Origin of the sequence: Pseudomonas sp. CNPSo 3701, assembly GCF_028674975.1 — a bacterium.
GTDB classification, from domain to species: domain Bacteria; phylum Pseudomonadota; class Gammaproteobacteria; order Pseudomonadales; family Pseudomonadaceae; genus Aquipseudomonas; species Aquipseudomonas straminea.
Window position 1 is genome coordinate 1 of record NZ_JAQZSI010000010.1, and the last position, 99871, is coordinate 99871.

General features: G+C 63.7%; 91 protein-coding genes. 41 read left to right on the forward strand and 50 right to left on the reverse strand.

Features of this window, described 5'->3' with window-relative positions; genetic code table 11:
* Positions 1–123 precede the first annotated feature (123 nt).
* The gene (gene tyrS, locus PVA39_RS22470) at positions 124–1323 is read right to left on the reverse strand and encodes a tyrosine--tRNA ligase (protein WP_274126034.1); all 1200 of its coding nucleotides are present in this window, start codon (positions 1321–1323) and stop codon (positions 124–126) included.
* 210 nt (positions 1324–1533) lie between these two features.
* Here tyrS and PVA39_RS22475 point away from each other — a divergent pair, with 210 nt between their 5' ends.
* Both PVA39_RS22475 and PVA39_RS22480 read left to right on the forward strand, forming a co-directional pair.
* Positions 1534–2949: a peptidoglycan DD-metalloendopeptidase family protein gene (locus PVA39_RS22475; RefSeq protein WP_274125950.1), complete on the forward strand. Its 1416-nt coding sequence runs from the start codon at positions 1534–1536 to the stop codon at positions 2947–2949.
* A 4-nt stretch (positions 2950–2953) separates the two neighbouring features.
* Positions 2954–4042 (forward strand): anhydro-N-acetylmuramic acid kinase, encoded by a 1089-nt coding sequence (locus PVA39_RS22480; protein WP_274125951.1) that lies wholly within the window; start codon positions 2954–2956, stop codon positions 4040–4042.
* A gap of 57 nt (positions 4043–4099) precedes the next feature.
* On the opposite strand, the gene erpA is transcribed toward PVA39_RS22480, so the two are convergent.
* From erpA to PVA39_RS22495, 3 genes are all read right to left on the reverse strand, one after another.
* Positions 4100–4453, reverse strand: a complete 354-nt coding sequence (gene erpA, locus PVA39_RS22485) for an iron-sulfur cluster insertion protein ErpA (RefSeq protein WP_013789740.1) — start codon at positions 4451–4453, stop codon at positions 4100–4102.
* Between the two features lie 76 nt (positions 4454–4529).
* Complete coding sequence (locus PVA39_RS22490; protein WP_274125952.1) at positions 4530–4940, reverse strand: bactofilin family protein; 411 nt, start codon at positions 4938–4940, stop codon at positions 4530–4532.
* Between the two features lie 13 nt (positions 4941–4953).
* Positions 4954–5682, reverse strand: coding sequence for a DUF6776 family protein (locus tag PVA39_RS22495; protein ID WP_274125953.1), 729 nt, complete (start codon positions 5680–5682; stop codon positions 4954–4956).
* Positions 5683–5882: 200 nt separating this feature from the next.
* Here PVA39_RS22495 and hemJ point away from each other — a divergent pair, with 200 nt between their 5' ends.
* The 3 genes from hemJ to PVA39_RS22510 all read left to right on the forward strand — a co-directional run bounded on the left by hemJ (position 5883) and on the right by PVA39_RS22510 (position 8330).
* Positions 5883–6308: a protoporphyrinogen oxidase HemJ gene (gene hemJ, locus PVA39_RS22500; protein WP_093507334.1), complete on the forward strand. Its 426-nt coding sequence runs from the start codon at positions 5883–5885 to the stop codon at positions 6306–6308.
* Between the two features lie 136 nt (positions 6309–6444).
* A complete protein-coding gene (locus PVA39_RS22505) occupies positions 6445–7434 on the forward strand; it encodes a DUF805 domain-containing protein (protein ID WP_274125954.1) in 990 nt (329 codons plus the stop codon).
* Between the two features lie 107 nt (positions 7435–7541).
* Entirely contained in the window at positions 7542–8330 is a 789-nt protein-coding gene (locus PVA39_RS22510) for an SDR family NAD(P)-dependent oxidoreductase (protein WP_093507330.1), read from the forward strand.
* A gap of 1 nt (position 8331) precedes the next feature.
* Here PVA39_RS22510 and PVA39_RS22515 read toward each other — a convergent pair whose 3' ends face one another.
* Entirely contained in the window at positions 8332–9813 is a 1482-nt protein-coding gene (locus PVA39_RS22515; RefSeq protein WP_274125955.1) for an AAA family ATPase, read from the reverse strand.
* 173 nt (positions 9814–9986) lie between these two features.
* Here PVA39_RS22515 and coq7 point away from each other — a divergent pair, with 173 nt between their 5' ends.
* The gene (gene coq7 / locus PVA39_RS22520; RefSeq protein WP_093507326.1) at positions 9987–10634 is read left to right on the forward strand and encodes a 2-polyprenyl-3-methyl-6-methoxy-1,4-benzoquinone monooxygenase; all 648 of its coding nucleotides are present in this window, start codon (positions 9987–9989) and stop codon (positions 10632–10634) included.
* 40 nt (positions 10635–10674) lie between these two features.
* Here the strand turns inward: coq7 and PVA39_RS22525 are convergent, their stop codons facing one another.
* The gene (locus PVA39_RS22525; protein ID WP_013789732.1) at positions 10675–11100 is read right to left on the reverse strand and encodes an OsmC family protein; all 426 of its coding nucleotides are present in this window, start codon (positions 11098–11100) and stop codon (positions 10675–10677) included.
* Positions 11101–11414: 314 nt separating this feature from the next.
* Between PVA39_RS22525 and crp the strand changes: the two genes are divergently transcribed.
* Positions 11415–12059, forward strand: coding sequence for a cAMP-activated global transcriptional regulator CRP (crp, locus tag PVA39_RS22530; protein ID WP_013789731.1), 645 nt, complete (start codon positions 11415–11417; stop codon positions 12057–12059).
* A 35-nt stretch (positions 12060–12094) separates the two neighbouring features.
* Here crp and PVA39_RS22535 read toward each other — a convergent pair whose 3' ends face one another.
* From PVA39_RS22535 to ptsP, 3 genes are read right to left on the reverse strand one after another with little or no spacing between them, the layout of a single operon-like run.
* On the reverse strand, positions 12095–13831 hold the full coding sequence (locus tag PVA39_RS22535; protein WP_274125957.1) for a PTS fructose-like transporter subunit IIB: 1737 nt from the start codon (positions 13829–13831) through the stop codon (positions 12095–12097).
* Positions 13832–13846: 15 nt separating this feature from the next.
* Entirely contained in the window at positions 13847–14782 is a 936-nt protein-coding gene (gene pfkB, locus PVA39_RS22540) for a 1-phosphofructokinase (RefSeq protein WP_274125959.1), read from the reverse strand.
* The gene (gene ptsP / locus PVA39_RS22545; protein WP_274125961.1) at positions 14782–17655 is read right to left on the reverse strand and encodes a phosphoenolpyruvate--protein phosphotransferase; all 2874 of its coding nucleotides are present in this window, start codon (positions 17653–17655) and stop codon (positions 14782–14784) included. Before ptsP ends, pfkB begins: the two co-directional genes overlap by 1 nt.
* Before the next feature lie 152 nt (positions 17656–17807).
* Between ptsP and cra the strand changes: the two genes are divergently transcribed.
* Entirely contained in the window at positions 17808–18794 is a 987-nt protein-coding gene (cra, locus tag PVA39_RS22550) for a catabolite repressor/activator (protein WP_274125962.1), read from the forward strand.
* On the opposite strand, the gene PVA39_RS22555 is transcribed toward cra, so the two are convergent.
* A complete protein-coding gene (locus PVA39_RS22555; RefSeq protein ID WP_274125964.1) occupies positions 18791–20842 on the reverse strand; it encodes an AsmA family protein in 2052 nt (683 codons plus the stop codon). The two genes, cra and PVA39_RS22555, sit on opposite strands and share 4 nt — an antisense overlap.
* A gap of 141 nt (positions 20843–20983) precedes the next feature.
* On the opposite strand from PVA39_RS22555, the gene PVA39_RS22560 reads away from it, so the two are divergent.
* Entirely contained in the window at positions 20984–21766 is a 783-nt protein-coding gene (locus PVA39_RS22560) for a TatD family hydrolase (RefSeq protein ID WP_274126035.1), read from the forward strand.
* Here the strand turns inward: PVA39_RS22560 and ampE are convergent.
* From ampE to PVA39_RS22575, 3 genes are all read right to left on the reverse strand, one after another.
* Positions 21763–22599 (reverse strand): regulatory signaling modulator protein AmpE, encoded by an 837-nt coding sequence (gene ampE, locus PVA39_RS22565; RefSeq protein ID WP_274125966.1) that lies wholly within the window; start codon positions 22597–22599, stop codon positions 21763–21765. The two genes, PVA39_RS22560 and ampE, sit on opposite strands and share 4 nt — an antisense overlap.
* On the reverse strand, positions 22596–23159 hold the full coding sequence (gene ampD / locus PVA39_RS22570) for a 1,6-anhydro-N-acetylmuramyl-L-alanine amidase AmpD (RefSeq protein ID WP_274125967.1): 564 nt from the start codon (positions 23157–23159) through the stop codon (positions 22596–22598). The genes ampE and ampD overlap by 4 nt, the downstream gene beginning before the upstream one ends.
* A gap of 287 nt (positions 23160–23446) precedes the next feature.
* Positions 23447–25735 carry a DUF1631 domain-containing protein gene (locus PVA39_RS22575; protein ID WP_274125968.1) on the reverse strand — a complete coding sequence of 763 codons (2289 nt, stop codon included), beginning with the start codon at positions 25733–25735 and terminating at the stop codon, positions 23447–23449.
* Between the two features lie 289 nt (positions 25736–26024).
* Between PVA39_RS22575 and nadC the strand changes: the two genes are divergently transcribed.
* A complete protein-coding gene (gene nadC / locus PVA39_RS22580) occupies positions 26025–26873 on the forward strand; it encodes a carboxylating nicotinate-nucleotide diphosphorylase (protein WP_274125969.1) in 849 nt (282 codons plus the stop codon).
* A 49-nt stretch (positions 26874–26922) separates the two neighbouring features.
* Here the strand turns inward: nadC and trpC are convergent, their stop codons facing one another.
* From trpC to PVA39_RS22600, 4 genes are all read right to left on the reverse strand, one after another.
* Positions 26923–27759, reverse strand: coding sequence for an indole-3-glycerol phosphate synthase TrpC (gene trpC / locus PVA39_RS22585; protein WP_274125970.1), 837 nt, complete (start codon positions 27757–27759; stop codon positions 26923–26925).
* Positions 27756–28802: an anthranilate phosphoribosyltransferase gene (gene trpD / locus PVA39_RS22590; RefSeq protein ID WP_274125971.1), complete on the reverse strand. Its 1047-nt coding sequence runs from the start codon at positions 28800–28802 to the stop codon at positions 27756–27758. Before trpD ends, trpC begins: the two co-directional genes overlap by 4 nt.
* Positions 28799–29395 carry an aminodeoxychorismate/anthranilate synthase component II gene (locus PVA39_RS22595; RefSeq protein ID WP_274125973.1) on the reverse strand — a complete coding sequence of 199 codons (597 nt, stop codon included), beginning with the start codon at positions 29393–29395 and terminating at the stop codon, positions 28799–28801. Before PVA39_RS22595 ends, trpD begins: the two co-directional genes overlap by 4 nt.
* 339 nt (positions 29396–29734) lie before the next feature.
* Positions 29735–30289, reverse strand: coding sequence for an AAA family ATPase (locus tag PVA39_RS22600; protein WP_274125974.1), 555 nt, complete (start codon positions 30287–30289; stop codon positions 29735–29737).
* A 31-nt stretch (positions 30290–30320) separates the two neighbouring features.
* Between PVA39_RS22600 and PVA39_RS22605 the strand changes: the two genes are divergently transcribed.
* Entirely contained in the window at positions 30321–30749 is a 429-nt protein-coding gene (locus PVA39_RS22605; RefSeq protein ID WP_274125975.1) for an N-acetyltransferase, read from the forward strand.
* 59 nt (positions 30750–30808) lie between these two features.
* Here the strand turns inward: PVA39_RS22605 and PVA39_RS22610 are convergent, their stop codons facing one another.
* From PVA39_RS22610 to PVA39_RS22630, 5 genes are all read right to left on the reverse strand, one after another.
* On the reverse strand, positions 30809–31360 hold the full coding sequence (locus PVA39_RS22610) for a lysis protein (RefSeq protein WP_274125977.1): 552 nt from the start codon (positions 31358–31360) through the stop codon (positions 30809–30811).
* Positions 31357–31896 carry a glycoside hydrolase family 24 protein gene (locus PVA39_RS22615; protein WP_274125979.1) on the reverse strand — a complete coding sequence of 180 codons (540 nt, stop codon included), beginning with the start codon at positions 31894–31896 and terminating at the stop codon, positions 31357–31359. Before PVA39_RS22615 ends, PVA39_RS22610 begins: the two co-directional genes overlap by 4 nt.
* A 57-nt stretch (positions 31897–31953) precedes the next feature.
* The gene (locus PVA39_RS22620) at positions 31954–33090 is read right to left on the reverse strand and encodes a glycoside hydrolase family 5 protein (protein WP_274125982.1); all 1137 of its coding nucleotides are present in this window, start codon (positions 33088–33090) and stop codon (positions 31954–31956) included.
* Between the two features lie 115 nt (positions 33091–33205).
* Complete coding sequence (locus tag PVA39_RS22625; protein ID WP_093507288.1) at positions 33206–33565, reverse strand: putative holin; 360 nt, start codon at positions 33563–33565, stop codon at positions 33206–33208.
* A gap of 587 nt (positions 33566–34152) precedes the next feature.
* The gene (locus tag PVA39_RS22630; protein ID WP_274125983.1) at positions 34153–34515 is read right to left on the reverse strand and encodes a PA0613 family protein; all 363 of its coding nucleotides are present in this window, start codon (positions 34513–34515) and stop codon (positions 34153–34155) included.
* Between the two features lie 163 nt (positions 34516–34678).
* Here PVA39_RS22630 and PVA39_RS22635 point away from each other — a divergent pair, with 163 nt between their 5' ends.
* Together PVA39_RS22635 and PVA39_RS22640 are read left to right on the forward strand one after the other, a co-directional pair.
* Entirely contained in the window at positions 34679–35335 is a 657-nt protein-coding gene (locus tag PVA39_RS22635; protein WP_274125984.1) for an XRE family transcriptional regulator, read from the forward strand.
* Positions 35336–35384: 49 nt separating this feature from the next.
* Positions 35385–35726 carry a pyocin activator PrtN family protein gene (locus PVA39_RS22640; protein WP_147177442.1) on the forward strand — a complete coding sequence of 114 codons (342 nt, stop codon included), beginning with the start codon at positions 35385–35387 and terminating at the stop codon, positions 35724–35726.
* Here PVA39_RS22640 and PVA39_RS22645 read toward each other — a convergent pair.
* On the reverse strand, positions 35705–36367 hold the full coding sequence (locus PVA39_RS22645; RefSeq protein ID WP_274125985.1) for a GntR family transcriptional regulator: 663 nt from the start codon (positions 36365–36367) through the stop codon (positions 35705–35707). The two genes, PVA39_RS22640 and PVA39_RS22645, sit on opposite strands and share 22 nt — an antisense overlap.
* Before the next feature lie 282 nt (positions 36368–36649).
* Between PVA39_RS22645 and PVA39_RS22650 the strand changes: the two genes are divergently transcribed.
* Genes PVA39_RS22650 through PVA39_RS22670 form a run of 5 tightly spaced genes read left to right on the forward strand, consistent with a single transcriptional unit; the run spans position 36650 to position 42818 of the window.
* Positions 36650–37882, forward strand: a complete 1233-nt coding sequence (locus PVA39_RS22650; RefSeq protein WP_274125986.1) for an NRAMP family divalent metal transporter — start codon at positions 36650–36652, stop codon at positions 37880–37882.
* A gap of 12 nt (positions 37883–37894) precedes the next feature.
* Positions 37895–38665 (forward strand): LamB/YcsF family protein, encoded by a 771-nt coding sequence (locus tag PVA39_RS22655; protein ID WP_274125987.1) that lies wholly within the window; start codon positions 37895–37897, stop codon positions 38663–38665.
* Entirely contained in the window at positions 38662–39468 is an 807-nt protein-coding gene (locus PVA39_RS22660; RefSeq protein ID WP_274125988.1) for a putative hydro-lyase, read from the forward strand. Before PVA39_RS22655 ends, PVA39_RS22660 begins: the two co-directional genes overlap by 4 nt.
* Before the next feature lie 9 nt (positions 39469–39477).
* Complete coding sequence (locus tag PVA39_RS22665; protein ID WP_274125990.1) at positions 39478–41091, forward strand: 5-oxoprolinase/urea amidolyase family protein; 1614 nt, start codon at positions 39478–39480, stop codon at positions 41089–41091.
* Positions 41088–42818 carry an acetyl/propionyl/methylcrotonyl-CoA carboxylase subunit alpha gene (locus PVA39_RS22670; protein WP_274125992.1) on the forward strand — a complete coding sequence of 577 codons (1731 nt, stop codon included), beginning with the start codon at positions 41088–41090 and terminating at the stop codon, positions 42816–42818. The genes PVA39_RS22665 and PVA39_RS22670 overlap by 4 nt, the downstream gene beginning before the upstream one ends.
* 120 nt (positions 42819–42938) lie before the next feature.
* On the opposite strand, the gene trpE is transcribed toward PVA39_RS22670, so the two are convergent.
* The 12 genes from trpE to PVA39_RS22730 all read right to left on the reverse strand — a co-directional run bounded on the left by trpE (position 42939) and on the right by PVA39_RS22730 (position 58177).
* The gene (trpE, locus tag PVA39_RS22675) at positions 42939–44417 is read right to left on the reverse strand and encodes an anthranilate synthase component I (protein WP_274125994.1); all 1479 of its coding nucleotides are present in this window, start codon (positions 44415–44417) and stop codon (positions 42939–42941) included.
* Between the two features lie 208 nt (positions 44418–44625).
* Positions 44626–45306, reverse strand: a complete 681-nt coding sequence (locus PVA39_RS22680) for a phosphoglycolate phosphatase (RefSeq protein ID WP_443201005.1) — start codon at positions 45304–45306, stop codon at positions 44626–44628.
* Positions 45303–45977 carry a ribulose-phosphate 3-epimerase gene (rpe, locus tag PVA39_RS22685; RefSeq protein ID WP_027904865.1) on the reverse strand — a complete coding sequence of 225 codons (675 nt, stop codon included), beginning with the start codon at positions 45975–45977 and terminating at the stop codon, positions 45303–45305. Before rpe ends, PVA39_RS22680 begins: the two co-directional genes overlap by 4 nt.
* 232 nt (positions 45978–46209) lie before the next feature.
* Positions 46210–47589 (reverse strand): hypothetical protein, encoded by a 1380-nt coding sequence (locus tag PVA39_RS22690; protein WP_274125995.1) that lies wholly within the window; start codon positions 47587–47589, stop codon positions 46210–46212.
* 82 nt (positions 47590–47671) lie between these two features.
* Positions 47672–48820, reverse strand: a complete 1149-nt coding sequence (locus PVA39_RS22695) for an iron-containing alcohol dehydrogenase (RefSeq protein ID WP_274126036.1) — start codon at positions 48818–48820, stop codon at positions 47672–47674.
* 178 nt (positions 48821–48998) lie between these two features.
* Positions 48999–50366 (reverse strand): sigma-54 interaction domain-containing protein, encoded by a 1368-nt coding sequence (locus tag PVA39_RS22700; protein WP_274125996.1) that lies wholly within the window; start codon positions 50364–50366, stop codon positions 48999–49001.
* Positions 50367–50516: 150 nt separating this feature from the next.
* Complete coding sequence (locus tag PVA39_RS22705) at positions 50517–51344, reverse strand: ABC transporter permease (RefSeq protein ID WP_274125997.1); 828 nt, start codon at positions 51342–51344, stop codon at positions 50517–50519.
* A gap of 17 nt (positions 51345–51361) precedes the next feature.
* Positions 51362–52609 carry an ABC transporter permease gene (locus PVA39_RS22710; protein ID WP_093507256.1) on the reverse strand — a complete coding sequence of 416 codons (1248 nt, stop codon included), beginning with the start codon at positions 52607–52609 and terminating at the stop codon, positions 51362–51364.
* A 115-nt stretch (positions 52610–52724) separates the two neighbouring features.
* Positions 52725–53759 (reverse strand): ABC transporter substrate-binding protein, encoded by a 1035-nt coding sequence (locus tag PVA39_RS22715; RefSeq protein WP_274125999.1) that lies wholly within the window; start codon positions 53757–53759, stop codon positions 52725–52727.
* Positions 53760–53803: 44 nt separating this feature from the next.
* Positions 53804–54913 carry an ABC transporter ATP-binding protein gene (locus tag PVA39_RS22720; protein WP_027909741.1) on the reverse strand — a complete coding sequence of 370 codons (1110 nt, stop codon included), beginning with the start codon at positions 54911–54913 and terminating at the stop codon, positions 53804–53806.
* A gap of 217 nt (positions 54914–55130) precedes the next feature.
* Entirely contained in the window at positions 55131–55760 is a 630-nt protein-coding gene (locus PVA39_RS22725; protein WP_274126001.1) for a response regulator, read from the reverse strand.
* Entirely contained in the window at positions 55757–58177 is a 2421-nt protein-coding gene (locus tag PVA39_RS22730; RefSeq protein WP_274126002.1) for a PAS domain-containing sensor histidine kinase, read from the reverse strand. The genes PVA39_RS22725 and PVA39_RS22730 overlap by 4 nt, the downstream gene beginning before the upstream one ends.
* A 137-nt stretch (positions 58178–58314) precedes the next feature.
* Here PVA39_RS22730 and PVA39_RS22735 point away from each other — a divergent pair, with 137 nt between their 5' ends.
* On the forward strand, positions 58315–59289 hold the full coding sequence (locus PVA39_RS22735) for an alpha/beta hydrolase family protein (protein ID WP_274126003.1): 975 nt from the start codon (positions 58315–58317) through the stop codon (positions 59287–59289).
* 12 nt (positions 59290–59301) lie between these two features.
* On the opposite strand, the gene PVA39_RS22740 is transcribed toward PVA39_RS22735, so the two are convergent.
* The 3 genes from PVA39_RS22740 to PVA39_RS22750 are packed head-to-tail and all read right to left on the reverse strand — an operon-like array spanning position 59302 to position 61755.
* Positions 59302–60060, reverse strand: coding sequence for a DnaJ domain-containing protein (locus PVA39_RS22740; protein WP_274126004.1), 759 nt, complete (start codon positions 60058–60060; stop codon positions 59302–59304).
* Position 60061: 1 nt separating this feature from the next.
* The gene (gene murU / locus PVA39_RS22745; protein ID WP_274126005.1) at positions 60062–60733 is read right to left on the reverse strand and encodes an N-acetylmuramate alpha-1-phosphate uridylyltransferase MurU; all 672 of its coding nucleotides are present in this window, start codon (positions 60731–60733) and stop codon (positions 60062–60064) included.
* Positions 60730–61755 (reverse strand): aminoglycoside phosphotransferase family protein, encoded by a 1026-nt coding sequence (locus PVA39_RS22750; protein ID WP_274126006.1) that lies wholly within the window; start codon positions 61753–61755, stop codon positions 60730–60732. Before PVA39_RS22750 ends, murU begins: the two co-directional genes overlap by 4 nt.
* 124 nt (positions 61756–61879) lie before the next feature.
* Here PVA39_RS22750 and PVA39_RS22755 point away from each other — a divergent pair, with 124 nt between their 5' ends.
* The 11 genes from PVA39_RS22755 to PVA39_RS22805 all read left to right on the forward strand — a co-directional run bounded on the left by PVA39_RS22755 (position 61880) and on the right by PVA39_RS22805 (position 76241).
* The gene (locus PVA39_RS22755; protein WP_274126007.1) at positions 61880–64645 is read left to right on the forward strand and encodes an LPS-assembly protein LptD; all 2766 of its coding nucleotides are present in this window, start codon (positions 61880–61882) and stop codon (positions 64643–64645) included.
* A gap of 4 nt (positions 64646–64649) precedes the next feature.
* Positions 64650–65921, forward strand: coding sequence for a peptidylprolyl isomerase (locus PVA39_RS22760; protein WP_443201006.1), 1272 nt, complete (start codon positions 64650–64652; stop codon positions 65919–65921).
* A gap of 265 nt (positions 65922–66186) precedes the next feature.
* Complete coding sequence (pdxA, locus tag PVA39_RS22765) at positions 66187–67185, forward strand: 4-hydroxythreonine-4-phosphate dehydrogenase PdxA (RefSeq protein ID WP_274126009.1); 999 nt, start codon at positions 66187–66189, stop codon at positions 67183–67185.
* A 126-nt stretch (positions 67186–67311) separates the two neighbouring features.
* Positions 67312–68124, forward strand: a complete 813-nt coding sequence (rsmA, locus tag PVA39_RS22770) for a 16S rRNA (adenine(1518)-N(6)/adenine(1519)-N(6))-dimethyltransferase RsmA (protein ID WP_274126010.1) — start codon at positions 67312–67314, stop codon at positions 68122–68124.
* Between the two features lie 14 nt (positions 68125–68138).
* Positions 68139–68519, forward strand: a complete 381-nt coding sequence (apaG, locus tag PVA39_RS22775) for a Co2+/Mg2+ efflux protein ApaG (RefSeq protein WP_274126011.1) — start codon at positions 68139–68141, stop codon at positions 68517–68519.
* Complete coding sequence (locus tag PVA39_RS22780) at positions 68519–69343, forward strand: symmetrical bis(5'-nucleosyl)-tetraphosphatase (protein WP_274126012.1); 825 nt, start codon at positions 68519–68521, stop codon at positions 69341–69343. Before apaG ends, PVA39_RS22780 begins: the two co-directional genes overlap by 1 nt.
* Entirely contained in the window at positions 69340–69669 is a 330-nt protein-coding gene (glpE, locus tag PVA39_RS22785; RefSeq protein WP_013793028.1) for a thiosulfate sulfurtransferase GlpE, read from the forward strand. The genes PVA39_RS22780 and glpE overlap by 4 nt, the downstream gene beginning before the upstream one ends.
* 459 nt (positions 69670–70128) lie before the next feature.
* Positions 70129–72051 (forward strand): PrkA family serine protein kinase, encoded by a 1923-nt coding sequence (locus PVA39_RS22790; protein ID WP_147177460.1) that lies wholly within the window; start codon positions 70129–70131, stop codon positions 72049–72051.
* Between the two features lie 66 nt (positions 72052–72117).
* Entirely contained in the window at positions 72118–73389 is a 1272-nt protein-coding gene (locus PVA39_RS22795; protein ID WP_274126013.1) for a YeaH/YhbH family protein, read from the forward strand.
* Positions 73386–74948 (forward strand): SpoVR family protein, encoded by a 1563-nt coding sequence (locus PVA39_RS22800; RefSeq protein ID WP_274126014.1) that lies wholly within the window; start codon positions 73386–73388, stop codon positions 74946–74948. Before PVA39_RS22795 ends, PVA39_RS22800 begins: the two co-directional genes overlap by 4 nt.
* 57 nt (positions 74949–75005) lie before the next feature.
* The gene (locus tag PVA39_RS22805) at positions 75006–76241 is read left to right on the forward strand and encodes a multifunctional CCA addition/repair protein (RefSeq protein WP_274126015.1); all 1236 of its coding nucleotides are present in this window, start codon (positions 75006–75008) and stop codon (positions 76239–76241) included.
* Here PVA39_RS22805 and folK read toward each other — a convergent pair.
* Positions 76238–76765, reverse strand: coding sequence for a 2-amino-4-hydroxy-6-hydroxymethyldihydropteridine diphosphokinase (folK, locus tag PVA39_RS22810; protein WP_274126016.1), 528 nt, complete (start codon positions 76763–76765; stop codon positions 76238–76240). The genes PVA39_RS22805 and folK overlap by 4 nt on opposite strands.
* The gene (gene folB / locus PVA39_RS22815) at positions 76756–77112 is read right to left on the reverse strand and encodes a dihydroneopterin aldolase (RefSeq protein ID WP_274126017.1); all 357 of its coding nucleotides are present in this window, start codon (positions 77110–77112) and stop codon (positions 76756–76758) included. Before folB ends, folK begins: the two co-directional genes overlap by 10 nt.
* Positions 77113–77186: 74 nt before the next feature.
* Here folB and plsY point away from each other — a divergent pair, with 74 nt between their 5' ends.
* The gene (gene plsY, locus PVA39_RS22820) at positions 77187–77756 is read left to right on the forward strand and encodes a glycerol-3-phosphate 1-O-acyltransferase PlsY (protein ID WP_274126018.1); all 570 of its coding nucleotides are present in this window, start codon (positions 77187–77189) and stop codon (positions 77754–77756) included.
* Positions 77757–77973: 217 nt separating this feature from the next.
* Here plsY and tsaD read toward each other — a convergent pair whose 3' ends face one another.
* Positions 77974–78999: a tRNA (adenosine(37)-N6)-threonylcarbamoyltransferase complex transferase subunit TsaD gene (gene tsaD / locus PVA39_RS22825; RefSeq protein ID WP_274126019.1), complete on the reverse strand. Its 1026-nt coding sequence runs from the start codon at positions 78997–78999 to the stop codon at positions 77974–77976.
* A gap of 203 nt (positions 79000–79202) precedes the next feature.
* Between tsaD and rpsU the strand changes: the two genes are divergently transcribed.
* The 3 genes from rpsU to rpoD all read left to right on the forward strand — a co-directional run bounded on the left by rpsU (position 79203) and on the right by rpoD (position 83443).
* Positions 79203–79418: a 30S ribosomal protein S21 gene (gene rpsU / locus PVA39_RS22830; RefSeq protein WP_003290642.1), complete on the forward strand. Its 216-nt coding sequence runs from the start codon at positions 79203–79205 to the stop codon at positions 79416–79418.
* Between the two features lie 130 nt (positions 79419–79548).
* Positions 79549–81528, forward strand: coding sequence for a DNA primase (dnaG, locus tag PVA39_RS22835; protein WP_274126020.1), 1980 nt, complete (start codon positions 79549–79551; stop codon positions 81526–81528).
* Positions 81529–81595: 67 nt separating this feature from the next.
* A complete protein-coding gene (rpoD, locus tag PVA39_RS22840; protein ID WP_274126021.1) occupies positions 81596–83443 on the forward strand; it encodes an RNA polymerase sigma factor RpoD in 1848 nt (615 codons plus the stop codon).
* A 150-nt stretch (positions 83444–83593) separates the two neighbouring features.
* Here rpoD and yjiA read toward each other — a convergent pair whose 3' ends face one another.
* From yjiA to PVA39_RS22855, 3 genes are all read right to left on the reverse strand, one after another.
* Complete coding sequence (gene yjiA / locus PVA39_RS22845) at positions 83594–84559, reverse strand: GTPase (protein WP_274126022.1); 966 nt, start codon at positions 84557–84559, stop codon at positions 83594–83596.
* A gap of 83 nt (positions 84560–84642) precedes the next feature.
* A complete protein-coding gene (locus PVA39_RS22850; RefSeq protein ID WP_013793040.1) occupies positions 84643–84846 on the reverse strand; it encodes a YbdD/YjiX family protein in 204 nt (67 codons plus the stop codon).
* The gene (locus tag PVA39_RS22855) at positions 84836–86917 is read right to left on the reverse strand and encodes a carbon starvation CstA family protein (protein WP_274126023.1); all 2082 of its coding nucleotides are present in this window, start codon (positions 86915–86917) and stop codon (positions 84836–84838) included. Before PVA39_RS22855 ends, PVA39_RS22850 begins: the two co-directional genes overlap by 11 nt.
* A 249-nt stretch (positions 86918–87166) precedes the next feature.
* On the opposite strand from PVA39_RS22855, the gene PVA39_RS22860 reads away from it, so the two are divergent.
* The 5 genes from PVA39_RS22860 (at position 87167) to PVA39_RS22880 (ending at position 93085) form a co-directional block, all read left to right on the forward strand.
* Entirely contained in the window at positions 87167–88540 is a 1374-nt protein-coding gene (locus tag PVA39_RS22860) for a cache domain-containing protein (RefSeq protein ID WP_274126024.1), read from the forward strand.
* A complete protein-coding gene (locus PVA39_RS22865; protein ID WP_274126025.1) occupies positions 88537–89163 on the forward strand; it encodes a response regulator in 627 nt (208 codons plus the stop codon). Before PVA39_RS22860 ends, PVA39_RS22865 begins: the two co-directional genes overlap by 4 nt.
* Positions 89164–89239: 76 nt before the next feature.
* A complete protein-coding gene (locus PVA39_RS22870; RefSeq protein WP_093507198.1) occupies positions 89240–89611 on the forward strand; it encodes a PilZ domain-containing protein in 372 nt (123 codons plus the stop codon).
* A 131-nt stretch (positions 89612–89742) separates the two neighbouring features.
* On the forward strand, positions 89743–90930 hold the full coding sequence (locus PVA39_RS22875) for a DUF3142 domain-containing protein (RefSeq protein ID WP_274126026.1): 1188 nt from the start codon (positions 89743–89745) through the stop codon (positions 90928–90930).
* Complete coding sequence (locus PVA39_RS22880; protein WP_274126027.1) at positions 90917–93085, forward strand: hypothetical protein; 2169 nt, start codon at positions 90917–90919, stop codon at positions 93083–93085. The genes PVA39_RS22875 and PVA39_RS22880 overlap by 14 nt, the downstream gene beginning before the upstream one ends.
* 7 nt (positions 93086–93092) lie before the next feature.
* Here the strand turns inward: PVA39_RS22880 and PVA39_RS22885 are convergent, their stop codons facing one another.
* Together PVA39_RS22885 and radA are read right to left on the reverse strand one after the other, a co-directional pair.
* The gene (locus PVA39_RS22885; RefSeq protein ID WP_167363188.1) at positions 93093–93266 is read right to left on the reverse strand and encodes a hypothetical protein; all 174 of its coding nucleotides are present in this window, start codon (positions 93264–93266) and stop codon (positions 93093–93095) included.
* Positions 93267–93373: 107 nt separating this feature from the next.
* The gene (radA, locus tag PVA39_RS22890) at positions 93374–94741 is read right to left on the reverse strand and encodes a DNA repair protein RadA (RefSeq protein ID WP_274126028.1); all 1368 of its coding nucleotides are present in this window, start codon (positions 94739–94741) and stop codon (positions 93374–93376) included.
* A gap of 137 nt (positions 94742–94878) precedes the next feature.
* On the opposite strand from radA, the gene PVA39_RS22895 reads away from it, so the two are divergent.
* Positions 94879–95358: a GNAT family N-acetyltransferase gene (locus PVA39_RS22895; protein ID WP_274126029.1), complete on the forward strand. Its 480-nt coding sequence runs from the start codon at positions 94879–94881 to the stop codon at positions 95356–95358.
* Positions 95359–95491: 133 nt separating this feature from the next.
* Here the strand turns inward: PVA39_RS22895 and PVA39_RS22900 are convergent, their stop codons facing one another.
* On the reverse strand, positions 95492–95728 hold the full coding sequence (locus PVA39_RS22900; RefSeq protein WP_274126030.1) for a YdcH family protein: 237 nt from the start codon (positions 95726–95728) through the stop codon (positions 95492–95494).
* Positions 95729–95949: 221 nt separating this feature from the next.
* A complete protein-coding gene (locus tag PVA39_RS22905) occupies positions 95950–96204 on the reverse strand; it encodes a DUF465 domain-containing protein (RefSeq protein ID WP_274126031.1) in 255 nt (84 codons plus the stop codon).
* Positions 96205–96487: 283 nt separating this feature from the next.
* On the opposite strand from PVA39_RS22905, the gene mscL reads away from it, so the two are divergent.
* The gene (gene mscL, locus PVA39_RS22910; RefSeq protein WP_013793052.1) at positions 96488–96901 is read left to right on the forward strand and encodes a large-conductance mechanosensitive channel protein MscL; all 414 of its coding nucleotides are present in this window, start codon (positions 96488–96490) and stop codon (positions 96899–96901) included.
* A 63-nt stretch (positions 96902–96964) separates the two neighbouring features.
* Here mscL and PVA39_RS22915 read toward each other — a convergent pair whose 3' ends face one another.
* On the reverse strand, positions 96965–98527 hold the full coding sequence (locus PVA39_RS22915) for a TerC family protein (protein ID WP_274126032.1): 1563 nt from the start codon (positions 98525–98527) through the stop codon (positions 96965–96967).
* A 312-nt stretch (positions 98528–98839) separates the two neighbouring features.
* The gene (locus PVA39_RS22920; protein ID WP_274126033.1) at positions 98840–99613 is read right to left on the reverse strand and encodes a ferredoxin--NADP reductase; all 774 of its coding nucleotides are present in this window, start codon (positions 99611–99613) and stop codon (positions 98840–98842) included.
* Positions 99614–99871 lie beyond the last annotated feature (258 nt).

The window sequence follows — 99871 nt, forward strand, 5'->3', positions numbered from 1 at the left end:
GTCCGTGCAACCTTTATTTTCGTCTAACTCGTTGATCTACAAGGAGTTTTCAGATCAGACTGCGCCGGAAGTGGTGCGCATTATAGGCCCCTCGAAACTCAGGTCAAGGGGTTATTTACGCTTTTATTCAGTTTTCAGCGTAACCCGCGCGAAAGCCTTCTTGCCGGCCTGGCAAACGTGGGTAGCGCCCAGCTTGAATACGAAGCTGCGATCAACCACCTGACCATCCACACGCACACCGCCGGAGCCGAGGAGATCACGCGCGACCGCCGCGTTCTTCACCAGGCCTGCTTTATTAAGCAGCGCGGCGATCGGCATATCGTCTCCAGCGGCCAGCTCGACCTCTGGCAGATCTTCAGGCAGCTCGCCATCCTTCATACGATTACCGGCAGAACGGTGGGCTGTAGTCGCCGCCTCTTCGCCATGGAAACGCGCGACGATTTCTTCGGCCAGCTTGATCTTGATATCACGCGGGTTCGCGCCAGCTTCCACGTCCTTCTTGAATTGATCGATCTCGTCCATGGTGCGGAAGCTGAGCAATTCGAAGTAACGCCACATCAGCGCATCCGGCATGGACACCAACTTGTTGTACATCACGCCAGGCGCTTCCTGGATGCCTATATAGTTGCCCAGGGATTTGGACATCTTCTTCACGCCATCCAGACCTTCGAGCAGCGGCATGGTGACGACGCACTGGGAAGACTGGCCATAAGCACGCTGAAGCTCACGCCCCATCAGCAGATTGAATTTCTGGTCGGTGCCGCCGAGCTCGACATCGGCGCGCAGCGCCACGGAGTCGTAGCCCTGTACGAGCGGGTAAAGGAACTCGTGGATGGCGATCGGCTGGTTGCCGGTGTAGCGCTTCTCGAAGTCATCGCGCTCGAGCATGCGCGCCACGGTGTACTGAGAGGCCAAGCGAATGAAGTCGGCCGGCGTCAGCTCGTTGATCCAGGTGGAGTTGAAGGCAACCTCGGTCTTGGCCGGATCGAGGATCTTGAATACCTGAGCCTTGTAGGTCTCGGCGTTCTCCAGTACCTGCTCACGGGTCAGCGGTGGGCGCGTGGCGCTCTTGCCGCTAGGGTCACCGATCATGCCGGTGAAGTCGCCGATCAGGAAGATCACCTGATGCCCCAGATCCTGAAACTGGCGCAGCTTATTAATAAGCACAGTGTGCCCCAGGTGCAGGTCTGGAGCAGTCGGGTCGAAGCCTGCCTTGATACGCAGCGGCTCGCCGCGCTTGAGCTTTTCGACCAGCTCAGCTTCAACAAGGACTTCTTCTGCACCGCGCTTGATTAGCGCGAGCTGCTCTTCAACCGACTTCATAGGACTCACAGCCACCAGGTTCAAAGGGGAGCCAACCATACAAGATCGCCAACAAATGACAAGTTTTGCCCTGCATCGCACATAACGGGCGCCGGCCATCACCTATAGGGTTGCCTCGATGTAGATTTGGTTATATTTTATACAGTTACTGCATATTCATCAGTATCTTCTTTTTCCTCTTCATCTTTTCACTTCACAAAAAGCAGCCCTATGACCTCTACAACTAAAGCGCCGCCGCTCTATCCAAAGACACACATCATCGCAGCCAGCGGCGTCGCCGCCCTTCTAAGTCTCGCTCTTCTGGTGTTTCCCTCCCGCGAAGTAGAAGCAAAGAAAACCTTTCTCAACCTGGACATGGACAACGGTTCCGAACAAGTCCAGCAGAATCTCCCCATCAATCAGGCAGGCGCCGACGCTCAGGTAGAAGCCGACTCACCGTTCGCACAGATAGAAGGTAGCGACGATTCGCAGAATGCCGAGATCGATGCCGACCCCGAAGTTGCCGAGCAGGAGCCTGAGGACCCACGCAACAAGACAGTCACCGTGGCCAATGGCGACACCCTCTCCACGGTCTTCAGCAAGGTCGGCCTGCCCGCCAACACCGTGCATGACGTGATCAACAGCAGCAAGGAAGCCAGCCAGCTGAGCCGCCTCAAGGTCGGCCAGGAGCTGCAGTTTCAACTGAACGAGGACGGCCAGCTGGAAAGCCTGCACAGCCAGCTCAGCGACCTGGAAAGCATCAGCCTCAGCAAGACCGACAGCGGCTATGACTTCAAGCGCGAGATGGTCAAACCGGACGTGCACGAATCCTACGCCCATGGTGTGATCAACAGCTCGCTGTTCGTGGCTGCCAAGCGCGCCGGCCTGTCCCACAATCTGACCATGGACCTGGCCAACATCTTCGGCTACGACATCGACTTCGCCATGGATATTCGTGAAGGCGACGAATTCGAAGTCATCTACCAGAACAAGAAGGTTGGCGACAGATCGGTCGGCACCGGCAACATTCTCTCCGCGCGCTTCACCAACCGCGGCAAGACCTACACTGCGGTCCGCTATACCGACAAGCAAGGCAACGTCAGCTATTACGATGCCGACGGCAACAGCATGCGCAAGGCCTTCATCCGTACGCCGGTAGATTTCGCGCGCATCAGCTCGCGCTTCTCCAACGGCCGCAAGCACCCGATTCTCAACAAGATCCGCGCTCACAAGGGTGTCGATTACGCCGCGCCGCGCGGAACGCCAATCAAGGCTGCCGGTGATGGCAAAGTCATCCTCGCTGGCCGCAAAGGCGGCTACGGCAACACCATCGTATTGCAGCACGGCAGCCGCTACCGCACCCTCTATGCACACATGCAGGGCTTCGCCAAGGGCGTACGCACCGGCGGTACCGTCAAGCAGGGCCAGATCATCGGTTACATCGGCACCACCGGCCTGTCGACTGGCCCGCACCTGCACTACGAATTCCAGGTCAATGGTACCCACGTCGACCCGCTGAGCCAGAAGCTGCCCATGTCCGATCCGATCGCCCGCCAGGAGAAGCAGCGTTTCCTGCAGACGAGCAAGCCGCTCATGGCACGCATGGATCAGGAAAAAGCCACCATGCTCGCCCTCAACAAGCGCTGATCCCATGCTGTATCTCGGCGTGATGTCCGGTACCAGTCTCGACGGGCTGGACATTGCCCTTATCGAGCAAGGCGAGCGCACCCGATTGCTCGCCCACCACTACCAAGCCCTTCCCGACGATCTTCGCCAGCAGCTGCTCGACTTGTGCAGCTCTGGTGCGGATGAGCTCGCCCGCGCGGCACTCGCCGAGCAAGCCTGGGCAAGACTGGTCGCCGAGGGCGTCAACAGCCTGCTGCGCGAGCAGAACCTGCAGCCAGACGCAATTCGCGCCATCGGCAGCCACGGCCAGACCGTCCGCCACGAGCCAGCGCGCGGTTTCACCATCCAGATCGGCAACCCAGCCCTGCTGGCCGAACTGACCGGCATCACCGTGGTGGCCGACTTCCGCCGCCGTGACGTGGCAGCTGGCGGCCAGGGTGCGCCGCTGGTGCCGTCCTTCCATGAAGCGCTGTTTGCCAGCCCCGGCTCGGCCCGAGCGATTCTCAACGTCGGCGGCTTCAGCAATCTCAGCCTGCTGGAACAAGGCAAGCCGGCCAAGGGCTTCGACTGCGGGCCGGGTAACGTGTTGATGGATGCGTGGATTCACCACCACCTCGGCAAGAGTTATGACAAGGATGGTGCCTGGGCTGCCAGCGGCACCGTGCAACCCGAACTGCTGAAAGCGCTGCTGGCGGACCCGTTCTTCCAGACCACCGGACCTAAGAGCACCGGGCGCGAGCTGTTCAACCTGCCTTGGCTGTTGCAGCAGCTGGCCACACAGCCGGCCTATCAGCCACAGGATGTTCAGGCCACCTTGCTGGAGGTTACGGCTACCAGCATCGTCAGCTCACTGCTGCAGGCACAGCCGGATTGCAGCCAACTGCTGGTCTGCGGCGGCGGCGCCCACAACAAGGCACTGCTGGAACGCCTGCAAGCGCTGCTACCCGCGAGTGAGGTGAGCCGCACCGACGATCACGGCGTTCCCGCTGATTGGGTGGAGGCCATGGCGTTTGCCTGGCTGGCCCACTGCTGCCTCAACGGCATCCCCGCCAACCGGCCGGAGGTCACTGGCGCCAAAGGCCTGCGAGTGCTCGGCGCCATCTACCCGGCCTGAACAACGCCCAAACAAAAACGCCGCGCAGATGCGCGGCGTTTTCATATGACTCAGGGCTCAGATCGAGAACGACGAACCGCAACCGCAGGTGGTGGTCGCATTGGGGTTCTTGATCACGAAGCGCGAGCCTTCCAGGCCCTCCTGATAATCCACTTCCGCACCGACCAGGTACTGGAAGCTCATCGGGTCGACGACCAGGCTGACGCCCTCGCGCTCGACGATGGTGTCGTCATCGGCTACTTCTTCATCGAAGGTGAAGCCGTACTGGAAGCCCGAGCAACCGCCGCCCGTGACGAACACGCGCAACTTCAGGCGCGGGTTGCCCTCTTCATCAACCAGGCTCTTCACCTTGCTGGCTGCACCCTGCGTGAACTGCATCGCAGCGGCAGGGGTGAAGGTTTCGACGCTCATGTTCTATCTCCCGGCGCCAGGCGCCAATACTGCATGGTAGCGCTGTATTATCCGCTTACCCTACAAAACTGGTCAACTATTGAGCGTCATCCACGCGCTCGGGCAGCTCAAGTGGTCGTTCCTGCTCCTTGATCGGGCGCAGGCCGCCTTCGACCTGAGCGCCCATGGCCATTTCCATCAGGCCATAGTAGAGATTGCCGCGAACCCGGGCCTTGGCACCCAGCTCGACATGCTGGCTGGCGTAGACATCGCCAACGATCTCGCCATCGATCACTACATGGGGTGCGCGCACCTCGCCTTCAACCTGCCCTTCGGCGCTGACCCGCACCAAACCCTGCTCGGTGAGAAGGTCGCCAAGCACCTTGCCATCGATCTGCACCGCGCCCTGGAACTCCAAGTTGCCGCGAAACACCGCACCCGCAGCGATCAGGCTGGTCTTGCCCGTGAAGCGCTGCATGTCTGCCTTTTCCTTGCCTTTATTCCACATGGCGAACCATCACCTATCCGTCAGTCCAATCGATGTGACGCTCGACGGCTTTTCCACCCTCGACATCAGCCTTGATACGTATGCGCTTGGGTACGAAGCCCGCGGGAATTCGCAGTTCCCCCAGACGGCCGCCGTCGGGAATCGCCTGCAAATGCTTGAATGCGAAAGGAATCGCCTTGTCGGTTGAGCCTTCCGGCAGATCACCACTGAGCTGATTCAGTGGCAGGCTCTTCACCTTACCGTTCAGGCTGCCTTCCAGCTGCACGTTCAAACGCCCCTGCAGGGGTTTGTCATCCTTGCCGATGCGGCTGAGCATGAGCTTGAAACGATAGACGCCCGCAGACTCGCCTGGGTGGATATCGAAACTACGGATCAGCAGGCCATTGACCTTGCTGTCCGGAGCCAGCACGCCCTTGTAGAAAGCCAGCTCCTGTTGCTGTTTGAAGTTCTGTTCTTCCAAGAGCTTGATGGTCTGGCGGCTCTGTTCGTTGGACTGATGCGCCAGTTGCTCGCCGCTGCTGGCGACGGCCACGCGCTGGCGCAGTTCGTCGAGCTCGCGCGCCTGCTCATCGGCCTGCACCTGCATCTGCTCGAATGTCTCGGTCCGCTGCTCGGAAGACCTGGCCTGCCACTCACTGCCCGCATAGAAGGCGGCCGGCACCGCTAGGAGCAGCACCACCAGCACAACCCGCAGGCGCCGCTCCTGTGCCCGATTGCTGGGGCGAACCTCCCAACCCGACATCAGCGTAGGTGCCCGGGCACACTGCAAGCGCCCGCAGGCGTTGCCATCGTAAACAAGGGAGAAACGTGCATCGGGTGCCTCGAAAACAGTCGTCAAAGATCTGGATGATAAGGCTCACCCCGCCTGCGGCCAACCGTCTTGATGACTATTGAGATCACGGGCACTAGTATCGCAAGCCCCATCCGAGAAAAGGAACGGCAATGCTTTATTTGTGGCTCAAAGCCCTGCACATCGTCGCCATGGTCTGCTGGTTCGCCGGTCTCTTCTACCTGCCACGACTGTTCGTTTACCACGCCATGAGCGAGGACGAAGCAAGCCGCGAGCGTTTCAGCATCATGGAGCGCAAACTCTATCGGGGCATCATGACACCGGCGATGATCGCCACGCTGGTATTCGGCGTCGGCCTCTTGATGCTGGCGCCCGCCTGGATGAGCCAGGGCTGGATGCATGCCAAGCTGGCCCTGGTGATCCTCCTGGTCGGTTACCACCACACGTGCGGCGCCATGTACAAACGCCTGGCCCGCGGCGAGAACAAGCGTAGCCACGTGTTCTATCGCTGGTTCAACGAGGTGCCGGTGCTGATCCTGATCGCCGTCGTCATTCTGGTCGTGGTCAAGCCATTCTGATCCGCCGATAAGTCCTCGCTCGCAAGCTGAGAACCACCGCTCAGCCACATCGAAAATCGCCTCGCCGCCACTTGCCGAACGAATGGCGGCGGGATAGCTTCGGCGACCACTATTGTGCCTGCAGGCAAGGACGCGCATGAGCCAGATTCGCTACAAGATCGTTTTCGATGGAAGCCTGATGCCAGGCAACTCGCTAGACGAGGTCAAAGCCAACCTAGCCAGCCTGTTCAAGAGCGACAGCGCGCGCATCGACGCCCTGTTCGGTCGCGGCCCGGTAGCTATCAAACGTGACCTGGATGAAGCCCAGGCCGAGCAGTATCTCAATGTTCTGCAACGTGCCGGTGCCCGCGCTCGCAAGGAGCCGGATCTTACCGCCGCGCTGAGCCTGGTCGAAACCGATGAAGAAAAGGCCGTCAAGGCGGAACAGACGCAGCCGCCACAAACCTCGATGACCTGTCCCAAATGTGGTCACACCCAACAGACCGCAGCAGAGTGCTCGGCGTGTGGTGTAATCATCGAGAAATACTTGGCCCGCCAGGCGGCCGTTGCAGAAACGAGTGCACAGCGGCCAGCGCCGGTTGCTGCCGCTCAGCCACAGACGCCCTACTCGCCGCCCCGCGCGGATATCGATCCTTACGCTGGCCAGGTTGGTGAGCTGAAGATCAATTCGTTCAAAGGTCGTATCGGCCGCATGCGTTACCTGGCCTGGTCACTGGGGCTGCTGTTCGGATTTATTGCCCTCATGGCCGTACTTTCAGCGCTCACGACCGTGGCAGAAACCCTGAGCAGCATCCTGGCGATCGTCGCCTTCATTGGCCTGCTGGTGCTCAGTGCGCAGATCGGCGTGCAACGCCTGCACGACATGGGCTGGTCCGGCTGGTTGTGGCTGCTCAATGTGGTACCGCTTATCAGCAGCGTATTCTGGATCGTCATGATGGTGGTGCCAGGCCCTGCCGGCAGCAACCGCTACGGTCCGCCGCCACCGCCCAACAGCCTGGGCGTGAATCTGGTCGCCGGTATCTTTCTGATTCTGCTCATCGGCGGTCTGCTGATGATCTTCCTCAGCGGTTTCGCCATGCTCGCCGTGTTCGGTGGCTTGTTCGGGGAACTGCTCAAAGGCAGCTGATCGGCTGCCGGGCGGTTTATTTCCTTCGAAGCGCCTGCGATTGCAGCGCCGACAGGTCAGTTGCGGATAGGCTATGCACCTGAACTGTACGGTGTTTGGAGAACCTCATGTCACGTTATGCCCTGGTTACCGGTGCCTCGAGTGGCATCGGCCTGGCGCTGGCCGAAGCGCTGGCCCGCCGCGGGCGTAATCTGATCCTCGTGGCGCGCAAGCGCGATGCGCTGGAAAGCATCGCCTACGAGTTGACCCAACGCTTTTCCGTGGACGTGCTGTTTCGCGTCTGCGACCTCAGCGAACCCCTACAACTCTCCGGGCTGCTCCACGAGCTGGAGCAGAACGGCCAAGTCATCGAGCTGCTGGTGAATAACGCGGGTATCGGTAGCGGCGGCGCCTTCGTCGCGCAGGACTGGCGCCGCGAACAGCAGTTGCTGGAACTCAACGTTTTGGCCCTGGCGCGGCTTTGCCATGCCATCGGCACGGTGATGGCAGCGCGCGGCCATGGGCAGATTCTCAATATCGCCTCGGTCGCTGCCTTCCAGCCCGGCCCTTGGATGAGCAGCTATTACGCCAGCAAAGCCTACGTGCTGCATTTCTCCGAAGGTCTACGCGAGGAGCTGCGCCCGCATGGCGTGAAGGTCTCGGTACTCTGTCCGGGCCCGACCCACAGCGCCTTCTTTCGCAATGCGCAGCTCGACGCCTCGTCGCTCGAGCACGGCAAGCTGATGCTCAGCGCCGAAGAGGTGGCATTGATCGCCGTCCGAGGCCTGGAGCGCAATCGCGCGATCATCGTGCCCGGTTGGCGCAATCGCCTGCTGACGATGGCGCCGCGGCTGTTCCCGCGTTGGCTGGTGCGCCGCATCGCAGCGCGCCTCAATCGCCGCTTTGGCCGCGCCTGACTCAGTTGGCGCTGACCGTCCGCCCGCGCGCCCAGGCCCGCAGTTCGGCGAGGCGTTCGGCCATGATCACCGATAGCGGCGAGGTGGCCTGAATGCCGCGCAGCAGGGTGCCGGTATCGACCGACTGCTGCTGCGCCTGGGCGGCATACAGGGCACTGACCACCACCTGCTCGATCTCGGCGCCGGAAAATCCCTCGGACGCCACCGCCAGCTGCGCCAGATCGAAGGCCGAAGGCTCCAGCTCGCGGCGCTGCAGGTGGATACGGAAAATCTCGGCGCGGATGTCGGCCTCCGGCAGATCGACAAAGAACAGCTCGTCGAAACGACCCTTGCGCACCAGCTCCGGTGGCAAACGATCGATCACGTTGGCGGTGGCGACCATGAACACCGAGGACTTGCGCTCGGCCATCCAGGTCAGCAGCGTACCTAGTACGCGCTGGCTGACGCCGCCGTCCTGATCACCACTGGCCAGGCCCTTTTCGATCTCATCGACCCAAAGCACGCACGGCGACATCTGCTCGGCCAGCGCCAGCGCCTCACGCAGGTTGCGCTCGGTCTCACCGAAGAACTTGTTGTACAGGCAGCCAAAATCCAGACGCAGTAGCGGTAGCCCCCACAAGCCGGCGACTGCCTTGGCGGCCAGGCTCTTGCCTGAGCCCTGCACGCCGACCAGCAGCACACCCTTGGGAATATCCACGCCTTCGCCGGCGAAGAAGATGCGCTGCCGCTCGCCCAGCCAGCGCTTGAGGTTGGCCAGCCCACCAATATCGGCAAAACGCGCCGTATCGTGTTCGTAGCTGAGCACGCCGTCGAGATCGAGCAACTCGAACTTGGCCTTGTTCAACTCCGGCAGGTCTTCCTGGGTGATGGCGCCGTCGTCGCAGATCAGGTTGCGCGCCAGCAGCCGCGCTTCCGCGTGGCTCATGCCACGCAGGTTCTTGACCACCTGCTGCAGGGTGCGGTTGTCGGTACGCACCCGGCGATTGCGGTTGCGCTCGCTCCAGCGCGCCGCCTCCTCGCGCACGATGGCCAGCAGCTCGTCTTCCCCTGGCAGCGCCACGTTGAAGCGCGCCGCGTAACGCTGCACCTCCGGCGGCAACCTGCAGGCATGGGACACCAGTACCAGGGTCGGCGCATGGGCACCGTCGGCCATGGCCACTTCCTTGAGCAGGCGCACCAGTTTGGGGTTGTCGTCGAGAAACGGATGCAGGTCGCACATCACGTAGAGACTGGCCTGCGGATCGGCCTTGATCAGCCGCAACGCTGCCTCGGGCTCGTGGCTGCTGCCATCGGCGAAGGCCTCGCCGGCGATGTCGCCGCGCCGCAAGCCCTCGGTGATCGACCAGGTGAACAGGCTCAGGCCGCGACGTACCGCCAGGCCGGTGAGGGTTTCCAGCACCCGCCGCTCGTCCCAGGACTCGATCAGCACCAGCTTGACCTTGGAATCAAGTACCAGCCCCAGATCGTGAATGTCGTTCTTCACAGCAACTCCTTATGCCCAAGCGGCAGCCAATAGTCCTGCCAACCACCCGCTGCGAGCAATAGGCGAATGCCGGCAGATAGAAGGGCCGCACAGTTGCGGCGAAAAGACGCTCCAAGCCGTGTACGGGCGGTTTGCGGTAAACTGCCCACTCATGTCATCGCCGGAGAGACCTCATGGCCAACGACCGCCAGTATTCGCCCGTCGACCGCCTGCTGCTGCAGGCCGATATGGCACTGCGCACGCTGCTGCCCTTCAGCGGCCAACCCTCGCGCCCGTCGCCTGCCATCGTCGAACAGGAAGCTGAGCTCGATACCCAGCAGACCCGTCATATCGCCGGGCTGATGCGCATCAACCACACCGGCGAGGTGTGCGCCCAGGCGCTGTATCAGGGCCAGGCGCTGACCGCCAGGCTGCCGCGCGTACGCGAAGCCATGGAGCATGCGGCCGATGAGGAAATCGATCACCTGGCCTGGTGCGAGCAACGCATCCGCCAGCTGGGTAGCCACCCCAGCGTGCTGAATCCGCTGTTCTACGGGTTGTCGTTCGGCGTAGGGGCGGTGGCCGGCTTGGTCAGCGACCGGGTCAGTCTCGGCTTCGTGGCCGCGACCGAGGATCAGGTGGTCAAGCACCTAGACGAACATCTGGAACAGATCCCCGAGCAGGACAACAAGTCCAGGGCCATTCTGGAGCAGATGCGCAGCGATGAGCTGGAGCACGCCAACAGTGCGCTGGATGCCGGCGGCGTGCGCTTCCCCGCTCCGGTCAAGCTGGGCATGACGCTGCTGTCCAAGGTCATGACCAAAACCACCTACCGCATCTGAAGCGGTCGATCACAGGGCGACGTTAAGTCGCCCTGTTCATTCAGGCGCCTAGTTCGACGATTTCGTAATCGTGGGTGATTTCCACGCCGGCCCGGCCGAGCATGATCGATGCCGAGCAGTACTTGTCTGCCGACAGTTCCACCGCGCGCTTGACCTGGGCTTCCTTCAACCCGCGACCCTTTACCACAAAATGCAAGTGGATCTTGGTGAAGACCTTGGGGTCTTCTGACGCGCGCTCCGCCTCCAGAAAGGCTTCGCAGCTCTCGACCGGCTGACGGGATTTCTTGAGGATGCTCACCACGTCGAAGTTGCTGCAGCCACCCAGGCCGATCAATAGCATTTCCATAGGGCGCACGCCCAAGTTGCGGCCGCCGCTCTCGGGTGGCCCGTCCATCACGACGGCATGACCGCTGCCCGACTCGCCAAGAAACAGCGCTTCACCGGCCCATTGAACGCGAGCTTTCATCGTTGCAGCTCCTCATATGCAAAAGGCCGGCAGCTTATCACAGCGCGGCATTTGCACCGCGAGGCACGGATACTGTTAGAGTTCCCACCGTAACGTGCAACACCTCACAAATCGGACCACTGGTCGGCGCTGCCACCGATGATGATGCCGTTTTAGTGGCACAATCCGATGCATGAGGTATGACGACGCTTCTGACTGATAACAACAAGGTAGTCATCCGGGCCGCACTATCAGCGCACCACCTTGCCCCGGAGCAGGACAGCGTCACCGAATTTCGCCTTTCACAGGCCTTCTTCATTTATTGGAATTCAGGCATGGTCGCTATCACGCTTACGCCCAAGGTCAAAAACTTCGACAAGCTGCTGTCCCACTGCCATCGCCGTCGCTATACGGCCAAGAGCACCATCATCTATGCCGGTGACCGCAGCGAAACGCTGTACTTCATCGTCAAGGGCTCGGTCACCATCCTCATCGAGGATGATGACGGCCGCGAGATGATCATCGCCTACCTCAACCCGGGCGACTTCTTCGGTGAGATGGGCCTGTTCTGCAAGGAAGGCGCCGAGAAAGAGCGCAGCGCCTGGGTTCGCGCCAAGACCGAGTGTGAAGTGGCCGAGCTGAGTTATGCCAAGTTCCGCGAACTGACCCAGCAGGACCCGGACATCATGTTCGCCCTGGGCTCGCAGATGGCCGAGCGCCTGCGCAACACCACCCGCAAGGTCGGCGACCTGGCATTCCTGGATGTTACCGGCCGAGTTGCGCGCACCCTGCTCGACCTGTGCAAGCAGCCCGATGCCATGACCCACCCGGACGGCATGCAGATCAAGATCACCCGTCAGGAAATCGGCCGTATCGTCGGTTGCTCGCGGGAAATGGTTGGTCGCGTACTCAAGTCTCTGGAAGAACAGGGCCTGGTGTTCGTGAAAGGCAAGACCATGGTGGTCTTCGGCACGCGCTAAAAAAACGGGGCATCGATCGATGCCCCGTTTCTCTTTCAGGCCTTGGCCGCGACCGCCAGGGTTTCGACTTCAGGCCGCTTGATCAGTGCGTAGACCACGCCGGTCACCAGGCTGCCCGCCACGATCGCCAGCAGATACAGCAACGCATGGTTGATGGCGTTGGGGATCAGCAGCACGAACAAGCCGCCGTGTGGCGCCATCAGCTTGCAGCCAAAGTACATCGACAGTGCACCGGTCAGCGCACCACCGGCGATGCTGGCCGGGATGACGCGCAGCGGATCCTTGGCCGCGAACGGGATGGCCCCCTCGGAAATAAAGCACAGCCCCAACACACCAGCGGCCTTGCCGGCCTCACGCTCGGTCTGGCTGAACTTGCGCCGGGCCAGCACGGTGGCGATGGCCATGCCAATCGGCGGCACCATACCGGCAGCCATGGTCGCGGCCATCGGCGCGTAGCTCTGCGACGCCAGCAGACCAACCGAAAACGCATACGCCGCTTTATTGATCGGCCCACCCAAATCCACGCACATCATGCCGCCGAGCAGCAGCCCGAGCAGGATGGCGTTGGTGGTGCCCATGTTCTGCAGGAAGGATTCCAGCGAGGCCATGATCGCCGCCACCGGCGTGCCGACCACATAGATCATCGCCAGGCCGGTCGCGAGACTGGCAAGCAGCGGAATCAGCAGGATTGGCTTCAGTGCTTCGACGCTCTGCGGCAGGCGCAGCCAGCGGTTCAGCGCCAGCGCCAGGTAACCGGCCAGGAAACCGGCGATGATGCCGCCCAAGAAGCCAGTCCCCAAGGCACTGGCCAGCATGCCGCCGATCATGCCCGGCGCCAGGCCAGGACGGTCGGCAATCGAATAGGCGATGTAACCGGCCAGCACCGGAATCATCAGCGCGAAGGCGGCGTCGCCACCAATCTTCATCAGCGCAGCCGGCAGGGTGCCCGGCTCCTTGAACGCCTCGATGCCAAAGACGAACGACAGGGCGATCAACAAGCCCCCCGCTACGACCATCGGCAGCATGAAGGAAACACCGGTCAGCAGGTGCTTGTAGGGGCCGCTCTTGGTAGCCGGCTTGCCGCTCTCGACGCTCTGCGCCTCTCCCGCGCCCTGTTGCAGAACGCCTTCGGCCAGCGCTTTCTGCAGCGTCTGCTTGGGCTGCTTGAGGGCGATGCCCGTGCCGCAGCGGTAGACTTTCTTGCCGGCGAAGCGGTCGGTTTCCACCTCGATATCGGTGGCCAGCAGCACCACGTCGGCTGCTTTGATGCTCGCCTCGTCGAGCAGATTGCGCGCACCGACCGAGCCGCGGGTCTCGACCTTGAGGTCGTAGCCCAGTTGCTCCGCCGCCTGTTGCAGCGCTTCGGCGGCCATGAAGGTGTGCGCCACACCGGTCGGGCAGGCGGTAATCGCCACCAGCTTCGGCTTGCCGGTGGAGGGCGCGGCTACGGGCGCGACCTGCTCGAGCACCTGCGCCTGTTCGGCGGCGGTGCGCAGGAACTGTTGCGGGTCAGCCAACGCCTCGGACGGCGTGGATTGCACCACACGCTTGCCAACAAAGCGTTGCAAGTCCAGCTCGCCGGTCTTGACCACCAGCACCAGCTCCGCCGCCTCGATGGCCGCCGCGCTCAACGGCGAGCCGATGGCCTTGGCATCATGCACCTCGACCTGGGTGGACCAGCCCAGCCGCTCGGCCGCCGCCTGCAGCAGGCGCGAACACAATACGCTGGTGACCTGACCATTGGGACAGGCAGTAACGATCAGCACATTCATTGCAGCGACCTCTAATTATTGTTTCGACGAAACAGTCACGGCCGCTTCCAGGCGGGCGAGCTGTTGCCGATCATGAATTCCGAAACCGATTTGCGTGACTGCCTGGGCAGCGACAGCAGTGGCCAGGCGCAAGGTGCGCTCGGCAGGCCAGTCACTGAGCAAGCCATGCAGGGTGGCGGCAAGCAGCGAATCGCCGGCACCCACGGTGCTGGCCACCTCGACACGTGGCGGTAGGGCATTGAGCACGCCATGGGGGCCGAACCAGTCGGCACCTTGCGAGCCGCGCGAGAGCAGCACGTGCTCGACCCCGGTGGCGCGTAGCTTGCCGACGGCGGCATCGAGTTGTTCGGACGATGCCGGCTGCAACTCACAAGCCTCGGCCAGCTCTTCCTCGTTGGGTTTGATCAGCCACGGGCTGGTCGCCAGGCCGGCACGCAGCGCAGCACCGCTGGTATCCAGCGCCACCGGCAGGCCAGCAGCCGTCAGACGACGCAGCAGCGCGGCGAACCATTCGACCGTTACGCCGCGCGGCAGGCTGCCGGCGACCACCACGGCGTCGTGGCCGGCTGCGATGTCATCCAGCTGGGCGAGCAGCTGCGCCTGGTGAGCCTCGTCCACCTCGGGGCCCGGCCCGTTGAGGTCGGTGATGCGTCCGTCGCGCTCGGCGAGCTTGATGTTGCTGCGCGTCTCACCGGGCACCCGCACGAAGGCATCGGTAAAGCCGCGACGGTGCATCAGTTGCTCGAACGGTGTGGCATTGGCCTGGCCAAGAAAGCCACTGACCGTGACTTTATGGCCAAGGTCGGCCAGCACCTGAGCCACGTTGAGCCCCTTGCCCGCCGCGTGGGTGGTCATGCCCAGACTGCGGTTGACGTTGCCGGCCTGCAGGGTGTCGAGGCTGACGGTCAGGTCCAGCGCCGGGTTGAGGGTCAGGGTAAGGATCCGCGCCATTACTTCGCCTCCTCGACCAAGGCCCGCACCGCGGTAGCGCTCGGCAGCAGCAAGGCTTGTCGGGCCTGGGCCTGGCAGTGCTGCAGATCCAGCTCGCGCACCCGCGCCTTGACCAGCGGAATGCTGCGCGCCGCCACGCTCAACTCGTCGACGCCCAGGCCCACCAGCAGCGGTACGGCGAGCATATCGGCAGCCAGTTCACCGCAGACGCCGACCCACTTGCCTTCGGCGTGGGCAGCCTCGACGGTCATGCCGATCAGGCGCAGCACCGAAGGGTGCAGGCCATCGGCCTGGGCCGACAGCGTCGGGTGGCCACGGTCAATGGCCAGGGTGTACTGGGTCAGGTCGTTGGTGCCGATGCTGAAGAAGTCCACCTCGCGGGCCAGTACGGGTGCCAGCAGCGCAGCAGACGGCACCTCGATCATGATGCCCAGCTGCAGATCGCTCAGCGGAATCTCCTGGCGCAGCTTGTCGACCATTTCCCGCGCGGTACGCCACTCTTCGACCTGGCCGACCATCGGGAACATGATGCGCAGCGGGCGACCTTCGGCGGCCTGCAACAGTGCACGCAACTGGGTTTCCATGATGTCCGGGCGCTGCAAGGTCAGGCGGATGCCGCGCACACCGAGGAAGGGGTTTTCCTCTTCGGGCATCGGCCAGTAAGGCAGCGGCTTGTCACCGCCGACATCCAGGGTACGCACCACCAGCGGACGGCCCTGCAGGGCGTCGAACACGCGGCGGTATTCGGCTTCCTGGGTCGCCACATCCGGCGCCTGGCCGTGATCCATGAACACCAGTTCGGTACGCAGCAGGCCTACCGCTTCGGCGCCCAGCTCGACGGCGCCGGCCGCCTCGCCACTGGCGCCGATATTCACGGCCACCTCGACGCCATGGCCGTCGCGGGTGCGTGCCGGCTGCATACGTTCGCCATGGGCGCGCTCGCGGCGCTGCTCGCTGGCCTGGCGCTCGCGCTCGGCCTGGGCCAGGGTCGCCTCGTCCGGCTGCACCCACAACTGGCCGCGGTCGCCGTCGAGCAGCAAAGCCGTACTCTGCTCCAGCAACAACAGGCTTTCACCGGCGCCGACTACACAGGGAATCCCCAGGGCACGGGCGATGATCGCGCTGTGGGCGGTCGCCCCGCCGCGGGCGGTGACGATGCCGGCCACGCGCTGGCGATCCAGGCTGGCGACATCCGACGGGCCGACTTCGCCCATCACCAGAATGTAGGGTTCGACCGGCTCCTGCGGCGCTTCGACGCCACACAGATGCGCCAGCACGCGGCGGCCAACGTCACGTAGATCCGCAGCTCGCTCGGCCAGCAGGGCGTCGTGCAGGGATTCCTGCTGCGCGGCGGCCGCTTCGATCTCGCCAATCCAGGCGGCCTGAGCGCTGGCACCGCTGGCCAGGCGCGCGTCGACATCCTCACGCAGCGCCGGGTCGCGGAGCATCGCCTGATGGGTGACGAAAATCTCGCGAATGCTGGCCTCGTCGCTGCGCTCGACCAGGCGCTGGATTTCGCCATCGATGTGCTGCAGTGCCTCATTCAAACGCTGACGCTCAGCCGCCACACCCTCGCCACGTTCAGGGTAATCCAGTTTCGGCATGCGCCGCACGAATGCCGGGCCACTGGCGATGCCGGGCGAGGCCGCCACCGCATGCACACGCGAACCAGCTACCGGAGCGACGACGGTTTCCTTGGTAGGCGACTCGGCGACTGGCTCGGCAGCATTCTCGACCTGTTCGGGCAGCGGCTCGACGTCTTCACCCAGGCCGGCGCGTACCGCCGCCTCAATGGCCGGCAAAGCCTGTTCGGCGATAGCCGGATCGGCGCTGAACTCCAACACCTGCCCGCGGCGCGCGCCGAGGGCCAACAACTTGCTCAGGCTCTTGGCCGATACGGTGGTCTCGGCGCCATCGGCTAGGCGTACGCGCACTTCACCGTCAAAGCCCTGGGCGATTTCGCTCAGGGTCTTGGCCGGGCGTGCGTGCAGACCGTGGGCGTTGGCCAGGGTGATGCGCAGGCTTGGCCAGTCGGCCGGCAGCTCGGCACCGAGCGCTTCGAGTACGCTGCGGCTAGTGGTGGCCTGGGTGAGCATGTCGCCCTGACCGGCAATCAGCAGATCACAAAGGCGCTCGAGTACCTGACGATGCCCTTCGCCCAGGCAGGCAAGGCAGAACAGGCCCACCACCGGCTGATCACCACGCTGCAGCGGCTGCGCCGGGGTGACGAACGCCAGGCCCGGGCGCTCGACGCCCTGCTCGCTGCTCAGCCACCACAACCCGTTGCCCAGCGGTAGCGGCTCCGCCTGCACCAGATTGGCCGCGTAACCGGCGCCCGCGCAGCCGGCTTTTTTCAGCAAGCGTGCGCCCTGCCAGGTCAGCTCGTCGAGGTCGTCAGCTTGAACACTCAAATTCACTAGCTGTGCATCCAGCGCCAACTCCGGTGCGGCGCCCTGCAGCAAGGCAAGGATAGCCTCGGCATCCACCGCCTCGCGCAGGGCCTGGCTCAGGTCGCCCTCGCCGAGTGCACGAGTAAGCAGTTGCAGCAGGTGCAGGTGCTCGTCGGAACGTGCGGCGATGGCGATGGCCAGGTAAACCCGCTGGCCGTCACCCCAGTCCACACCCTCAGGAAACTGGATCAGCCGCATGCCGGTCTCGAACACCTGATCACGGGTTTCCGGGGTGCCGTGGGGAATGGCAATACCCTGCCCCAGATAGGTCGACCCCTGGCGCTCGCGCGCCTGCATACCATCCAGATAACCGGCCGCCACCAGGCCGTCGGCGACCAGATTCTCGGCAAGCAGGGCCAGCACCTGCTGCTTGTCGACGGCCTCTCCGCCCATCTGGATTTGCGAAGGGTGTAGTTCGAGCATGACGTTTTCTCCTGGAGCAAGACCGACTGCAGGCGGGCTTGGCGGACATTCTTGTTAGCTTAGTCGACTCGTTTGCTGAATCGTTTCATCTAGCGCTGGCACGTTACCTGATAATGGGTAATCCTTGAAGGCCTGGCAGAGGAGAGAGCCAATTGAAGTTGACCGACATCGCCCGCCTCGCCGGCGTCTCCGTGACCACGGCCAGCTACGTGATCAACGGGCAGGCCGCCAAGCGTCGCATCAGCGCAGCTACCGTGCAGCGTGTGCTCGAAGTCGTCGAAGCGCACGACTATCGCCCCAACACCCAGGCCGCCGGCCTGCGCCGTGGGGAAAGCCGCTGCCTTGGCTTCATCCTCCCGGACCTGGAAAACCCCAGCTACGCGCGCCTGGCCAAACTACTCGAACAGCGCGCCCGGGCAGCTGGCTATCAGCTACTGATCGCCAGCTCCGACGACCAGCCGGACAGCGAACGCCAGCTCCTCGAACTGTTCCGCTCGCGCCGCTGCGATGCGCTGATCGTCGCCAGTTGCCTACCCCAGGACGCACCCGACTATCGCCATCTGGTCGCCGCCGGCACGCCGGTGATCGCCGTCGACCGCGCCCTGGATCCTGAACATCTGTACTCGGTGGTCAGCGATGACCGCCAGGCCGGTGAACAGTTGACCCGCAGCTTGATACAGCCAGCGCAGCAGCATGTCGCATTAATCGGTGCCCGCCTCGAACTGCCGATCAGCCAGGCTCGCGAGCAGGGTTTCCGCGAGGCCCTGAGCGGCTTCAACGGACGGATCAGCGTCAGCCATGGCGAGCAATTCAGCCGCCAGTGGGGCTATCGGCAAATGAAGGAGCTACTGGCCAAGGGCGGCTTGCCGGATGTGCTGGTCACCACTGCCTACGTGCTGCTGGAAGGCGTGCTCGACGCGCTTCACGAACACCCCGAGATGGACAGCCGTGCGTTGCGCCTCGGCACCTTCGGCGACGCCCAGCTGCTGGACTTCCTGCCCCTGCGCGTGAACGCCATCTCCCAGCAGCACGAGCGCATCGCCGAGCGGGTGTTCGACCGCCTGCTCGATGCCCTGGACGGTAGCTACCATCCGGGTCTGGATGCCATCGAGCGGGGCCTGAAGATCCGCCTCACCTAACGGCCTTGGCGAATCTGCTGCAGTAGCGGCTCGCACTCGTTGGGCTGGTCACCACTCGGCGCGACCAGCGCCACCAGTCCGGCCGCCGGCGCGACCAGTGCGCCGAGTGCCAGCATCCCGGCACCGCGCAGTACCAGCGGGCCGGCCTTCACACCGGGGTTGGGATTTTTGAAGGTGCCGCGCACGTAGAGAGGCGAACGCAACGAGAAGATCCGCAGCCCCTTGGACTCGGGGGTGATGGTCAGGTCGAGCTGCTCGTTGCCGAAGTTCACCGTACCGTCCACGCCGATCAGCGCATTCTCGGTGTCGATCACCATCAGTTGCGGGCGCATCACGCCTTGCTTGATGTCGAGATTGGCGGCTGCGCAGTTGATCTCCACCTCGTTGTCGCCGAACAGCCGGCCAACCAGGTAGTTGCCAACGTTCAGGCCGGCGATCTCCATCAGATTGCGGCTGACCCGTCCGTCGTTGATCAGCAGCTTGACGTGCCCGTTGGCGCCGCCCAGCAGGGTCGCGACCGAGTTGCCGGTGCCAGTGATCGCTGCATCGCCGTTCAGCGCCCCGAGGCTGCTCTGCATCACCTCGACATTGGGGAACAGCTGACGCAGGCGGAAGTTGCGGGCCCGCAGCTGGGCCTGCGCCCGGAGCGGCGTGGCACTGCCGTCCAGGTGAAAAGTGGAATCCAGCCGGCCGCCGGCCACGCCGAAGCGCAGCGGCTCCAGGCTGAGCTTGCCGTCGTTGAGCACCACGTGGGTGAACAGGTCGGTGAAGGGCAGTTGCTCGCTGTGCACGATGCGCTTGCCTGTGAAACTGACGTCGGCGTCCATGTCGCGCCAGCGCTCGGTGCGAAACTCCTCCACGGGCAGCACCTTGTTACCCGGCTGAACGCTCGCCGCACCACGCTCCTTCTTCTCCGCATTGGAATCGGCACCGATCAGCGGCGCCAGGTCGGCGAAGCGCAACTGGTTGGACACCAACGCCCCGGAGAGCTTCGGTCGTGGCTTGCGGGCCACGAAGGTGAGATCGCCGTGGATGTCGCTGTCACCGATGCGGCCATTGAATTTCTCGTAGCGAAACAGCGGGCCGTCCGGATCCTGCAGCTGGGCAACCAGCCGCCCGTCGGTGGAATAGGCCGGCGTATCGGGCAGCGTGACGCCGGTCAGCGGGTACAGGTTGCCAAGGCTGGCGCCGGACAGGCGCAGACGCAGATCCAGGGCGCCCAGGTTCTTCGGATCGGTCAGGGTGCCGGCCACCTGCACCCGCGTGGTGCCGGCGCGTACATCGGCCTGCACGGGGAATGGCACCTGGGCATCCTGCAGGGCCAGCAAACCGCCGATGCGGCCATTGCCGCTGAGCGCCTGGCCCTTGTAACGGCCCTTGGCCTGCCAGGCGAAGGCGTAATCCTGTGGCTTCGCGGCAGTCTCGTCTGTCTGAGTGGCCGTCTTGCCGACGATCTCGGCAAAGGCGATCGGCTTGCCGAGCGGCTCGACCTGCAGGTTCACACTGGCCTGGGAAACCTTATCGTCGACGCTGATCCGCGCCTTGTCGAAGCCGATGGTGCCGATGTCCATCACCCAGGGCGAGGCACTTTCCTCTCCCGGCTGCTCTTGCTCACCGAGATCGAAAGTCCAGTTGGCGCGCCCATCGGCCAGTCGCTCCAGCGCGGCATCGGCGCCGGTCAGCTGGATACGCGGGATCGACACGGTTTTCCACAGCAGCGGCAAGGGCGACAGGCTGGCTTCGACCCGCTCGAGATAAACGAAGTGCTCGCCCTTGGCCCACTCGGGGTTGCCCAGGCTAAGCTGCTCGGCAGACACGTGGGGCCAGGGCAACCAGGCGCGAAGACCGGGCTCGTCAGGTTCGCGCTGCCAGGTGACGGCCAGGTTGCCCTCGATCGCGAAGGGGCGATTGAGCGCTTCGGAAACCCGCGCGTTGATGGTGGGTTTGAGCAGGTTCCAGTCGAACAGCACCAGAAACAGCATCAGGGCTGCGATCAGTAGCAGGAGACTGGCAAGGCACCAGCCGAGTATCTTGCGAAGACGCATCATGCGGCGGCCCCTTTTTATCGGCGATCCCCACAATCGCCGTCCCTGATCGTTCGACTGGCCAATACCGCCAATGACTCACAGAATGTTGTCATGCAGGCGTACAAACCTGCCGCCCTTACAGCCTCGACCCTCGGCGGGCCCATGCAGCTGATCGACACCCATACTCACCTCGACTTCCCCGACTTCGATGCAGACCGCCAGCAAGTGCTTGCCGAAGCGCGCGCCTTGGGCGTCGAGAAACTGGTGATATTGGGCGTCGAGCATGGCAACTGGCAGCGCCTGTGGGATCAGGTGCTGGCCCACGATGGACTATACGCGGCCTTCGGTCTGCACCCGGTTTATCTGGAAAGCCATCAGCCTGGAGATGTACAGCGGCTGGAGCAGTGGCTGCTGGAGCGGCAAGGTCATGAGAAGCTCTGCGCGGTGGGCGAATTTGGCCTGGATTACTACTTGCCGGAGCTGGACCGCGAACATCAGCAGGTGCTGTTCGAGGCGCAACTGGAACTCGCACAACGCCTCGAGCTACCAGTTTTGCTGCATGTGCGACGCGCCCATGCCCAAGTGATCGCCACCCTGAAGCGCTTCAGGCTCAAGCGTGCCGGCATCATCCATGCCTTTGCCGGCAGCTACGAAGAAGCGCGGGAATATATGAAACTGGGTTTCAGGCTGGGGTTGGGCGGTGCAGCGACGTGGCCCCAGGCCAAGCGCCTGCGCCAGGTCATCCCGCGCCTGCCGCTCGACGCCGTGGTACTGGAGACCGATTCACCGGACATGGCGCCGGCCATGTACCCGCATATCCGCAACAGCCCGGTTCACCTGCCGGCGATCTGCCACGAGCTCGCCACGCTACTGGCGGTAGAGTCTGAGGAACTGGCCGCTGCCAGCAGCCGCAACGCCGCCGAGCTGTTCGGCTGGCGGATTTAGAAGAGCAGCGTCCACAGCGCGATAGCGGCATACCAAAGGATGGCCGCACGCACCAGCAACTGCCACAGACTGTCCAGGGTGGTCACACCCGCTTCGCCAAGAGCCGGTTCCGGTGTTTCAGCAGCGGAACGTGCCGCACCGGCCGCCAATTGCGCAGCCGAAATGTCCCAGCTCAGCACTTCGTGCAGCAAGGCGCGGCTGACCGCGATGAAATTCCCGACCAGCGCGAAGCTCGCCGCCAGCACCCGCACCGGCAACCAGTCGAAGGCGTGGCGCAGCTGCCCCGCGCGCTCACGCAGCGCTTCGGATTGGCCATGCTCGACGATCAGCGCCAACAGGCGGTAAGCCAGAGCGGCGAGCGGGCCGAGCAGCACGTACCAGAAGATCACCGCGAAAAAGCTCTGATAAGCCTGCCAAACCAGATAGGTCTGCACGTTCGAAAGCAGCGTCGACTCGCCTTCGGCCTGCACGCCCAGGTCACGCTGAGCGACCAGATACGCCGCCTCGCCGTCACCGCGCCGCCAGCTATCGCGAAACGGCCCGAGCGCTGTCAGCAGATCACCACGGCCCAGGCTGTAGATCACCACCAGCAGATGGATCGGCAACAGCAACCAGCCATATGCCAGCGGCGCCAGCAATTTCAGCACCGCAGCCAGAATCAGCAGTGGCACACCGACCAACAACGCGATGGCCAGCCAGGGCGAATCACTGGCGGTGCCGCCACGCTCCATTCGAGCCAAGGCGCGCAGCCAGGGTTCGTCCTGCTGGATACGCTGACGCCAGGAGGAAAACTTCTCCACCCACAGCACCAGCAGCAACACCAGGAAACTCATGATGCCTCCTTATCAGTCATCAGTGACGCGCGCAGCCGCGCCCAGTCGAATGCCGGCCCTGGGTCGGTCTTGCGGCCCGGGGCGATATCGCTATGCCCACAGATGCGCGCCGATGTGATGGCCGGGTAGGCCTGCTGCAGCGCGCGCGTCAGTTGCGTCAGCGCAGCGTACTGCGCATCCGTGAACGGTAAATGATCGGTGCCTTCGAGTTCGATGCCCAGGGAAAAATCGTTGCAGTTCTCGCGCCCCTCGAAGGACGACACCCCGGCGTGCCAGGCACGATCCAGGCAGGACACGAACTGCACCATGCGGCCATCGCGTTCGATCAGAAAATGCGCCGATACCGTCATGCTGGCGATGCCGGCGAAATACGGGTGAGCATCGGCCTGCAGACAGCTGGTGAAGAACGCCTGCACCTGGCCGGTGCCGAATTGGCCCGGCGGCAGACTGATGTTGTGGATAACCAGCAGGGAAATCTCGCCCTGCGGACGCTTGTTGAAGTTGGGCGAAGGACAGTGCTGAATCCCCTGATACCAGCCGTCTTCGAGTCGCTTGCGCATAGGTGTTCCCCGAGTTTGCGCACACTCTAGGGGCTGACTAGCCTCTGGTGCAAGTCGTGGCGCGGCGCAGGATTCAGCGACACCCATAACGACTCACGGCCCTGACGGGCCGTGAGAAATGTATCGAGCAGAAGAATCGAGAGTGTTAGCAGGCCGTTGAAAACGTAGGCGAGGCAGCCAGTGCAAGGCAAAAAAAACCGAAAAACGGAGTGTACGAGCTGTACATGAGCATTTTGAGGCTGTTTTTAACGCAGCAGTGGCAACGTAGGTAGTTTTTCAACGGCCTGTTAGGCGCCCTTGAGGCGGCGCAGGTTGCCAATCACCGACTCCAGGGCGCGGTCGAACAGCAGCGCATCATCGAGTAGCCTGACCGCGTTGCGGCGGAACTCCACGGCTAGGCCCATTCGGGTCTTCTCGAGCACTTTCATGCCCGTGCGGTTGACGAAGATGTACTTGCCGGTCGGTTTGATGATGGCTGCCAGCTTGCAGCGCAGCTTATGCTCATCGTCTTCCTGGAATTCGACCCAACTGCCGACACGCAGAGCATCGACATAGCGCAGCGACTCATCGTCGTCGGCAAGCACAGGCTCATCCTGCGGCTCGCTGCGCGGTTGCCCCGGCGCTTCGAGCACGATTTCCTCGACGATCTCGACCATCGCCGAAATGCTGCTTTCCTCTTCCGGCTGCAGGTCGAGCAATGGCAGCTCGATACCCACGGCGGATAGCGCCGAGCGCTGCACCTCATCGGATTCAGTGGGTGCCGGGCGCTCGACATCGGGGATGGCGCGCTTGAAGCGCTGGAAGGCCTGCACGTGAAGCGCTTCGAGCTGACTAAAGAATTCGCTGGTGGAGAACGGATCGAAAGCCGCACTGGCCATGCCTTCACGCAGCGCCTTGAGCAAGCCGGGCACCAGTTCTAGCAGGCGCAGGCGGGCTTCCGGGTTCTCGTGGGGCTCCACGCTCCAGATCAGGTCGTCCATAGTGGCGAGGGTGCTCCGCCACTGTTCGGAATCGGTGCCGTGCTTGAGGCAGGTCAGCATCATGACCTTGCTCCAGGCTTCGCGCAGCAGACGCACCACCACCTCGGGCAGGGTCTTGCCGAGCAGGCGATCATTTAGCGCCTGCTCCACTTCGCGGCGGGCCATCTCGGCGCGCGCACTGCCCTCTTCGGCGTCGCGAGTGCGCTGCTCGAGCAGCTCGCTGCGACGGCGTTCGTCGCCGGTGAAGGCCAGGAAATCAGACAGCAGCTCGGAAAAGATTGCCGGATCATCAGTGAAATCATTGAGCAGTCGCTGCACGACCTGCTCGATCTTCTGATACAGGCTGTCGCGCTGGTTGCTGTCGTGGTCGCCCCAGCCCAGCGCCGCGGTGGCGATTTCATTGAGCAGGCGACGCGCCGGATGGCTGCCGCGACTAAAAAACGTCTTGTCGAGCACTGCGACCTTGAGCATCGGAATCTGCAAACGGGCGATCAGCGCCTTCAGCGAATCCGGCAGACTGCGGTCATCGAGGATGAATTCGAACAGCATCGACACCAGGTTGATGACGTCTTCATCGACTTCACCGACTACGCGCACGCGGCCACTCTTGGCGCTGGCGCGGGTCAGCAGGTGCTCGAGCTGGGCGCGCAAATCGACGTCCAGAGGGGCCTGGATCGGCGCGCGCTGCTGCATGTGGGAAAGCAGACGCATCAGGTCGTTGGTGGAAATCGGCATGGCATTGGCCGGCGCGTGGCGGCGTGGCGCGATACCTTCGCGGGTTTGCGACAGCAATTCCTGCAGCGCACCAAATACCTCGCGGACTTCGTCATCGGCCATATCGCCAGAACGCTGGAAGCCTTCCAGCGCATCACTGCGCTCCGGACGCGAGCGACGCGTCGGCAAGGCCTTGAGCTCCGGCAACACACCGGCTTCGATCAGCAAGGCATTGGAATCGCTGTACAGCTGTTCGAGGCCGCTAAGCACGTACTTTTCGAACAGTTTCAGAATGATCAGCTTGACCTTGATCTCGACGCCAAGGCCGCTGCACGACTCGAGAAACAGCTCACTGAGCAACACCGGACCGAGGGGATTGGATTTGTCGTCGAGCTTCTTGCTGACGATGGCGTTCAAGCGCGTGGTCAGGTGAGTAAGCGCTACCTGATCACGGCTCAGCACCTTGGCAATCATCGAATCCAGAGCGACGGTTTCTTCCAGCTCGTCATTCTGTACTAGAGACAGGCTATCGAAGGACACCGCATCCAGAGTCGGCGCCTTGCCAACGACCACATGCTGATTCAGACCAGCGAATGATTCGAAGACGCGCTGCAGGAAGCCACGCTCGATCCCCTTGCGCTTGAGGCGCAGGTCACGCATGGCTTCGAAAAAGGAATTTTGCTCGGCGTTACTGGTGGCGCGATCCGCCATGTCGAAAAGGGTATCGTCGGCGTTATCGAACAACGCCTGCAGTGCCTGTTTGAGCTGATTGGCGGCACGGTCGCGAACCTGAATGAGCGATGCAGGCAACCTCGCAGCCGCGGGGTGGGCCGTGTCGGGAACCATCTTGTTAAGATGCACCACGTTGGCATCGGTTTTCATCAGGATCTCCTGCGCAGAGCGCTGGCGAAGCAAACTGGAACAGGAATGCGAGCACCTTCAAACGTCAAGGGTATGACGTCAATACTCCTGCATTAAAACATATCGGATTGCTACAGAAGATGCCAAGGCAATTTCTTGCAGATATGAAATGCATCACAGCCAATCCGACAGGGTACCGGCGGACTGGCTATGTGACCGACCGTTACGGTCTGGGTTCATTTTTACCCGATGAACGTAACAGCACTCTCCGCAGCCTTTATAATCGCCGCCTCAGCCAATCGGAGGCGCCATGCCGAACCTACTGCTTACCGAGCTTCGTGCCGAAATCGAGGCCAATGTCCGCCGCAGCCTGCGCGAGGATATAGGCAGCGGCGATATCACCGCCCAGCTGATTCCAGAATCGCGACTGGCCAATGCTACCGTGATCACCCGTGACGACGCGGTGATCTGCGGCACAGCCTGGGTCGATGAGGTGTTTCACCAGCTCGATGCCCGCGTCGCCGTGCACTGGCAGGTGCAGGACGGCGAGCAGGTAACGCCCAACCAGGTACTCTTCCACCTCGAAGGCCCGGCACGGGCGCTGCTAAGCGGCGAACGCACGGCGCTGAATTTCCTGCAGACCTTGTCGGCCGTGGCCACTCGCTGCCAGCACTACGCCAATCTGGTGCAGGGCACCGGCGTGAAGCTGCTTGATACCCGCAAGACCCTGCCCGGTTTGCGCCTGGCGCAGAAGTACGCGGTCACCCAGGGCGGCTGCCACAACCACCGCATCGGTTTGTTCGATGCCTTTCTGATCAAGGAAAACCATATCGCGGCCTGCGGCGGCATCGCAGCAGCGGTAACCGCTGCGCGCGGTATCGCGCCGGGCAAGCCCGTCGAGGTGGAAGTGGAAAGCCTGGATGAGCTGCAGCAAGCCCTCAACGCCGGCGCCGATATCATCATGCTCGATGAACTGTCGCCCGATGACATGCGCCAGGCGGTGGCGATCACCGCAGGCCGCGCCATGCTGGAGGCCTCCGGCGGCATCAATGACAGCACCCTGCGCGGTATCGCCGAGACCGGGGTGGATTACATCTCCATCGGCACGCTGACCAAGGACGTCAAGGCGGTGGACCTGTCGATGCGCCTGTCTTTATAAGCAATAAGCAGCAGACAGAACAACGGCGCCCTTGGGCGCCGTTTGTGTATCAGTCCACATTCGGGCTGTTGACCAGCCGCCTGCGCTCCGGAAAAAACAGTTGCTCCAGCTCGGCACCCGGGTTGTTGGCGCGCATGAAGGCCTCGCCGACCAGGAAGGCATACACTTCGCTGATTTCCATCAGCTCGACATCAGCGCGATTGAGGATGCCACTCTCGGTGACCACCAGGCGATCCCGCGGGATGCGCGGCAGCAGGTCAAGGGTGGTTTCCAGGCTGACTTCGAAGGTGTGCAGGTTGCGGTTGTTGACGCCGACCAGCGGGGTGTCGAGCACGTTCAGCGCGCGCTCCAGCTCATCGCCGTCATGTACCTCGACCAGCACATCGAGATCGAACGACTTGGCGGTCGCGGCCAGCTCGCCCATCTGCGCGTCGGACAGCGCCGAGACGATCAGTAGCACGCAGTCGGCGCCCAGCGCCCGAGCTTCGACGATCTGGTAAGGGTCGATCATGAAATCCTTGCGGATCACCGGCAGGGAGCAGGCGCTGCGCGCTTCCTGCAGGTATCGGTCGGCACCCTGAAAGAAGTCGATATCGGTGAGCACCGACAGGCAGGTCGCGCCGCCCTCTTCATAGCTCCGAGCGATTTCCGCCGGCACGAAGTTCTCACGAATCACGCCTTTGCTCGGCGACGCCTTCTTGATCTCGGCGATCACCGCAGGCTGCTTGCTCTTGGCCTTTTCGATCAGCGCATTGGCAAAGCCGCGCACCGGGTCGGCAGCCCGCGCTTCACGCTCGACCTCGGGCAGGCTGACGACAGCGCGGCGCGCCGCCACTTCCTCGGCCTTGCGAGCGAGGATCTTTTCCAGAACGGTAGGAACGCTCACCCTTCATTCTCCTGTTTGAATACGGCAGTAAAGGACACCAGCTCCTCCATCTTCTCCCTGGCCAGGCCGGTGTGCAGTGCGTCGTGGGCCAGGCTCATGCCATCACGCAAGCTGTCGGCGTGGTCGGCTGCATAGAGTGCGGCGCCGGCGTTGAGCACGATGATCTCGGCGGCCTTCTGGCCTGCATCGGTTTTGCGGCGGCCCAGGGCGTCGCGAATCAGCGCCAAGGACTGCTCAGCGCCTTCGACGGTCAGGCCGATCAGGCTCTGGCTCTTGATGCCGAAGTCTTCAGGCTGAATACGGTACTCGCTGACCACGCCATTTTTCAGTTCGGCGACGAAGGTCGGCGCAGCCAGGCTGATCTCATCGAGGCCATCCTGGGCATGCACCACCAGCACGTGCTGGCTACCGAGGCGCTGCAGCACCTCGGCCATCGGCCGGCACAGCGCCTGGCTGAACACGCCGACCACCTGATGCTTGGCGCCAGCCGGGTTGGTCATCGGGCCGAGCATGTTGAACAGCGTGCGCAGACCCAGCTCGCGGCGCGGGCCGATGGCGTGTTTCATTGCGCCATGGTGGGACGGCGCGAACATGAAACCGACACCAACGGTTTCGACGCAGCGCGCCACCTGCACGGGCGTGAGCCCCAGGTAGATGCCAGCGGCTTCGAGCACATCGGCGCTGCCGCTCTTGCCCGACACCGCGCGGTTGCCGTGCTTGGCCACTTTGCCGCCCGCCGCCGCGACGACGAAGGCCGCCGCGGTGGAAACGTTGAAGATATTCATACCGTCGCCACCGGTGCCGCAGGTGTCGACCAGGCGCTCGGCCGCGATATCAACCGGCGAGGCCAGTTCACGCATCACGCTGGCGGCGCCGACGATCTCGTCGATGGTCTCGCTCTTCATGCGCATGCCCATCAGGAACGCGCCGATCTGCGCATCGGTACACTGGCCGGTCATGATTTCGCGCATTACATCGCGCATTTCCTCGGTGCTCAGGTCGAGCTGGGCGACGATGCGGTTGAGGGCTTCCTTGATGTTCATGCGCGCACGCCTCCGGTCTGCTTGAGGAAGTTGGCGAAAAGTTCGTGGCCCTGCTCGGTCAGGATGGATTCGGGGTGGAACTGCACACCCTCCACATTCAGGGTTTTGTGGCGCAGGCCCATGATCTCGTCGACGGCGCCGTGTTCATGCTGCGTCCAGGCGGTGACTTCCAGGCAGTCCGGCAGGGTCTCGCGCTTGACCACCAGAGAGTGGTAGCGGGTCACCGTCACCGGCATCGCCAGGCCGGCGAACACGCCTTTGTTCTCATGGAATACCGGGCTGGTCTTGCCGTGCATCACCTGGCGGGCGCGCACCACATCGCCGCCATAGGCCTGACCAATGCTCTGGTGCCCCAGGCAAACGCCGAGAATCGGCAGCTTGCCGGCAAAATGCAGGATGGCCTCGATGGATACACCGGCTTCGGTCGGCGTGCACGGGCCGGGTGAGACGACGATGCGTTCGGGCTTGAGCGCCTCGATCTCGGCGATGGTCAGTTCGTCATTGCGAATGACGTGTACGTCGGCACCCAGCTCGCCCAGGTACTGCACCACGTTGTAGGTAAAGGAATCGTAGTTGTCGATCATCAGCAGCATGTTGGCTTAACCCTTTGATGAACTGCTCTTGAGCAATCACTCCGGTTTCGAGATCCCCTATTCCCTTACAAACCACCTATGGCCTGGAGAATATTATTGAGGGTTCGAGTGGCAGAGAGAGTCGTCCGGCTGGGCCGGAGAATAAAATCAGGCGCGCCAACGCCAACGGGCGTGGGCTTTGATGAGGCGCATCAGAAGGGTACTGCTGGCGTTCACGAAGGAGGTCTCGCGTTTATCTTGCGGCACAGTAGCCCAGCTGAGCCATGGCGTGCAACTGGCACAACGCCCTGGCAGACACGAGTTAATGACAGCTGAGCCGCCCAGGTTCACTGGCCGGCCTCAGGTGGGCGCGTCCAGCCAGTCGATCACCTGCCCAGCAAGTTGCTCGGGCGACTCGCAGGTGCTGTCCAGGCGCAGCAGCGGGCAGCGCAGTTGCCCGGCGATCCACGCCTCGTGCATGCGCAGGCTGCGGGTCTGCAGATCGCCCTGCTGGTAGCCGGCAGCCCACTCCAGAAAGGCCTGGCTCTGGGCGTGCATGTCGCCGCCTGGCAGAACCCGCTCGCCGTAACGCTGCCGTTCGCGAGCCGCTAATCGCTGCATGCGTTCGGCGTCATCCAGCTGCAGGAACACGGCATGGGTGAACAGCGGCACCAGCGTCTCGCCCCAGCTGCACAGCGAACCGCTGAGGATCCAGTCGTTCGCCTGCGCAGCACTCGCGCGGATCTGCTCCACGCGCTGTTGCGGTTCGCGTTTGAAGCGATAAGGTGGCTCGCTCGGCAGCCAGTAGAAGTTGTCGGTATCCAGGTGCAACCAGCCACAGCGCTCGGCCAGTGCCGCCGCCAGGCTGGTGGTGCCGGCACCGGAGGCGCCGAATACATGTAACCGTACCGCCATGGATCAACATCCTCCCCGAAAGGAATTCATCATGATTCGCCCCTATCACACCAATGACGCCAACGCCGTGCTCGATATCTGGCTGAGCGCCTCGATCCAGGCCCATGCCTTTATCGATGAGTCGTTCTGGCGCGACCAACTGGCCGCCATGGGCGAGATTTATCTGCCCCAGGCCGAAACCCTGGTACTCGAAGAGGCCGGCCAAATTCTTGGCTTCGCGTCATTGCACGAACATCGCCTGGCCGCCTTGTTCATCGCGCCTAGCGCCCAGGGGCGCGGGCTCGGCAAACGCCTGCTCGACGAAGCCAAGCGCCGCTGCGACCTGCTAGAGCTCAGCGTGTGCAGTGCCAACACTCGGGCTTGCGCCTTCTACCAAAACTGCGGCTTCACGGTGGTGAGCGAGCAGAGCGATCCGCACATCGGGTATCCCGAGCAGGTGATGCGCTGGCAGCGTCATTGAGCCGGAGAGCGGGCACTCTCCGGCACAGAATTGCCACTGTCAACGCCACACGCTTTGAGCTAGAGCGTTTCACTGATCGCCCGCACATAGGCCTGGCACGTTCCTAGGGCGATGATGGCGCGGTCGCCGCGCCCGGTGATGTCGACAATTCGTTGAGCAGCTCCTCGGTCAATGTCGGCTCGTAGGGCGCCATCCACCAGGCGTCCGGCGCGGGTGGTGGCGGGCAGTTGGTCGTGGTGATCGACGTCGGCAGCTGCGGGCTCGGCGGTAAAGACTGACAGCCGTAGCTCAGCAGTGGCAAGACGATCACGAAGACGCGCAGCCTGTTGTTCAGCATTGGTGAGCCTCCTGTATTGAGTTTGCGAGAACGCCTGCAGCTGTTGCTCGAATGCCAGGCGCTTGTTCTGGGCGCGCTGGGTTTCACGAGCGGCTGCGTCGTACAGACGCGCCATGGCCTCGGCGTGGGACTGGTCGCGCGCGGCCAGTGCCTGACCCAGGCGCCAGCCTTGCACCACCCAGCCGAGGCTGATGGCACCGAGCAGCAGCGCGAGAGCCAAGGCGCCGCCGACCAGCCATCGATAGCGTGCGGGAATCAATGTGAGCAGGCTCATGCTGTCACCTGCCCGCCGCAGGCAATGAACATGGCGAGCAGGTCATCCCGGTCACGCGACTGGGAGGCCAGCTCCTGCCGATAGATGCGCAATAGGGCTGCAAGATCGTGTTCGCGCTGGCCGTAGCCGGCGCCCGGCAGGCTGGCCCAGATGGGCGCTGCCGCGCTGATCGCCTCGGCCACCTGGCCGGCCTGAATGGCTGCGAGCGCGCCGCACTCTTCGAGCAACTTCACCGCGGCCAGGTCCTGGGCCTCGGGCGTGAAGCGACCGCGAAACTTGTAGAGTTCGACGATGGCGTCCCAGGTGCGGGCTAGGAACTGGTAGCGGCCGGCCGCCGTGGACTGGATGTCGTAACGCGGCAAGTCGATGAGCTGGCGCGGGTGTGCGCCGTAGTCGTCGAACAGGTCGCCGCCCACCAGCACGTTGTAACCGTCGTCGCTTTCGGCAACGGTCGAGGTGCCTTCGCTCCAGGCGAGCATGTCGAGAAAGGCGAGTACGTTTTGGCCACCCGCCTGGGTGGCAGTAAGTCGGGCCATGGGAAGTCTCCGGATATCAAAAGCCGGTGACCCGCCAGAGCGGGTCACCGAGGTGGATCAACGTGGGCCGTAGGCCGTGGTGGTATTGCCGATGCGGGCCATCAACGAGCGCGTGTTGGGTTTGAGCGTGCCGTCGTTGCGGTCCATGCCGTTCGGGTCGTCATCGTCATCGCCGGGGCCGGCCAGCCACTGGAAGCGCAGAATGTGGTTGGCATCGAAGTACTTGTGCAGCTCGGTAAAGTAGGTGCGCATGCCGGGCAAATGATCCGGCCCGCCGAACTCACCGGCGATCCCGCGCTTGCCGTTGGCCTTGAGCCAGTCGATGAAGGGATACCAGTCGGCCACGCGCTCGCGGTAGGCGATCGACTCGGTAGCCTGATTCCACTTGCCACCGCCCTGCCCCTCTTTATCGGGGTACTGGTGCGCCTCATAGAGCAATCGGCCTCCAGGGTCCTGCAGGTTCTTGAGCGCGTCCGAACTACGCGGCCAATACAGCGCCGAGGCAAACGAATTGCCGGCCACGGTGATGAAGTGCCGCGGATCGACCTCGCGTACCGCGGTGATCAGCCGCTGCACATTGGTGGTCCACAGGGTTTCGACGTTGACGCCGCCATCGGGCACGCTGCCCATGTTGTGAGGCTCGTTCATCAGGCCGTAGCCGAACACGCCGGGCTCGTCGCGAAACTCCCGGGCGATGGCCGCCCAGATACGCGCCAGCAGGGTGTAGTTGACCGGGCAATCGGGCGCGCCGATGGCCGTCCACAGGGCGTAGCCGCCGTTCCACGCCTGTACCACGCGGCCGCTCACGGGGCCGTTGGCACGCACGTACCAGCGGCAGTAGTTGTGCATGTCGAGCAGCGAAAAGCCGCCCCAGCTATGGATATGCCGGATCGCCTTGCGGATTTCCTCCACGTAGCTCTGGCGCAAGGTGAAGCCACCAGCACCGTCGAGAATGACGATGCGCTCTCCGGCGAACGGCAGCCGTACGGCGAAGGGCTTGCCGCCGATGCTTCCGGCATAGGACTTGATGTAGTCCGGCTGGTGGCCGCGCGGGGCAACGGTGAAGTAGTGGGTGTCCAGCTTCGCCGTAGCAATGGGATCGACGTAGGGGTTATTGCCGAGCCCCGCAGCGTTGAAGCCGATCAGCGGGAATTCGCCGGCAGTGGCCATTTGGTCAAAGGTCTTGATAGCCATGGTGTTTCCTCCAGACATGAAAAAGCCCGCACGGTGGCGGGCCAGGGTGAGTACGGCGGCGGAGTGCGCCACCATACGGGTTCAGATAGCAGTTGTTGTCAGTCGCCGCGTCGGGTCAGGCATCCCGGTCGCCTGGCGGCTTGTCGCTCAGGCTGCCGCCGCGACGGCGAATAGCGGCCAGCATCAGCGTCACCACCAACCCGGCACCGGCGAAACCGGCAGGCCCCGGATAGGCGAAGGGGTGGATGCCGTGCAACTGGAAGTCGGTGATGGCCGGGGCACACAGGTACCCCATCACCGCCGACGTCAGAAAGAACGCCAGCCGATTCCACATGGGCAGATTTTGCGTGGTGGTGAAGTACACCAGGGCCCCGCACAAGGCGCCGAGTGCAGCCTCGCCATTGATTGGAGCGATCAGCGCGGCGAGATGCTCGCCGAGCACGCCGAACAGCACGGCGCTGCTGAATTCAGTCATTGTTATCGTACTCCCCGAGGCCGATGGCCCCGACGACATGAGGTTATGCCGCCCCCTGAAACGCCAGAGCCCCGCACGTGGCGGGGCTCTGTTAAAGGAAGGTCGGGTGTTGCAGCGCGCCGGTCGACGCATGAGTTGCCAAGGGTTGAGTCACGAGGCTGGCTGACTGCTCGCCCACCTCTGTGACGGTGATGAATGTATAACTCCCGATTCTCACCGTCTCAAGGGCAAGCCGGTAATCAGCGCCGACACACCGGAAAAAAACGGACACGCAACCGTTTCAGACTGCCGGCTAGAGCGGCACACACGCGAAAGCGCCCGACGCGGGGCTCTCGAGGGCGGCGTTTACAGGGAGGGAAACAGGCCGAACGGCGAGAACTGCCGCCGGCAGAAATGAAAAGCGCACCAAGAACCTGTTCATGTCCTTCAGCCCAGGTTCGTCTTTTTGGCAGCTAAATGGCGGGAACGGACGTTCGCTGATCTACTGTGGGAGCGCGCCATGCGCGCGAAAAATCGCGGGCATGGCCCGCTCCCACAGGTACTGCATCAATGTCAGCTTTTGTCTTATAACTGCCTATTACATGTTCTCAGGCGGCGCGCTTCAGAAGCTGTGACTCGATGGCCCGGTGGGCCTGCCCCAGTCGTCGATAGAACTGCGCCCGGCTGCATCCGCAGGCCATCCACTTCTCGCGCCGGGGCTCGGCGCTGCAGTACTGCTCGACGACGACCTGCCGCTGCTGCGGGGACAGGTGCTTGCTGACGATCCAGTCGATCTCCGTCGTTCTGTCCACCAACACGCGGCTGCCGCGGGTGGCACGATTAAGCACACCTTGTGATGCCATCAACGACGCGATGACGCTGGTGCCCATGTTCGAGCCGCCTTGCGCCTCACCATCCTGCCGTGCCTCGCCCCAGCGCTGTAGCGCCTCGTCTATATAGCCGATCATCATCTACCTCCTGCCATCGCCGATGGCTATGCCATGAACCCATCCGGCAGGTCGCACAGCGCCACCTACCGATCATCGTCATTTAAAAAATAATCACGATACGTGATTTATTCAAGCGACAAACTGCGCTATAAATATTTCATATCGTGATTAGCGGAGTGGAACAATGGAGACCCTGGGGCAACGCATCAAACGCCTGCGCAAGAGCAAGGGCCTGAGTCAGCAGTCGCTGGCCGAAACCTGTGGCTGGTCATCCCAGTCGCGCATCGGCAATTACGAAAGCGACCTGCGCGAGCCCGCTCTATCCGATTTGCTTCTGCTGTCACCGGCGCTCGGCGTCAGCCTCGCCGAGCTGGCCGGCACCGATGATCTGCCGGAAGCACCACCTGCCGACACCTTGTCCGTCGGCCACGCCCGTGGCGGTGCGGTGCCGGTGGTGGGGCATGCGCAGCTGGGTACTCAGGGTTATTTCGAGGAGATCGACTTTCCCGTCGGCCATGGCGACGGCTACCTGCGCATTCACAGCGACGACCCCAATGCCTACGGGCTACGGGTGAACGGCGACAGCATGCACCCGCGGATCAAGAACGGCGAATACGTGCTGATCGAGCCGAACAAGCCGTTCCACGCCGGTGACGAGGTAATGGTCCGTACTCTGGACGGCCAGGCGATGATCAAGGAATACATCTACCTGCGCGACGGCATGTACCGCTTCGACAGCGTCAACCAGAACCACCCGCCCATCCATATCCACCAGGACAACGTCACCAAGATTCACCTGGTGGGCGGCATCCTCAAATCCTCGCGTTTCACTGAAGAGTAGCGGCGCGCCCATGAACCCGAGCGAGAACTGACCCATACCGAGCCCGACCATGAACACTCAGCCTGAGCCGCACCTGCCGCTCCAGACGCTGGAGCTTCTATTTCGCACCCACGGCGACGTGCTGGTGCCCATCGACCGCGTACGCACGGTGTATTTCCGTCACCTGAGCGCCGACAACTTCATCCGCGCCATCGCCACTGGGCGCCTGAACCTGCCGATCACCACCCTGGACAGCAGCGCCAAGGCGCCCAAGTTCATCGAGCTGCACCATCTGGCCGCCTATATCGACAGCTGCGCCAAAGCCGCCGATGCCAGTGGCGAAGGCAGCCTGTGCGCCGAAAGCCAGGGCGGTTATTCGCTGGAGCGGGCTCAGGAGCCGCGCCGCGCGTAAGCGGCCAGGATGGTGCGCTCGGACTGCACCAGGTAGGCGTCCAGCGCCTTGGCAGCGTCGTGCGGGCGGCCGGCTTCGAGGTGCTCGAGAATCGCCGCGTTCATGTCGATGTAGGGCGCATGCAGGAATTCGGCGTCGTTGAGCAAGCCGAATACCAGACGCAGCTCAGCGGACAGGTGCCGGTAGAAGGTATTCAGGCGCTGGCTGTCGGCCAGCTCGACGATGGCCGCGTGGAAGGCCATGTTGGCCGTACCCACCGCCCCCCAGTCGGGCACCCCGGCGCTGCGCTCCGCCGCCTTGACCGCCTCGCGCATGCGCTTGACCCCAGGATGCTTGGGATAGGCCTGGGCCAGCGCCTGGCATTCGACGAAGCGCCGCGCCCGGTAGATCTCGATGATCGAGGCCATGTCCGGCACCGATACGAACACGCCGCGATTGGGTTCGTGCTTGAGCAGGCCTTCCTGGGTCAGCACGCGAAAGGCTTCGCGCAGGGTATTGCGCGAGATATCCAGGCTTTCGCTGAGCGCCGCCTCGGACAGCCGCTGCCCCGGCACCAGCTCGCCCTCGACCAGCTTGCGGCGGATTTCCGCGGTCACGGTCTCGCCGAGCGTGCGCGGGTTTTCAGATACGTCATTGTTCATCATCGATCCACCAGGCCAGGGCCGGGCTCTGTACAGAGCCGAATGCAGTGATGGTCACCGAGCGGCACGCTCGAGGCAAGTGGCCAGGCTGTCACCGCGCGCACCATGGTGAAACACCGCTGGGTATCGAAGTAACAAAACAGTGCAAATAGATCATCAATGCAAATTAGATTGTTGAACAATAAAAGCGTCTAGAATCAACAGATAGAACATTTTAATTGCCATGTGGCATGTTGATTGCCTTACACACCTGCACCCGTTACCCCGTCCCAGGAGTGTTCCATGCAGGCCCAGACCACCGGCGACTTCGCCCGCTCACGCCGCTCATCGCTGATCGCGGCGATCTTCCTGATGGCCACCTCGGCCATCGGCCCTGGCTTCATCACCCAGACCGCCACCTTCACGGCCACCATGGGCGCGGCTTTCGCGTTCGGCATCCTGGCGTCGATCCTGATCGACTTCGTGGTGCAGTTGAACGTCTGGCGCATCGTCACCCTGACCCGCATGCGCGCATCGGACATCGCCAACGCGGCGATTCCCGGCAGCGGTTATCTGCTGGCGGTGCTGGTGATCTTCGGTGGGCTGGTGTTCAACGTCGGCAACATCGCCGGTGCCGGCCTGGGCCTGAACGCACTGATGGGGCTCGATCCGAAATGGGGCGGCGCACTGAGCGCCCTGGTGGCGATCGGTATTTTCCTGTCCAAACGCGCCGGCCTTGCCATCGACCGGCTGATCGTGGTGCTGGGGTTGCTGATGATCCTCCTCACCCTGTTCGTCGCCATCGCCTCCAATCCGCCCCTGGGCGAAGCGCTGCGCCAGACCGTTTGGCCGGACCAGATCAACTTCGCCACCATCACCACCATCGTCGGCGGTACCGTCGGCGGCTACATCACCTACGCCGGCGCCCATCGCCTGCTGGATCGCGGCCTGGTCGGCGAAGAGCACATCAAGGAGGTCACCAAGGCGGCACTGAGCGGCATCGCGGTGACCGGCGTGATGCGCTACGTGCTGTTCCTGGCGATTCTCGGCGTGGCCGCCAGCGGCGTGGCCATCGACACCTCCGGCCAGGGCGCCAACCCGGCTGCGCAGGCGTTCCAGGCTGCCGCCGGCGAGCTGGGCCTGCGCGCCTTCGGCCTGGTGCTCTGGGCTGCGGCCATCACCAGCGTGATCGGCGCGGCCTATACCTCCATGTCGTTCATCACCGCCTTCATACCCAGCATCAGCGAGCGCGGCCGCAACATCGCCACCGTGGCGTTCATCGCCGTTTCGCTGGCCATCTATGTTGCCCTGGGCACCGCGCCAGCGGCCCTGCTGCTGTTCGCCGGCGGTTTCAACGGCCTGATCCTGCCGATCGGCCTGAGCATCTTCGTCTACGTCGGCTGGCGCCGCAGCGACCTGATGGGTGGCTATCACTACCCGCGCTGGCTGCTGGTCCTCGGCGCCGTGACCTGCCTGCTGACCTGGTACATGGCAGCCAAATCGGTCGGCCCGATCCTGGCCTTCGTAAACCTGTAAGGAGAGAACGACATGCTAACCATCGACCTCAACAGCGACCTGGGCGAGAGCTTCGGCCAGTGGTCCATGGGTGACGATGCCGCGATGCTCGATATCGTCAGCAGCGCCAACGTCGCCTGTGGCTTCCACGCCGGTGACCCGGCCGGCATCCTGCGTACCCTCAAGGCCGCCGCGGCCAAGGGCGTGACCATCGGCGCCCACGTCGCCTACCCGGATCTGGTCGGCTTCGGCCGCCGCAACATGGACGTGGCCAGCGACGAGCTGACCGCCGATGTGACCTACCAGATCGGCGCCCTGCAGGCCCTGGCCACTGCCGCCGGCACCGCGGTGCGCTACGTGAAGCCCCACGGTGCGCTGTACAACACCATCGCCCACGACACGCGCCAGGCCCTGGCGGTGATCGAGGCGATCCGCGCCGTGGATGCACGTCTGGTGCTGGTCGCCCTGGCTGGTTCGCCACTCATCGAGCTAGCCCGCCGCGAAGGCCTGACCTGCATCGCCGAAGCCTTCGCCGACCGCGCATACACGCCGCAAGGCACCCTGGTGTCGCGCCGCGAAGCGGGCGCCGTGCTGCACGACGCCGAACAGGTGGCCCAACGCATGCTGCGCCTGGTACAGACCGGCGAGGTCGAAGCCATCGACGGCAGCGTCACCCGCATCGAAGCCGACTCCATCTGCGTGCACGGCGACAGCCCCGGAGCTATCCAGATGGCCCGCGAGGTGCGTCAGTTGCTGGAGCAGTCCGGCGTATCCCTACAATCCTTCGCCGGAGCCGCCCGATGAACGCCATCCAACGCGCCCAACAGGCCGCCATTGCCGCCGCCCGCCAGGCCCGCGCCGAGTACCGCAACGGCCGCGTCGCGCCTACGGCCGGTATCGCGCCGGGCATGACCCAGGCCAACCTGATCGCCCTGCCCCGCGACTGGGCCTATGACTTTCTGCTCTACGCCCAGCGCAACCCCAAGGCCTGCCCGGTGCTCGACGTGAGCGACGCCGGCAGCCCGCACACGGTACTGGCCGAAGGCGCCGACCTGCGCACCGACCTGCCGCTGTACCGCATCTGGCGTGATGGCAAGCTGGCCGAGGAAGTCAGCGACGCCACCGCCGCCTGGGCGGAACACACCGACATGGTGACCTTCCTGATCGGCTGCAGCTTCACTTTCGAGACCGGCCTGCAGGAAGCCGGCATCGAAGTGCGGCACATTGCCGACGGCTGCAACGTACCGATGTACCGCACCAACCGCTGCTGCCGCCCGGCGGGCCGTCTGCATGGCGAGATGGTGGTGTCGATGCGGCCGATCCCGGCGGATCGCGTCGCCGAGGCGGCCGGCATTTCCGGGCGCTATCCCTCGGTGCACGGCGCACCGGTGCATATCGGCGAGCCGGATCGGCTCGGCATCAAAGACCTGCAGGCGCCGGATTTCGGCGACGCGGTGCGCATCGAGCCCGGCGAAGTGCCGGTGTTCTGGGCCTGCGGCGTGACGCCCCAGGCGGCGGTCATGGCCTCTGGCGTGCCCTTCGCGATCACCCATTCGCCGGGTCATATGTTCATCACCGACGTGCCTGACAGCACGTACCACGTATAGGACAAGCCCGTGCGTTTTCTCCCAGCCAACCTCGATACGCTGCTCGTCGAACTGCAGGATCTCGACGAAACCCTGGCGCTGTTCGACGCGCTGCAGGCCGAGCCTATCGCCGGGGTCGAGGAAATCGTCCCGGCGGCCCGTACCCTGCTGATCCAGTATCGGCCCAGCGCCATCGAGCGCCAGGCGCTGATCGACGATCTCGCCCGCCGCGACCTGAGCCGGCGCAACGCCCGCGAGAGCCGTCGCGTGGAAATCCCCGTGCACTACAACGGCGAGGACCTCCACGAGGTCGCCGGGCTGCTCGGCATCAGTCGTGAAGAAGTGGTGCGCCGCCACACCAGCGCCGATTACGAAGTGGCCTTCTGCGGCTTCGCCCCCGGCTTCGGCTACCTGGCCGGCGGCGCCGACTTCCAGGTGCCGCGCCGGCAGACTCCGCGCACGCGCATTCCCGCCGGCGCCGTGGCCCTGGCCGGCAATTTCAGCGGTATTTACCCCAAGGCCAGCCCCGGTGGCTGGCAGATCATCGGCGTCACGCCGCTACAGATGTGGGATTTGGGCCGCGACGAGCCGGCCCTGCTGCGCCCCGGCTACAAGGTGCGCTTCCAGGATGCCGGCCCACTGCCGGCTGGCGGTTTGCCAACGCACGAGCAGCCAACTGCCGGTGAGACGCCAACCGGCGCTTATCTGGAAATCCTCAGCCCCGGCCTGCAAACGGTGCTGCAGGACCTCGGTCGCGCCGGCCATACCGACCAGGGCGTGTCGATGTCCGGCGCGCTGGATCGTGGTGCCCTGCGCGCCGCCAACCGCGCAGTGGGCAACGACTCGGCCTGTGCCTGCCTGGAAGTGGTGCTCGGCGGCCTGAGCTTCGTCTGCCACGGCCGCACCCTCATCGCCGTCAGCGGTGCGCAGACGCCCGTCACCGTGACCACCGCCAGCGGCCTGCAGTGGCAGCCGAGCACCTATCAGCCCATTGAACTGGATGACGGCGACCGCGTCAGCCTCGGCGCGCCCCAGGCCGGGTTGCGCAGTTACCTGGCGATTCGCGGCGGCTTTCAGGTGGCGCCGGTGCTGGCCAGTTTGTCCTACGACAGCCTGGCCCAGGTCGGCCCGCCGCCGCTCAAGGCCGGCGACCGGCTGGGTTTCGAGACAATCAGCGCCGGTAGCAGCGTATCGACGAGCGAAGGCCCGGCTTTCCAGCTACCCACCGCCAGGGACATCATCACCCTGGATGTGGTGATGGGCCCGCGCAGCGACTGGTTCACCCCGGCGGCCATCGAACGCCTGAGCAGCCAGCTGTGGCGCGTCACGCCGCAATCCAACCGGGTCGGCATTCGCCTCGAGGGCGAGGTGCCGCTGGAGCGCTGCAACCATGCCGAGTTGCCCAGCGAAGGCACCTCACTGGGCGCCATCCAGGTGCCCGCCAGCGGCCAGCCGGTGCTGTTCCTCGCCGACCATCCGCTGACCGGCGGCTATCCGGTGATCGCCGCCGTGGCCAGCCACCACCTGGATCTGGCCGGGCAAATCCCCATCAACGCGCAGATCCGCTTCAACCCGATCGAGGCGTTCGTCGAGCTCGAGCCCGACGCCTCCCTTCTCACTGCCGATGCGAAGAACCAACCATGAAAAAAGTCCTGATCGCCAACCGCGGTGAAATCGCCGTGCGCATCGCCCGCGCCTGCCGCGACCACGGTGTGGCCTCCGTGGCCGTGTACGCCAATGCCGATATCGATGCCCTGCACGTGCGCCACGCCGACGAAGCCTATGGGCTGGACGGCGAGCGCCCGGCCGACACCTACCTGAACATCGAAAAATTGCTGGCCATCGCCAAGCGTGCCGGCGCCGATGCCGTGCACCCCGGCTACGGTTTTCTCTCCGAGCGCGCCGACTTCGCCCGTGCCGTACAAGGCGCCGGGCTGATCTGGATCGGCCCGAACCCGGACACCATCGACGTGCTCGGCGACAAGGTCGAGGCCCGCAAGCTCGCCCAGCAGGTCGGCGCGCCCCTGGTGGCCGGCACCCCCGGCCCGGTGCAGAGCGCCGCCGAAGTGCTGGCCTTCGCCGAGCAGCACGGCCTGCCGATCGCCATCAAGGCCGCGTTCGGCGGCGGTGGGCGCGGCATGAAGGTCGCCTGGCGCATGGACGAAGTGGCCGAGCTGTACGCCTCGGCGGTGCGTGAAGCCGAGGCCGCCTTCGGCCGCGGCGAATGCTTCGTCGAGCAGTTCCTCGATCGCCCGCGCCATATCGAAGCCCAGGTGATCGCCGATAGCCACGGCAACGTCGTGGTGGTCGGCACCCGCGACTGCTCGCTGCAACGTCGAAACCAGAAGCTGGTGGAAGAAGCGCCAGCGCCTTTCATCACCGATGAGCAGCGCCAGCGCATTCATCAGTCTGCCCACGCCATCTGCGCCAAGGCCGGCTATGTCGGCGCCGGCACCGTGGAATACCTGCTCAGCGCCGATGGCACCCTGTCGTTCCTGGAGGTGAATACCCGCCTGCAGGTCGAGCATCCGGTAACCGAGGAGACCGCGGGCGTCGACCTGGTGATCGAACAGCTGCGCGTCGCCGACGGCCTGCCGCTGTCGCTGCGTGAAACGCCGACACCGCGCGGCCACAGCTTCGAGTTCCGCATCAACGCCGAGGATGCCGGCAAGGGCTTCCTGCCCACCCCCGGCAAGATCAGCGAATTCCGCGCCCCGAGCGGCCCGGGCGTGCGCCTGGACAGCGGCGTGGAAAGCGGCTCCAGCGTGCCTGGTACATTCGACTCGATGATGGCCAAGCTGATCGTAACCGGCGCCACCCGCGAGCAGGCCATCGCCCGCGCGCGCCGCGCCCTGGCCGAGTTCCAGATCGACGGCATCGCCTCGGTGCTGCCCTTCCACCGCGCGGTGATGGATCACGACGATTTCACCGGCGGGCACTTCGCCGTGCACACGCGCTGGATCGAAACAGACTTCGCCGAGCAGATCACCCTGGCACCGCGCACCTTGCCGGTGGCCGGCGAGGCGGTGCTGCGTACCTTCATCGAGATCGACGGCAAGCGCCACGAACTGGGCCTGCCGAGCGCCCTGCTGCAAGGCCTGGCGCCATTGGGCGGTAACACTCAGCCAACGCCTCAAGCCGCTGCGCCGGCTGCCGAAGAAGGCCTGGTCAGCGCGCCGATCTCCGGCAACCTGCACGCCTGGCTGGTCGAGGACGGCGCTCAGGTCAAAGCCGGTGAGGTGATTGCGGTGATGGAAGCCATGAAGATGGAAACCCAGGTCACCGCCCCGGCGGATGGCACCCTGCGCACCCGTGAACAGGCTGGCGCCTATCTGGACGCTGGGGCGGCGTTGGCCAAGCTGGAAGGCTGAGTATCGATGCGCTCCACCCAGGCTACAGAGGCCGAAGTAGCCTGGTGTTGAGCGCAGCGATACCCAGGAAGCGAAAACGAAAAGGGCAGCCTAGGCTGCCCTTTTCGCTGTCCACTCGGATCAGAGCGAGCCCTGCTCCGCCAGGGCCACGGCCTTGAACATGGCGCGGCGCTTGTTGAGGGTTTCTTCCCATTCCAGCGCAGGCACCGAGTCGGCGACGATGCCGGCGCCGGCCTGCACGTGCAGCTCGCCGTCCTTGATCACCGCGGTGCGGATGGCGATGGCGGTGTCCATGTTGCCGTTCCAGGCGTAGTAGCCGACTGCACCGCCATAGACGCCGCGCTTGACCGGCTCCAGCTCGTCGATGATTTCCATCGCACGGATCTTCGGCGCGCCGGACAGCGTGCCGGCCGGCAGGATGGCGCGCAGGGCGTCCATCGAGGTCAGGCCCTGTTTCAGCTCGCCGGTGACGTTGGAGACGATGTGCATGACGTTGGAATAGCGCTCGATGACCATCTTCTCGGTCAGCTTCACCGAGCCGATTTCCGAGACGCGGCCGGTATCGTTGCGGCCCAGGTCGATCAGCATCAGGTGCTCGGCGACTTCCTTGGCGTCGGCCAGCAGGTCCTGCTCCAGCGCCAGGTCCTGTTCCTCGGTGGCGCCGCGCGGGCGAGTGCCGGCAATGGGGCGCACGGTGACCAGGTTGTCCTCGACGCGCACCAGCACTTCGGGCGACGAGCCGACCACGTGGAAATCGCCGAAGTTGAAGAAGTACATGTAAGGCGTCGGGTTGATGCAGCGCAGCGCGCGGTACAGATCAATGGGCGCGGCCTTGAAAGGGATCGACATGCGCTGGGAAATCACCACCTGCATGCAGTCGCCGGCCAGGATGTAATCTTTGATGGCATCCACCGAGCGCTCGTAATCCTCGCGGCTGAAGCTGGAACGGAACGCCGGCTCCGCCCCCGCCGGCTTGTTCAGATCCACGCCCAGGCGCGGCGTGAACGGCTGACGCAGCTTGTGCAGGATGTCCTGCAACTGCTGCTGGCCACGGGCGAACGCATCGGCCTCGGCCGGATCGGCCAGGACGATGGCGTGCATTTTGCCGGCCAGGTTGTCGAACACCACCACCGCATCGGAGACGTTGAGCAGGATATCCGGCGTGCCCAGCGCGTCGGGGTTGACCCCAGCGGCCAGTTTGGGCTCGACGTAACGCACGCTGTCATAGGCGAAGTAACCGACCAGGCCGCCATTGAAACGCGGCAGACCGGCGATGGTCGGCACCCGGTAACGGGCCTTGAAATCCTCGACAAAGGCCAGCGGGTCGGCACATTGGTGGCGCTCGACTTCCACGCCGTCGGTGGTGATCACCACCTCGTGGCCATGCACGCGCAGCACGGTGCGCGCCGGCAGGCCAATGATCGAGTACCGGCCCCATTTCTCGCCGCCCTGCACCGATTCGAGCAGGTAGGAGTTGGGCGCGTCGGCGAGCTTCAGGTAGATCGACAGCGGGGTGTCGAAGTCGGCGATGGTTTCGCAGGCGAGCGGAATGCGGTTGTAGCCTTCGGCGGCCAAACGCAGGAATTCTTCGTGGATCATGATCAGCCTCGTGGCATGAGAAATCGGTCGGGTGCAAACGGGCCGCGCGCAGCGGCAGGGAATGTCAGGCGCGCCAGCGCCAACGGGCCAGGGCCTTGATGACTTTCATCCAGAGTTTGCAGGTGACCGCCACGGGAGCATCTCGAAGAGGGGGAAACAACGAGCGGCCAAGGTAGCGCAGCCGCTCGACGCAAGCAACCGATTGCCGCTACAGCAGCTCGGCCATGCTATCGACCACCAACTGCGGCTCTTCCTCGGCGATCGGTCGACCGTGGTTATAGCCGTAGCTGACCGCCACGCAGGGCACACCGGCGGCGCGAGCGGCGAGTACGTCGCTGCGCGAATCACCGACGAACAGCGATTGCGCGGCCGTCACCCCGGCCAGGCGCATCACCTGCAGCAAGGCCGCCGGGTCAGGCTTCTGCTGCGGCAGGGTATCGCCACCGATGATCCAGCGGAAATAACCACCCAGGCCGACCTGTTCCAGCAGCGGCGCAACGAAACGCTCCGGCTTGTTGGTCACCACCGCCAGCTCGACGGCGGCGGTGCTCAGGGCTTCGAGCAGTTCATGCACGCCGGGGTACAGGGTGATCAGCTCGTGGCAGTCGGCATAGATATCGAGAAAGCGCTCCAGCGCCTCTTCGGTTTCAGCCTCGCCCACCGCCGAATGATCCAGGCCACCGGCCAGGGCGCGACGCACCAGCACACGGGCGCCATTGCCGACCCACTGGCGCACCCGCTCGACACCGACAGGCTCGCGCCCCAGTTCGACCAGCATGCGGTCGACGGCGGTGGCCAGGTCCGGCACCGAGTCCACCAGGGTGCCGTCCAGATCGAACATCACCAGGCGCGGCAGCTCACCGGCACACAGCGCGCGCAGCGGTTTCATCCACGCACCTGGGCCAGTTCGGCGCGCATGGCGTCGATCACCGCCTTGTAGTCCGGCTGGTTGAAGATCGCCGAGCCGGCGACGAAGGTGTCGGCGCCCGCTTCGGCGATCTCTCGGATGTTCTGCACGTTCACGCCGCCGTCGATTTCCAGGCGGATCTCGCGGCCGCTGGCGTCGATCAGCGCACGGGCTTCACGCAGCTTGTCGAGAGTGCCGGGGATGAACTTCTGCCCGCCGAAGCCGGGGTTGACGCTCATCAAGAGGATCATGTCGACCTTGTCCATCACGTACTTGAGCACGTCCAGCGGAGTGGCCGGGTTGAACACCAGGCCGGCCTTGGCGCCGCCGCTCTTGATCAGTTGCAGGGAGCGGTCGACGTGCTCGCTGGCTTCCGGGTGGAAGGTGATGTACGACGCGCCGGCTTCGATGAAGTCGCCGATGATGCGATCCACCGGCTTGACCATCAGGTGCGCGTCGATGGGCGCAGTGATGCCGTACTTGCGCAGCGCCGAGCAGACCATCGGGCCGATGGTCAGGTTGGGCACGTAATGGTTGTCCATGACATCGAAATGCACGATGTCCGCCCCGGCGGCGAGTACGTTGTCCACTTCCTCACCCAGGCGGGCGAAGTCGGCGGAAAGGATCGACGGGGCGATGGCGAAGGGTTGCATGGCGCACCTCTGAGTGCTGGGTCACGGTGGCGCGCATTGTACTCGCTGAACGTGACACTGCCAGTGTGGCCGATGGTCGTAGCGTTTTGCGTCAGCCTGGAAATGAAGCCTGGCGTTAACCGTGAACACGGCACTCCGTAGCCTGTGGTTGAGCGCTGCGATACCCAGGTCGCTCCCGGGTGTCGCTGCGCTCGACCCGGGCTACCTCCGACTCAAGCTCTCGCTCCAGCGATCACTCGCCGGGTGGCAGGTCCTTGGTAAAGGTTTGGTCGTTCTCGCCACGGACCATCTGCGCCCCGTAGATCAGCGCACACAGGCCGACGCCGATGGCGAAAGCCCAGCCGGCGCCCTTGATCGCCAGTACCGCGCCGATCACACCGGCGATGCCCAGGTCACGCTGGCTGCGCGCTTCCATGATGCCCAGGCGCACGCTGACGTAGCCCTGGATCAGCAGGGTCAGCGCCAGCGCCACGCCGAGAATCGGCTGCAGCAGGGTGACCACCGGCAGCAGCAACAAGCCGGTGTTGGTGCCCCAGCGGAACGAACCGACACCACCGTAGATGGACTTCATCGCCTGGGCGCCGCCCTTGAAACGCTCGGTGATCACCACCTGCATGGCCGACCATTGTGGGCCGCACATGGCCACGTCCGGGCCCAGAATACTCATCAGGGCGTTGCGCCCGCCAAAGATAAGGTGCGAACGGTTCGGGTTGAAGTCGACCTTCTCGTCACTGCGGATATGGTCGGCCTCGGAGAGGATCGCCCTGGCGCCGAGCACATCGCCGAACACCACCAGGTAGGCGGCGAACACGGTGGGAATGGCGGTGACGAACATCATCAACGGCGGCATGCCGAGGCCGAACACCGTGTACTCGTTCCACAGGGTGACGAAGTCCGGCTTGCTGATGCCCCACTCGATGTTCGGCCACGGCGCCTCACCGAAGATCGGTGCGACGAACACGGCCAGCAGGATGATCGGGAAGATGCCCAGCTTGGCGAAGTTCCACCAGAAGCGGCTGCGCTTCTTCAGTTGCTGGAAGTGCAGGGAGAACACCAGGTAGAAGGCGATGCCGACGGCGATGGAGATGGTCCAGGGGAAGGCGTCGAAGCGCCCGCCTTCCTTGAACACGGTCACCACCGCACTGAGGCCGGCGCCCATGATGATCCCTGCCTTGAGCGCCGAGGGCACCAGCGACACAACCTTGCGCGCCATGCCCGTCATACCCAGGCCGATGGAAAATATTCCCAGCATCAACTGGAAGGCGATCAGCGCATGCACCCGCTCCGGGCCCTCCGGGAACTGGCTGCAGTAGGCCATCAGCAGGGGAATCGCCGGGGTGATCCAGCCCGGCACTACCGGGTCGCCCAGCAGGTGGTGGGTCAGGTACAGCAGGCCATTGAGCATGACCACCGCCAGCGCCACCTCGAAGGGCATGCCGAGGAATTCGGTCATCAGCGGAATCGCCGCCAGGTCCACCGCGCACATGAGCAGGCCCTGCATGTAGTCGGAGAGCTCGAAGCGGTAGTGAATGAAAGGCAGACGTACCTTGAACGGCCCCACCGGCCAGTAGGGGGCTTCGACGCCCAAGTCTTGTTGATGCAGTTCGGACATTTAAATCACCAATCTTATTAGAGTTGTAAGCAGCAAGCCCCGGGCGTGGCCGGGGCTATTGGTCAGCGGTTGTGAAAAGGGATCAGTAGGCGGCGCGGTAGATCTGCTCGATATCACCGGCGGTCAGGCGCCGCGGGTTGTTGCGCATCAGGCGATCGATCTTGCTGGCCTCCTCGGCCATGGCCGGGATGGCGTCCTCGGGCACGTTGAAGCTACGCATGCCCTTGGGAATGTCGACGCTGGCGCACAGCTCGGCCATGGCCTCGACGGCCAGGTCGGCGGCGGCCTTGTCGCTCAGACCATGGGTCTGCACGCCCAGAGCCGCGGCGATCTCGGCCATGCGCTCGACGCAGGCCAGTTTGTTCCAGGCCATCACGTAGGGCAGCAGCAAGGCGTTGCTGACCCCATGGGCGATGTTGAAGCGTCCACCCAGCGGGTAAGCGAGCGCATGCACGGCGCCGACACCGGCGTTGCCGAAGGCCATACCGGCCATCAGGCTGGCGGTGGCCATGTCTTCGCGTGCCTTGATGTCGGCCGGGTTGGCGTAGGCCTTGGGCAGCGCCTTGGCGATCAGCTTGATGGCGCCGAGGGCCAGGGCGTCGGTGATCGGCGAGGCATTCACCGACAGGTAGGATTCCACGGCATGCACCAGGGCATCGACGCCACTGGCGGCGGTCACGCTGCGCGGGCAGGTCAGGGTCATCACCGGGCTGACCAGGGCCACATCGGGCAGCAAGTAGTCGCTGACGATGCCTTTTTTCAGCTGCGCCTGCTTGTCCGACAGGATCGACACGTTGGTCACTTCCGAGCCGGTGCCGGCGGTGGTCGGGATGGCGATCAGCGGTGGGCCCTTGCGCTTGACCTGATCGACGCCGAATAGCGTCTCCAGGGCGCCGTCATGGCCGACGTAACCGGCAACCGCCTTGGCGATGTCGATGGCGCTGCCGCCGCCGACGCCGATCAAGCCATCATGGCCACCGTCGCGATACACCTTGGCGCAGGCCTCGACGATGGCGATCTCAGGCTCCGGCTCCACACCATCGAAGATGCCATAGGCACGCTCGCCGAGCTGCTGGAGCACGTGATCCACAGTGCCGGATTTGATCAGGATGGCGTCGGTGACGATCAGTGGGTTGGTGATGTTCAGACGGGGCAGTTCGTGCGCCAGTTGCTCGACGGCGCCCTGGCCAGTGAGCAGCTTGTTGGCGATCTTGAAGGCGGAGGTAGTCATCATCAGGGCCCTTTTGTGCATTGTGAAAACTGGACGGGTTCGGGCCTGTCATAGCGAGTCCTGTGCCAGTTGAGCGAAACCCTTGCCGCGCAAGGGCTGCGTCGATCCGCCACAGGTGCGGGGCGTTCAGCCTTGATCAGAAAATGGATCAGAAAAGCCTGTTTGATCCATTTTTCAATCAGCCTTGTTCCCAGCGTTTCATCTTCTGCACCAGGGTCGCCTGGCTGAGGCCGAGGGCCTTGGCGGCCTCGCGGGTAGTCTTGTGCTGTACCAGGGCCTTGCGGATCAGCCGCCGCTCGAGCTGCTCCACCTGCTTGCGCAATGGCAGGCCGTCACCGCTCGCATCCGCCGCAGTCGTGCGCATTTCCTCGGGCAGGTCGTACAGTTCGACGGCCTCGCCAGCGCAGGTAACCACCAGCCGCTCGACCAGGTTGATCAGCTCGCGGATGTTGCCGGGCCAGGGGTAATCGGTGAGAGCATCGAGGGCTTCCAGCTCCCAGGTCAGCGCGCGGCCATAACGGCCGTTGAATTCGGCCAGGTAGAAGTCCAGCAGTGGCTGGATCTCGTCGGGCCGCTCGCGCAAGGCGGGGATATGGATGGGCACCACGTTGAGGCGGTAATAGAGATCGGCGCGAAAGCGCCCATCGGCGACCATCTGGCGCAGGTCATGGTGGGTGGCGGTGATGATGCGCACGTCCACCTCCTTGAGCTCCAGACCGCCCACCGGGATGAAGCGGCTCTCCTCGATCACCTTGAGCAGCTTGACCTGCAGGGCCAGCGGCAGGTCGCCGATCTCGTCGAGAAACACCGTGCCGTGATGGGCCAGCTCGAGCAGACCGCGCTTGCCCTTGCTGCCGGCGCCGGTGAAGGCGCCTGCCACGTAGCCGAACAGCTCGGCCTCGATCAGGTTCTCCGGCAGTGCACCGCAGTTGAGCGCCAGAAACGGCTGGGCCGCGCGCGGGCTGCTCTTGTGAATGTACTGGGCGATCAGCGTCTTGCCGACGCCGGTTTCGCCCTGCAGCAACACCTTCACGTCGCTGGCGGCCACCTGCCGGGCCTGGGCGAAGATCCGCCTCGAGGCCGGGTGATTGGCCACCGGCGAGGCGTGGAGCAGATCGTCGCGTTGGCCGGCATGCAGTTTCGCGGTGCTGCTGCGCAGCTCCTTGAGTTGCTGCAACTCGTCACGCTCGTGCTTGATGCGCAGCAGCTCGGTCATGTCGCGCACCGTGCTGACCACATAACGCACCTGGCCCGTGGCATCGAGAATCGGCGTGCCACTGACCAGCAGGCGCTTGCCCTGGCTGACGCTCTGCATCAGCGACAGGGCGCGACCCTCCTTGAGCACCCGCAGGGACACCGACTGGGAGATCACGCCCTGCTCCACCAGCGCCTGCATGTGCTGGCCGACCACATCCTCGCTGCGCAGACCGGTCAACCGCTCGTAGGCACCATTGACCTTGAGGGTGATGCCGTCGGCATCGGTGATGTAGACGCCGTCGTGCAGCGCATCGAGCAATTCGCGAAAACTGGGATCGTTGAAATCCATGGGCTTTCCAGAGGCAGGCACAAGATCCGGCAGTGTACTCGCAGACACCACAGGTATGACCAAGGGCCGCCAGCGAGCCGGTGATGGCGGCATAAAAAAACCGCCGCAACCCAAAGGGCTGCGGCGGCTACGGCTACGCCGCGAAAACGCTTATTCGCTGATCTGGGTGCGCATCTTCTCGCTGCGCCCACGCAGCCATTCCAGGGTCAGCAGCAGGAGGATCGAGAAGCCGATCAGCAGAGTCGCCGCGGCGGCGATGGTCGGGCTGAGGTTCTCGCGGATACCGCTGAACATCTGCCGTGGCAGGGTGACCTGCTCGGGGCCGGCGAGGAACAGGGTGACCACCACCTCATCGAACGACGTGGCGAAGGCGAACAGCGCGCCGGAGATCACGCCCGGTGCGATCAGTGGCAGGGTCACCCGGCGGAACGCGGTGATCGGCGAGGCGCCGAGGCTGGCCGCCGCACGCACCAGATTGTAGTTGAAACCCTGCAGGGTCGCCGACACGGTGATGATCACGAAGGGCACGCCGAGTACCGCGTGCACCACGATCAGCGACAGGTAGCCGTTGGCCAGGCCCAGCGGTGCGAAGAACAGGTAGCTGGCAACGCCGACGATGACCACCGGCACCACCATGGGCGAGATCAGCAGGCTCATCACCAGCGCCTTGCCGCAAAACTCCGAGCGGGTCAGGCCAATGGCCGCCAGGGTGCCGAGAATCATCGCCAGCACGGTCGCCGCCGGGGCGATGATCATGCTGTTCTTAAGGGCGCGCATCCAGCCAGCCGAGCCGAAGAAGTCCTCGTACCAGCGCATCGAGAACCCTTGCATCGGGTAGATCAGAAAGGTGCCGGAGTTGAACGACAGCGGCACGATGACCAGGATCGGCAGCACCAGGAACAACAGCACCAGGCCGCAGAGCAGGCGCAAGCCGTAGTACCAGGCGCGCTCAACAGGAGACATGTAAGGACTCAGCATTTTCTAATCTCCGTTCGTTAACCCAGACGCAACCGACCCGCACCCACCAACCAGCTGTACACCACGTAGAGCAGCAGCGTGGCGACCAGCAGCAAGCCGCCCAGCGCGGTGGCCATGCCCCAGTTGATGGTGGTGTTGGTGTAGAAGGCGACGAAGTAGCTGACCATCTGGTCGCTCGGGCTGCCGAGCAGCGCAGGCGTGATGTAGTAGCCGATGGACAGGATGAACACCAGCAGGCAACCGGCACCAACACCGGCCAGGGTCTGCGGGAAGTACACCCGCCAGAAGCTGGCGAACGGGTGACAGCCCAGGGAAATCGCGGCGCGCATGTAGGTCGGCGAAATGCCTTTCATGACGCTGTAGATCGGCAGGATCATGAACGGCAGCATGATGTGCACCATGGAGATGTACACCCCGGCGCGGTTGAACACCAGCTCCAGCGGCTGGTCGATCAGCCCCAGCTTGATCAGCGCCGTGTTGATCAGCCCGCCGGACTGCAGCAGCACGATCCACGCCGCCACGCGCACCAGGATCGAGGTCCAGAACGGCAGCAGCACCATGATCATCAGCAGGTTGCCCTGGCGGGTCGGCAGGTTGGCCAAGAGATACGCCAGCGGATAGGCCAGCGCCAGGCAGATGGCGGTGATCACCGCGCCCATCCAGAAGGTGCGGGCGAAGATGTCGAGATAGATTGCCTGGTCCGGGGTGGTCTTGACCACGGCGCCGGAGTCGTCGACGCGATGATCCAGCGCAGCGAGCAGGTAGTAGGACGTCCACGAGCTGCTGTTGCGGCGAATCACCTGCCAGTAGGCAGGGTCGCCCCAGCGCTCGTCGAAGGATTCCAGCGCATCCTTGTAGGAAGCAGGCTCGGCTTCGAACGGCAGCGAGCGGCCGGTCTTGGCCAGCAGGCTGCGGTAGCCGGCCAGCTCCATGTTCAGGCGCTTGGACAGATCGCCCAGCTTCTGTTGTTCGCGGGCGTCGGCCAGGTCCAGCGCCAGCGCCTTGTAGACCGGCTCTTCGGGCAGGCCGCGGCCGTCCCAGCTGTCGATGGCTTCGACGGTGCGCGGCAGCGAGCCGACCACGTCCGGGTTATCCACGCTGCGGTTGAGCAGCGCCACGATCGGCACCAGAAAGGTGAAGACGAGAAACAGCACCAACGGCAGGATCAGGGCCTGGGATTTCAGGCGATTCATCCGCTCGGCGCGCGCCAGCCGCTGCTTGAGCGTAGGGCCGGCGACCTCGGCATTGGGCACTGCTAGGGCCATGGGGATAACTCCGGTGAAGCCAATAAGAATTCGGGGGTAAAGCCGGGGCGCCGATACGCCAGCGCTCCGTGAAGCGAAGGGGCAAGGCGCTCACGCCCTGCCCCGCTGCGCGCCGTTACTTGGCGGCCCAGGCGTTGAAACGCTGCTCCAGCACTTCGCCGAAGTCGGCCCAGAAGGTCACGTCCATGGCCACCTGGTTGGCGATGTTCTGCGGAGCGGTCGGCAGGTCGGCGGCGACCTTGGCGTCGAGCAGGTCGACAGCTTTCGGATTCACCGGGCCGTAGGCGATGTTTTCCGAATAGGTCTTCTGGTTTTCCGCCTGCAGGGTGTAGGCGATGAACTTCATGGCCTCGTCCTTGTTCTTCGCGCCCCTCGGGATGGCCCAGGCGTCGAAGTCGTAGATGCCACCGTCCCATACCACTTTCAGGCTGCTGCCCTCTTTCTGGGTGGCAGCGATGCGGCCGTTGTAGGCCGAGCTCATGACCACGTCACCGGAAGCGAGGTACTGCGGCGGCTGAGCACCGGCTTCCCACCACTGGATGTACGGCTTGAGTTCGTCGAGTTTCTTGAACGCGCGCTCCTGGCCGTCCTTGCTCGCCAGTACCTTGTAGACGTCTTTCGGCGCGACGCCGTCGGCCATCAGGGCGAACTCGAGGGTGTACTTGGCGCCCTTGCGCAGGCCGCGCTTGCCCGGGAATTTCTTCACGTCCCAGAAATCCGCCCAGCTGGTCGGCGCGGTGCTCAGCTTGTCGGCGTTGTAGGCCATGACGGTCGACCAGACGAAGAAGCCGACGCCGCACATCGACGCCGCGCCCGGCACCAGGGCTTTCTTGTCGCCGACTACCGCGTAGTCGATCTCTTCGAACAGGTCTTCGTCGCAACCACGGGCCAGTTCGGGGGACTCGACCTCGACCAGGTCCCAGGACACGCTGTTGGTGTCGACCATGGCTTTGACCTTGGCCATCTCACCGTTGTACTCGCCGGCGATGATCTTGCCGTTACCGGCCGCTTCCCACGGCTGGTAGTAGGCCTTGACCTGGGCGTCCTTGTTGGCGCCACCGAAGTTGATGACGGTGAGGTCTGCAGCGTGAACCTGTGCAGCGCAAACCAGGCCCAGTGTCAGCGCGGAAAGGGAGAATATCTTCGACATTTTTATGTTGGCTCCAAGTGCTGTGGTAAAGCGCAAAACGCCGATCATTCCGCCGACAGCGGATCGAGGGCGCGAACGTGCTCGACCTGCCAGCCGAGCGGGATCACATCACCGACCGCGAGCCCGGGATCGAGCTCGGCAATCGGCTGTTTGACGAAGAAGTCGGTCTTGCCACAGACCTCCAGGCGCACGCGCACGTGGTCGCCCAGGTAGATGAATTCCGATACGCGGCCGGAGAAGCGGTTGTCGCAGCCCTCGGCGGCGGTATTGAGACGAATGCGCTCCGGGCGGATCGACAGGCTCACGGCATCACCCGGTTGGCCGACGTTGACGGCCAGGGCCTGGACCTTCTCGCCCCGGCCCAGCTGTACGGTGCAGGTGTCGCCCGTACGCTCGACGAGTTCGCCGGCGAAGCGGTTGTTCTCGCCGATGAACTGCGCCACGAAGGTGTTGCGCGGCGACTCGTAGAGATCGCGCGGCGGGGCGATCTGCTGGATCTCGCCCTGGTGGAACACGGCAACGCGGTCGGACATGGTCAGCGCTTCGCTCTGGTCGTGGGTCACATAGACCACGGTCACGCCCAAGCGCTGGTGGATGTGCTTGATCTCCATCTGCATGTGTTCGCGCAGCTGCTTGTCGAGCGCGCCGAGCGGCTCGTCCATCAGCACCAGCTGCGGTTCGAACACCAGGGCGCGAGCCAGGGCTACACGCTGCTGCTGGCCACCGGAGAGCTGCGCCGGGTAACGGCCGGCGAAGGCGTCCAGCTGCACCATGGACAGGGAGCGTTTGACCTTCTCGCCGACGTCGGCCTTGCTCATGCCGCGCACGCTGAGCGGGAAGGCCAGGTTCTCGGCCACCGTCATGTGCGGGAACAGGGCGTAGTTCTGGAACACCATGCCGATGTCGCGCTTGTGCGGTGGCACGTTGTTCAGGCGCTTGCCGGCCAGGGTGATCTCACCGGCGGTGGGCGTCTCGAAGCCGGCCAGCATCATCAGGCTGGTGGTCTTGCCGGAGCCGGACGGCCCGAGCAGGGTCAGGAACTCGCCCTTGCGAATATCCAGATTGAGATCTTTGACGATCAGGTTCTCGCCGTCGTAGCTCTTCTGCACGCCACGAAAGCTGACCAGGATGTCGCTCGAAGAAGTGTCGCCCATCACCGCACCTGCCTGTTGTTCTACCGTGCCCCAAGACTAGAACCGGCGTTAGAACCTGGAAATCGGGCGTGCTGACACTTTGCTATAAGGCAGGCGGAAAGGCGCTTGTAGGGCAATCCCTACAGCGATGTCGCGATTGGGTAAGTATCGGCGCTACGGTGACGGCAGCATGCAGTGCCGCGCAGCAGAGCATGTCGCGAATGGATATGAGGCGTGCTCAGATCAGCTTGTGCTCGACCGCGTAGCGCACCAGATCGGCCACCGAATGCAGATTGAGCTTCTGCATCAGACGCGCCTTGTGGGTGCTGATGGTCTTGCTGCTGAGTGCCAAATGGGCGGCGATCTCGTTGACGCCCTCGCCCTGCACCAGACGCTCGAACACCGAAAACTCGCGCTCGGAGAGCAGCGCGTGGGGCGGTCGGGAGTCGGTCAGGCCGACCTCGAAGACCATGCGATCGGCCAGCTCGGGGTCGATATAGCGCCCGCCGCCAGCGACCTTGCGGATCGCGGTGAGCAGCAATGCCGGGTCGCTGTCCTTGGTGGCATAACCCGCCGCACCGATCTTCAGGGCACGGGCGGCCATCTGCGCCTCGTCGTGCATCGACAGCACCAGAATCGCCGGAGCCTGGCTCAACGCGCGAATCCGCGGAATCGCCTCCAGGCCGTTGACGCCAGGCATGGAGATATCCAGCAGCACCACCTCGCACGACGTGTGCCGCAGGGTTTCCAGCAACTGCTCGCCGTTGCTCGCTTCGCCGACCACCTGCAGGTCGCGGGCCATGCCGATCAACTGCTTGATGCCCTCGCGGACGATGGTGTGGTCTTCGGCTACCAGTACTCGGATCACGCGTTTGGCCTCTGTTCGATCATCGGGTCGCACTCGCTCAGCGGCACCCGCACGCGCAACAGAGTACCTTCGCCAGGCCGGCTGTCGAGGTTCAATTGTCCGCCGAGCATCAGCACACGCTCACGCATGCCGACCAGGCCGAAGGAGTCGGCGCGCACGCCGGCCGGGTCGAAACCCCGCCCATCGTCACTGATCGACAGGCACAGGCTGTCGCCCTGCAGCTCCAGACGCACCGTCACCGTGTGCGCATGGGCGTGGCGCATGACGTTGGTCAGCGACTCCTGAAGGATGCGAAACAACCCGGTGGCCTTGGCGTCGCTCAGCGGCGGCACGTGTTCGGGCACCTCGACCAGGCAGGGCAGCTGCGTGCGCGCTTCGAAACGCCGCGCCTGCCATTCGATGGCCGAGGCGATACCGGCATCCAGAATCGGCGGGCGCAGGGCGGTGGCCACATCACGCACCAGCTGGAACAGGTTGGCGATCAGCTTCTTCATGTTGTCCAGCCGCTCGCGCAGGCCGGGGTCGAGGTCGGCGAAGCCCAGCTCGCACATCGAGGTTTCCAGCTTGAGCACGGTGAGCACCTGACCCAGCTCGTCGTGCACCTCGCGGGCGATGCGCGCCTTCTCTTCCTCGCGCACGCTTTCCAGGTGCGCAGACAGATCGCGCAGGCGCGCCTGGGATTCGGCCAGCGCCAGTTCGTTGCGCTTGTTATCGCTGATGTCCCAGACCACGCCGTCCCAGATCACCCGGCCATCGGCCAGGCGCCGGGCCATGGCCTTGATATCGACCCAGCGCGAATCCCCTGTGTGGGTAAGCATGCGGCCCTGCCAGTGCCAGTCGCTGTCGCTGTCGAAGGCCTGGTCCTGCACGCGGTGGTAGTCGGCCTTGTCGTCCGGGTGCACGAGGCTGCGCAGGCCGTGATCGGGCGCCAGCAGGGTCGCCGCACGATAGCCGACCAGGCTCTCGCTGCCTTCGCCGATAAAAGCAAACAGCGCCGGATCACCGGGCCGCGTCCGTTCCAGGCGAAACACTACGCCCGGCACGTTGGCGGCAATGCCCTGCAGACGCGCCTCGCTCTCCTGCAGCGCGGCCAGGGCGCGGCGGCGATCGGTGACATCGGTGATGAACACCACCAGGTACTCGGTATCGCGGTACTGCAAAAAGCTCAGCGACACGTCGACCGGCAGACGGCTGCCATCGGCGCGCAGGCATTCGGTCTCGAAACTCGGAGGGCGCTCGTCCCCTTTACGTGCCAGGCGCCACAATTCGAGCCAGCGGTCCATGCTCATGCCCGGCTCGAAATCGCTCAGTGGTCGGTCCACCAGCGCGCCGCTGCGGTAGCCGAGCATCGCCTCCGCAGCCTGGTTGGCGTAGCGCACGTGGCTGTCCCAGTTGACCCAGAGGATGCCGACCGTGCTGTTGTCGATGGAGAACTGCGACAGGCGCAAGGCGTCGCGGGCAATCTCGCGCAGCTCCACCTCATGGCGCGCGGCCAGCAGGCGAAACTCCAGGGTGTCGCGCTGGCGCCGCAGCCACCACGCCAGAAGCAGGGCAAACACCAGCAGCAGGCCAAGCAACAGACTGCTCGCCCGCCAGAAACTCGCCGAGCTTTCCTGCTGCAGGTAGCTGGGCGGCAGCCAGCGATTGTGCAAGTCATCCAGCTCCCGCGCCGAAACGCTGCGCAAGGCGACATCAACGATGCCTGCTAGCTCCGACCTATCGCGCCGAGTGGCCACGCGCAGCAGCTGCGGAAAGCCGATATCACCGACGATGGCCAAGCCGAGGAACTCCGGCTCGCGGGACAGCCGGCCCAGCTGGGCTTCGTCGAGCACCGCATAGCTGGCCTGCTGATTGACCACCCGCTGCAGCGCCTGGCGTGGCGTGGCGGTGACGTCCAGCTTGAGCCTTGGGTAGTTGCTGCGCAGGTAGTCGAGCACAGCATCGGAGCCTTTCAGGGCGACCGGTGCACGACCATCGAGCTGCTCCAGATCGACCGCGCCGCCGCCATCGCGCTCGCCGATCACCAGGTTCGAAACGCGCAGAAAAGGGTCGGAAAACAGCCAGTGGCGCAGGCCGGCTGGTGTCTGGCTGAGCCCCGAAGCCAGGTCGATCTGATCGCTACGCAGCGCCTGCTCCAGCTCCTCAGGCGTCTGGAAGGTGCGCCAGCGCACCTGCGTGCCCATCTGCGCGGCAAGGGTATTGACGATCTCCACGTTGGCGCCGGTCAAACGATGCAGGCGGCGGTCGAGCTGAGCATAGGGCGGCTGTAACACCACGCCTGCACGCAGCACCGGGTTGGCGGCGAGCCACTGCTGCTGGGCGGCGTCGAAGATCCTCGCCGGTGCCACTGGCGGCTCATCCGCCCACAGCGTGGCGGGGATGCTCAGGATCAGAAGAAACAGCCAACGCAGGATCATGCACGAACACCAGAAACGAATCGGAAGCCACCATGCTGAACACGGGACGGCACTGGCCGCATTAAGCACCATCAGGATCTGACAAATCCACGACAAGTGATTAGGCTGCCTTGCATCGAATACTTCCAGGCCTTGCCATGACGCGCCTTCGCCACCTACCCCGCTACGCCCTGTTTCTGACCCTGCTGGCCAGCGCGCTGGCAGCGCACGCCGAACAAAGCCCACCTGCCGATGCTGCCGACAAGAACGCGGCCAAAGCCGAGCAGCGCGCGCCACTTGCCGAGCGCAGCGATCTGGAAGCCTCGGCCCTGGAACGCCAGCTGGCAGCCAGCGAACAGCAGCAGCTCGACGCTGCCGGCACCACCTTTCTTGCCCTCTGGCGGCCCGCCAACGACCCGGCCCCCATGGGCGCGGTGATTCTCGTGCCAGGCGACGATGAAAGCGCCGACGCGCCGCCGACCGTCGGACCAGTGCGCCGCAAGATTCCGGACGCCGGCTGGCACAGCCTGAGCCTGACCCTGCCAGATCCGCAGGGCGCCAATCTGCCGGTGCGTAAACCAGAGGCACCGGCCAGCGGTGACAGCAAAGCTACCGAGCCCGCTGCCGAAAAGGCGCCGGAACCCGCTGCGCCGGAGCCAGCCACACAAGCACCACCGCCTGACGCCGAAGCAGCCCGCGCCGCACACGTCGAGCGAGTATTCGCCCGTATCGATGCTGGCATCGCTTTCGCCAGTCAGCAGCAGGCCAAGGTCGTGGTGCTGCTCGGCAACGGCAGCGGCGCCTACTGGGCGGCGCGCTATATCGCCGAGCGCAAACCCGCCAACGTACGCCATCTGGTGCTGGTCGATGTGAGTCAGCCGGAGGGCTTCGACGCGCCGTTCAATGATCTGCTGGGGCAGCTCACTGCCAAGGTCGGCGACTTCTATTACCGCGACACGGCAGCCGCGCGGCAGGCCGCCCTGGGGCGCAAGCAGCTCAGTCAACGGCAAAAACAGCCTGAACTGGTACAGATTGCCCTGGACGCCATGCCAGGCAACCCGGATGTCGCTCAGGAGCAGCTGTTCCGTCGCCTGCGTGGCTGGCTGGACAAGCATGCCGGCGGCGCCAAGTAGCCGCCGAGACGCTTAGCGGAAGCCGCGGCGCTGGCGGATCAGCGCATAGGCGTTGTGCAGTTCGCGGGTCGCCTCCGTGGCCTCGCGCACCTTTTCCGGGGCCGCACCGCTGCCCGCCAGCTTGTCGGGATGGTGACGACTGAGCAGGCGTCGATAAGCCTTCTTGATCTGCTGCACCTCGCTGTCAGCCGACACACCGAGCAGGCGCAGGGCCTGCTGATAGCTGTCCGCAGCCGCGGCCGGCGGACCACGGCGCGGTGAATAGGCGTCGCTGAATGCCTCTTGCGCTTCGACGGCGACCCCCAGCCACTTGCCCCATAGCAGGATCAGCTCGCGTTCGGCCTGGCCCACCTTGCCGTCGGCCCAGGCCATGCGCCAGCAGGCACGCAGCAGTTCCTGTGCCTCGCCACGGCGCCGCAGCAGCGGGCCACGCAGGTTGTCCTGGCCGGTCTTGCCCCGCGAGAAGGCTTCGATGGCCGCCGCCCTTCCGGCATCGCCCAACGCCAGGCGCTGCATCTCGGCGCGGGCCTGGCGGATGTGCGCCTGCTGCACCCAACCATCGCTCTTGGCCAGACGACCGAGCATGACGAACAGCAGGTTACCGTCAGCGACAGCGCGCTTGCCGACCAGTTGCTCGCCTAGTGTTTTCCAGCCACGCAAGCCCAGGCGGCGATCCAGAACCTGGCCAAGCAAGCCACCAAGCAGCAGACCGGGAATGCTCGCCAGGGCGAAGCCGGCCAGCGCCCCCACCAACGTCAGCGGCCAGTACATATCAGCGCTCACCCTGCAGCAGCGATTCCACCTCAGCCAGGCGCTCGTGGGTGCCGACATCCACCCAACGGCCAGTGAAGCGTTCGCCGCTCACCTGCTGCTCGGCCATCGCCGCCCGTAGCAAAGGTGCCAGTTTGAACGCGCCGAGCTGGCAGCCAGCGAATAATGCAGGATCGAGCACGGCGATGCCGCTGTAGGTCAGGCTGGCGTTACCGGCTACGGCATCCGCCACCCGGCCTTCTTGAAGGCGGAAGTCGCCCTCCGGGTGGTGGGCCGGGTTATCCACAAGCACCAGGTGAGCCTTGGCGTCGAACGACCGGCGCAGAGCCGAAAAATCGTAGTCGGTGAAGATATCGCCGTTGACCACCACGAACGGCTCGTCACCGAGCAGTGGCAGCGCCTTGAAGATACCGCCGCCGGTTTCCAGCGGCTCGCCTTCGGCCGAATAGTGAATGCTGACACCGTAGCGCTCACCAGTGCCCAGGTAGTCTTCGATCTGCTGGCCGAGCCAGGCGTGATTGACCACCAGCTCGCTGAAGCCCGCACGCGCCAGGGCGCGCACGTGGTAGTCGATCAGCGGCACGCCAGCAGCCCGCACCAACGGTTTGGGCGTGTGCAGCGTCAGCGGCCGCAGGCGCTCGCCCTTGCCGGCCGCGAGAATCATCGCCTTCATCGGGCAGCCTCCGCAGCGCCTCTGAGCTGGGCGATCAGCTCGCCGAGCTCGGCTAGTTCAGGGCGCCTGGCGAGCACGGCTTCTATATAGGCAAAGAAACGCGGCACGTCGGCCAGGTAACGGGGCTTGCCATCGCGGTGGCAGATGCGCGCGAAGATGCCGATCACCTTGAGGTGGCGCTGTACGCCCATCAGGTCGCTGGCACGCAGGAAGTCCGCCAGATCATCCTGCACGGGAACGCCGGCGGCGCCGGCCTTGTGCCAATAGCGTTCCAACCAACCCTGGACGCGCGCCTGGGGCCAGCTAAGGAAGGCGTCCTTGAACAGACTGGTGATGTCGTAGGTGACCGGGCCGTAGACAGCATCCTGGAAATCCAGCACGCCGGGATTGGGCTCGCTGATCATCAGGTTGCGCGGCATGTAGTCGCGGTGCACCAATACCTTTGGCTGTGCCAGAGCGCTGTCGATCAACAGGGTGCAGATGCGTTGCCAGGCGGCCTGCTGCTCGGCATTGAGAGTCAGGCCGAGTTCGCGGGCCACGTACCAATCCGGAAACAATTGCAGCTCGCGGCGCAGCAGGGCGTCGTCGTAATGCGGCAAACCGGCGTCCATGGGCAACTGCTGATAGGCCAGCAAGGCATCGATGGCAGGCGTGAACAACTGGTCGGCATTGTCGCTGTCGATCACGTCCAGGTAGGTCTGACGTCCCAGATCGCTGAGCAGCAGAAAGCCCTGATCGAGATCCGCCGCATGGATCTGCGGCACGTTCAGATCGGCGCGAGCCAGCAGATTGGCCACCTCGACGAAGGGCCGACAGTTCTCCTGGGGCGGCGGCGCGTCCATCACGATCAGGCTGCGCTCGCCCGCCTGCCAGCGGAAATAACGACGAAAACTGGCGTCGCTGCTGGCCGGCTGCAGCACCGCCTCCGGTACCTCGCCCCAGCCATTGGTAGCGAACAGGGCCTGCAGTTGTGGCGCTAGCCATTGCTTCAGGCGTTGTAAACGTACATCGTGATCAGGCATTGCAAGGGTCTCCGACGGCGCTAGCCGTTGCGCGGGTCATGCTTTATTATCCAGCATCTTTTTCAGCCCATCGAGAGGCGTGCGGCCCCTGGGCCAAAAGCGCACAGGAAGCCCGGAAAACAAGATGGCAGTAAAATACCCCGCTTTTCGCAAGAAATTCCCGCTTCTGGTAACGGGTGGCCTGTTGGCCCTGCAGCCCTTCGCCAGCCCATTCGCCACCGCTGCCGAACAATTCGACTGCCAGGCATCGCCAACCGGCGGCTGGGCCTGTGCACCGAAAACCAGCAACGCCAACGTGCCAAGTCGTCCAGACCATAGCGCCAACTCAGTGAGTTCCGGCGGCTCCGCTGCGCCTGCGGCGGCGGCCAAGGGCAAACCCCAGCCGACGCTGGTGACCGAAGCGGGTGGCCGCGCCCTCGCCTCGCGAAGCGCCGACTATAGCCACTTGGACTGGGTACCGCGCGAGAAGCTGACCAGCGCCCAGCTGGCAGAGATCGGCCCGGCCTGCTCCGGCGCCTACATCGAGCCGGCCCGTCCGGGCATGAACGACAAGACTCCGATGAGCGAAGCACCGATGTTCGTATCGGCCAAGGCTTCGCGTTATCAGCAGGAAGAGCAGGTCGCGACCCTCGCCGGTGACGTGGTGGTGCGCCAGGCCGGCATGCAGGTCGAGGCCGACGAAGCCAGCCTGCACCAGGCCGAAAACCGTGGCGAGCTGGTCGGCAACGTTCGCCTGCGCGACCAGGGCGCCCTGGTGGTCGGTGATCGTGGCGAGCTGCAACTGGACAACGGCGAAGCGCGCATCGACAACGCCGAGTACGTGATGCACGCTCAACACGTACGCGGCAGCGCGGCTTACGCCAAGCGCGAAGAAACCGCGATCATCCGCCTCAAGGATGGTACCTATACCAGCTGCGAACCAGGCAGCAACGCCTGGTACCTGAAGGGCAACAACATCACCCTCAACCCGGCCACCGGTTTCGGTACCGCTACCAACGTCACCCTGCGGGTCAAGGATGTTCCGGTGTTCTACACACCGTATATCTATTTCCCGATTGACGACCGTCGCCAGTCCGGCTTCCTGCCACCGAGCATCGGCAGCTCTAGTAGCAACGGGCTGACGCTGCAGACCCCCTACTACTTCAATCTGGCGCCGAACTTCGACGCCACCCTATACCCGACCTACATGGCCAAACGCGGCCTACTGATGGAGGGCGAGTATCGCTACCTGACCCGCAACAGCGAAGGTCAGGTCGGAGGTGCCTATCTGGACGACCAGGAAGACGAGCGCAAGCTGCAGTCGGACTACAAAGATCAACGCTGGATGTACAGCTGGCAGCACAAACAGGGTCTCAATGAACGCCTGCTGGCCGACGTCGACTACACCGACATCAGCGACCCCTACTACTTCCAGGACCTGAACACCGATCTGGGCATCGGCACATCGAGCTACGTCGACCAGCGTGGCACCCTGACCTGGCGCGGGGACAGCTTTAAAGCCCGGCTTAACGCCCATGCCTATGAGCTGGCAACCATTACCGACGTAACGCCCTACAACCGGCTGCCGCAAATAACTCTGGACGGCAAGCTGCCGGTGGAGCCTGGTGGTCTGAACTTTACCTATGGAACCGAACTGGTTCGCTTCGAGCGCGACCTGCGCGATGGTTTCTACATCAATCAAAATGGCGACCCTGAACAGCCTTGGAACGATGAGAACATTCAAGGCTTGGCACGCTCCAATGGTACTCGTCTACATGTCGAGCCAGGCGTTAACCTGCCCATAGACTGGAGCTGGGGCTTTATCAAGCCGCAAATCAAGTATCTGCAAACCAGTTATGACTTGGATATTGATCAGCAGGGCAAGAACACGCTGCTGGAAGACGAGCAATACAAGAACACGCAGAACCGTGGTGTTGGCATGTTCAGCGTTGATAGCGGCCTGTACTTCGACCGCCAGACCTCGCTGTTCGGCCGTGAAGCACGCCAGACCCTCGAACCGCGCCTGTTCTACCTCTATGTTCCGGAAGAGGACCAGACCGATATTCCGGTCTTTGATACCAGCGAAAGCACCTTCAGCTACGCCTCGCTGTGGCGTGAAAACCGCTTCACAGGCAAGGATCGTATCGGCGATGAGAACAAGATTTCCCTCGGTGTAACCAGTCGCTGGATCGAGCCCGATGGTTTTGAACGTCAGCGCTTCAGCATCGGCCAAGCCTTCTATTTCGAAGACCGCAAGGTGCAGATGCCTGGCATCGACTACCGCGACCGCGATGAGGCCACCTCCTCGGTATCGCCCTACGCCCTGGAATACATGTATCGCTACAACCAGGACTGGCGCTTCACCTCAGACTTCAACTGGGATCCGGACAGCCACCGCACTCGCTCCGGTAGTGCAATGTTCCACTATCAACCGGCCAACGACCCGCGCAAGATCGTCAATGCCGGGTATCGTTATCGCAACGACACTCTCAACTACGACCAGAGCACAGGCCGCTGGAGCTATGGCAGCGATTACGGAACCGAAGGTAGCCCGGGCTTCATCAAGGACTACTACAAGATCAGTCAGCATGACTTCTCGGTTATCTGGCCGGTTGCTCAGCAGTGGAGCCTGATCTCGCGCTGGCAGTATGATTATGGGCGTAACCGTACTCTGGAAGCCTTCGCAGGCTTCGAATACGACAGCTGCTGCTGGAAACTACGCCTCATCAACCGCTACTGGGTCGATTACAACGAGGTCAGCCTCAACCCTTCACGTAATGACGAGTCCGACAGCGGCATCTTCTTGCAGATCGTCCTAAAAGGCCTAGGCGGCGTAGTAGGCAATAAAGTTGAGACATTCCTCGACCAAGGCATTCAAGGTTATCGTGAACGTGAAGAACAAGCTCACTGAGTACATGCGCCCACTGCTGTTGGGCGCGATGTTTCTGGGTACTGCGGCGCACGCCGATGTACAGCCTCTCAACCGCGTGGTGGCGATCGTAGATAACGACGTCATCATGCAAACCCAACTCGATGCCCGCGTGCGCGATGTTCAGCGAACCATCGCCAAACGTGGTGGTGAGGTGCCGCCGGCCAACGTGCTGACCCAGCAGGTGCTGGATCGTCTGATTCTGGAGAACATCCAGCTGCAGATGGGTGAACGCGCCGGCATCCGCATCAGTGACGAAGAACTCAACCAGGCCATGGCTACCGTTGCCCAGCGTAACGGCATGACCATGGATCAGTTCCGCGACGCCCTGGCGAAGGACGGCCTGTCCTTCAACGATGCTCGCGACCAGATCTCTCGTGAGATGATCATCAGCCGCGTACGCCAGCGCCGTGTGGCCGAGCGCATCCAGGTGACCGAGCAGGAAGTGAAGAACTTCCTCGCCTCGGATCTCGGCAAGATGCAGTTGTCTGAGGAGTTCCGCCTGGCCAATATCGTCATTCCGATCCAAGACGACGCCTCTTCCGACGCCCTGCAAGCCGCCGAGCGTCGTGCCCAGGACATCTACCAGCAGGCCCGCCAAGGCGGCGACTTCGCCAAACTGGCGATAGCCAACTCGGCCAGTGACACCGCGCTGGACGGTGGTGATATGGGCTGGCGCAAGGCGGCTCAGCTACCCCAGCCGTTTGATAGCATGATCAGCGCCATGAGTGTGGGCGACGTTACCGAGCCGATCCGCACCCCAGGCGGCTTCATCATCCTCAAGGTGCTGGAGAAGCGTGGTGGTGAGGCCGCGGCAGTACGTGACGAAGTAAACGTGCGGCACATCCTGATCAAGCCAAGCGAGATCCGCAGCGACGCCGAGGCCAAAGTATTGGCCGAGCGCCTGTACCAGCGCATCCAGGCAGGCGAAGACTTTGCCGAACTGGCGAAGAACTTCTCCGAAGACCCGGGCTCTGCGCTCAACGGCGGCAGCCTCAACTGGATCGACCCGAACGCTCTGGTGCCAGAATTCCGCGAGGTGATGAACAACACCGCCAGTGGCGAAGTATCCAAGCCGTTCAAGAGCCAGTTCGGCTGGCACGTGCTGCAGGTCATGGGCCGCCGCGCCACCGACAGCAGCGAGCAGATGCGTGAGCAGCAGGCCCTGAACCTGCTACGCAACCGCAAGTACGACGAAGAACTGCAGACCTGGCTGCGTCAGATCCGCGATGAAGCCTATGTGGAGATCAAGCTGTAAATCAGCTTGAATACCCCGAAGCCCGGCACAGCGCCGGGCTTTTTCATTTCTGCCAGGGCTAGGGCCTGTTGCCATTTCACGCACGGCCGCGCCGGAGCCCTTCGGGTTGCGCGAGAAATCTCGCCAGGCGTCGTTGGAGGACTTGAAAAGGGAACGCCATTCCCTGCGTCCTCCGCCTCGCCTGGCGAGATTTCTCGCGGCAACGCGGCTCGCGTTGAAACGGCAACAGCCCCTAGAATCAGCGGCCCGACCTCGAGACCGGATCATGCCCAATAGCCTGCGCTTCGCCCTCACTCCCGGAGAACCTGCCGGCATCGGTCCGGATCTTTGCCTGTTGATCGCCCGCGAGCAGCAGACCCATGCACTGATCTGCGTCGCCAGTCGCGCACTGCTGCAAGCTCGCGCTGCGGAGCTGGGACTGCAGATCGAGCTTATCGATACTGCACCTGATAATTGCCCTACTCAGCCCGCGCCAGCCGGCAGCCTCTACGTGTGGGATACGCCGCTGGGCGAGCCGGTGGTCACCGGTCAGTTGAGCAAGGCCAACGCCGCCTATGTGCTGCAGACCCTGACGCGCGCCGCCGAAGGATGCCTGAACGGCAGCTTCGCAGGAATGATCACCGCGCCGGTGCACAAAGGCATCATCAATGATGCGGGTATGGCCTTTTCCGGCCATACCGAATTTCTCGCTGACCTGACCGGCACGCCCCAGGTAGTGATGATGCTCGCGACCCGCGGCCTGCGGGTCGCACTGGTCACCACCCACCTGCCGCTCAAAGACGTGGCCGATGCCATCACCACCGAGCGCCTGCAGCGCGTGACACGCATCCTGCACGCCGACCTGCGCGACAAGTTCGGCATTGCCAGACCACGCATCCTGATCTGCGGCCTTAATCCACATGCCGGCGAAGGCGGCCACCTGGGAAGCGAGGAGATCGAAGTCATCGAGCCTGCGCTCGAGCAACTGCGCGGCGAAGGCATGGAGCTGATCGGCCCTCTGCCGGCCGACACGCTGTTTACCCCCAAGCACCTGGAGCATTGCGACGCCGTGCTCGCCATGTATCACGATCAGGGTTTGCCGGTGCTCAAGTACAAAGGTTTCGGCGCAGCGGTGAACGTGACCCTGGGCCTGCCGATCATCCGCACCTCAGTCGACCACGGCACCGCGCTGGACCTTGCCGGTACCGGGCGCATCGACTGCGGCAGCCTGCAGGTCGCCCTGGAAACCGCCTATGAGATGGCGCACAGCCGCCTGCTCCGCTGAAGGACCGGCCAGGAGTGGTGAGCGCCGCCGCTCGACAGGCGTTCCCTGCTAAACTGCGCGTTTTCGCCTGACCGCTTTACGCGCTTGCTTGATGCTTGCAGCTTGAAGCCTGGAGCTGCTTTTCAGATGTCCGAGCCTTACCAACACCGCGCGCGCAAGCGCTTCGGCCAGAACTTCCTTCATGACGCCGGGGTGATTCACCGTATCCTGCGCGCCATTCATGCCCGCGAGGGCGAGCACCTGTTGGAGATCGGCCCAGGCCAGGGCGCACTGACCGAAGGGCTGCTCAACAGTGGCGCCCAACTGGACGTGATCGAGCTGGATCTGGACCTGATCCCGATCCTGCAGGCCAAGTTCGCCGACCAGCCGCGCTTTCGACTGAACCAGGGCGATGCCCTGAAATTCGACTTCTCGAGTCTGCAGGCAGCGCCCAACAGCCTGCGGGTGGTCGGCAACCTGCCGTACAACATCTCCACACCGCTGATTTTCCACCTGCTGGACAACGCCCATCTGATCCGCGACATGCACTTCATGCTGCAAAAGGAAGTGGTCGAGCGCCTGGCCGCGGGCCCGGGCGGCGGCGACTGGGGGCGGCTGTCGATCATGGTGCAGTACCACTGCCAGGTGGAACACCTGTTCAACGTCGGCCCGGGTGCTTTCAACCCGCCGCCCAAGGTCGACTCGGCCATCGTACGCCTGGTACCGCACAAGGTTCTGCCGCACCCAGCCAAGGATCATCGCCTGCTCGAGCGCGTGGTGCGGGAGGCCTTCAACCAGCGCCGCAAGACCCTGCGCAACACCCTCAAGGCGCTGCTGCCGGCCAGCGAGATCGAGGCAGCCGGCGTCGATGGCAGCCTGCGCCCCGAGCAGCTGGATCTGGCGTCCTTCGTGCGCCTGGCCGACCAACTGGTCCTGCAACCCGCGCCTTCGCCCACCTGATTGATCGAGTGCCCATGTCCGACCCTCGTTACCAGATCGACGTCAACATCGTCACCCGCTACCTGCCGGAACAGTCGCAACCCGAGCAGAACCGTTTCGCTTTCGCCTACGACGTGACCATCCACAACACCGGCGAGCTGCCGGCCAAGCTGCTGACACGCCACTGGATCATCACCGACGGCAATGGCCAGGTTCAGGAAGTGAGCGGCGCCGGCGTGATCGGCGAACAGCCGCTGATCGCTCCGGGCGAAAGCCATCGCTACAGCAGTGGCACGCTCATGGCCACCAAGGTCGGCACCATGCAGGGCAGCTACCAGATGCTGGCCGACGACGGCCAGCGCTTCGATGCACCGATCGCGCCCTTCCGTCTTGCCGTGCCAGGCGCCCTGCACTGATGGCGACTTATGCCGTCGGCGACCTGCAGGGCTGCCTGAAACCGCTGCAGTGCCTGCTCGAACGCGTGGCCTTCGACCCGGCCCGTGACCGACTGTGGCTGGTCGGCGATCTGGTGAACCGCGGCCCCGCGTCTCTGGAAACCCTGCGTTATCTCTACGGCATGCGCGAGGCGCTGGTCTGCGTGCTGGGCAATCATGACCTGCACCTGCTCGCCGCCGCGCGCAATATCGAGTGCCTCAAGCGGGGCGACACCCTGCGCGAGATTCTCGAAGCGCCGGACTGCGACGAGCTGCTGCAATGGCTGCGCCAGCAGAAGCTGCTGCATTATGACGAGCAGCGCGACACCGCCCTGGTACACGCCGGCATACCGCCGCAGTGGAACATGGCCAAGGCACTGCGCCGCGCCACCGAAGTCGAGAACGCGCTGCGCGACGATGCTCTGTATCCGATGTTCCTCGACGGCATGTACGGCAACGAGCCGGCGTGCTGGGACAAGGAGCTGCGGGGCATCGCCCGGTTACGGGTGATCACCAACTATTTCACCCGCATGCGCTTCTGCAAGGCCGACGGCACCCTGGACCTGAAGAGCAAGGAAGGCCTCGACACCGCGCCGGCCGGCTACCTGCCCTGGTTCAGCCACAAACAGCGCAAGACCCGTGACCAGAAGATCATCTTCGGCCATTGGGCGGCTCTGGAAGGCCACTGCGATGAGCCCGGCGTGTTCGCCCTGGATTCGGGCTGCGTGTGGGGCGGCAGCATGACCCTGATGAATATCGATAGCGGCGAGTACCATCGCTGCGACTGTAGCGAGGAAGCAGCATGAGCGAGTTCAAACGCATCGCCCCCGAACAGGCCCAGGCACTGCGCGACAAAGGCGCCGTGGTGGTCGACATCCGCGATCCGCAGAGCTTCGCGGCCGGTCACATCAGCGACTCCCAGCACCTGGACAACTACTCGCTGGCCGACTTCATCGCCAAGGCCGATCTCGATGCTCCGCTGATCGTCACCTGCTACCACGGCAACTCCAGTCAGGGTGCCGCAGCCTATCTGGTTGGCCAGGGTTTCTCGGAGGTCTACAGCCTCGACGGCGGCTTCGAACTGTGGCGCGCCACCTACCCGCAGGACACCGAAACCAGCCAGCCGGAATAAAACCGGCTCGCTACCTCACCTGCGCTCCCGAGACGCTCGCGCATAATTTTTTTTCGCCAGCCAAGCCCCGCCACTGCTGGGTTTACCTGCCTCTATGGCGCCGCAATGGAGCCTGACCTGGCAATTGCGCCTTGATCTTGCCGATTACCAACTATCCTTGTTCTAGGCCATCCCAATTCAGGTAGCCGGCCAACCGGCCGAACGGGCCATCGGTACTCACCTTCAGCAGCCAGCCAGAGCCACGCAATACAGGGTCAGGCGGGAGAAGGCAGCCGATACGCCTTGCGCGAGATGCGCAAGGCGGCTGTCCTCAACCTGCCATGCGACGGACAGCCGACCATGAGGTTCTGACTGACCAAGGGGTGTTTGGGGGATTCATCTCGGCAGCGCGAACGCCGAGTCTGCATGCACCCGCTCGACCGATCCCGGCCGGCTCCCAGCATCGAGCGAGGTGAAGTCATGAGCATTTTCAGTCACTTCCAACAACGATTCGAGGCGACGCGCCAGGAGGAGTACTCGCTGCAGGAGTACCTCGAACTGTGCAAGCAGGACCGCAGCGCCTACGCCAGCGCGTCCGAGCGCTTGCTGATGGCCATCGGCGAACCGGAGCTGCTCGATACTTCCCATAATCCGCGGATGTCGCGCATCTTTTCCAACAAGGTGATCCGCCGTTATCCCGCCTTTGCCGACTTCCACGGCATGGAAGAATGCATCGAGCAGATCGTTTCCTACTTCCGCCACGCTGCCCAAGGCCTGGAAGAAAAGAAACAGATCCTCTATCTGCTGGGCCCGGTCGGCGGCGGTAAATCCTCACTGGCCGAGAAGCTCAAGCAACTGATGGAGAAGGTGCCCTTCTACGCTATCAAGGGCTCCCCGGTGTTCGAATCGCCGCTGGGCCTGTTCAACGCTGCCGAGGACGCTGCGATCCTCGAAGAGGATTACGGTATTTCCCGCCGCTACCTGGGTAGCATCATGTCGCCCTGGGCCAGCAAGCGCCTGGCCGAGTTCGGCGGCGACATCAGCCAGTTCCGGGTAGTGAAGCTCTATCCGTCGATCCTCAACCAGATTGCCATCGCCAAGACCGAGCCGGGCGACGAGAACAACCAGGACATCTCCGCCCTGGTCGGCAAGGTGGATATCCGCAAGCTCGAGGAGTTCCCGCAGAACGATGCCGATGCCTACAGCTATTCAGGCGCGCTGTGCCGGGCCAACCAGGGCATGATGGAATTCGTCGAGATGTTCAAGGCGCCGATCAAGGTGCTGCACCCGTTGCTCACCGCCACCCAGGAAGGCAACTACAACAGCACCGAAGGGCTGGGCGCCATTCCCTACAACGGCATCTTGCTGGCCCACTCCAACGAATCGGAGTGGCACACCTTCCGCAACAACAAGAACAACGAGGCATTCATCGACCGTATCTACATCGTCAAGGTGCCGTATTGCCTGCGCGTCAGCGACGAGATCAAGATCTACGACAAGCTGCTGGTCAGCAGCTCCCTGGCCAACGCCCACTGCGCGCCAGACACCCTGAAGATGCTCGCCCAGTTCTCCACCCTGTCGCGCCTCAAGGAACCGGAGAACTCCAACATTTACTCGAAGATGCGTGTCTACGACGGCGAGAACCTCAAGGACACCGACCCCAAGGCCAAGTCGATCCAGGAGTACCGCGACGCAGCCGGCGTGGACGAAGGCATGAACGGCCTGTCGACCCGCTTTGCCTTCAAGATCCTCTCCAAGGTCTTCAACTTCGACCCACACGAGGTAGCCGCCAACCCGGTGCACCTGCTCTACGTGCTCGAGCAGCAGATTGAGCAGGAACAGTTTCCCGCCGAAACTCGCGAGCGCTACCTGCGCTTCATCAAGGAATACCTGGCGCCGCGCTATATCGAGTTCATCGGTAAGGAAATCCAGACTGCTTATCTGGAGTCCTACAGCGAGTACGGCCAGAACATCTTCGACCGCTACGTGCTGTACGCCGACTTCTGGATTCAGGATCAGGAGTACCGTGATCCCGAGACCGGGGAAATCCTCAATCGCGTGGCCCTCAACGAGGAACTGGAGAAGATCGAGAAGCCGGCCGGCATCAGCAATCCAAAGGATTTCCGTAACGAGATCGTCAATTTCGTGCTGCGCGCCCGGGCCAACAACAACGGCAAGAATCCGACCTGGCTCAGCTACGAGAAACTGCGGGTGGTGATCGAGAAGAAGATGTTCTCCAACACCGAGGACCTGCTGCCGGTCATCAGCTTCAACGCCAAGGCCAGCAAGGAGGATCAACAGAAGCACAACGACTTCGTCAAACGCATGGTCGAGCGCGGCTATACCGAGAAGCAGGTACGCCTGCTGTCCGAGTGGTATCTGCGCGTACGTAAATCGCAGTAAGCGGCCTCTGATGCGGGCCACGGTCATCTCGCCGTGGCCCGCATCAGCAGTGCCCGGAGGGCTTGTATGAGCTACGTGATCGACCGTCGCCTGAATGGCAAGAACAAGAGCACGGTGAACCGCCAGCGGTTCATTCGTCGCTATCGCGACCACATCAAGAAGGCGGTGGAGGACGCCGTCAGCCGCCGTTCCATCACCGACATGGAGCACGGCGAGCAGATCAGCATTCCCGGCCGCGACATCGACGAGCCGGTGCTGCACCACGGCCGCGGCGGCAAGCAGACCGTCGTGCACCCTGGCAACAAGGAGTTCGTCGCCGGCGAGCGCATCCCACGCCCACAAGGCGGTAGTGGCGGCCAGGGTGCCGGCAAGGCCAGCAACTCCGGCGAGGGCATGGACGAGTTCGTGTTCCAGATCACCCAGGAAGAATTCCTGGACTTTATGTTCGAGGACCTGGAACTGCCCAACCTGGTCAAACGCCACCTGACCGGCGCAGAAACCTTCAAGACCGTGCGCGCGGGCATCAGCAGCGAAGGCAATCCTTCGCGCATCAACATCGTGCGCACCCTGCGTTCGGCCCATGCCCGGCGCATCGCGCTGTCCGGCAGCAGCCGGGCCAAGCTGCGTGAAGTGAAGGCCGAGCTGGAGCGCCTGCGCCGCGAAGAGCCGGACAACTTCAGCGACATCCAGCTGCTCGAGGCCGAGATCGAGCGCCTCAGCGCGCGCATTCATCGCATTCCGTTTCTCGACACCTTCGACCTCAAGTACAACCTGCTGGTCAAGCACCCCAACCCCAGTTCCAAGGCGGTGATGTTCTGCCTGATGGACGTCTCCGGCTCGATGACCCAGGCCACCAAGGACGTCGCCAAGCGCTTCTTCATCCTCCTGTACCTGTTTCTCAAGCGTAACTACGACAAGATCGACGTGGTGTTCATCCGCCACCACACCAGCGCCAAGGAAGTGGACGAGGAAGAATTCTTCTATTCCCGGGAAACGGGCGGCACCATCGTCTCCAGTGCGCTGAAAATGATGCAGGAGATCATGGCCGAGCGTTACCCGGCCAACGAATGGAACATCTACGGCGCCCAGGCTTCCGACGGCGACAACTGGAATGACGACTCGCCGATCTGCCGGGATATCCTGATCAAGCAGATCATGCCCTTCGTGCAGTACTTCACCTACGTGGAGATCACTCCGCGCGAGCACCAGGCGCTGTGGTTCGAGTACGAGCGAGTGGCCGAAGCCTTCGACGAAACCTTCGCCCAGCAGCAATTGGTGTCGGCGGGTGACATCTACCCGGTATTCCGCGAACTGTTCCAGCGGAGGCTCGCCACATGAGCAGCAGCAAGAAACGCCAGCCCCTGTCCACGGGCTCGGAATGGACCTTCGAGCTGATTCGCGACTACGACCGGGAAATCAGCCGGTTGGCCGAGCGCTATGCGCTCGACACCTACCCCAACCAGATCGAGGTGATCACCGCCGAGCAGATGATGGATGCCTACGCCTCGGTCGGTATGCCCCTGGGTTATCACCACTGGTCGTACGGCAAGCAGTTCCTCAGCACCGAGAAGTCCTACAGCCGCGGGCAGATGGGCCTGGCCTACGAGATCGTGATCAACTCCGACCCGTGCATCGCCTACCTGATGGAGGAAAACACCATCACCATGCAGGCTTTGGTAATCGCCCACGCCTGCTATGGGCACAACAGTTTCTTCAAGGGCAACTATCTGTTCCGTACCTGGACCGACGCCAGTTCGATCATCGATTATCTGGTGTTCGCCAAGCAGTACATCACCCAGTGCGAGGAGCGCCACGGCATCGATGCGGTCGAGGACCTGATCGACTCCTGCCATGCCCTGATGAACTACGGCGTGGACCGCTACAAACGTCCTTACCCCATTTCCGCCGAAGAAGAGCGGCGCCGCCAGAAGGATCGCGAAGAGCATCTGCAGCGACAGATCAACGATCTGTGGCGCACCATCCCCAAGAGTGCCAGCAAGGCCGACGGCAGCGACAACAAGCGCTTTCCCGCCGAACCTCAGGAAAACATTCTGTATTTTCTGGAAAAACACGCTCCGCTGCTTGAGCCCTGGCAGCGCGAAGTGATCCGTATCGTGCGCAAGATCGCCCAGTATTTCTACCCACAACGCCAGACTCAGGTGATGAACGAAGGCTGGGCGACCTTCTGGCACTACACGCTGATGAACGATCTCTACGACGAAGGCTTGGTCACCGACGGTTTCATGATGGAGTTCCTGCAGTCGCACACCAGCGTGGTGTTCCAGCCATCGTTCGACAGCCCTTACTACAGCGGCATCAACCCCTACGCCCTGGGCTTCGCCATGTACCGCGACATTCGCCGCATCTGCGAGGAGCCAACCGAAGAGGATCGCCGCTGGTTCCCGGACATCGCCGGCAGCGATTGGCTGAGCACCCTGAAATTCGCCATGACCAGCTTCAAGGACGAAAGCTTCATCCTGCAGTACCTGTCACCCAAGGTGATTCGCGACCTGAAGCTGTTCAGCATTCTCGACGACGACCAGAAAGACGAACTCAGCGTACCGGCCATCCACGACGAGCCCGGTTATCGCACCATCCGCGAAACCCTGGCGGCCCAGTACAACCTCGGCAATCGCGAGCCCAACGTGCAGATCTGGAGCATCGACCGCCGCGGCGACCGCTCGCTGACCCTGCGCCACTTCCAGCACGACCGCAAGCCGCTGGGCAGTTCTACCGAAGAAGTGCTCAAGCACCTGCATCGCCTGTGGGGTTTCGACATTCACTTGCAGACGCTGCAGGGCGACCGGATCGTCAACACCCAGCACGTGCCACCGAGAAACGATGCCGCACAGGATGGCGACCACCCACGTCTGGATCTGCATATCCCTCCGCTGTAACCGCGCGACGACAGGCTCCGGCACTGCGGGTATCCTCTGCGCATGACGGAGACTTCTATGCAGATCTACAAAGTCGGTGGCGCCGTGCGCGACCGCCTGCTCGACCGCCCGGTGACCGAGATCGACTGGGTGGTGGTCGGCGCCACGGCCGACACCATGCTGGAACAGGGCTATCGCCCGGTCGGCGCTGACTTTCCGGTATTCCTGCACCCGCAATCGGGCGAGGAATACGCCTTGGCCCGCACCGAACGCAAGAGCGGGCGCGGCTATGGCGGCTTCACCTTTCACGCCAGCCCCGAGGTGACGCTGGAAGAAGACCTGATCCGCCGCGATCTGACCATCAATGCCATTGCCGAAGACCAGCAGGGCAACCTGATCGACCCCTACGGCGGCCAACGCGACCTCCAGGCCAAGCAACTGCGCCACGTCTCGCCGGCCTTCGCCGAAGACCCGCTGCGCGTGCTGCGCGTCGCCCGCTTCGCGGCCCGATATGCGCCACTGGGCTTCAGCGTGGCGCCCGAGACGCTCGAACTGATGCGCCAACTGGCCGAGTCCGGCGAGCTGGATGCGCTGACCCCGGAACGCAACTGGAAGGAGATTTCCCGGGCACTGATGGAGCCGCGTCCGGACGTGTTCATTCAGGTACTGCGCGACTGCGGCGCCCTGGCGGCCATGCTGCCGGAGGTCGACCGGCTGTTCGGCGTGCCCCAGCCCGTGGCCCATCACCCGGAAATCGATACCGGTGAGCATGTGTTGGCGGTACTGCGCCAGTGCGCCAGGCACGGGCAGCCACTGCCCGTGCGCTGGGCCTGCCTGCTGCATGATGTCGGCAAGGGGCTGACCGATCCCGCCGAATGGCCGCGGCATATCGCCCACGAGCACCGCGGCATCGCGCTGATCGAGGCGATCAACAAACGCTGCAAGGTACCGCGGGAATGCCAGGAGTTGGCCGAGCTGGTCGGCGAATTCCACACCCACGCCCACCGCGCCCTGGAGCTGCGTGCCTCGACGCTACTGGAGCTGATGCAGCGCTTCGACGTGTTCCGTCGCCCACAACGCTTCGAGGCCTTCGTGGCGGCGTGTGAAATGGATGCCCGTGGTCGTCATGGCCTGGAGGATCGTGACTATCCCCAGGCGGCCTATCTGCTGGCCGCCATGGCCGCGGTACGCGGGGTGGCCGTGCAGCCGCTGCTGGAGCGCGGCTACAAGGGCGCCGAGCTGGGTGAGGCGCTCAATCGTGAGCGCCTCACCACGCTGAAAGCCTTCAAGCAGGCCAGCGAGAAAACCGGTTAAGGCGAAGGTAGAAGCTCGGGCGGCGTCAGCTCCACGCCGCGCCACTGGAACGAGACCGGCCACAGCTGCTGCTCGATACTCGCGTCTCGCCAAAGGTTGGCAAAGCGCCGGCCTACGCCTGGATGCTCGACCTCGGGCACCAGCAACGCCAGCGGCCGCAGCACGAAGGCATTCTTGAGGATTTCCGCCCGGGGCAGTACCAGGCCATCGAAATTGCCCACCAGTGCGCCATAGGTCAGCACGTCGATATCCAGCGGCAGGCCCTTGCGGTCTGGCGCATAACGACCGTTGTCGGCCTCGATGAATTTCAGCCGCCGATCCAGCTCGGTCAGCGGCAGCGCCGTGCGCCCGGCGATCACCAGGTTGAAAAACGGGCCGCTCTTGATGCCCACCGCCAGGCTTTCGAAGACCGGCGAGCAGCGCATGTCGGTGACGATTTCGGCCAGGGCATCAAGTCCGGCGCGCAGATGCGCCTCGCGCTCGATATTGCTGCCCAGGCCCAACAGGATTGGCGTTAGCGACATCCGCGCTCGATCTCCACACCGACACCACCACGGGCCGCCGGCACGGCGCCCGGCTTGGTCACACGCAAGCGCACAAAGGGAATGTCGAACTCGCTCATCAGCAACGCCACCAGGCGCTCGGCGAAGGTTTCCACGAGGATGAACTGGGATTCGCTGGCGAAAGCCTGGATGCGCGTCGACACCGTGGCGTAGTCCAGAGCCTTGCTGAGATCATCGTCCAGGGCGGCCGGACGATTGTCCCAGCCCAGCCACAGATCCAGCTGCAGGCATTGGCGGATGGTGCGTTCCCAGTCGTAGGCACCGATGACGGTGTCGACTTCCAGCCCTGCGATAAACACTGTGTCCAAGCATGCTCTCCACGGCACGACAAGCTCGCCGCACCTCGTTAGAATCGGCCATCCCCCGGCGCGGAATGGATACCATGTTTTGGTTACTGGCGACCCTCGCCTACCTGCTCGGCTCGCTGTCCTTCGCTATCCTGCTCAGCCGCATGACTGGCCTGGCAGACCCGCGCGCCAGCGGCTCGGGCAATCCCGGCGCCACCAACATGCTCAGGGTGGCGGGCAAACGCCTAGCCATTCTCACGCTGATTGGCGATCTGTTCAAAGGTTTGCTGCCGGTCCTGATCGCCGCCCACCTCGACTTCACCATTCAAGACCAGGCCTGGCTGGGCTTGGCCGCGGTGATCGGCCACCTGTACCCGATCTACTTTCGCTTTCGCGGCGGCAAGGGCGTCGCCACGGCAGCCGGCATGCTGCTGGGCCTTTACCCACCGGCCGCGCTACTGGCGCTCGGCGCCTGGCTGCTGACCTTCACCCTGACCCGGACCAGCTCCCTGGCGGCCCTCACCGCCGCGCCCCTGACGCTGCCGCTGCTGGCCTGGCAACAACCGGCGGCGCTGCTGCCGATGTGCGTACTCAGCGGGCTGATCGTCTGGCGCCACCGCGGTAACCTGCGCGATCTGTGGGCCGGCCGCGAACGGCATTTCTGATCCGCTCCATGAGCCAGCCCATGACAGCGGAGGCTGACCTCTCGATAAGCAATGCCGCCAAGCTGGACGGATCTTTTGTGGGAGAGGCTTTAGCCTCGAGCTCTATTGAAGAGCAAAGAGCTCGCGGCTAAACCCCCTCCCACCAGGTCGCGACCGGCCGCTCCGTCCCTACTGGCCGCTTCTGCCTTCTAGCCGCACATCACCAACACACCAGCCCTCACAACGCCGGCAACTGCTCCATCGGCCAACGGGCCTGCACGGTGATCGCCAACGCCTCATGCTGCCCGGCCAGTAAACGCTGGCAACCGGCGTAGGCGATCATCGCACCATTGTCGGTACAGAATGCCGGACGCGCATAAAACACGTTGCCCTTCAGCGCTGCCGTCATGTCTTCGAGCGACGTACGCAACGCACGGTTGGCACTCACTCCGCCCGCGATCACCAGGCTGCTCAGGCCGGTCTGCTTGAGCGCGCGGCGACATTTGATGGTCAGCGTCTCGACCACCGCCTGCTGGAAGGCCAGGGCCACGTCGCAACGGGCCTGCTCGGTATCGTCACCACTGCTCTGACACTGCTGCCAGGTATTGAGGGTGAAGGTCTTGAGGCCGCTGAAGCTGAAATCCAGACCCGGGCGATCGGTCATCGGTCGCGGGAACACGAAACGCCCCGGAATGCCCCGCTCGGCGAGGCGGGCGATTTCCGGGCCACCGGGGTAACGCAGGCCCATCAGCTTGGCGGTCTTGTCGAAGGCTTCGCCAGCGGCGTCGTCCAGGGACTCGCCGAGCAGTTGGTACTGGCCGATGCCGTCGACGCGCACCAACTGGGTGTGGCCGCCCGACACCAGCAGGGCGACGAACGGAAACGCCGGCGGCGTCGGCTCGAGCATGGGCGCCAGCAAGTGGCCTTCCATGTGGTGCACGCCAATGGCGGGAATGTCCCAGGCGAACGCCAGGGCCTGGGCGCAGGAGGCACCGACCAGCAGCGCACCGACCAGGCCGGGCCCGGCGGTATAGGCGATGGCGTCGATATCGGTGGCCACGCAACCTGCCTCGTCCAGCACCTGGCGGATCAACGGCAGCATGCGCTTGACGTGGTCACGCGAGGCCAGCTCCGGCACTACACCGCCATAGGCGCGGTGCAGGTCGATCTGACTGAACAGCGCATCGGCGAGCAGGCCGCGTTCGCTGTCGTAAAGCGCGACACCGGTCTCGTCGCACGAAGTTTCCAATCCCAGAACCAGCATGGTTTCGCCTTCTCTGCTGCTTGCCCAGCGTAAAAGGCGGGCATGATAATCGCCGCTCAGCGGGCCAGACCAGTGGTTTTCGATCAGAGGCTTTGCATTCCGCTTGACGAGGCGGTAACATCCGCAACCCTTAAAAACCTGTGATCTTTCCGTGCCGTTGCCAGGAAGACACAAACCTCCGGTAATAAAGAAGGTAGCCCTGGATGCCAGCCGTCAAAGTTAAAGAGAACGAACCCTTCGACGTAGCTCTGCGTCGTTTCAAGCGCTCCTGCGAAAAAGCCGGTGTTCTGGCCGAAGTTCGTAGCCGCGAATTCTACGAAAAGCCGACCGCCGAGCGTAAGCGCAAAGCCGCTGCCGCTGTTAAGCGTCACGCCAAGAAAGTGCAGCGCGAACAGCGCCGCAGCGTTCGCCTGTACTAATAGCGTACACGCAACGCCCGAATGCCCGGCTCGGCCGGGCATCATCGTCAAGAACTCCGCATCGCCTACTGGCGAAATGGCGGAGTTTTTGCGTTTGTGCCGCTACATCTTCTGGACACCCTGAGCGTCTATGGCCGGCCTGATCCCGCAATCCTTCATCGATGACCTGCTCAACCGCACCGACATCGTCGACGTGGTGAGTTCGCGCATCCAACTGAAGAAGACCGGCAAGAACTACAGCGCCTGCTGCCCGTTCCACAAGGAAAAGACCCCATCCTTCACGGTCAGCCCGGACAAGCAGTTCTACTACTGCTTCGGCTGCGGCGCGGGCGGCAACGCTCTGGGCTTCGTGATGGATCACGACCAGACGGAGTTTCCCCAGGCGGTCGAGGAACTGGCCAAACGCGCCGGCATGGAAGTGCCGCGCGAGGACAACGGGCGCAGTGGTAAACCTCGCCAGGCCACCGACTCGCCACTCTATGCCCTGCTCAAGTCGGCTGCCGACTATTACCGCCAAGCCCTGAAAAGCCATCCGCAGCGCCGCGCCGCGGTCGAGTACCTGAAGGGTCGTGGCCTGTCCGGCGAAATCGCCCGGGATTTCGGCCTCGGCTTCGCCCCGCCGGGCTGGGACAATCTGCTCAAGCATCTGGCCGGCGACAGCCTGCAGCACAAGGCAATGATCGATGCCGGCTTGCTGGTGGAGAACCCGGACAGCGGCAAGCGCTACGACCGCTTTCGTGACCGGGTGATCTTCCCCATCCACGACAGCCGCGGCCGGGTAATCGCCTTCGGCGGCCGCGTGCTGGGCGACGACAAGCCCAAGTACCTGAACTCACCCGAGACCCCGGTGTTCCACAAGGGCCAGGAACTCTACGGCCTGTTTGAGGCGCGCAAGCACAACCGCAACCTCGACGAGATCATGGTGGTCGAGGGCTATATGGATGTCATCGCCCTCGCCCAGCAAGGCCTGCGCAACGCGGTGGCGACCCTGGGCACTGCCACCAGCGAAGAACACCTCAAGCGGATCTTCCGCCTGGTGCCCAGCGTGCTGTTCTGTTTCGACGGCGACCAGGCCGGGCGAAATGCGGCCTGGCGCGCCCTGGAAGCCGCCCTGCCCAACCTGCAGGATGGTCGCCGCGCGCGCTTTCTGTTCCTGCCAGACGGTGAAGACCCGGACACCCTGGTGCGCAGCGAAGGCACCGACGCCTTCCAGGCGCGCATTCATCAACACGCCCAGCCGCTGGCCGACTACTTCTTCCAGCAACTGAGCGAAGAGGCCGACCCGCGCTCACTGGAAGGCAAGGCGCACCTGGTGACCCTGGCTGCACCGCTGATCGACAAGATTCCCGGCAACACGCTGCGCGCCCTGATGCGCCAGCGCCTGACCCAGATTACCGGCCTGGATGCCAGCGCCATGGGCCAGCCACAGGCGGCGCCTACGCGGCAATCGAGCGCGCCCGCCCAGCAAAGCTACGACCATCACGCACCGCCCTTCGAAGCCATCCCGGACAGCGCCTACTACGACGCACCACCAGGCTATGAAGAACATGCATCGCCCGCCCAGGCGTTCGAACGCCCGGCCCGCAAACCCGGCAAGGGTGAATGGAAGAAAGACGGTGGCAAGTGGAAGAAAGGCCGCGAGGATTACCACCCGCCGCGCACCGCGGTGAGCGTCGAATCGCCCCACCTGAGCGCCCTGCGCAGCCTGCTGCATCATCCAGAGCTGGCGCAGAAGGTCGAGGATGTCAGCAACTTCGCCGCCGAAGACGACACCTATGCCCAACTACTGGTAGCGCTAGTGGGCACTCTGCAGAAGCAGCCGAACCTGCGTTCGCTGCAGCTGATCGCCCGCTGGCACGGCACCGAACAGGGCCGCCTGCTCAAGGTTCTGGCAGAAAAAGAATGGCTGATCGATCAGGACAACCTTGAACGGCAGTTTTTCGACACCATAACTACACTTGCCCGTAGCCAGTCGCTCAGGCGACGCGAAACCGCTCTGCGCAGCATCATGCAGAAAAGCCCGAGCGAACTCACCGACGAGGAAAAGGCTCTGTTACGTGAGCATTACAGCAGCCTGAACTCGCCCAGCAAGACCCCAACTGGCGCCTGAGCGCCGAGCTGAGGTATAATCCTCGGCTTGTTTTCAGCCCGCCAAGACCTTAAGTGGATAGGGTGTTATGTCCGGAAAAGCGCAACAGCAATCTCGTTTGAAAGAATTGATCAGCCGTGGTCGTGAGCAGGGTTACCTGACTTACGCGGAGGTCAATGACCACCTGCCCGAGGATATTTCAGATCCGGAACAGGTGGAAGACATCATCCGCATGATCAACGACATGGGGATCAACGTATTCGAGAGTGCTCCGGATGCGGACGCCCTGTTGTTGGCCGAAGCCGACACCGACGAAGCCGCTGCCGAAGAAGCAGCCGCTGCTCTCGCGGCCGTTGAGACCGATATTGGCCGTACCACCGACCCGGTGCGCATGTACATGCGTGAAATGGGTACCGTGGAGCTGCTGACCCGCGAAGGCGAGATCGAAATCGCCAAGCGTATCGAAGAAGGTATCCGTGAAGTCATGGGCGCTGTCGCTCACTTCCCGGGCACCGTCGACAGCATTCTCGCCGAATACACCCGCGTCACCACTGAGGGCGGCCGCTTGGTCGAAGTCCTCAGCGGTTACATCGACCCGGACGACGGCAGCGTGCCGGCTGAAGCCGCCGCGCCCGTTCCCGCCGCCTCGGACGACAAGGCCGAAGACAAGGACGATGACGAGGAAGATGGCGACAGCGACGACGAGGAAGAAGAAGGCGATGGCGGTCCGGATCCTGAAGAGGCCCTGCGCCGTTTCACCGCGGTCTCCGATCAGCTGGAAGTCGCCAAGAAAGCGCTGAAGAAGCATGGCCGTGACAGCAAGCAGGCCATCGAAGAGCTGCGCCTGCTGGCCGAGCTGTTCATGCCGATCAAGCTGGTGCCCAAGCAGTACGACGCACTGGTAGTGCGTGTACGCGAAGCCCTGGACCGCCTGCGCGGCCAGGAACGCGCCATCATGCAGCTGTGTGTCCGTGACGCCCGTATGCCACGTGCCGACTTCCTGCGCCTGTTCCCGGGCAACGAAGTGGACCTGGACTGGGCTGCCAGCCTGGCCAAGGGCAAAGCCAAGTACGCCGAAGCCATCGGCAACCTGCAAGCCGACATCCAGCGCTGCCAGCAGAAGCTGATCGCCCTGCAGGACGAAACCGACCTGACCCTGGCCGAGATCAAGGACATCAACCGTCGCATGTCGATCGGTGAAGCCAAGGCTCGTCGCGCCAAGAAGGAAATGGTCGAGGCCAACCTGCGTCTGGTCATCTCCATCGCCAAGAAGTACACCAACCGCGGTCTGCAGTTCCTCGACCTGATTCAGGAAGGCAACATCGGCCTGATGAAGGCAGTGGACAAGTTCGAATACCGTCGCGGCTACAAGTTCTCGACCTACGCCACCTGGTGGATTCGCCAGGCGATCACCCGCTCGATCGCCGACCAGGCGCGCACCATCCGTATTCCGGTGCACATGATCGAGACGATCAACAAGCTCAACCGCATCTCCCGTCAGATGCTGCAGGAAATGGGTCGCGAGCCCACTCCGGAAGAGCTGGGCGAGCGCATGGAAATGCCTGAGGACAAGATCCGCAAGGTGCTGAAGATCGCCAAAGAGCCGATCTCCATGGAAACCCCGATCGGCGACGACGAGGATTCACATCTGGGCGACTTCATCGAGGACAGCACCATGCAGTCTCCGATCGACGTAGCCACCGTGGAAAGCCTCAAGGAAGCCACTCGCGAAGTGCTAGCCGGCCTCACCGCCCGTGAAGCCAAGGTTCTGCGCATGCGTTTCGGTATCGACATGAACACCGACCACACCCTCGAGGAAGTGGGCAAGCAGTTCGACGTCACCCGCGAGCGTATCCGCCAGATCGAAGCCAAGGCACTGCGCAAGCTGCGCCACCCGCCCCGTAGCGAACACCTGCGCTCGTTCCTCGACGAGTAACGGTTCACGGAAATGAAAAAATGCCGGTCACTGACCGGCATTTTTTTCGCCTGTGCTTCGGGGCTCATGGAGCGCTTTTGCTCTCCAGCGCACTGGTGGATGAAAAAAGCGTCATTCGCCCTGCACGGCGGAAGCAGGCTGTGCTGTAGCTCAGCCCGCCAGCTCGGCGAAGCCCTGACGAATCGCCCCCTCGGGCAGGTTGTCTCCGATAAACACGATCACACTCTCGCGCTTCTCGTCAGCGCCCCACTCGCTGTCCCAGTCGAAGCCATACAGCCGCAACACGCCCTGAAACACCATGCGCCGGTCTTCGCCGGCGATGCTCAGCACGCCCTTGTAGCGCAGCAGCGAATTGCCGTGCTGTTCCAGCAGGTTCTCCATGAAGCCACTGAGGCGATCCAGATCCAGCGGCTTGACGCTGGTCAGCACCAGGGTGGCAATGCGGTCGCTGCTCTTGCCAGGCAGCACCGGTCGCAGGCTCGGCGCCACGTCGGCATTGAGGTTGAAGCCGCGCACATCCAGCAGCTCGCTCAAGTCGATGCGGCCATGCTCGACCACGCGGATCGGCGCCCGGCGGTTGATGCGCTGCAGCCGTGCGGCAAGCGCTTCACGGGCAGCATCATCGACCAGATCAGTCTTGCTCAGCAGAATGCGGTCGGCGAACCCAACCTGGGCCTGGGCGATGGTTTCCTGCAGATGGCGCTCGGCATTGACGGCGTCCACCAGGGTGATGATGCCGTCGAGCACGTAGCGCTCGCACAGCTCCTCGGTGGCGAAGAAGGTCTGGGCGACGGGCGCAGGATCGGCCAGGCCGGTGCACTCGATCACCAGGCGGTCGAAATCCAGCTCGCCGCTGTCACGCTTTTCCAGCAGCACGAACAGCGCCTTCTCCAGCTCGACATGGATGGAGCAGCACACGCAGCCGTTGGCCAGGGTCATCACCTGCACCGGCTCGCTGCCAAGCAGCTGGCTGTCGATGGGTGTTTCGCTGTATTCGTTCTCGATCACCGCGATCTTCAGACCGTGCTCGGCCTTGAGGATATGGCGCAACAGGGTGGTCTTGCCGGCACCGAGAAAGCCGCTGAGCACGGTGACCGGAATGGGGGGAAAGGACATGAATGCATTCCTCTGAAAGACACACGCCACGACGAGGCGTGGCGTGTGGTGCTTGAAGCGGGCCCAGGGCCCGCAAGGTGATATCAGCAGCAGCGGATCGGCCGCCCCTTGCCACCACCATAACGTGCTTCCTGACGCTCGCGGAAGAAGGCTTCATAGCTCATCACTGGCTGGTCCGGATGCTTCTTGGCCATGTGCTCGACGTAAGTGTCGTAGTCAGGCATGCCCACCAGCATCCGTGCAGCCTGACCGAGGTACTTGCCCATCCGGCTGAGATCATTGAACACGGGCAACCTCCGGCGCGTCTGCTGGCAGCGCTTCATAGGTGGCTTCACGGTCGGTACGCAGTTCCTTGCGCCAGGCGGCACGGCCGACCTTGATCGCATAGAACAATACGCTCAGCACCACGAACAGGAACAGCACGGTGAGCGTGGCGTTGGTGTAGGCGTTGAAGATCACGTGCTGCATCTGGCCGATGTCCTTGGCCGGGGCGATGACCTGACCGGCGTCCAGCGCGGTCTGGTACTTCTTGGCCAGTGCCAGGAAACCAACGGCCGGGTTCGGGTCGAGCAGCTTGATCAGGCCGGCGGTGGTGGTGCAGATCAGCAGCCAAGTGGCCGGAACCAGCGTCACCCACACGTAGCGCTCGCGCTTCATCTTGATCAGCACCACGGTGCCGAGCATCAGGGCGATACCGGCCAGCATCTGGTTGGAGATACCGAACAGCGGCCACAGGGTGTTGATCCCGCCCAGCGGATCGATCACGCCCTGGTACAGCAGCCAGCCCCACAGGGCCACGCAGCCGGCAGTGGCGATCACGTTGGCGGTCCAGGATTCGGTCTTCTTCAGGGCCGGCACGAAGTTGCCGAGCAGGTCCTGCAGCATGAAGCGGCCGGCACGGGTACCGGCATCCACGGCGGTGAGAATGAACAGCGCCTCGAAAAGGATCGCGAAGTGGTACCAGAAGGCCATGGTGTTCTCACCCGGCAGCACGTTGTGGAGGATCTGCGCGATACCCACGGCGAGCGTCGGCGCACCACCGGCACGGGCCAGAATGGTGTTCTCGCCGATATCACGGGCGACCGCCTCGAGCTGCTCGGGCGTTATCACGAAGCCCCAGCTGCTGACCGCGGCGGCGACCGACTGAACATCCGAACCGACCAGGGCCGCCGGGCTGTTCATGGCGAAGTACACGCCCGGCTCAATCACCGAGGCGGCGACCATGGCCATGATGGCCACGAAGGATTCCATCAGCATGCCGCCGTAACCGATGTAGCGGGCGTGGGTTTCGTTGGCCAGCAGTTTGGGCGTGGTGCCCGAGCTGATCAGCGCGTGGAAGCCGGACACCGCGCCACAGGCGATGGTGATGAATAGGAACGGGAACAGGGTGCCCTTCCACACCGGGCCGGTGCCATCGGTGAACTGGGTCAGCGCCGGCATCTTCAGCTCGGGCATGACCACCAGAATGCCGATAGCCAGGGCGATGATGGTGCCGATCTTGAGGAAGGTCGACAGGTAGTCGCGCGGCGCGAGGATCAGCCACACCGGCAGTACCGCGGCGACGAAGCCGTAGCCGATCAGCATCCAGGTGATCTGCACGCCGGTGAAGGTGAAGGCCGGGCCCCATACGGGATCAGCGGCGATCACGCCACCCAGCCAGATCGAGCCGAGCAGCAGGACCACCCCGATCAGGGAAATCTCGCCAATACGGCCTGGGCGGATGTAGCGCATGTAGATGCCCATGAACATGGCGATCGGGAGGGTCGCCATCACGGTGAACATGCCCCACGGGCTTTCCGCCAGCGCCTTGACGACGATCAGCGCCAGCACCGCGAGGATGATGATCATGATCAGGAAGCAGCCGAACAGGGCGACAGTGCCCGGGATCTGACCCATTTCCTCACGGACCATGTCTCCGAGCGAGCGACCGTTGCGGCGCGTGGAAAGGAACAGAACGATGAAATCCTGCACCGCACCGGCCAGCACCACACCGGCGATCAGCCACAGGGTGCCCGGCAGATAGCCCATCTGCGCGGCGAGTACCGGGCCGACCAAGGGGCCGGCGCCAGCGATGGCAGCGAAGTGGTGGCCGAACAGGATGTGCTTGTTGGTCGGGACGTAGTCCAGGCCATCGTTGTTGAGCACGGCAGGGGTCGCACGGGAGGGGTCGAGCTGCATCACCTTGGTGGCGATGAACAGGCTGTAGTAGCGGTACGCGACGAGGTAGATCGCCACGGCAGCGACGACGATCCACAAGGCATTGATCGACTCGCCGCGATTCAGCGCCACGGTGCCCAGGGCGAAGGCGCCCAGCAACGCGACCGCGAACCAGGCGAAATGGCTGGCCATTCTGGTCATTGAACATCTCCAGCCGCAGGCCGTGGCCCACGACATCATTGTTATTGTGATGCTCTGCAAGCGGAGCCTGCCAACTATCCCCCCATGGCCCGCTGGCAGTAATTCGCAAAACTACCCACGGCCCTCTGCGTAGAACTACGCAACAGCACAGCGCCAGCACCAGCACCAGCACCAGCCGAGGATTGCCGCTTTGTGTATGCTCTGCGGCCCTCACCTACCGCCTGTTGGCTCAGCTGCCAGGAGTGCCAGATGCAACTCAAGCACAAGATCGTCGCGCTGAGCCTGTTGCCCATGCTGCTGGCCGTGGCCGTGGTGTGCCTGCTGGTGCTGATCCAGAACCAGCGCCTGGGCAACCAGCAGGCTCAGTTGATCGAGCACAGCATCCTCGGCAGCAAGCAGGCCGAGCTCAAGCACTATGTCGAGATGGCCATGAGCACCATCGCGCCGCTGTACGACAGCGGCCGCGACGACGAGCAAACCAAGCGCCAGGTGCTGACCCTGTTGCAACGCATAAATTTCGGCAGCGACGGCTACTTCTTCGTCTACGACCGCAACGGCAAGAACCTCATGCACCCGCGCCAGGCGGCGTTGGTGGGCAAGGACCTATGGAACATGACCGATCCCCATGGCCTCCCGGTGATCCAGGCGCTGATCCGCAGCGCCACCGAAGGCGACGGTTTCCAGCGCTACGCCTGGCAGAAGCCTTCCACAGGCCAGGTTGCGGAAAAGCTCGCCTACGTGACCCAACTCGACCGCTGGGGCTGGATGCTCGGCACCGGCATCTACCTGGAAGACGTCGACAAGGCAATCGCCCAGGTTCGCCATGATGTGAACAGCGGCATCCGCACCACCATGTTGGCCATCGCCATCGTCGCGCTGATCGCCGTGCTGCTGGTGTTCGCCAGCGGCCTGACCCTCAACGTCAGCGAACACCGCCTGGCCGACCGCAAGCTGCAGCAACTGACCCAGCGCATCATCACCTCCCAGGAAGAGGAGCGCTCGCGGTTGTCCCGGGAGCTGCACGACGGCATCAGCCAGCTGCTGGTGTCGATCAAGTTCAAGTTCGAGCTGGCTAGCCATGAGCTGGACGCCGGCAAGCCCAGCGCCGCGCAAAGCTTGCGCCAGGGCATCGAGCGCCTGGCCGGGGCGATCGGCGAGGTGCGGCGCATTTCCCATGACCTGCACCCTTCGCTGCTCGACACCCTCGGCCTGGCGTCGGCGATCGGCCAGCTGGCCAGCGAATTCGAGCAGCGCAGCGGCCTGCGCGTGGACTATGACAATCGCTTGGGCGACACGCGCCTGAGCGACGACATGAACGTGGCGCTGTTTCGCATCCTCCAGGAGGCGCTGACCAACATCGAGCGCCATGCCGAGGCCAGCCAGGTGACGCTCAGCCTGACCAGCGACGAGCGCCAAGTGCACCTGCGCATCAGCGACGACGGCACCGGCTTCAGCCCACGCCAGGCGGAGCAGAGTGGCGGCATCGGGCTGCGCAACATCCGCGAACGGGTCGAGCATTTCGGCGGCGACTTCAGCATCGCCTCCACGCCCGCTGGCACCGTTCTGACCGTCGCCCTGTTACTCTCCGCCGACGTGCCACAATCCCGGACCGAGCCCGCATGAAGACCATCCGCATCGCCCTCGTCGACGACCACATTCTGGTGCGCGAAGGCATCCGCACCTTGCTGTCGATGGTCGAGCATTTCGAGATCGCCGGTGAAGCCGGAAGTGGCAGCGAGGCGCTGGAGCTGGTGGCCCGTGAGCAGCCGGATATCCTGCTGATGGACATTGGCCTGAAAGACATCAACGGCCTGGAACTGACCGGCATCATCAGCAAGCGCTACCCGGCCATCAAGGTGCTGATCCTCAGCATGTACGACAATCAGGAATACGTGAGCAGCTCGCTGCGCATGGGCGCCTCGGGTTACGTGCTCAAGGAGGCGCCGTCCCAGGACATCATCTCCGCCATCGACGTGCTGGCCGTCGGCGGGCGCTTCTACAGCGGCGACGTGGCCCACAAACTGGCCCAGGAAGACACCGAGGAAGGCGAGCTGACTCCGCGCGAACGCCAGGTGCTGCTGATGATGGCCCAGGGCCTGAACAACAAGGCCATGGCCCGGGAGCTGGCGATCAGCGTACGCACCGTGGAAACCTACCGACTGAACATTCGCCGCAAACTGGATATCGAAAAGCCCGCCGACCTGGTTAAACACGCCATGGAGCACGGCTGGTCGCCGCAAACCTGACGCCAGCTTTCGCGCATTCGGCGACGCCGCCGCGCGGCTTGGCTATAGTGGATAAAACTAAAAGAGGACAGCTTCCATGAGTGACAACCACGAACGTCGGCGCTTCCAGCGCATCGCCTTCGACGCGCCCGCCGAAATCGTGCAGGGTGAACAGAGCTGGCAGGTGGAGCTGCACGACATCTCCTTTCGCGGCGTACTGGTACGCCGGCCCTGGAACTGGGAAGGCGAAGCCGGCCAGGATTACCTGCTGCGCATCGCCCTCGATGACAATCTGCAAGTGAGCATGCAGGTCGAGCTGGTACACCGTGAAGAGCGCGTGCTGGGCTTTCTCTGCCACCACATCGACCTGGACTCCATGAGCCACCTGCGCCGCCTGGTGGAACTCAACCTGGGCGACGAAACCCTGCTCGAACGCGAGCTGGCCGCCCTCTGCGAAGACGATAACTGACTCCTCCCATCCAGAGCGACAATTCGCCGAGCCGGTGACCTAGCAAGGCCTGGCTTGGCAAAATCAGCGCGCAGCAAATGCGGGCCAGGCGTATCGTATGCACCGTCCCGCTGCGCGACGATACCGACCGTATGCATCGATCCCTCTGCTGTTTGTGCCTGTCGCTGCTGGCGCTGCTTTGCGTTGCCTGCTCGCCACCGCCTCCGGCACCGCTGGAGCAGCAGGTCTATATCTGGCAGCGGCAATGGCAACCCTCACATCGTCAGGTGCTTACGCAGAGCAAGAGCGACTTCACCGTCTTACGCGTGCTTGCTCTGCAGTTTCATCCCAAGGCAGGCTGGGCCAGGGCCTATCCCGACCTGCAGCAACTGATCGCTGACGGTCGCCCGGTAGTGATGGTGATACGGCTCGACGGACAATTGCCGCAAGCAGATCAGGCGCAGATTCTCGGCCAAACAGCCAGCCTGTTGGCTGAATGGCAAGCCAGCGGGGTCAATCTGCAAGGTGTGGAAATCGATCACGACTGCGCAAGTGCGCGGCTACCCGCCTACATAGACCTGCTAGCAGCACTGCGCTCCGCGCTGCCCACCAACCTCGCGCTGAGCATCACCGCCCTGCCCACCTGGCTGAATAGCCCGCATCTGGAAGCCCTGCTACGTCAAGTCGACAGCTCGGTGCTGCAGGTTCATGCCGTCAACGATCCACGCGATGGCCTGTTCGACCCACGGCAGGCAAAACGCTGGGCCGATGCCTACGGCAAGCGCAGCGAAAAACCCTTCCTGCTCGCGCTCCCCGCCTATGGCGTCGCCGTGATCGAGGCCTCACGACAAGTCGAGAGCGAAGCCCCACTGGATGTGGGCGGAAGCCGCCGCGAACTGCTTGCAGATCCGCAGCAGGTCGCCAACCTTCTGACCACCCTGGACGAGCGCCGCCCGGAAAAGCTGCGTGGCATCATCTGGTTCCGCCTGCCGCTGCCAGATGACCGACGCGCCTGGCCGATGGCGACGCTGCAAGCGGTTATACATGGGCAGCCGTTGAACGCCTCGATCACCGTGGACGTGAACCAAGCCGGCCCGTTGCGTGAGTTGACGCTGGTGAGCAACGGTAATCGCGACGTCGACCTTCCAGCGCGCGTCAGTCTGGCTGGTAGCCACTGCGAAGCAGCCGACGCCGTCGCCGGCTATCACCTGGAACGAGGCGAAAATGGTCCGGTATTCGTTCGCAAACAACCCGCCCGTCTCGCGGCAGGGCAACGCCAGGCACTGGGCTGGGCACGCTGCAGCCTGTTCGAGCAAGGAGCAATTCATGTTTCACCCTGAGTGGCAACGCCGGCTGCTAGGTATCGGCGTTGGCCTGGTGCTACCGCTGTCCCCGGCCATCGCTTGTGGACCCGACTTCCCCTATCTGCTGCTCAATGATCGCCAGAACGCTCTGGCGCAGCTGCCCGAAGGCAGCTTCACACAGGAGATTCGCAAACTTGGTGCGACGATTCCCGGCCTGGGCGGCGCCAGTGAAGCGACACTGCCGCAGTACTGGGGCACCAACGACCGCCTGCCGGATCAGCGTGACGAGGTGGAAAAAGCACAGTTGCCGGACGGCGTCTTCGAGCGTGTTCAGCAATTGCGCACACTCACCGATGCGGCCGAGGTAGAACGCCAGAGCGTCGAGCTGCCGGCCGAGCTGCGCCTGTACACCGCTGGCGCCGTGGCCTTCGCCCAAGGCGACCACCGGCAGGCCGCCGAGTACTTCCAGCGCGTACTGGCCTTGCCGGCCGAGCAACGCAAGTTGCGCAGCACCTGGGCGGCCTACTCCCTTGGTCGTAGCCTGGCGTTCATGACCGGCGAGGCCTCCGACACCATCGATCCCGAGCTGCCGCAGCGGGCGACCGCGGCTTTCGAGCAGACGCGTAAGCTGGCGATTGAAGGTTTCGACGATCCGCTCGAGCTGGCCATTGCCAGCCTCGGCGAACAGGCGCGACTGAGTCTGCAGGCAGGCGCATGGAGCCAGGCCATCGCCCTCTACGCCAGCCAGGCCATCCATGGCTCCGAAACCGGCAGCAGCTCATTGCGCGAGGTCGGCGCAACGCTCGCTGCTATGGATGATCAACACCTGCTGCCGCTGCTGCAACAGCAGGCGGTGCGGCAATTACTCAGCGCCATGCTGCTGGCCGGCATCCAGCATTCGTCGCTGCCCGCACAACGCCTGCTGACGCTGATTCAGCAGACGGGCATCCAGCAGCTGGACGACGCCGACCGCCTAGCTGCCATCGCTTACCGCGAAGGGGATTACACCACAGCTCAGCGTTTTCTCGAGCGCGCTGCCGATAGCGGCCTGACCTGGTGGCTACGAGCCAAAATGGCGCTGCGCGCTGGCGACAGCAAAGCCGCCAGCCAGGCCTATGCCGAGGCGGCCAAACGCTTTCCGGACGACGAGAACTGGGGTTGGCGCCGTAACGGCGACTGGCTGAACGAAACCCTGAAGCCCAAATGCCGTATCGAAGGCGAGTCGGCGATTCTCGCACTCGAGCGTGGTGACTATCTGCAAGCCTTCGAACAGCTTTATCGCAGTGGTGATCTCTATTGGGAGGACGCCGCTGCCGTGGCAGAGCGCGTACTGACCACCGATGAACTCAAAGGCTACGTCGACAGTCACGTCACCAGCACCCCGGAGCCTGCCGACGGCGAACCTTGGAATTACTGGGACCGCCCGCCGGCCTTGCGCCTGCGCGAGCTGCTTGCGCGCCGCCTGATGCGCGACGGCCGTTATGACGAAGCACGTGGTTACTTCACCCAGGCCGGGCAACAGCAGGCCGCAGCGGACTACCAGCAGGCACGCCAGCGTACACAAAGCGCGTGGACCGATATCGGCCGCGCCGAGGCCTATTTCGAGGCTGCCAGCATCCTTCGCCACCAGGGCATGGAACTGCTGGGCTACGAACTGGGGCCGGATAACTACGTTTATGCAGGCAACTACCCCGAACGCTACAACAGCGCACAGGTGACTCCGGACACAGGCCCGGTTGATACGGGTGGCCTGCTATCGGTAGCCGAGGCGCAGCGCTGGAACGCCACTGCAGCCGAACCCTATCGGCGCTTTCATTACCGGTGGATAGCGGCAGATCTGGCCAGCAGCGCGGCGGATCTGCTGCCGGAACGCAGCCAGGCGTTCGCCAGCACCTTGTGTGCGGCCACCGACTGGATGATCAATGTCGATCCGCAACGTGCACAGAGCTACTACCGGCGTTACGTTGAGCATGGCGCGCTGCGCCTGCCGCCAGCTCCGGCCTTCGTGTTCGGCGTGGGCGCCTGCGAGACGCCTGATTTCCAGGCAGCGCGCAAGCGGCAATGGATCGAGCGCGGGCAAACCGTCACTCAAGCCGTACGCGAATACCGGGGTGCGCTGGCTGCACTCTCGCTAGCAGTTGTCGGCATCGCCATCTACTGGCGACGCCGTGCCAGGAAAGCCACTGCGTGAGGGTCGCTCAGTGGCGGATACCAAAATCGCAGCAGGCCGCATCGGCCTCGCGACGACGGGCGCGACGGGCTTTCACCACACGCGGCAGCAAATCCAGAAGCGGCTGACGCTTGCGCTCGACGCCCAGGCGGTCGACGTGGGAAGCACTGGATTTGGCGATGATGTCGTAGAACAGCAGCATGATGGCGACTCCTCTGTGGGTACGCCTTCATCCTGCGACTGCCGCCCTGCCCCGCCATTGACACGGATCAATAGCCGCCGGACGCCCATAGCGGCAGAACGCCGCAGCTACTCGAACAGTGCGTCGAGGGCCTGCTCCAGGCGCGTCACGGCGACCACCTGCAAGCCGGGCGGCGACTCCTTCGGCGCATTGGCCTTGGGCACGATGGCGCGCTTGAAACCGTGCTTGGCGGCTTCTTTCAAACGCTCCTGACCGCTGGGCACCGGGCGTATTTCGCCGGACAGACCGACTTCGCCAAACACCAGCAAATCGTGGGGCAGCGGCCGGTTGCGCAGGCTGGAAATCACCGCCGAGATCAGCGCCAGGTCGGAGGCAGTTTCCAGCACCTTCACGCCGCCGACCACGTTGAGGAACACATCCTGGTCATAGGTGGGAATGCCGCCATGGCGGTGCAGCACCGCGAGCAGCATGGCCAGGCGATTCTGATCAAGCCCAAGCGTCACCCGCCGTGGGTTGGACATATGGCTGGTGTCGACCAGCGCCTGCACTTCCACCAACATCGGCCGGGTGCCTTCCCAGGTGGCCATGACGATGCTGCCCGGCACCTCTTCCTGGGCGCGGGTGAGGAAGATCGCCGAGGGGTTGCTGACTTCCTTGAGGCCCTTGTCGGTCATGCCGAACACGCCCAGCTCGTTGATCGCGCCGAAGCGATTCTTCACCGCGCGCAACAGGCGCAGGCGGCCATCGGGATCGCCCTCGAAATACAGCACGGTATCGACCATGTGCTCGAGCACCCGCGGGCCGGCCAGGGCGCCCTCTTTCGTCACGTGGCCGACCAGGAAGATTGCCGTGCCGCTCTGCTTGGCGAAGCGCACCAGCAGCGCCGCACTCTCGCGCACCTGGGCGACGCCGCCGGGTGCGGACTGCAGTTGCTCGGTGAAGATGGTCTGGATCGAGTCGATCACCATCACCTTGGGCTTTTCATGGCGGGCGGTGGCGATGATGCTTTCGATGCAGGTCTCGGTCATCACCTTGAGCTTGTCTTCCGGCAGGCCCAGACGCCGGGCGCGCATCGCCACCTGCTGCTGGGATTCCTCGCCGGTGACGTACAGCGCCGGAAACCGCTGGGCGACGTTGCACAGGGTCTGCAGCAGGATGGTCGACTTGCCGATGCCGGGGTCGCCGCCGATCAGCACCACCGAGCCGTCCACCAGGCCGCCGCCGAGCACGCGGTCGAGTTCGCCGGACGCGGTGGAAAAGCGCGCAACTTCCTCGACGCTGACTTCGGCCAGAGTCTTGAGCTGCGCCTGCTGCCCGGCCCAGCCGGTTCGCCCGCTGGGCGCAGCTGCGCCGCCGGCTTCGATCATGGTTTCGGTGAGGGTATTCCAGGCGCCGCACTCGCCGCATTGCCCGGCCCACTTGGGAAAGGTCGCGCCGCACTCGGTGCAGCCGTACAAGCGTTTGGCCTTGGCCATGAGAGTCGTCCTGCCTGATCAATCGTGGCCGAAACGATACCGAACAACTGGATAAATTTACAGACCTGCGCATGCAGGCTATCGACGGCGCACCGGCCAGGTCGATAATGCGCCGCTCCCCTGCCCCGAGGCCCGCGATGTCCATCGAACTGATTCCCGCCAGCGCCGAGCAGCTGCCGCTGATCCGCAACCTCTACCAGTTCTATGCCTACGAATCGTCGGGCTGGGAGCAGGAAGACGTCGAGGTCGACGGCCGCTTTTACGTGCACGAGCCGCATCTGCAGCGCTACTGGCAGGACGAAGGCTGGAGCGCCGGGCTGATTCTGGTCGACGGTTTTATCGCCGGTTTTCTGCTGCTGGAGGCCTGTGAGGACCAGCGCCTGGCCGACATGGAATTCGCCGACCTGTTTCTGCTCAAGAAATACCGGCGCCTGGGCATCGGCCGTGCGTTGCTGCAGCAAACGGTCAGCGACGGGCGCCGTTGGCTGCTGTGCTGTTATGCACAGGATGAGCTGGCGAATGCCTTTTGTCGGCAGGTGGTCGGTGAGCTGCCATTCGCGGTAAGCGAGCTGGATAGGGACGAGTCGGGCCTGCAACGTTTTCTCGTGCAGGCCTGAAGAGCCCCGGATTACGCCTGCGGCTACCCCAGACTACAGAAGCCAGGCCGTAGCCTGTGGTTGAGCGAAGCGATACCCAGGAATCCGTTGGTAAAGACCCGGAACATCGCTGCGCCCAATATCGGCTGAAGGCTCAGCGCTCGGTGAGCTCCTGCGCGATCTTGTCCTTGAGCAACACCCGCTCGCGGCGCAGGCGGCCCAGGGTTTCGTCATCGAAGGACTGATTGCCGGATTCGAGCTCGACGATGCGTTTGTCCAGGTCCTGGTAGCGGCCCACCAAGCCATCGAAACCCGGATGGCTCTTGCGACGCTCGGTCAGGGCGTCGCCGAACTCACGAAATTCTTCGCGCAGATTGTGCTCGGCGGTCATGGGGCGCTCCTCTATGGTGGGGTGGTGATCCATTGACCTTAGCGCATATTCACGATCTGCTGCGCGTCGGCGCTCCTGCGTTAAAAACAAGCTCGGAATGCTCATTTACCACTCGTAAACTCCGCTTCCTCGCTTGTTTTTGCCTTGGATCGCTCTAGCTCGCGAGATCGTGAATAAGCTCTTCGCCCATCACCACCGACACGCCCGCCCGACGAGTTGCATCAACCGCCGCAGTGGTTGCCGCAGTTGCAACATTCACCGCGCGCCTTGCGCTGCTGACGCGCCAGATCCTCGCGCAAACCGGAGCGGCGCAATTTCAGGGCAGCCAGGCTTAGCCCGTCAGGCCGCTCCAGGCCATTTTCGATACGGGCGATACGCCGGTCGACATCGTCGTGCTGCTCCACCAGCGCCGCATAGGCGGGGTTACCGTGCAGCCGCGCGGCGGTGTCGGATTGGGCGCAATAGTCGATATGCATGGCCAGGCTCCTAAAAAATGATATGGCCACTCTAATCAGGTGGAAGACCCTTACCGTTGATCCTCGTCAACCGCGTAAAGCTGCCGGCCACCGCTGGTCGTTTGTGCGCAAAGCCCCGATGCAGAGCGCTGCAGCGAGCCGGCTTGCATCAACTTCCGGTAATAAATTCGGACAATGCCGCGACCTGGGGGTCACAAACCTAACGCCAGCAGAAGGCCAATCATGGCAGACCGCTAGCGGTGCTTTACACTTCAGCGCACCAAACAGATCCAGGGGGTTACACATGAGCATCATCAACGAATTCAAGGCCTTCGCGGTCAAGGGCAACGTCGTCGACATGGCGGTCGGTATCATCATCGGCGCGGCCTTCGGCAAGATCGTCTCGTCCTTCGTCGGCGACGTGATCATGCCGCCCCTGGGGCTGCTGATCGGTGGAGTGGACTTCTCGGACCTGGCCATCACCCTCAAGGCCGCCGAGGGCGATATCCCGGCCGTGGTGCTGGCTTACGGGCGCTTCATCCAGACGGTGATCGACTTCATCATCATCGCCTTCGCGATCTTCATGGGCGTCAAGGCGATCAACCGCCTCAAGCGCGAAGAAGCCGCCGCGCCGTCGGTGCCACCAGCGCCGAGCACCCAGGAAGTACTGCTGACGGAAATCCGCGACCTGCTCAAGAACCAGCAGCACAAGGATTGATCGGGCAGCAGAGCAGCAAAGAAAACGGCGCCTCCAGGGCGCCGTTTTCATGTCTAGCTCAGGTCACGCAGCCGACTCGCTGCCCGGCTTGAGCAGTACGCGGGTGATGCGCCGTTCCTTGACCTCGATCACCGTCAGCTCCCAGCCCAGGTACTCGACCTTGTCACCGATCAGCGGCAGGCGGTCGAGCAGACTCATGGCCAACCCGGCCAGGGTCTGGTAATCGTCGGTCGGCTTGGCGGCGAAGTTCATCCGCTCGCGCAGCACCGCCAGGTTGACCGCACCGTTGACCCGGTAGCCGCCGTCCACTTCCTCGACGTCCGGGCCATCCACTTCGCTGGCGTCCGGCAGCTCGCCGGCAATCGCTTCGAGGATGTCGGTCAGGGTCAGCAGGCCTTCGAAGCCGCCGAACTCGTTGACCACGAAGGCCACGTGGGTCGAGCCCTGGCGCATCTGCTCGAGCGAGCTGAGCACGCTGGAGCTGTCCGGCAGGTTGATCGGCGCACGCACCAGGCTCTCGATATCCGGCTGCTGGCCCTTGAGCAGTTCCTTGAACAGCTCCTTCTTATGGATGTAGCCCAGGGGCTCGTCGCGCGTTTCGTTGCGGATCACCACCAGACGCGAGTGCGGCGAGTCGAGCAGCGCCTGCTGGATCTTCTCAGGGGCGTCGTCAAGGTTGATGCAGTCGACTTCCATGCGGTCGGTCATGACCTTCTGGATCGACAGCTCGGCCATGTTCAGCACGCCGCTGATCATCACCCGCTCACGACGGTCGAACAGCGCAGTTTCACCCTGCTCGCCCTCGAGCATGTCGGCGATGTCCTCGCCGACTTCATCGGCCTGCACCTTGCCGCCGAGCATGCGCATCACCGCGTGGGCGGTGCGGTCACGCAGGCCGCGCTGGCCCTGCAGGCTGCGCTTGCGGCGCGAGCGGGCGACCTGGTTGAACAGCTCGATAAGGATCGAGAAGCCGATGGCGGCGTACAGGTAACCTTTCGGGATGTGGAAGCCCAGGCCCTCGGCGGTCAGGCTGAAGCCGATCATCATCAAAAAGCCCAGGCACAGCATGATCACCGTCGGGCGGGCGTTGACGAAGGCGGTCAGCGGCTTGCTGGCGACGATCATCAGGCCAATGGAGATGATCACCGCGATCATCATCACTTCCAGGTGCTCGACCATGCCAACGGCAGTGATCACCGCATCCAGCGAGAACACCGCGTCGAGCACGATGATCTGCGCCACCACCGGCCAGAACTTGGCGTAGGTGCGCGAGCCACCGGGCTGGTGCACGCGGCCTTCGAGGCGCTCGTGCAGCTCCATGGTGGCCTTGAACAGCAGGAACACACCACCGAACAGCATGATCAGGTCACGTCCGGAGAACGACTTTCCGAACACCTCGATCAGCGGATCAGTCAGCGTCACCAACCAGGCCATGCTGGCCAGCAGGCCCAGGCGCATGATCAGCGCCAGACTCAGGCCAATCACCCGCGCGCGGTCACGCTGCTCGGGCGGCAGCTTGTCAGCGAGGATGGCGATGAACACCAGGTTGTCGATGCCCAGAACGATTTCCAGGACGATCAGGGTCAACAGACCCAGCCAGGCCGTCGGATCAGCGATCCATTCCATTTAGTGTGTAGCTCTCTCTAGGGGAAAACAGAGACGGCCGAACGCGGCACACATGCAGGGCGCAGGCGCGTGAAGTCTCGGCTGTCGGGAAGGATGCGCAGCGTTGTGCTGCACGGTGGGCGCGCGCCGGGCGGCGCTGCCTTTGGGAAGCGCCCTCGTCCGTAATGGCGAGGGCGGTCGACTACTGTCGCTGTCCATGAAGACCGGATAATGGGAAACAGACCCCGCAATCTACTGGAGCGCGAGTCACGCCGAAAGCGGCAAGTTTGTAACCGTGCTTTACAGGCCTGGCCAGCACGCCAGGCTACGGCCTTACCAGTAGTTCTCCACAGCGACCTGGCCGGGCCGCCGGGTCAGGCTGAGGTTCATGTTGCGCGCCTTCAGGCACTGGCGGATGTCGTCGATCATCTGCGGGTTGCCGCAGATCATCACCCGCGAATGTTCGGGGGTCAGCGGCAGATCGGCAGCCCGCTCCAGCTCGCCGTTTTCGATCAACTGGGTGATGCGCGCATTCAGACAGCCCGGCGCCTGCTCGCGGGTAACCACCGGCACATAGGTGAGCTTGTGGGTGTACTCGGCCAGATGCTCCAGTTCGGCGAAGCCGTGGATCATGTCCTGATAGGCCAGCTCGGCCAGGGTGCGCGCGCTGTACACCAGCACGATGCGCTCGAAGCGCTCCCAGATTTCGAAATCCTGCAGCATCGACAGGAACGGCGCGATGCCGGTGCCGCTGCCCAGCAGCCACAGGTCGCGGCCATCGACGAAGCGATCCAGGGTCAGATAACCGGTGGCCATCTTCTCCACCAGCAGGGTGTCGCCGACGCGCAGCCGGCTCAGCTCGCTGGTGAACTCACCGCCGGGCACCACGATGGAAAAGAACTCCAGATGCTCGTCGTGGGGCGCCGAAACCAGCGAATACGCACGCCAGACCACCGAGCCATCGGCCTTCTCCACGCCCAGGCGCACGAACTGCCCGGCGCGAAAGCGAAACCCGGCATCGCGGGTGGTGCGCAGGGTGAACAGCGTGGGCGTCAGGGTCTGTACGTCGAGAAGGGTCTGGCGGGTGAATTTGTCTTCGCTACTCATCGGCGGCTCCGTCTGGGCTCATGGGCCTAGTGTCGCGCAAAGCGGCTGCTGGAAACACCGGTAAAGATCAGGGAGAACGGTTGGGCAAGATCGCCGGGTGCACGGTTTTCGATGTGACTGGTGGATAAGCTTCGCGTTGTCCAACCGATGGGCGATGCACGGTGTCGCTTCGCTCAACACGGGCCACGGCAGAGGGCATTTGCGCGGTTCTCCTGTGGGAGCGCGCCATGCGCGCGAATCGCGGGCATGGCGCGCTCC

Bases quoted from the DNA above. Each gene is read 5' to 3' on its own strand.
- tyrS (WP_274126034.1), bottom strand. From the start codon at position 1,323: ATGAAGTCGGTTGAAGAGCAGCTCGCGCTAATCAAGCGCGGTGCAGAA.
- PVA39_RS22475 (WP_274125950.1), top strand. From the start codon at position 1,534: ATGACCTCTACAACTAAAGCGCCGCCGCTCTATCCAAAGACACACATC.
- PVA39_RS22480 (WP_274125951.1), top strand. From the start codon at position 2,954: ATGCTGTATCTCGGCGTGATGTCCGGTACCAGTCTCGACGGGCTGGAC.
- erpA (WP_013789740.1), bottom strand. From the start codon at position 4,453: ATGAGCGTCGAAACCTTCACCCCTGCCGCTGCGATGCAGTTCACGCAG.
- PVA39_RS22490 (WP_274125952.1), bottom strand. From the start codon at position 4,940: ATGTGGAATAAAGGCAAGGAAAAGGCAGACATGCAGCGCTTCACGGGC.
- PVA39_RS22495 (WP_274125953.1), bottom strand. From the start codon at position 5,682: ATGTCGGGTTGGGAGGTTCGCCCCAGCAATCGGGCACAGGAGCGGCGC.
- hemJ (WP_093507334.1), top strand. From the start codon at position 5,883: ATGCTTTATTTGTGGCTCAAAGCCCTGCACATCGTCGCCATGGTCTGC.
- PVA39_RS22505 (WP_274125954.1), top strand. From the start codon at position 6,445: ATGAGCCAGATTCGCTACAAGATCGTTTTCGATGGAAGCCTGATGCCA.
- PVA39_RS22510 (WP_093507330.1), top strand. From the start codon at position 7,542: ATGTCACGTTATGCCCTGGTTACCGGTGCCTCGAGTGGCATCGGCCTG.
- coq7 (WP_093507326.1), top strand. From the start codon at position 9,987: ATGGCCAACGACCGCCAGTATTCGCCCGTCGACCGCCTGCTGCTGCAG.
- PVA39_RS22525 (WP_013789732.1), bottom strand. From the start codon at position 11,100: ATGAAAGCTCGCGTTCAATGGGCCGGTGAAGCGCTGTTTCTTGGCGAG.
- crp (WP_013789731.1), top strand. From the start codon at position 11,415: ATGGTCGCTATCACGCTTACGCCCAAGGTCAAAAACTTCGACAAGCTG.
- PVA39_RS22535 (WP_274125957.1), bottom strand. From the start codon at position 13,831: ATGAATGTGCTGATCGTTACTGCCTGTCCCAATGGTCAGGTCACCAGC.
- pfkB (WP_274125959.1), bottom strand. From the start codon at position 14,782: ATGGCGCGGATCCTTACCCTGACCCTCAACCCGGCGCTGGACCTGACC.
- ptsP (WP_274125961.1), bottom strand. From the start codon at position 17,655: ATGCTCGAACTACACCCTTCGCAAATCCAGATGGGCGGAGAGGCCGTC.
- PVA39_RS22555 (WP_274125964.1), bottom strand. From the start codon at position 20,842: ATGATGCGTCTTCGCAAGATACTCGGCTGGTGCCTTGCCAGTCTCCTG.
- PVA39_RS22560 (WP_274126035.1), top strand. From the start codon at position 20,984: ATGCAGCTGATCGACACCCATACTCACCTCGACTTCCCCGACTTCGAT.
- ampE (WP_274125966.1), bottom strand. From the start codon at position 22,599: ATGAGTTTCCTGGTGTTGCTGCTGGTGCTGTGGGTGGAGAAGTTTTCC.
- ampD (WP_274125967.1), bottom strand. From the start codon at position 23,159: ATGCGCAAGCGACTCGAAGACGGCTGGTATCAGGGGATTCAGCACTGT.
- PVA39_RS22575 (WP_274125968.1), bottom strand. From the start codon at position 25,735: ATGAAAACCGATGCCAACGTGGTGCATCTTAACAAGATGGTTCCCGAC.
- nadC (WP_274125969.1), top strand. From the start codon at position 26,025: ATGCCGAACCTACTGCTTACCGAGCTTCGTGCCGAAATCGAGGCCAAT.
- trpD (WP_274125971.1), bottom strand. From the start codon at position 28,802: ATGAACATCAAGGAAGCCCTCAACCGCATCGTCGCCCAGCTCGACCTG.
- PVA39_RS22595 (WP_274125973.1), bottom strand. From the start codon at position 29,395: ATGCTGCTGATGATCGACAACTACGATTCCTTTACCTACAACGTGGTG.
- PVA39_RS22600 (WP_274125974.1), bottom strand. From the start codon at position 30,289: ATGGCGGTACGGTTACATGTATTCGGCGCCTCCGGTGCCGGCACCACC.
- PVA39_RS22605 (WP_274125975.1), top strand. From the start codon at position 30,321: ATGATTCGCCCCTATCACACCAATGACGCCAACGCCGTGCTCGATATC.
- PVA39_RS22610 (WP_274125977.1), bottom strand. From the start codon at position 31,360: ATGAGCCTGCTCACATTGATTCCCGCACGCTATCGATGGCTGGTCGGC.
- PVA39_RS22615 (WP_274125979.1), bottom strand. From the start codon at position 31,896: ATGGCCCGACTTACTGCCACCCAGGCGGGTGGCCAAAACGTACTCGCC.
- PVA39_RS22620 (WP_274125982.1), bottom strand. From the start codon at position 33,090: ATGGCTATCAAGACCTTTGACCAAATGGCCACTGCCGGCGAATTCCCG.
- PVA39_RS22625 (WP_093507288.1), bottom strand. From the start codon at position 33,565: ATGACTGAATTCAGCAGCGCCGTGCTGTTCGGCGTGCTCGGCGAGCAT.
- PVA39_RS22630 (WP_274125983.1), bottom strand. From the start codon at position 34,515: ATGATGATCGGCTATATAGACGAGGCGCTACAGCGCTGGGGCGAGGCA.
- PVA39_RS22635 (WP_274125984.1), top strand. From the start codon at position 34,679: ATGGAGACCCTGGGGCAACGCATCAAACGCCTGCGCAAGAGCAAGGGC.
- PVA39_RS22640 (WP_147177442.1), top strand. From the start codon at position 35,385: ATGAACACTCAGCCTGAGCCGCACCTGCCGCTCCAGACGCTGGAGCTT.
- PVA39_RS22645 (WP_274125985.1), bottom strand. From the start codon at position 36,367: ATGAACAATGACGTATCTGAAAACCCGCGCACGCTCGGCGAGACCGTG.
- PVA39_RS22650 (WP_274125986.1), top strand. From the start codon at position 36,650: ATGCAGGCCCAGACCACCGGCGACTTCGCCCGCTCACGCCGCTCATCG.
- PVA39_RS22655 (WP_274125987.1), top strand. From the start codon at position 37,895: ATGCTAACCATCGACCTCAACAGCGACCTGGGCGAGAGCTTCGGCCAG.
- PVA39_RS22660 (WP_274125988.1), top strand. From the start codon at position 38,662: ATGAACGCCATCCAACGCGCCCAACAGGCCGCCATTGCCGCCGCCCGC.
- PVA39_RS22670 (WP_274125992.1), top strand. From the start codon at position 41,088: ATGAAAAAAGTCCTGATCGCCAACCGCGGTGAAATCGCCGTGCGCATC.
- trpE (WP_274125994.1), bottom strand. From the start codon at position 44,417: ATGATCCACGAAGAATTCCTGCGTTTGGCCGCCGAAGGCTACAACCGC.
- PVA39_RS22680 (WP_443201005.1), bottom strand. From the start codon at position 45,306: ATGAAACCGCTGCGCGCGCTGTGTGCCGGTGAGCTGCCGCGCCTGGTG.
- rpe (WP_027904865.1), bottom strand. From the start codon at position 45,977: ATGCAACCCTTCGCCATCGCCCCGTCGATCCTTTCCGCCGACTTCGCC.
- PVA39_RS22690 (WP_274125995.1), bottom strand. From the start codon at position 47,589: ATGTCCGAACTGCATCAACAAGACTTGGGCGTCGAAGCCCCCTACTGG.
- PVA39_RS22695 (WP_274126036.1), bottom strand. From the start codon at position 48,820: ATGACTACCTCCGCCTTCAAGATCGCCAACAAGCTGCTCACTGGCCAG.
- PVA39_RS22700 (WP_274125996.1), bottom strand. From the start codon at position 50,366: ATGGATTTCAACGATCCCAGTTTTCGCGAATTGCTCGATGCGCTGCAC.
- PVA39_RS22705 (WP_274125997.1), bottom strand. From the start codon at position 51,344: ATGCTGAGTCCTTACATGTCTCCTGTTGAGCGCGCCTGGTACTACGGC.
- PVA39_RS22710 (WP_093507256.1), bottom strand. From the start codon at position 52,609: ATGGCCCTAGCAGTGCCCAATGCCGAGGTCGCCGGCCCTACGCTCAAG.
- PVA39_RS22715 (WP_274125999.1), bottom strand. From the start codon at position 53,759: ATGTCGAAGATATTCTCCCTTTCCGCGCTGACACTGGGCCTGGTTTGC.
- PVA39_RS22720 (WP_027909741.1), bottom strand. From the start codon at position 54,913: ATGGGCGACACTTCTTCGAGCGACATCCTGGTCAGCTTTCGTGGCGTG.
- PVA39_RS22730 (WP_274126002.1), bottom strand. From the start codon at position 58,177: ATGATCCTGCGTTGGCTGTTTCTTCTGATCCTGAGCATCCCCGCCACG.
- PVA39_RS22735 (WP_274126003.1), top strand. From the start codon at position 58,315: ATGACGCGCCTTCGCCACCTACCCCGCTACGCCCTGTTTCTGACCCTG.
- PVA39_RS22740 (WP_274126004.1), bottom strand. From the start codon at position 60,060: ATGTACTGGCCGCTGACGTTGGTGGGGGCGCTGGCCGGCTTCGCCCTG.
- murU (WP_274126005.1), bottom strand. From the start codon at position 60,733: ATGAAGGCGATGATTCTCGCGGCCGGCAAGGGCGAGCGCCTGCGGCCG.
- PVA39_RS22750 (WP_274126006.1), bottom strand. From the start codon at position 61,755: ATGCCTGATCACGATGTACGTTTACAACGCCTGAAGCAATGGCTAGCG.
- PVA39_RS22755 (WP_274126007.1), top strand. From the start codon at position 61,880: ATGGCAGTAAAATACCCCGCTTTTCGCAAGAAATTCCCGCTTCTGGTA.
- PVA39_RS22760 (WP_443201006.1), top strand. From the start codon at position 64,650: ATGCGCCCACTGCTGTTGGGCGCGATGTTTCTGGGTACTGCGGCGCAC.
- pdxA (WP_274126009.1), top strand. From the start codon at position 66,187: ATGCCCAATAGCCTGCGCTTCGCCCTCACTCCCGGAGAACCTGCCGGC.
- rsmA (WP_274126010.1), top strand. From the start codon at position 67,312: ATGTCCGAGCCTTACCAACACCGCGCGCGCAAGCGCTTCGGCCAGAAC.
- apaG (WP_274126011.1), top strand. From the start codon at position 68,139: ATGTCCGACCCTCGTTACCAGATCGACGTCAACATCGTCACCCGCTAC.
- PVA39_RS22780 (WP_274126012.1), top strand. From the start codon at position 68,519: ATGGCGACTTATGCCGTCGGCGACCTGCAGGGCTGCCTGAAACCGCTG.
- glpE (WP_013793028.1), top strand. From the start codon at position 69,340: ATGAGCGAGTTCAAACGCATCGCCCCCGAACAGGCCCAGGCACTGCGC.
- PVA39_RS22790 (WP_147177460.1), top strand. From the start codon at position 70,129: ATGAGCATTTTCAGTCACTTCCAACAACGATTCGAGGCGACGCGCCAG.
- PVA39_RS22795 (WP_274126013.1), top strand. From the start codon at position 72,118: ATGAGCTACGTGATCGACCGTCGCCTGAATGGCAAGAACAAGAGCACG.
- PVA39_RS22800 (WP_274126014.1), top strand. From the start codon at position 73,386: ATGAGCAGCAGCAAGAAACGCCAGCCCCTGTCCACGGGCTCGGAATGG.
- PVA39_RS22805 (WP_274126015.1), top strand. From the start codon at position 75,006: ATGCAGATCTACAAAGTCGGTGGCGCCGTGCGCGACCGCCTGCTCGAC.
- folK (WP_274126016.1), bottom strand. From the start codon at position 76,765: ATGTCGCTAACGCCAATCCTGTTGGGCCTGGGCAGCAATATCGAGCGC.
- plsY (WP_274126018.1), top strand. From the start codon at position 77,187: ATGTTTTGGTTACTGGCGACCCTCGCCTACCTGCTCGGCTCGCTGTCC.
- tsaD (WP_274126019.1), bottom strand. From the start codon at position 78,999: ATGCTGGTTCTGGGATTGGAAACTTCGTGCGACGAGACCGGTGTCGCG.
- rpsU (WP_003290642.1), top strand. From the start codon at position 79,203: ATGCCAGCCGTCAAAGTTAAAGAGAACGAACCCTTCGACGTAGCTCTG.
- dnaG (WP_274126020.1), top strand. From the start codon at position 79,549: ATGGCCGGCCTGATCCCGCAATCCTTCATCGATGACCTGCTCAACCGC.
- rpoD (WP_274126021.1), top strand. From the start codon at position 81,596: ATGTCCGGAAAAGCGCAACAGCAATCTCGTTTGAAAGAATTGATCAGC.
- yjiA (WP_274126022.1), bottom strand. From the start codon at position 84,559: ATGTCCTTTCCCCCCATTCCGGTCACCGTGCTCAGCGGCTTTCTCGGT.
- PVA39_RS22855 (WP_274126023.1), bottom strand. From the start codon at position 86,917: ATGACCAGAATGGCCAGCCATTTCGCCTGGTTCGCGGTCGCGTTGCTG.
- PVA39_RS22860 (WP_274126024.1), top strand. From the start codon at position 87,167: ATGCAACTCAAGCACAAGATCGTCGCGCTGAGCCTGTTGCCCATGCTG.
- PVA39_RS22865 (WP_274126025.1), top strand. From the start codon at position 88,537: ATGAAGACCATCCGCATCGCCCTCGTCGACGACCACATTCTGGTGCGC.
- PVA39_RS22870 (WP_093507198.1), top strand. From the start codon at position 89,240: ATGAGTGACAACCACGAACGTCGGCGCTTCCAGCGCATCGCCTTCGAC.
- PVA39_RS22875 (WP_274126026.1), top strand. From the start codon at position 89,743: ATGCATCGATCCCTCTGCTGTTTGTGCCTGTCGCTGCTGGCGCTGCTT.
- PVA39_RS22880 (WP_274126027.1), top strand. From the start codon at position 90,917: ATGTTTCACCCTGAGTGGCAACGCCGGCTGCTAGGTATCGGCGTTGGC.
- PVA39_RS22885 (WP_167363188.1), bottom strand. From the start codon at position 93,266: ATGCTGCTGTTCTACGACATCATCGCCAAATCCAGTGCTTCCCACGTC.
- radA (WP_274126028.1), bottom strand. From the start codon at position 94,741: ATGGCCAAGGCCAAACGCTTGTACGGCTGCACCGAGTGCGGCGCGACC.
- PVA39_RS22895 (WP_274126029.1), top strand. From the start codon at position 94,879: ATGTCCATCGAACTGATTCCCGCCAGCGCCGAGCAGCTGCCGCTGATC.
- PVA39_RS22900 (WP_274126030.1), bottom strand. From the start codon at position 95,728: ATGACCGCCGAGCACAATCTGCGCGAAGAATTTCGTGAGTTCGGCGAC.
- PVA39_RS22905 (WP_274126031.1), bottom strand. From the start codon at position 96,204: ATGCATATCGACTATTGCGCCCAATCCGACACCGCCGCGCGGCTGCAC.
- mscL (WP_013793052.1), top strand. From the start codon at position 96,488: ATGAGCATCATCAACGAATTCAAGGCCTTCGCGGTCAAGGGCAACGTC.
- PVA39_RS22915 (WP_274126032.1), bottom strand. From the start codon at position 98,527: ATGGAATGGATCGCTGATCCGACGGCCTGGCTGGGTCTGTTGACCCTG.
- PVA39_RS22920 (WP_274126033.1), bottom strand. From the start codon at position 99,613: ATGAGTAGCGAAGACAAATTCACCCGCCAGACCCTTCTCGACGTACAG.